General features: G+C 71.0%; 113 protein-coding genes, 2 tRNA genes and 1 other RNA gene (1 of these 116 running past the window's edge). 58 read left to right on the top strand and 58 right to left on the bottom strand.

What is annotated here, in order from left to right; translation table 11 throughout:
* The 3 genes from G472_RS0115830 to G472_RS0115820 all read left to right on the top strand — a co-directional run.
* Positions 1–1,152: the 3' portion of a cation acetate symporter gene (locus tag G472_RS0115830; protein WP_029009174.1), read on the top strand. Its footprint begins 549 nt before the window's first position; the window shows 1,152 of its 1,701 coding nt (coding positions 550–1,701); the start codon falls outside the window, past its left edge; its stop codon occupies positions 1,150–1,152.
* A gap of 360 nt (positions 1,153–1,512) precedes the next feature.
* Positions 1,513–3,378 (top strand): DUF294 nucleotidyltransferase-like domain-containing protein, encoded by a 1,866-nt coding sequence (locus G472_RS0115825; RefSeq protein WP_051340887.1) that lies wholly within the window; start codon positions 1,513–1,515, stop codon positions 3,376–3,378.
* 12 nt (positions 3,379–3,390) lie between these two features.
* Positions 3,391–3,924 carry a 3'-5' exonuclease family protein gene (locus G472_RS0115820; protein ID WP_029009172.1) on the top strand — a complete coding sequence of 178 codons (534 nt, stop codon included), beginning with the start codon at positions 3,391–3,393 and terminating at the stop codon, positions 3,922–3,924.
* A 27-nt stretch (positions 3,925–3,951) separates the two neighbouring features.
* Here the strand turns inward: G472_RS0115820 and prmB are convergent, their stop codons facing one another.
* The 4 genes from prmB to G472_RS0115800 all read right to left on the bottom strand — a co-directional run bounded on the left by prmB (position 3,952) and on the right by G472_RS0115800 (position 7,551).
* On the bottom strand, positions 3,952–4,875 hold the full coding sequence (prmB, locus tag G472_RS0115815) for a 50S ribosomal protein L3 N(5)-glutamine methyltransferase (protein WP_029009171.1): 924 nt from the start codon (positions 4,873–4,875) through the stop codon (positions 3,952–3,954).
* Positions 4,876–4,967: 92 nt separating this feature from the next.
* On the bottom strand, positions 4,968–5,234 hold the full coding sequence (locus G472_RS0115810) for a hypothetical protein (protein ID WP_029009170.1): 267 nt from the start codon (positions 5,232–5,234) through the stop codon (positions 4,968–4,970).
* Between the two features lie 101 nt (positions 5,235–5,335).
* Positions 5,336–6,415, bottom strand: a complete 1,080-nt coding sequence (locus G472_RS38860; protein WP_156927136.1) for an SH3 domain-containing protein — start codon at positions 6,413–6,415, stop codon at positions 5,336–5,338.
* Positions 6,416–6,423: 8 nt separating this feature from the next.
* Complete coding sequence (locus tag G472_RS0115800) at positions 6,424–7,551, bottom strand: hypothetical protein (RefSeq protein ID WP_029009169.1); 1,128 nt, start codon at positions 7,549–7,551, stop codon at positions 6,424–6,426.
* 324 nt (positions 7,552–7,875) lie between these two features.
* Between G472_RS0115800 and G472_RS33565 the strand changes: the two genes are divergently transcribed.
* Entirely contained in the window at positions 7,876–8,286 is a 411-nt protein-coding gene (locus G472_RS33565; protein WP_084536683.1) for a ribbon-helix-helix domain-containing protein, read from the top strand.
* Positions 8,287–8,308: 22 nt separating this feature from the next.
* Here G472_RS33565 and G472_RS0115790 read toward each other — a convergent pair whose 3' ends face one another.
* Positions 8,309–9,184, bottom strand: a complete 876-nt coding sequence (locus tag G472_RS0115790; RefSeq protein ID WP_029009168.1) for a TIGR01459 family HAD-type hydrolase — start codon at positions 9,182–9,184, stop codon at positions 8,309–8,311.
* A gap of 283 nt (positions 9,185–9,467) precedes the next feature.
* Here G472_RS0115790 and G472_RS0115785 point away from each other — a divergent pair, with 283 nt between their 5' ends.
* A complete protein-coding gene (locus G472_RS0115785) occupies positions 9,468–9,770 on the top strand; it encodes a type II toxin-antitoxin system TacA family antitoxin (protein ID WP_029009167.1) in 303 nt (100 codons plus the stop codon).
* A gap of 5 nt (positions 9,771–9,775) precedes the next feature.
* Entirely contained in the window at positions 9,776–10,288 is a 513-nt protein-coding gene (locus G472_RS0115780) for a GNAT family N-acetyltransferase (RefSeq protein WP_029009166.1), read from the top strand.
* A 136-nt stretch (positions 10,289–10,424) separates the two neighbouring features.
* On the opposite strand, the gene G472_RS0115775 is transcribed toward G472_RS0115780, so the two are convergent.
* Positions 10,425–10,499, bottom strand: a tRNA-Gly gene (locus G472_RS0115775).
* A gap of 154 nt (positions 10,500–10,653) precedes the next feature.
* Here G472_RS0115775 and G472_RS0115770 point away from each other — a divergent pair.
* The 7 genes from G472_RS0115770 to G472_RS0115740 all read left to right on the top strand — a co-directional run bounded on the left by G472_RS0115770 (position 10,654) and on the right by G472_RS0115740 (position 14,620).
* A complete protein-coding gene (locus G472_RS0115770; protein ID WP_029009165.1) occupies positions 10,654–11,196 on the top strand; it encodes a prolyl-tRNA synthetase associated domain-containing protein in 543 nt (180 codons plus the stop codon).
* A 70-nt stretch (positions 11,197–11,266) separates the two neighbouring features.
* Complete coding sequence (trxA, locus tag G472_RS0115765) at positions 11,267–12,217, top strand: thioredoxin (RefSeq protein WP_029009164.1); 951 nt, start codon at positions 11,267–11,269, stop codon at positions 12,215–12,217.
* Positions 12,218–12,256: 39 nt separating this feature from the next.
* Complete coding sequence (locus tag G472_RS0115760) at positions 12,257–12,940, top strand: LON peptidase substrate-binding domain-containing protein (RefSeq protein WP_029009163.1); 684 nt, start codon at positions 12,257–12,259, stop codon at positions 12,938–12,940.
* A gap of 139 nt (positions 12,941–13,079) precedes the next feature.
* Positions 13,080–13,256, top strand: coding sequence for a Trm112 family protein (locus G472_RS33560; RefSeq protein ID WP_084536692.1), 177 nt, complete (start codon positions 13,080–13,082; stop codon positions 13,254–13,256).
* A 3-nt stretch (positions 13,257–13,259) separates the two neighbouring features.
* Positions 13,260–13,685, top strand: a complete 426-nt coding sequence (locus tag G472_RS0115750) for a gamma-butyrobetaine hydroxylase family protein (RefSeq protein ID WP_245593507.1) — start codon at positions 13,260–13,262, stop codon at positions 13,683–13,685.
* Entirely contained in the window at positions 13,664–14,287 is a 624-nt protein-coding gene (locus tag G472_RS37270; protein WP_169732818.1) for an exonuclease domain-containing protein, read from the top strand. Before G472_RS0115750 ends, G472_RS37270 begins: the two co-directional genes overlap by 22 nt.
* 57 nt (positions 14,288–14,344) lie before the next feature.
* Complete coding sequence (locus tag G472_RS0115740) at positions 14,345–14,620, top strand: hypothetical protein (protein ID WP_029009161.1); 276 nt, start codon at positions 14,345–14,347, stop codon at positions 14,618–14,620.
* 52 nt (positions 14,621–14,672) lie between these two features.
* Here G472_RS0115740 and G472_RS0115735 read toward each other — a convergent pair whose 3' ends face one another.
* On the bottom strand, positions 14,673–15,035 hold the full coding sequence (locus G472_RS0115735; protein WP_051340884.1) for a cupin domain-containing protein: 363 nt from the start codon (positions 15,033–15,035) through the stop codon (positions 14,673–14,675).
* Positions 15,032–15,721 (bottom strand): HAD family hydrolase, encoded by a 690-nt coding sequence (locus G472_RS0115730; RefSeq protein WP_029009159.1) that lies wholly within the window; start codon positions 15,719–15,721, stop codon positions 15,032–15,034. The genes G472_RS0115735 and G472_RS0115730 overlap by 4 nt, the downstream gene beginning before the upstream one ends.
* Positions 15,722–15,996: 275 nt before the next feature.
* On the opposite strand from G472_RS0115730, the gene G472_RS39480 reads away from it, so the two are divergent.
* Positions 15,997–16,209, top strand: a complete 213-nt coding sequence (locus G472_RS39480; RefSeq protein WP_035692598.1) for a DUF1127 domain-containing protein — start codon at positions 15,997–15,999, stop codon at positions 16,207–16,209.
* Positions 16,210–16,372: 163 nt separating this feature from the next.
* Here the strand turns inward: G472_RS39480 and G472_RS0115720 are convergent, their stop codons facing one another.
* Positions 16,373–17,512 carry a type III PLP-dependent enzyme gene (locus tag G472_RS0115720; protein WP_029009158.1) on the bottom strand — a complete coding sequence of 380 codons (1,140 nt, stop codon included), beginning with the start codon at positions 17,510–17,512 and terminating at the stop codon, positions 16,373–16,375.
* A gap of 475 nt (positions 17,513–17,987) precedes the next feature.
* Here G472_RS0115720 and G472_RS0115715 point away from each other — a divergent pair, with 475 nt between their 5' ends.
* On the top strand, positions 17,988–18,452 hold the full coding sequence (locus G472_RS0115715) for an MgtC/SapB family protein (RefSeq protein ID WP_029009157.1): 465 nt from the start codon (positions 17,988–17,990) through the stop codon (positions 18,450–18,452).
* On the opposite strand, the gene G472_RS33545 is transcribed toward G472_RS0115715, so the two are convergent.
* From G472_RS33545 to G472_RS0115705, 3 genes are all read right to left on the bottom strand, one after another.
* Positions 18,403–19,617, bottom strand: coding sequence for a multidrug effflux MFS transporter (locus G472_RS33545; protein ID WP_051340883.1), 1,215 nt, complete (start codon positions 19,615–19,617; stop codon positions 18,403–18,405). The genes G472_RS0115715 and G472_RS33545 overlap by 50 nt on opposite strands.
* A gap of 121 nt (positions 19,618–19,738) precedes the next feature.
* Entirely contained in the window at positions 19,739–19,942 is a 204-nt protein-coding gene (locus tag G472_RS38855; RefSeq protein WP_156927135.1) for a hypothetical protein, read from the bottom strand.
* A gap of 280 nt (positions 19,943–20,222) precedes the next feature.
* Positions 20,223–20,936 (bottom strand): M48 family metallopeptidase, encoded by a 714-nt coding sequence (locus G472_RS0115705; protein ID WP_051340882.1) that lies wholly within the window; start codon positions 20,934–20,936, stop codon positions 20,223–20,225.
* A 197-nt stretch (positions 20,937–21,133) separates the two neighbouring features.
* Between G472_RS0115705 and G472_RS33540 the strand changes: the two genes are divergently transcribed.
* On the top strand, positions 21,134–22,168 hold the full coding sequence (locus tag G472_RS33540; protein ID WP_035692668.1) for a sensor histidine kinase: 1,035 nt from the start codon (positions 21,134–21,136) through the stop codon (positions 22,166–22,168).
* A 9-nt stretch (positions 22,169–22,177) separates the two neighbouring features.
* Here the strand turns inward: G472_RS33540 and G472_RS0115695 are convergent, their stop codons facing one another.
* The 5 genes from G472_RS0115695 to ugpB all read right to left on the bottom strand — a co-directional run bounded on the left by G472_RS0115695 (position 22,178) and on the right by ugpB (position 26,868).
* The gene (locus G472_RS0115695; protein ID WP_029009155.1) at positions 22,178–22,597 is read right to left on the bottom strand and encodes a VOC family protein; all 420 of its coding nucleotides are present in this window, start codon (positions 22,595–22,597) and stop codon (positions 22,178–22,180) included.
* 63 nt (positions 22,598–22,660) lie between these two features.
* On the bottom strand, positions 22,661–23,731 hold the full coding sequence (locus G472_RS0115690) for a sn-glycerol-3-phosphate import ATP-binding protein UgpC (RefSeq protein ID WP_029009154.1): 1,071 nt from the start codon (positions 23,729–23,731) through the stop codon (positions 22,661–22,663).
* Between the two features lies 1 nt (position 23,732).
* A complete protein-coding gene (ugpE, locus tag G472_RS0115685) occupies positions 23,733–24,581 on the bottom strand; it encodes a sn-glycerol-3-phosphate ABC transporter permease UgpE (protein ID WP_029009153.1) in 849 nt (282 codons plus the stop codon).
* Positions 24,578–25,462: a sn-glycerol-3-phosphate ABC transporter permease UgpA gene (gene ugpA, locus G472_RS0115680; RefSeq protein WP_029009152.1), complete on the bottom strand. Its 885-nt coding sequence runs from the start codon at positions 25,460–25,462 to the stop codon at positions 24,578–24,580. The genes ugpE and ugpA overlap by 4 nt, the downstream gene beginning before the upstream one ends.
* A gap of 89 nt (positions 25,463–25,551) precedes the next feature.
* Entirely contained in the window at positions 25,552–26,868 is a 1,317-nt protein-coding gene (gene ugpB, locus G472_RS0115675; RefSeq protein WP_084536678.1) for a sn-glycerol-3-phosphate ABC transporter substrate-binding protein UgpB, read from the bottom strand.
* Positions 26,869–27,239: 371 nt separating this feature from the next.
* Between ugpB and G472_RS33535 the strand changes: the two genes are divergently transcribed.
* Positions 27,240–27,461: a hypothetical protein gene (locus G472_RS33535; protein WP_051340881.1), complete on the top strand. Its 222-nt coding sequence runs from the start codon at positions 27,240–27,242 to the stop codon at positions 27,459–27,461.
* Here G472_RS33535 and G472_RS0115665 read toward each other — a convergent pair.
* From G472_RS0115665 to G472_RS33520, 5 genes are all read right to left on the bottom strand, one after another.
* A complete protein-coding gene (locus G472_RS0115665) occupies positions 27,424–28,794 on the bottom strand; it encodes a DUF1329 domain-containing protein (RefSeq protein ID WP_035692595.1) in 1,371 nt (456 codons plus the stop codon). The genes G472_RS33535 and G472_RS0115665 overlap by 38 nt on opposite strands.
* A gap of 20 nt (positions 28,795–28,814) precedes the next feature.
* The gene (locus G472_RS38130) at positions 28,815–29,420 is read right to left on the bottom strand and encodes a DedA family protein (RefSeq protein WP_245593506.1); all 606 of its coding nucleotides are present in this window, start codon (positions 29,418–29,420) and stop codon (positions 28,815–28,817) included.
* 252 nt (positions 29,421–29,672) lie between these two features.
* Entirely contained in the window at positions 29,673–30,179 is a 507-nt protein-coding gene (locus tag G472_RS0115655) for a hypothetical protein (protein ID WP_245593505.1), read from the bottom strand.
* Between the two features lie 406 nt (positions 30,180–30,585).
* Positions 30,586–32,877, bottom strand: a complete 2,292-nt coding sequence (locus G472_RS37265; protein ID WP_051340880.1) for a diguanylate cyclase — start codon at positions 32,875–32,877, stop codon at positions 30,586–30,588.
* 54 nt (positions 32,878–32,931) lie between these two features.
* A complete protein-coding gene (locus tag G472_RS33520; protein WP_245593504.1) occupies positions 32,932–33,399 on the bottom strand; it encodes a putative toxin-antitoxin system toxin component, PIN family in 468 nt (155 codons plus the stop codon).
* 132 nt (positions 33,400–33,531) lie between these two features.
* Here G472_RS33520 and G472_RS0115640 point away from each other — a divergent pair, with 132 nt between their 5' ends.
* Genes G472_RS0115640 through nudC form a run of 3 tightly spaced genes read left to right on the top strand, consistent with a single transcriptional unit; the run spans position 33,532 to position 35,495 of the window.
* On the top strand, positions 33,532–33,891 hold the full coding sequence (locus tag G472_RS0115640; protein ID WP_035692592.1) for a response regulator: 360 nt from the start codon (positions 33,532–33,534) through the stop codon (positions 33,889–33,891).
* Entirely contained in the window at positions 33,888–34,505 is a 618-nt protein-coding gene (locus G472_RS0115635; RefSeq protein ID WP_029009147.1) for a chemotaxis protein, read from the top strand. Before G472_RS0115640 ends, G472_RS0115635 begins: the two co-directional genes overlap by 4 nt.
* A 42-nt stretch (positions 34,506–34,547) precedes the next feature.
* Positions 34,548–35,495: an NAD(+) diphosphatase gene (gene nudC, locus G472_RS0115630; protein WP_051340879.1), complete on the top strand. Its 948-nt coding sequence runs from the start codon at positions 34,548–34,550 to the stop codon at positions 35,493–35,495.
* A gap of 68 nt (positions 35,496–35,563) precedes the next feature.
* On the opposite strand, the gene G472_RS0115625 is transcribed toward nudC, so the two are convergent.
* The 3 genes from G472_RS0115625 to G472_RS0115615 form a co-directional block, all read right to left on the bottom strand.
* Positions 35,564–35,875, bottom strand: a complete 312-nt coding sequence (locus G472_RS0115625; RefSeq protein ID WP_029009145.1) for a hypothetical protein — start codon at positions 35,873–35,875, stop codon at positions 35,564–35,566.
* A gap of 166 nt (positions 35,876–36,041) precedes the next feature.
* Complete coding sequence (locus tag G472_RS0115620) at positions 36,042–36,908, bottom strand: prephenate dehydratase (protein ID WP_029009144.1); 867 nt, start codon at positions 36,906–36,908, stop codon at positions 36,042–36,044.
* An 11-nt stretch (positions 36,909–36,919) separates the two neighbouring features.
* Positions 36,920–37,690 carry a 3-deoxy-manno-octulosonate cytidylyltransferase gene (locus tag G472_RS0115615; protein WP_029009143.1) on the bottom strand — a complete coding sequence of 257 codons (771 nt, stop codon included), beginning with the start codon at positions 37,688–37,690 and terminating at the stop codon, positions 36,920–36,922.
* A 224-nt stretch (positions 37,691–37,914) separates the two neighbouring features.
* On the opposite strand from G472_RS0115615, the gene G472_RS0115610 reads away from it, so the two are divergent.
* The 9 genes from G472_RS0115610 (at position 37,915) to G472_RS40620 (ending at position 43,762) form a co-directional block, all read left to right on the top strand.
* Entirely contained in the window at positions 37,915–38,577 is a 663-nt protein-coding gene (locus G472_RS0115610) for a c-type cytochrome (protein ID WP_245593503.1), read from the top strand.
* 172 nt (positions 38,578–38,749) lie between these two features.
* Complete coding sequence (gene ihfB, locus G472_RS0115605; RefSeq protein WP_029009141.1) at positions 38,750–39,031, top strand: integration host factor subunit beta; 282 nt, start codon at positions 38,750–38,752, stop codon at positions 39,029–39,031.
* Between the two features lie 53 nt (positions 39,032–39,084).
* Entirely contained in the window at positions 39,085–39,480 is a 396-nt protein-coding gene (locus G472_RS0115600; protein WP_029009140.1) for a LapA family protein, read from the top strand.
* 39 nt (positions 39,481–39,519) lie between these two features.
* The gene (lhpI, locus tag G472_RS0115595) at positions 39,520–40,476 is read left to right on the top strand and encodes a bifunctional Delta(1)-pyrroline-2-carboxylate/Delta(1)-piperideine-2-carboxylate reductase (RefSeq protein WP_029009139.1); all 957 of its coding nucleotides are present in this window, start codon (positions 39,520–39,522) and stop codon (positions 40,474–40,476) included.
* Positions 40,477–40,547: 71 nt separating this feature from the next.
* An RNA gene (gene ffs / locus G472_RS38125) (signal recognition particle sRNA small type) lies at positions 40,548–40,645 on the top strand.
* A 108-nt stretch (positions 40,646–40,753) separates the two neighbouring features.
* Positions 40,754–42,658 carry a DNA polymerase III subunit gamma/tau gene (locus G472_RS0115590; protein ID WP_029009138.1) on the top strand — a complete coding sequence of 635 codons (1,905 nt, stop codon included), beginning with the start codon at positions 40,754–40,756 and terminating at the stop codon, positions 42,656–42,658.
* A 3-nt stretch (positions 42,659–42,661) separates the two neighbouring features.
* Positions 42,662–42,985: a YbaB/EbfC family nucleoid-associated protein gene (locus G472_RS0115585; protein ID WP_029009137.1), complete on the top strand. Its 324-nt coding sequence runs from the start codon at positions 42,662–42,664 to the stop codon at positions 42,983–42,985.
* Between the two features lie 52 nt (positions 42,986–43,037).
* Positions 43,038–43,631: a recombination mediator RecR gene (recR, locus tag G472_RS0115580; protein WP_029009136.1), complete on the top strand. Its 594-nt coding sequence runs from the start codon at positions 43,038–43,040 to the stop codon at positions 43,629–43,631.
* Entirely contained in the window at positions 43,631–43,762 is a 132-nt protein-coding gene (locus G472_RS40620; RefSeq protein WP_281173343.1) for a hypothetical protein, read from the top strand. Before recR ends, G472_RS40620 begins: the two co-directional genes overlap by 1 nt.
* Before the next feature lie 720 nt (positions 43,763–44,482).
* Here the strand turns inward: G472_RS40620 and G472_RS0115570 are convergent.
* The 5 genes from G472_RS0115570 to G472_RS0115550 all read right to left on the bottom strand — a co-directional run bounded on the left by G472_RS0115570 (position 44,483) and on the right by G472_RS0115550 (position 49,179).
* Positions 44,483–45,250 carry a methyltransferase domain-containing protein gene (locus G472_RS0115570; protein WP_029009135.1) on the bottom strand — a complete coding sequence of 256 codons (768 nt, stop codon included), beginning with the start codon at positions 45,248–45,250 and terminating at the stop codon, positions 44,483–44,485.
* 9 nt (positions 45,251–45,259) lie between these two features.
* A complete protein-coding gene (locus G472_RS0115565) occupies positions 45,260–45,496 on the bottom strand; it encodes a hypothetical protein (RefSeq protein WP_029009134.1) in 237 nt (78 codons plus the stop codon).
* A 98-nt stretch (positions 45,497–45,594) separates the two neighbouring features.
* Entirely contained in the window at positions 45,595–46,995 is a 1,401-nt protein-coding gene (locus G472_RS0115560) for a sensor histidine kinase (protein ID WP_029009133.1), read from the bottom strand.
* A 40-nt stretch (positions 46,996–47,035) separates the two neighbouring features.
* A complete protein-coding gene (locus G472_RS0115555) occupies positions 47,036–48,463 on the bottom strand; it encodes a dihydrolipoyl dehydrogenase family protein (protein ID WP_029009132.1) in 1,428 nt (475 codons plus the stop codon).
* The gene (locus G472_RS0115550) at positions 48,460–49,179 is read right to left on the bottom strand and encodes a TVP38/TMEM64 family protein (RefSeq protein WP_029009131.1); all 720 of its coding nucleotides are present in this window, start codon (positions 49,177–49,179) and stop codon (positions 48,460–48,462) included. The genes G472_RS0115555 and G472_RS0115550 overlap by 4 nt, the downstream gene beginning before the upstream one ends.
* A gap of 176 nt (positions 49,180–49,355) precedes the next feature.
* On the opposite strand from G472_RS0115550, the gene rfaE1 reads away from it, so the two are divergent.
* From rfaE1 to G472_RS0115520, 6 genes are all read left to right on the top strand, one after another.
* A complete protein-coding gene (gene rfaE1, locus G472_RS0115545) occupies positions 49,356–50,810 on the top strand; it encodes a D-glycero-beta-D-manno-heptose-7-phosphate kinase (RefSeq protein WP_029009130.1) in 1,455 nt (484 codons plus the stop codon).
* A gap of 383 nt (positions 50,811–51,193) precedes the next feature.
* Positions 51,194–52,084: an alpha/beta fold hydrolase gene (locus G472_RS0115540; protein WP_051340877.1), complete on the top strand. Its 891-nt coding sequence runs from the start codon at positions 51,194–51,196 to the stop codon at positions 52,082–52,084.
* 129 nt (positions 52,085–52,213) lie between these two features.
* Positions 52,214–53,395, top strand: a complete 1,182-nt coding sequence (locus G472_RS40615) for a calcium-binding protein (RefSeq protein WP_051340876.1) — start codon at positions 52,214–52,216, stop codon at positions 53,393–53,395.
* A gap of 83 nt (positions 53,396–53,478) precedes the next feature.
* Complete coding sequence (locus G472_RS0115530; RefSeq protein ID WP_029009128.1) at positions 53,479–54,387, top strand: NAD(+)--dinitrogen-reductase ADP-D-ribosyltransferase; 909 nt, start codon at positions 53,479–53,481, stop codon at positions 54,385–54,387.
* A gap of 40 nt (positions 54,388–54,427) precedes the next feature.
* Positions 54,428–55,333, top strand: a complete 906-nt coding sequence (gene draG, locus G472_RS0115525) for an ADP-ribosyl-[dinitrogen reductase] hydrolase (protein WP_029009127.1) — start codon at positions 54,428–54,430, stop codon at positions 55,331–55,333.
* Positions 55,326–55,775 (top strand): ArsC/Spx/MgsR family protein, encoded by a 450-nt coding sequence (locus G472_RS0115520; RefSeq protein WP_029009126.1) that lies wholly within the window; start codon positions 55,326–55,328, stop codon positions 55,773–55,775. The genes draG and G472_RS0115520 overlap by 8 nt, the downstream gene beginning before the upstream one ends.
* Here G472_RS0115520 and G472_RS0115515 read toward each other — a convergent pair.
* Together G472_RS0115515 and G472_RS0115510 are read right to left on the bottom strand one after the other, a co-directional pair.
* Complete coding sequence (locus tag G472_RS0115515; protein ID WP_029009125.1) at positions 55,753–58,362, bottom strand: methyl-accepting chemotaxis protein; 2,610 nt, start codon at positions 58,360–58,362, stop codon at positions 55,753–55,755. The two genes, G472_RS0115520 and G472_RS0115515, sit on opposite strands and share 23 nt — an antisense overlap.
* A 58-nt stretch (positions 58,363–58,420) precedes the next feature.
* Positions 58,421–59,596 carry an ABC transporter substrate-binding protein gene (locus G472_RS0115510; RefSeq protein WP_051340875.1) on the bottom strand — a complete coding sequence of 392 codons (1,176 nt, stop codon included), beginning with the start codon at positions 59,594–59,596 and terminating at the stop codon, positions 58,421–58,423.
* 173 nt (positions 59,597–59,769) lie between these two features.
* On the opposite strand from G472_RS0115510, the gene G472_RS0115505 reads away from it, so the two are divergent.
* Positions 59,770–59,844, top strand: a tRNA-Thr gene (locus tag G472_RS0115505).
* Between the two features lie 60 nt (positions 59,845–59,904).
* Here the strand turns inward: G472_RS0115505 and G472_RS37255 are convergent.
* The gene (locus G472_RS37255; RefSeq protein WP_051340874.1) at positions 59,905–61,710 is read right to left on the bottom strand and encodes an O-linked N-acetylglucosamine transferase family protein; all 1,806 of its coding nucleotides are present in this window, start codon (positions 61,708–61,710) and stop codon (positions 59,905–59,907) included.
* A gap of 291 nt (positions 61,711–62,001) precedes the next feature.
* On the opposite strand from G472_RS37255, the gene G472_RS33505 reads away from it, so the two are divergent.
* From G472_RS33505 to G472_RS0115475, 5 genes are all read left to right on the top strand, one after another.
* Entirely contained in the window at positions 62,002–62,871 is an 870-nt protein-coding gene (locus G472_RS33505; RefSeq protein ID WP_169732816.1) for a glycosyltransferase family 2 protein, read from the top strand.
* Positions 62,872–62,914: 43 nt separating this feature from the next.
* On the top strand, positions 62,915–63,673 hold the full coding sequence (locus tag G472_RS38120; protein WP_084536675.1) for a sulfotransferase domain-containing protein: 759 nt from the start codon (positions 62,915–62,917) through the stop codon (positions 63,671–63,673).
* Between the two features lie 54 nt (positions 63,674–63,727).
* Positions 63,728–64,456: an FkbM family methyltransferase gene (locus tag G472_RS0115485; RefSeq protein WP_029009122.1), complete on the top strand. Its 729-nt coding sequence runs from the start codon at positions 63,728–63,730 to the stop codon at positions 64,454–64,456.
* Positions 64,457–64,591: 135 nt separating this feature from the next.
* Positions 64,592–64,813 carry a hypothetical protein gene (locus G472_RS33500; RefSeq protein ID WP_051340895.1) on the top strand — a complete coding sequence of 74 codons (222 nt, stop codon included), beginning with the start codon at positions 64,592–64,594 and terminating at the stop codon, positions 64,811–64,813.
* 4 nt (positions 64,814–64,817) lie between these two features.
* Positions 64,818–65,744, top strand: a complete 927-nt coding sequence (locus G472_RS0115475; RefSeq protein ID WP_029009121.1) for a DMT family transporter — start codon at positions 64,818–64,820, stop codon at positions 65,742–65,744.
* On the opposite strand, the gene G472_RS0115470 is transcribed toward G472_RS0115475, so the two are convergent.
* The 3 genes from G472_RS0115470 to G472_RS0115460 all read right to left on the bottom strand — a co-directional run bounded on the left by G472_RS0115470 (position 65,735) and on the right by G472_RS0115460 (position 68,617).
* A complete protein-coding gene (locus G472_RS0115470; protein ID WP_029009120.1) occupies positions 65,735–67,018 on the bottom strand; it encodes a TRAP transporter large permease in 1,284 nt (427 codons plus the stop codon). The genes G472_RS0115475 and G472_RS0115470 overlap by 10 nt on opposite strands.
* Positions 67,018–67,521 (bottom strand): TRAP transporter small permease, encoded by a 504-nt coding sequence (locus G472_RS0115465; protein ID WP_035692588.1) that lies wholly within the window; start codon positions 67,519–67,521, stop codon positions 67,018–67,020. The genes G472_RS0115470 and G472_RS0115465 overlap by 1 nt, the downstream gene beginning before the upstream one ends.
* A 73-nt stretch (positions 67,522–67,594) precedes the next feature.
* A complete protein-coding gene (locus tag G472_RS0115460; protein WP_029009118.1) occupies positions 67,595–68,617 on the bottom strand; it encodes a DctP family TRAP transporter solute-binding subunit in 1,023 nt (340 codons plus the stop codon).
* A gap of 140 nt (positions 68,618–68,757) precedes the next feature.
* Between G472_RS0115460 and G472_RS33495 the strand changes: the two genes are divergently transcribed.
* From G472_RS33495 to G472_RS0115445, 3 genes are all read left to right on the top strand, one after another.
* Positions 68,758–69,486, top strand: a complete 729-nt coding sequence (locus tag G472_RS33495) for an OmpA family protein (protein WP_245593502.1) — start codon at positions 68,758–68,760, stop codon at positions 69,484–69,486.
* Between the two features lie 96 nt (positions 69,487–69,582).
* Positions 69,583–71,958 carry an MASE3 domain-containing protein gene (locus G472_RS37250; protein ID WP_051340872.1) on the top strand — a complete coding sequence of 792 codons (2,376 nt, stop codon included), beginning with the start codon at positions 69,583–69,585 and terminating at the stop codon, positions 71,956–71,958.
* A gap of 26 nt (positions 71,959–71,984) precedes the next feature.
* Positions 71,985–72,536 carry a hypothetical protein gene (locus tag G472_RS0115445; protein ID WP_156927134.1) on the top strand — a complete coding sequence of 184 codons (552 nt, stop codon included), beginning with the start codon at positions 71,985–71,987 and terminating at the stop codon, positions 72,534–72,536.
* On the opposite strand, the gene G472_RS0115440 is transcribed toward G472_RS0115445, so the two are convergent.
* On the bottom strand, positions 72,533–73,117 hold the full coding sequence (locus tag G472_RS0115440; protein WP_035692587.1) for an NUDIX hydrolase: 585 nt from the start codon (positions 73,115–73,117) through the stop codon (positions 72,533–72,535). The two genes, G472_RS0115445 and G472_RS0115440, sit on opposite strands and share 4 nt — an antisense overlap.
* Positions 73,118–73,238: 121 nt before the next feature.
* Between G472_RS0115440 and G472_RS40610 the strand changes: the two genes are divergently transcribed.
* Positions 73,239–74,678: a DNA recombination protein RmuC gene (locus G472_RS40610; protein ID WP_035692585.1), complete on the top strand. Its 1,440-nt coding sequence runs from the start codon at positions 73,239–73,241 to the stop codon at positions 74,676–74,678.
* Between the two features lie 102 nt (positions 74,679–74,780).
* On the top strand, positions 74,781–75,593 hold the full coding sequence (locus tag G472_RS33480) for a TrmH family RNA methyltransferase (RefSeq protein ID WP_051340871.1): 813 nt from the start codon (positions 74,781–74,783) through the stop codon (positions 75,591–75,593).
* Here the strand turns inward: G472_RS33480 and G472_RS0115425 are convergent.
* Entirely contained in the window at positions 75,526–76,056 is a 531-nt protein-coding gene (locus G472_RS0115425) for a metallophosphoesterase family protein (RefSeq protein ID WP_029009115.1), read from the bottom strand. The genes G472_RS33480 and G472_RS0115425 overlap by 68 nt on opposite strands.
* An 82-nt stretch (positions 76,057–76,138) precedes the next feature.
* Positions 76,139–76,393 (bottom strand): DUF4170 domain-containing protein, encoded by a 255-nt coding sequence (locus G472_RS33475; RefSeq protein WP_035692583.1) that lies wholly within the window; start codon positions 76,391–76,393, stop codon positions 76,139–76,141.
* Between the two features lie 194 nt (positions 76,394–76,587).
* Here G472_RS33475 and G472_RS0115415 point away from each other — a divergent pair, with 194 nt between their 5' ends.
* A complete protein-coding gene (locus tag G472_RS0115415; RefSeq protein WP_029009114.1) occupies positions 76,588–77,274 on the top strand; it encodes a cytochrome b/b6 domain-containing protein in 687 nt (228 codons plus the stop codon).
* A gap of 178 nt (positions 77,275–77,452) precedes the next feature.
* Here G472_RS0115415 and G472_RS0115410 read toward each other — a convergent pair whose 3' ends face one another.
* Positions 77,453–77,890, bottom strand: coding sequence for a c-type cytochrome (locus G472_RS0115410; RefSeq protein ID WP_029009113.1), 438 nt, complete (start codon positions 77,888–77,890; stop codon positions 77,453–77,455).
* Between the two features lie 195 nt (positions 77,891–78,085).
* Here G472_RS0115410 and G472_RS0115400 point away from each other — a divergent pair, with 195 nt between their 5' ends.
* From G472_RS0115400 to G472_RS0115390, 3 genes are all read left to right on the top strand, one after another.
* Positions 78,086–80,143 carry an ABC transporter substrate-binding protein gene (locus G472_RS0115400; protein ID WP_084536673.1) on the top strand — a complete coding sequence of 686 codons (2,058 nt, stop codon included), beginning with the start codon at positions 78,086–78,088 and terminating at the stop codon, positions 80,141–80,143.
* Positions 80,140–82,281, top strand: coding sequence for a sensor histidine kinase (locus tag G472_RS37245; RefSeq protein ID WP_051340869.1), 2,142 nt, complete (start codon positions 80,140–80,142; stop codon positions 82,279–82,281). The genes G472_RS0115400 and G472_RS37245 overlap by 4 nt, the downstream gene beginning before the upstream one ends.
* A gap of 140 nt (positions 82,282–82,421) precedes the next feature.
* Entirely contained in the window at positions 82,422–83,627 is a 1,206-nt protein-coding gene (locus G472_RS0115390; protein WP_029009111.1) for a pyridoxal phosphate-dependent aminotransferase, read from the top strand.
* A gap of 118 nt (positions 83,628–83,745) precedes the next feature.
* Here the strand turns inward: G472_RS0115390 and G472_RS0115385 are convergent, their stop codons facing one another.
* The 4 genes from G472_RS0115385 to G472_RS38110 form a co-directional block, all read right to left on the bottom strand.
* The gene (locus tag G472_RS0115385) at positions 83,746–84,135 is read right to left on the bottom strand and encodes a helix-turn-helix transcriptional regulator (RefSeq protein WP_029009110.1); all 390 of its coding nucleotides are present in this window, start codon (positions 84,133–84,135) and stop codon (positions 83,746–83,748) included.
* Positions 84,135–84,389 (bottom strand): type II toxin-antitoxin system RelE family toxin, encoded by a 255-nt coding sequence (locus G472_RS33465; protein WP_035692582.1) that lies wholly within the window; start codon positions 84,387–84,389, stop codon positions 84,135–84,137. The genes G472_RS0115385 and G472_RS33465 overlap by 1 nt, the downstream gene beginning before the upstream one ends.
* Before the next feature lie 422 nt (positions 84,390–84,811).
* Complete coding sequence (locus G472_RS38115) at positions 84,812–86,560, bottom strand: ATP-binding protein (RefSeq protein WP_084536672.1); 1,749 nt, start codon at positions 86,558–86,560, stop codon at positions 84,812–84,814.
* Positions 86,557–87,729: an SIR2 family protein gene (locus G472_RS38110; RefSeq protein WP_211100202.1), complete on the bottom strand. Its 1,173-nt coding sequence runs from the start codon at positions 87,727–87,729 to the stop codon at positions 86,557–86,559. The genes G472_RS38115 and G472_RS38110 overlap by 4 nt, the downstream gene beginning before the upstream one ends.
* Positions 87,730–88,055: 326 nt before the next feature.
* Here G472_RS38110 and pncA point away from each other — a divergent pair, with 326 nt between their 5' ends.
* A complete protein-coding gene (pncA, locus tag G472_RS0115375; protein WP_029009109.1) occupies positions 88,056–88,709 on the top strand; it encodes a bifunctional nicotinamidase/pyrazinamidase in 654 nt (217 codons plus the stop codon).
* On the opposite strand, the gene G472_RS0115370 is transcribed toward pncA, so the two are convergent.
* The 3 genes from G472_RS0115370 to G472_RS0115360 all read right to left on the bottom strand — a co-directional run bounded on the left by G472_RS0115370 (position 88,691) and on the right by G472_RS0115360 (position 92,324).
* Entirely contained in the window at positions 88,691–89,077 is a 387-nt protein-coding gene (locus tag G472_RS0115370; protein WP_029009108.1) for a hypothetical protein, read from the bottom strand. The genes pncA and G472_RS0115370 overlap by 19 nt on opposite strands.
* Before the next feature lie 63 nt (positions 89,078–89,140).
* Positions 89,141–91,177: an elongation factor G gene (locus tag G472_RS0115365; RefSeq protein WP_029009107.1), complete on the bottom strand. Its 2,037-nt coding sequence runs from the start codon at positions 91,175–91,177 to the stop codon at positions 89,141–89,143.
* A gap of 217 nt (positions 91,178–91,394) precedes the next feature.
* Positions 91,395–92,324, bottom strand: a complete 930-nt coding sequence (locus G472_RS0115360; protein WP_029009106.1) for a 2-dehydropantoate 2-reductase — start codon at positions 92,322–92,324, stop codon at positions 91,395–91,397.
* A gap of 297 nt (positions 92,325–92,621) precedes the next feature.
* Here G472_RS0115360 and G472_RS0115355 point away from each other — a divergent pair, with 297 nt between their 5' ends.
* From G472_RS0115355 to G472_RS0115340, 4 genes are all read left to right on the top strand, one after another.
* The gene (locus tag G472_RS0115355; protein WP_029009105.1) at positions 92,622–93,083 is read left to right on the top strand and encodes a cache domain-containing protein; all 462 of its coding nucleotides are present in this window, start codon (positions 92,622–92,624) and stop codon (positions 93,081–93,083) included.
* A gap of 37 nt (positions 93,084–93,120) precedes the next feature.
* Positions 93,121–94,833: a methyl-accepting chemotaxis protein gene (locus tag G472_RS0115350; protein WP_029009104.1), complete on the top strand. Its 1,713-nt coding sequence runs from the start codon at positions 93,121–93,123 to the stop codon at positions 94,831–94,833.
* A gap of 8 nt (positions 94,834–94,841) precedes the next feature.
* Positions 94,842–96,263 carry a diguanylate cyclase domain-containing protein gene (locus G472_RS40605; protein ID WP_156927133.1) on the top strand — a complete coding sequence of 474 codons (1,422 nt, stop codon included), beginning with the start codon at positions 94,842–94,844 and terminating at the stop codon, positions 96,261–96,263.
* A 168-nt stretch (positions 96,264–96,431) separates the two neighbouring features.
* On the top strand, positions 96,432–96,899 hold the full coding sequence (locus G472_RS0115340) for a Dps family protein (protein WP_029009103.1): 468 nt from the start codon (positions 96,432–96,434) through the stop codon (positions 96,897–96,899).
* Between the two features lie 59 nt (positions 96,900–96,958).
* On the opposite strand, the gene trxB is transcribed toward G472_RS0115340, so the two are convergent.
* From trxB to G472_RS0115295, 8 genes are all read right to left on the bottom strand, one after another.
* Entirely contained in the window at positions 96,959–97,963 is a 1,005-nt protein-coding gene (gene trxB / locus G472_RS0115335) for a thioredoxin-disulfide reductase (protein WP_029009102.1), read from the bottom strand.
* Positions 97,964–97,983: 20 nt separating this feature from the next.
* Entirely contained in the window at positions 97,984–99,906 is a 1,923-nt protein-coding gene (locus G472_RS0115330) for a hypothetical protein (protein ID WP_029009101.1), read from the bottom strand.
* 138 nt (positions 99,907–100,044) lie between these two features.
* On the bottom strand, positions 100,045–100,782 hold the full coding sequence (locus tag G472_RS0115325; protein ID WP_029009100.1) for a capsid assembly protein: 738 nt from the start codon (positions 100,780–100,782) through the stop codon (positions 100,045–100,047).
* Between the two features lie 3 nt (positions 100,783–100,785).
* Positions 100,786–101,079 (bottom strand): Bbp19 family protein, encoded by a 294-nt coding sequence (locus tag G472_RS33455; protein WP_051340867.1) that lies wholly within the window; start codon positions 101,077–101,079, stop codon positions 100,786–100,788.
* Positions 101,072–102,640 carry a portal protein gene (locus G472_RS0115315; protein ID WP_035692576.1) on the bottom strand — a complete coding sequence of 523 codons (1,569 nt, stop codon included), beginning with the start codon at positions 102,638–102,640 and terminating at the stop codon, positions 101,072–101,074. The genes G472_RS33455 and G472_RS0115315 overlap by 8 nt, the downstream gene beginning before the upstream one ends.
* Positions 102,641–102,644: 4 nt before the next feature.
* Positions 102,645–103,097 (bottom strand): hypothetical protein, encoded by a 453-nt coding sequence (locus tag G472_RS39790; RefSeq protein ID WP_211100201.1) that lies wholly within the window; start codon positions 103,095–103,097, stop codon positions 102,645–102,647.
* Between the two features lie 30 nt (positions 103,098–103,127).
* Positions 103,128–103,532 (bottom strand): hypothetical protein, encoded by a 405-nt coding sequence (locus G472_RS0115300; RefSeq protein WP_029009098.1) that lies wholly within the window; start codon positions 103,530–103,532, stop codon positions 103,128–103,130.
* Positions 103,529–103,912 carry a hypothetical protein gene (locus tag G472_RS0115295; protein ID WP_029009097.1) on the bottom strand — a complete coding sequence of 128 codons (384 nt, stop codon included), beginning with the start codon at positions 103,910–103,912 and terminating at the stop codon, positions 103,529–103,531. The genes G472_RS0115300 and G472_RS0115295 overlap by 4 nt, the downstream gene beginning before the upstream one ends.
* Positions 103,913–104,119: 207 nt before the next feature.
* Here G472_RS0115295 and G472_RS0115290 point away from each other — a divergent pair, with 207 nt between their 5' ends.
* From G472_RS0115290 to G472_RS33440, 3 genes are all read left to right on the top strand, one after another.
* The gene (locus tag G472_RS0115290) at positions 104,120–104,752 is read left to right on the top strand and encodes a S24 family peptidase (RefSeq protein WP_029009096.1); all 633 of its coding nucleotides are present in this window, start codon (positions 104,120–104,122) and stop codon (positions 104,750–104,752) included.
* A 57-nt stretch (positions 104,753–104,809) separates the two neighbouring features.
* Positions 104,810–105,139 carry a hypothetical protein gene (locus G472_RS0115285; protein WP_029009095.1) on the top strand — a complete coding sequence of 110 codons (330 nt, stop codon included), beginning with the start codon at positions 104,810–104,812 and terminating at the stop codon, positions 105,137–105,139.
* 94 nt (positions 105,140–105,233) lie between these two features.
* Positions 105,234–106,046 (top strand): MBL fold metallo-hydrolase, encoded by an 813-nt coding sequence (locus G472_RS33440; protein ID WP_035692574.1) that lies wholly within the window; start codon positions 105,234–105,236, stop codon positions 106,044–106,046.
* Between the two features lie 129 nt (positions 106,047–106,175).
* On the opposite strand, the gene G472_RS0115275 is transcribed toward G472_RS33440, so the two are convergent.
* The 3 genes from G472_RS0115275 to G472_RS37235 form a co-directional block, all read right to left on the bottom strand.
* Positions 106,176–106,757 carry an HdeA/HdeB family chaperone gene (locus G472_RS0115275; RefSeq protein WP_029009094.1) on the bottom strand — a complete coding sequence of 194 codons (582 nt, stop codon included), beginning with the start codon at positions 106,755–106,757 and terminating at the stop codon, positions 106,176–106,178.
* Between the two features lie 31 nt (positions 106,758–106,788).
* Positions 106,789–107,847 (bottom strand): tetratricopeptide repeat protein, encoded by a 1,059-nt coding sequence (locus G472_RS0115270; protein WP_029009093.1) that lies wholly within the window; start codon positions 107,845–107,847, stop codon positions 106,789–106,791.
* Between the two features lie 126 nt (positions 107,848–107,973).
* On the bottom strand, positions 107,974–108,875 hold a 902-nt coding region (locus G472_RS37235), incomplete at its 5' end, for a calcium-binding protein (protein WP_211100200.1).

Below are 108,875 nucleotides of genomic sequence, written 5' to 3'. Positions count from 1 at the left end.
CTGTTCGGCATGGAGTACCTGTACGCCGTCATCATCGTCGGCGTGCTGATGATCGCGTACGTCACCTTCGGCGGCATGCTTGCCACCACCTGGGTGCAGATCATCAAGGCGGTGCTGCTGCTGTCGGGCGCCACCTTCATGGCCCTGGCCGTGCTGTACGCCTTCGGCTTCTCGCCCGAGGCGATGTTCGCGAAGGCGGTGGAGATCCACCCCAAGCACGGCGCCATCATGGCCCCCGGCGCGCTGATCAGCGACCCCATCGACGCCATCTCGCTGGCCATGGCGCTGATGTTCGGCACCGCCGGCCTGCCGCACATCCTGATGCGCTTCTTCACCGTCGCCGACGCCAGGGAGGCGCGCAAGTCGGTGTTCTACGCCACCGGCTTCATCGGCTACTTCTACATCCTGACCTTCATCATCGGATTCGGCGCCATCACCTTCCTGATGACCGATCCGTTCTACATGACGGTGGCGGCCGACGGCAGCTACAACCCGATCGCGGCGATCCGCGGCGGCAACAACATGGCGGCCGTCCACCTGGCCCACGCGGTCGGCGGCAACCTGTTCTACGGCTTCATCTCCGCCGTGGCCTTCGCCACCATCCTGGCGGTGGTCGCGGGTCTGACGCTGGCCGGCGCCTCGGCCATCTCGCACGACCTCTACGCCTCGGTCATCGCCCGCGGCCGGGCCAACGAGCGCGACGAGATCCGCGTGTCGAAGATCGCCACCGTGGCGCTGGGCGTCGTCGCCATCCTGCTGGGCATCGCCTTCGAGAACCAGAACGTCGCCTTCATGGTCGGCCTGGCCTTCGCCATCGCCGCCTCGGCGAACTTCCCGGTCCTGCTGATGTCGATGTTCTGGGGCCGCATGACCACCCGCGGCGCCGTCATCGGCGGCTGGATCGGGCTGATCTCGGCGGTTGTCATGCTGGTGCTGGGTCCGACGGTGTGGAAGGCGGTGCTGGGCCACGAGACGGCCATCTTCCCCTACCAGAACCCCGGCCTGTTCTCGGTGACCCTGGCGTTCGTGTCGATCTGGTTCTTCTCGATCACCGACCGCAGCCAGGGTGCGCGCAACGAGCAGAAAGCCTACGAGGCGCAGTACATCCGGGCTCAGACCGGCCTGGGTGCGGAAGGCGCCTCGGCGCACTGACGGGGCCATTTACCGGGTTCGGTCAGTCTCGACGTCCGAACCCGGTATCGGCCGCGACGGCGGCCGCGGCCCGCCAGGGCCGAAGCCTGCGTGGCGTTTGATACGGCTTCCGGCAGATCCGTAGGATCTGTTGGAAGCCGTCGAACCTGACAGATGAAGGCCGCAGGCCTTCATTGAAAGGGGCATACGGGTGAAGCCTTCAGGCGGAAACCGTATGAACGCAGCGGTCAGGATGGTCCTGACCGCGTATGATCACCTTCCGCCACGCGCGGGGGTGGTGTAGCCTCAACGACGCCCCGGGACCCCAGGTCCCGGGGCGTCGTCCCTGTCCGAAGCACCCGCGTACGGAGCCGGCCGGCCATGCCCCCACCCCACGCGCCCGCCCCCCGCTCCGCCGGCAGCCTTCCCGCCGGCCTGATCGACGCCTTTCCCCTGGACGCCGCCCCCTTCGACCGGCTGGAGCCGGCGCAACGGCTGGTTCTGCTCGACTCCCTCGACCTCGGTGTCTACGGCGCGGGGGAGGTGCTGTTGCAGCGTGACGAGCCCGCCGACGCCCTGTTCGTGGTGCTGCGCGGGCTGGTGCACGAACGCCATGGCGGCGAGGTGGCGGCCACCCACGGGCCGGGGGGTGTGTTCGACCTGCGCGCCCTGTTCACCGGCGGCCAGACCCACAGCTTCGTGGCCGCCGCCGACACCCTGTGCGCCCTGGTGCCGCGCGAGACGCTGGAGGCGCTGGCGCGGAGCAACCCCGACTTCGCCGACCGGGTGCACCGGGACTTCGCCGACCGCCTGCGCGCCCTGGCCGACGAGCGGGCGAACCGCGAACTGACGGCGCTGACCATGCTGCGCATCCGCCAGGCGTACGTCCACCCGCCCGTCTTCGTCGACGCGTCCGCCAGCCTGCGCGACGCCGCCCGGGCTATGCGCGACCGGCGTGCCACCGCCGTTCTGGTGCGCGACGGCGAGCGCACCGGCATCCTCACGGGCACCGATCTGCGCGACCTGGTGGTGCTGGACGGCCGCCCGGTGAGCGAACCGGTGGGGCCGCTGGCCCGCTACAGTCTGATCACGTTGGACGCCGACGACCCGCTGTTCAACGCGCTTCTCCTGATGACCAAGCATTCGGTGCGGCGCATCGTCGTCACCGAACAGGGGGCGGTGACCGGCGTGCTGGAGCAGATCGACCTGCTGGGCGCCCTGTCCAACCATTCCCGGGTGGTGGCGCTGCGGGCGGAGCGCGCCGACGATCCGGAGGACCTGGCGCGCGCCAGCCACGACACCATCGGGCTGATCCGCACTCTGCACGCCACCGGCGTCAAGGTGCCCTTCATCGCCGATCTGGTGACCGAGCTGAACCGCAAGATCTTCCGCCGCCTGTTCGAACTGCTGGCGCCGCCGGACCTGCTGGCCAACGCGTGCCTGATCGTCATGGGCAGCGAGGGGCGGGGGGAGCAGTTGCTGAAGACGGACCAGGACAACGGCCTGATCCTGCGCGACGGCTACACCTGTCCGGACCTGGAGCGGATCACCGCCGAATTCACCCGCCACCTCGTCGCCTTCGGCTATCCGCCGTGCCCCGGCGACATCATGGTGTCGAACCCCGCCTGGGCGCGGCCGCTCTCCGGCTACAAGGAATCGGTGTTCCGCTGGATCCACCGGCCGGACGAGTCGGCGCCGCTGAACCTGGCGATCTTCTACGACGCGCAGGCGGTGGCCGGCGACGCGGCGCTGCTGGACGAGGCGCGTCGCTACCTGCTGGATCATGTGCAGGACAACCAGGGCTTCTTCTTCCAGTTCGCCCGGCCGGTGCTGGCCTTCGACACGCCGACGGGCCTGTTCGGCGGTCTGTTCGAACGGCGCGGCGGCCAGACGCTGGACATCAAGAAGGCGGGCATCTTCCCGCTGGTGCACGGGGTGCGCGCGCTCGCCCTGGAAAAGCATCTGGGCGAGACCAACACGCTGGCGCGCATCTGGGCGCTGGCCGACCGCGGCGCCCTCGACCGCCCCTTCGCGGCGGAGCTGGCCGAGACCTTCACGGTGCTGTCCACCCTGCGCCTGAAGGCCCGCATCGACACCGAGCAGGGGGGCCCCGGCGGGGCCATCGACAACACCGTCCGCACGGCGGAGATGTCACGGCTCGACCGCGACCGCTTCAACGATTGCCTGGCCGTGGTCAAGTCGTTCAAGCAATTCATCTCCCACCACTTCCACCTGAATCTGCACTGAGGGGAGGCGGCGATGCTGAGCGACCTGAAGGCGCGCCTGACCGGCCAGAGGCTGAGCGACCCGGCCTACGCCTTCCTGCTGGAACCGGCGGCCGGGGCCGAGCCGGTGGCCCTGCAGATCGAGGCGACGTCGCGCGACGCCGCCCGCGCCGACCTGCGGGCGGTGGCGGCGGTGCCCATCCGGGGCCACCGCATCCTGGCCAGCGGCGCGCTGCGGCTGAGCTTCTGGCCGACCGAACCGGCGGAACCGGCGCTGGACCGTCTGCTGCGCTTCGTCGCCAACCGGCCGCTGGTCGGCCACGACCTGGATTTCACCCTGGGCGTTCTGGACCGCATGGTCCAGCCGATGATCGGCATCGCCTTGCCCAACCCGCGCATCGAGGTGTCGGGCCTCTATTACGACCGCAAGCGGCGCAGCGCCACCCGGGCGGCCATCGACCTGCGCCTCGACGCCATCCTGCGCGATCTCGACCTGCCGGTGCCCGACGACGGCACCGCCTACGCCGCCGCGCTGGCGGCGGCCATGGCGTACCTGCGTTTGCAGTGACCGGACCGGCGGCGTCGGGCCGCCGCGTCAGGCCAGTTGTTCGCGGGTGACCCAGAACACCTCGCCGAAGCTGCCGGCGGTTTCCAGCCACAGGAACTCGATGTCGGGGAACTCCGCCTCCAGCGCCTCGCGGCCGCTGCCGAACTCGCACAGCAGCCCGCCGTCGGGCGTCAGGTGCCTGGGGGCTTCCTTCAGGATGCGCCGCACGATGTCCAACCCTTCCCGCCCGCCGCCGGCCAGCGCCATGGCGGGTTCGTGGCGGAACTCCGGCGGCAGGGCCGCCATGGCGTCGGCGGCCACGTAGGGCGGGTTGGTGAGGATGACGTCGTAGCGGCGGTTCTTCAGCGGCTTGAACAGGTCGCCCTGGTGCAGGGTGATGCGGTCGGCGAAGCCGCTGTCGTCCACGTTGCGCCGCGCCACCTCCAGCGCGTCGGCCGACAGGTCGACGGCGTCGATGCGGGCCTCCGGGAAGATGGTGGCGGCGAGGATGGCGAGGCAGCCGGACCCGGTGCACAGGTCCAGCACGCTCTCCACCGCCGTCGGGTCCTCCACCAGGGTGAAGTCGTCGCCGCCGAACAGATCGGAGAACAGCAACTCCCCGATGTAGGAGCGCGGCACGATCACCCGCTCGTCCACATAGAAGGGGATGCCCTGGATGTAGGCGCGGCGGGTCAGGTAGGCCGCGGGCTTGCGGGTGGTCACCCGCGCCTCGATGATCCCCGCCACGGCGCTGCGTTCCGGCGCGGTCAGCCGGGCGTCCAGATAGGGTTCGAGCTGGTCGATGGGCAGGTGCAGGGTCTCCAGCACCAGGAACACCGCCTCGTCATAGGCGGTCGCGGTGCCGTGCCCGAAGGCGATGTCGGCGGCCCGGAAACGGCTGACGGCGTGGCGGATGAAGTCGCGGACGGTCAGCAGTTCGGCGGCGGCGGTGGCGGAATCGATGTCGGTCACGGGCGGGCACCGCGGATGGTGGTGGACACGCCGGATGTACCAGTTCGACCCGCGCGCCGTCCATCCTCCGAACGCCCCTCCCGTGGCCGCGGTCAGGCACAGCGCTGGCCGGGCTCGGTCGGGGACAGGACGACGGGCAGAACGACCACGCCGGCCCCCGCCGGCTCGCCCGCCGCAGCGCCGTGGCACAGCCGCTCGAAGGCTTCCGCGTGGCGGCGGGTCTCGGCGTGGAAGGCCATCATCCGCCGCAGATCGGCCAGCGCGCCCGCGGCATCGCGGGTGGCGTCGGCATGGCCGGCCTGCTCCGCCAGGCGGGCGTCGGCTTCCGGCGTGCGGGGCAGGGTCAGGATCTCGGCCATCGGGGTCCTCCTTCGTTCGACCCGCCCATACAAGCACATTAACGACTTGTTAGCCAAACGTTAAGGAGCCGTTAACCATGTGATCTTGTTGAGGCGCAGCGTCAGCGCGGGCGCTGCGCCTCGGCCAGCAGCCGGGCGCCGATGTAGCCGCGCTGGCCGTTGCGGCCGCGGATGCGGTACCAGCCGTCGTTCCCGCCGGACACCACGGTCACCGTGTGGCCCTTTTCCAGCACGTCCAGGATCGGTGCGCCGCAGGACGGGGCGGCGCGGATGTAGGCGTCGGTCAGCGCCCGCGCCACCGTCCCCGGCGGTGCGATGCGCAGCGGCGGCGGCGGCAGGCCGTCGGGGATCTGGCACAGGCCGGTCACCCCGTCGGCCGAATCGGCGCGCGGCTTCGGGGTCGCCGACGGCGCCGGCCTGCGATCGGTGAGGTAACCCGACGAGACGTAGCCCGCCGGCCGGCCGTTGCGGGCCACCCGCGTCCAGCCCGGCGGCGCTCCGGGGAGAGCCCGCAGCGCTTCGCCTTCCGGCAGGCCGTCGAGGATGGCGGAATCCCGCCGCGGCGCCGCCCGCAGCCAGACCTCGCGCGCCACCCAGACGGGGCGTCCGGCCGGCCCCGGGGGTGCGGGTTGTGTCGGCTGTGCCGTCGGTGCGGGGCGCGGGGTCGGAACGGGGGGCGGGGCGGCGGGGGGAGGCGCCGGCCTCGCGGTTGCCGCCGGTGCCGCGGGGGTCGGCTTCGGCACCGGCACCGGCACCGGCGCAGCCGTCGCCGCGGGTGGCGGCGGGGGTGGGGGCGGTGCGACGGTGGGCGGCGGTGGCGCCGGCCGCGCCGGAGCGGGGCGGGGCGGAGGCGGTTCGGCCGCCGGCGCGGTGGCGACGGGGGGCCGTGCCGGCACCGGCTCCACCGGAGGCGGCTCCACGCGTGGCGCGGGGCGCTCGGCCGGCCGCGCCAGGGGGGCCAGCAGAACGTCGGGCTGCGGCGCCGGCCAGACGATGCGCGGCGGCGGGCTCCCGTCGCTGCCGGGTGGCAGGACGGGGGTGAGGCGCGGCGGTACCGGATCGGGCGGCGGGCGCGGGGTGAATCGCTCCTCGTCCGCGGCTGCTGCTGCGGCGGCGCCCGGCGCCAGGGCCAGGGCCAGGGCCAGGGCCGGCAGGATCAGGCGGGCGGCGCGACGAGCCATTGCCAGGGTCAATCCAGGGTGACCCGCGCCACCAGCGTCGGCAGCGTCTGGCAACGGAACAGCCCGTCGAGCGTCATCTGCTCGCTCAGGCGCAGGGTCAGCCCGCAGCCGTAGGCGTGCAGCGCCAGTTCCGTCTGGGCGAGCTGGCCCGAGGCGGTGGAGGGCCGGGCGATGCTGTAGCCGGGCGCTCCCATGGTGCCCACCAGCGCGCCGGAGACGGCGTTGAACGACGCCACCTCCACCGTCAGCGGCCCCAGATTGTGCAGCACCGTTTCCGACTGCGGGTCCTCGCGGGTGGCGAAGAGCTGCACCGGTATGATGCGTTTGCGCGCCATCCAGTCGCGCAGGGCCAGCCCGGCCAGCACCGGGTCGCGGCTTTTCAGCGCCGCTTCGACGGCCAGCTTGCGCAGGGCGGTGTCGTTGCCCCCCAGCGCCGCCTCGAAGGCCGCGATCTGCCCCGGCCGGTCGCCGCCGGTGAGCCGGGCCCGCAGATCGGTGATCTGCGCCGCCCGCGCCGCAACGGCGTGCCGCTCCCGCTCCGCCCGTTCGGCCTCCGCCGTGGCGGCGGCGATCTGTTCGGCCAGCAGCGTCTCCTCGCGTTCGCGGCGCGCCCGCTCGTCGGCGAAGCGCTGCTCGGCTTCCGCGGTGCGGCGCGCGCGCAGCTCCCGCGCCTCGTCGGTGCCGGCGACGACGGTGTGCCCCGGCAGTTCGCTCAGCGGCCGGCCGATACCGTCCAGCACGTCGGGATTGTCGGGTGCCAGCACCGGGACCGCGCCGTCCCCCGCCGCCGAGGCGGTGCCGGTCAGGATCTTCTCCAGCCCCGGCCGGGCAACGGGACTGACCACAGTGAACGGACCGTCCTGCTGTTCGACCGTGAAGGTCGGCCGGGTCAGGCGCAACCGCGCCCGGAACCGCACGCTGCCGGGGTCGGCGGCGGCGTCCAGGGTCACGTCCTCGACGCTCCACAGATCGGGCACCGCGCGGGTGATCGCCAGGTGGACCGCGTCGGGGGCGGGGCGGGTCGCGGCCGGCGGCGTCACCGCCTCCGCGGCGGCCGCCGCCGGCACCGGACCGGCCGCGGCCAGCCCCGCCGCCAGCACCGCCGCCGCCCCCCACACCGCTGCCGGCCACCCCATCGCCCACCTCGTGCCGTTTCCTCCGCACCCCGGCGGAGTCCCCCGTTCGGCTACTGGTACGGCGAAGCGGTGGCGATTGGAAGCGCCATTTGCCGGTTTGCAGACGGCTCCGGCGGGCCGCTGCGCAGCTTCGGCGGGCCGGTGCGGCGGGGGATCCCGTTCGTTTTATCCCTCCTGTGTCGCCGCGCGCGACCGATGGTCGAATTCTTCATGGCGGGCACACGCCCGTTGTTCTATTCTGACACACATACGGATGCAGTTCGTGCCCGGGGGTGGCACGGGGCGGGGCGTCCGGGACGGAACGGGGGAGAGGCACCGCGCACCATGCCGAGTTCTGGGTCGAATTCCGGTGATTGGAAGGAGCAGTCGACGCTGATCTGCCGCAACGTGACGGTCAATGGCCGCCGCACGAGCCTGCGCATGGAGCCGCAGCTCTGGGATTCCCTGAAGGAGATTTGCGATCGCGAGGACCTGACGCTCAACGAACTGTGCACCGAGATCGATTCGCGCCGCGGCGAGGCCAATCTCACCGCGTCGATCCGGGTCTTCATCGTCAGTTACTTCCGCGCCGCGTTGCGGCCGCGATCGCGCCCGTCGAAAACGGGCCTGGAGGAGCCGGCGCAACCCGATCTGGATGGCCGTCCGCAGCCCGCCGACCGCGGTGACCTGCTGGACCTGGCCCTGGCCGAGGCCGTGCCCCTGCCCGAGGACCCGCGCAACCGCCGCCGCCGCTGAGGGGCAGAAGGCGCCGACCGGCTTACCAGACGAGTCGGGGCAGGGCCCAGGCGGGCAGATGGCCCGACGCCTCGATGGCGGCGGCCAGCCGCTCGGGATCGGCGGGGGCGCCCCTGGCGCCGCCCAGCTCCTCGTGGTGGATGCCGCCGGTGACCAGGGCGGCGTCGATGCCCGCGGCGTTGGCCCCGGCCACGTCGGTGCGCAGGCTGTCGCCCACCGCCAGGATGCGGCGCTTGTTGGCAATGCCCATCAGGGCGAAGCAGCGCTCGTAGACCGGGGCGTGCGGCTTGCCATGGTGGAACACGGTTCCCCCCATGGCCTCGTAGCGGGCGGCGAGCGTGCCGGCGCAGATGACCATCCGCTCGCCCACCATCACCACCAGGTCGGGATTGGCGCACAGCATCGGCAGACCGCGGGCGATGCAGGCTTCCAGGGCGGGGACATAGTCGTCCAGCCCTTCGTCGAAGTCGACGATGCCGGTGTTGAGGACGAAGTCCGCCTCCTCCGGCCGGTCGGCGAGCGTGTAGGGCAGACCTTCGTAGACGTCGGCGTCGCGGTCCGGCCCCATGTGGTAGAGCCGGGTGCCCAGCGCCGCGTGCCAGGGATCGTTCCGGTCCCGCAACGCCTCATACGCCGCTTCGCCGGAGGTCATGACGTACCGGTAACGGTCGCGCCCGATGCCCATCCCGGCCAGCTTGGCGATCACCCCGTCGGTGCGCCGCGGCGCGTTGGACAGCAGGCACAGCCGCTTGCCCGCCGCGGTCAGGCGGTCCAGGCACTCCTCCACGCCGGGATAGGGGCGCTCGCCGTCGTGGATGACACCCCAGAGGTCGAGGATCATTCCATCGTAACGATCGACGATGGCGGACATGCCGGCGATCTGCGGAACGAGGTGCATGGCGCGGCCTTCGGGGCGGTGGGGCGGGCGCGCCTTTAAAGCACGGTTGCGGTGCGAAAGAAAGGATCCGGCCGGTGGGTCCGCCCGGGGGCGGTGCTGCGCCGGCCATCGCCCCCGGTCCGCAGCCTTCCGGAGCACGCCCCCCGAATCGGCGAGAGGCGGCGGTGCTGCGCCGGGATCCGGCCATGGCGAGTCGCATCGCCGAGGTTCCGGACGGGGCGGCGCCGCCCGGCCCTTGAATCAGCCGGCCAATGGCCGTACATTGATGCAAAGGAGAACGGACATGGCGGAAGCCCGACGCAAGCCCACGAGCGGGCGCACGCGCGCCGAACGGCTGGAGGCGCGGGTGACGGCCGAGCAGAAGGCGCTGATCGAGCACGCCGCCGCCCTCCAGGGACGGACGGTAACCGACTTCGTGTTGACCAGCGTGCAGGACGCGGCCCGCCGCGCCATCGAGGATCACCGGCGTCTTGACCTGTCGGTGCGCGACGCCCGGGCGTTCGTGGACGCGCTGCTGAACCCGCAGCCGGTCAACGACCGCCTGCGCGACACCGTGCGCCGGTACCGCGACGCCACCGGCGTGTGACCCGCGTGACGACGGAACGGGACGCCGCTCCGCGGGTCGAGCCGCTGCGGCCCCACCACGACCGGGCGGCGTTCGACTGCGGCGTCGAGCCGCTCGACCGCTATTTCCGATCGCAAGCGGGGCAGGACGCGCGGCGCAATCTTGCCGCGCCCTTTGTCCTGGTGCTGTCGAACGGCACCGTTGCCGGCTACTACACCCTGTCGGCAACCGCCGTTCCCCTGCCCGAACTGCCGCCGGAGATCGTCCGCAAGCTGCCACGCTATCCCCTGGTGCCCGCAACCCTGCTGGGCCGCCTGGCGGTTGACCGACGCCTGCGTGGCCGCGGCTTCGGCCGCTTCCTGCTCGCCGACGCGCTCTTCCGCTCGGTGCGCAGCGAGATCGCCTCCTTCGCCGTCATCGTCGAGGCCAAGGATGATGAGGCCCGCCGCTTCTACGAACGCGAAAGCTTCCTGCCGTTTCCCGACCAGCCGCGGCGCCTGTTCCGGCCGATGGCGGATGTGGCTGCATTGTTCGGGTAGCGACAGGGCCGAACAGCGCAGGGGCGGCGGGTCAGCCGATCAATCGTGGCCGGAACCGGTGGGCGATGGTCGGCCAAAGCTGAATCGGCCCCGAAGGGGCAATTTCAATGCCTTGACAGGAAATTATCGGGAAAATTGGAGCGGGCGAAGGGATTCGAACCCTCGACCCCAACCTTGGCAAGGTTGTGCTCTACCCCTGAGCTACGCCCGCGCTCCGTGCCGTCCGCGCCCGTCCGTCCCCGGTGGGGAGGGGGTGCCCGGCGTGCGGCGGACTATACAGATCGGCCGACGCAATGCAAGCGTCATGTTGGCGCTTTCCCGGGATGGCTGGACGGACCCCGGTGCCGCGGGGTAAAAGTCCGCTCATGTCCCACGGTGATCACACCCCGCCGCCTCCGCCCCTGCCGACGTCGCCGGACCAGCTCCTGGCGCGGCTGGAGGCGCTGGGCATCGCCACCGCCACCCACGCCCACCCGCCGCTGTTCACGGTGGAGGAGAGCAAGGCCCTGCGCGGTGAACTGCCCGGCGGCCATTGCAAGAACCTGTTCCTGAAGGACCGCAAGGGCGCCTTCTGGCTGGTGGTGGCGCTGGAGGACGCGCCGGTGGCGCTCAACAGCTTCGACAAGGTCATCGGCTCCGCCCGCCTGTCCTTCGCCTCGGCCGACCGGCTGTGGGAAGTGCTGGGGGTGCGGCCGGGGTCGGTCACGCCCTTCGCCCTGATCAACGACACGCACCGGCGCGTCAGCGTCGTCCTGCAACAGGCGATGCTGGAGCACGACCCGCTCAACTACCATCCGCTCAGCAACGATCGCACCACGGCGATCGGCGCGGCCGACCTCCTGCGCTTCATCCGCGCCTGCGGGCACGACCCCCGCATCGTCGACTTCGGCCGGGAGGGCGGCGGATGAACCCTCACTTGTTCGCGGGCGCCGTCGCGCTCATGTAATCACCCAGTCTTGAAACGGGATAGTGACAGCCATGTTCTCTCCGCCGCCCGCCAACTCCGGTGCCTTCGGGGCCGCCCCCGCCGCCGCCGGCGACCTGATCAAGGACAGCAGCGACCGCACCTTCATGGCCGACGTGATCGAGGCGTCGCGCACGGTCCCGGTGATCGTCGATTTCTGGGCTCCCTGGTGCGGACCCTGCAAACAGCTCGGCCCCGTGCTGGAGAAGGTGGTCCGCGCCGCCAAGGGCGCGGTCCGCATGGTCAAGATCGACACCGACAAGAACCCGATGATCGCGCAGCAGCTTCGCGTGCAGTCGATCCCCGCGGTCTACGCCTTCTTCCAGGGACGGCCGGTCGACGCCTTCGTCGGCGCCCAGCCGGAGTCGCAGATCAAGCAGTGGGTGGACCGCCTGATCAAGGCGGCCGGCGGGGCGGCCGGCGGCGACGACCTCGGCGCCGTGCTGGAAGAGGCGCTGGCCCACGCCCGCCAGGCGCTGGACGCCGGCGACGCGGCGGCGGCGGCCGACATCTACGGCCAGATCCTGCAGCACGACCCGGCGCACGCCGCGGCCTACGCCGGCATGGTGCGCTGCCTGATCGCCATGAAGGACCTGGCCCGCGCCCGCGAGATGATCGCCGCCGCCCCGGCGGAACTGGCCAAGTCCCCGGAGCTGGCCGCCGCCACCAGCGCCATCGACGTGGCCGAGCAGGCGCAGGCCGTCGGCCCGGTGACCGAACTGATGGAACGGCTGGCCCGCGACAAGAACGACCACGAGGCGCGCTACGACCTGGCCATGGCGCTCTACGCCGCCGGCAAGCGCGAGGCGGCGGTGGACGAGCTGCTGGAACTGGTGCGCCGCGACCGCACCTGGAACGAGGACGCCGCGCGCAAGCAGCTCGTCAAGCTGTTCGAGGCGTTCGGCCCCACCGACCCGCTGACGGTGCAGTCCCGCCGCAAGCTGTCGACCATCCTGTTCAGCTAAGGTCCTGTTCGGGGCGGAAGCGGGCTCTATGTTAGTGCCATGAGCCGGAGCCCGTTCCCCCCGATCCCGGAGCGTCTGCCCGAGACGCTCGCCGTCTTCCCCCTGGCCGGGGTGATGCTGCTGCCGCGGTGCCGGTTGCCGCTGAACATCTTCGAGCCGCGCTATCTCGCCATGGTCGGCGACGCCCTGGCCGGCGACCGCATGATCGGCATGATCCAGCCGGCCGACCCGGCCGCGCGCGGCACCGCGCCGGCCCTGTACGGCACCGGCTGCGCCGGGCGCATCACCGGGTTCTCGGAAACCGACGACGGCCGCTTTCTCATCACCCTGACCGGGGTCAGCCGCTTCACCGTGGTGCGGGAGGTGGAAGGGGTGTGCGGCTATCGCCGCGTGACCCCCGCGTGGGAGGGCTTCACCGCCGATCTGGACCCGGGGGACCCCGACGCGCGGGGCTCCGGCGCCTTCGACCGGCCGCGCCTGCTGCGGGGGTTGAAGCACTATCTGCGGGTCCAGGGCCTGTCGGTCGACTGGCAGGCCATCGAATCGACACCCGACGAACGGCTGATCAACTCCCTGGCGATGATCTGCCCCTTCGTGCCGAGCGAGAAACAGGCATTGCTGGAGGCGCCCGGCCTGGGCGACCGCGCGAAGCTCTTGATCGCGCTGATCGAGATGGCCATTCTCGGCTGTCGCGACGGCGACTGCGCGGCCCACCGCCATTAGCCGCCCCCCGTTCGCGACCCCATTCCCTTCGCCAAGGACGAGACGCCCCATGAGCGCACCCGGCAGCGCACCCAACCCCGACCAGACCGGAGCCTCCGACGGCGCGGCCGCCGACGCCCGCGGGCGCGTCGACCGCAAGCTGCTGGAGATCCTGGTCTGCCCGCTGACCAAGGGCCCGCTGCGCTACGACGCCGAGCGCGGCGAACTGGTCAGCGAACGCGCCGGCCTCGCCTATCCCATCCGCGACGGCATCCCGATCATGCTGGTGGACGAGGCGCGCCGCCTCGACGACGCGGCCGGCGGAACGGGGGATTGAGCCATGACCGGAACGGAACCGCAGGGCATGGATGACACCGGGGGCACCCGCTTCTGGCCGGTCGAGGTCCGCTTGGTGAAGGACGAGAAGCGGCTGGAGGTCGCGTTCGACAACGGGCGCACCTTCTCCTACCCCGCCGAATACCTGCGGGTGCTCAGCCCGTCGGCCGAGGTGCAGGGGCACGGGCCGGGGCAGAAGGTCACCCAGTGGGGCAAGCGGCACATCGGTATCATGCGTCTGGAGCCGGTGGGCCACTACGCCGTGCGCATCCACTTCGACGACCTGCACGACAGCGGCATCTACACCTGGTCGTACCTGTACGAGCTGGGCGAGGACCGCGACCGGCTGTGGGCGGAATACCTGGCCGAGTTGGAGGCCAAGGGTCTGAGCCGGGAGCCCCGGGTGCAGTGGTCCGCCTCGGAGTCGTGAACCGGCTCGCCGCCGCGCGGGCGCTGATCGTCTTCGACCTGGAGTACACGGCCTGGGAGGGCTCCCGGGAACGGCGCTGGACCGGGCCGGGGGAGCACCGGGAGGTGGTGCAGTTCGGCGCCGTCCGCGTCGTCCCGGCCGAGGGGTTCGCCGAAACGGCCGCCCTGTCGGTGCTGGTGCACCCCCGGGTGAACCCGCGGCTCAGCGCTTACTTCACCGGCCTGACCGGCATCACGCAGGAGCGGCTGGAGAGCGAGGGCGTGCCGTTCCCCGACGGGCTGGCGCGCTTCACCGCCTTCGCCGCGGGAGCCGACGCCCTTCTGTGCAACGGCGCCGACGCGGAGGTGATCGCCGAGACCTGCGGCCTCAACGGCATGGCAACGCCCTTCGCCGGAACGCCGGTGATCGACGCCGGCCCCCTGTTGGCCGAGGCCGCCGGGCGCCCCGGGGCGCGGCTTTCCAGCGGCACCCTGCACACCTACATTCCGGGGGTGCCCGATCTCGGCGCCCACGACGCCCTGGCCGACGCCCGGATGGTGGCGGCGGCGGTACGAATTGCGCTGTCCCGGCAATCGCGTGAATCCGGTTGCGCATTTCCGTAAAAATTGATACAAATTGCTTACAGAAGCAGGCAGCGCACCGAACCGCGGGAGGCGCCGATGACCGTCCCTTTTGCCGTCCCCGCACGGTGGTCCGTCGACGATCGCATCGACCACCGCCATCAGGCGGCCCGCCGGCGCATCGCCCAACGGGTGATCCGGGCGCTCGACCGTCGCCGGACCCGGCGCCGCGGCCTTGCCCGCGCTGCCCTCGCGGTCGCCGTGGTGGTTCTCGGCGTGCTGCTGGTCGGGGTGGGCCGCAAGGCGGCCGTCCTGATCGCCGCCCCCGGCCCCGCCTCCCTTCCGCTTCTTGCGGATGGCCCCTCCTTTGGCTAGGCTCCGGGCCTGACGGGGGGCGGAAGGGAGGTCGGGACGGGGGTGGCCGCTGTCAGGGCAGGATGACGACGTACTGCTTGGTGGTGGTTTCCACCACCTCCCAGGTCCCTTCGAAGCCCGGCTCCAGCACGAAGCTGTCGCCCGCGCGCACCGTCCACGACCGGCCGTCGGTGTGGGTAATGACGCTGGTGCCTTCGGTGATCCGGCAATGCTCCCACTCGTCATAGCGGATGCGCCAGACCCCCGGGGTGCAGGACCAGACCCCGGCGAAGCGCTTGCCGTCCGCCGATTCGTAGGCGTTGCGGGTGGTGAACACGGGGGTGCCGGCGATGATGCGGCCGGGGTCCGGCCCCCCGGTTTCGACGGCCGCGACCGCCGGGTCGAGCAGGGTGAAGGGCACGGGCGCATCGGTCATGGTCGGAACTCCTCCAGCAGGGCGGGCAGGGCGCGCAGCGTGTCGATGCGGCGGTAGCCGTCGGCGGGCGGCTTGGCCTCCTCATGCGCCCAGGTGACGTGATAGGGCACGTGCACGGCGTGGCCGCCGGCCTCCAGCACCGGCAGCACGTCGGAACGCACGGAGTTGCCGACCATCAGGAAGCGCCGGGGATCGACGCCGTGGCGGTCCAGGATGCGGCGGTAGGTCGCCGCGTCCTTCTCGCTGACGATCTCCACCGCGGCGAAACGCTCCGCCAGGCCGGAGCGTGCCACCTTGCTCTCCTGGTCGAACAGGTCGCCCTTGGTGATCAGCAGCAGGCGGTGACGGCCGGCCAGCGCGTCCAGCGCCGCCTCCACCCCGTCCAGCAGCTCCACGGGGTGGGCGAGCATGGTTTTGCCGAAGGCCACCAGCGTGGCGATGTCGTGGCCGGAGACTCGCCCGTCGGTGACGTCGATGGCGGTCTCGATCATCGACAGCACGAAGCCCTTGATGCCGTAGCCGTAGAACCGCAGATTCGCCCGCTCCACGTCGAGCAGCCGGCGGTTCAGCGTTTCCGGGTCGGCGGCGTGGCCCAGCAGGGTGCGGAACCGGTCCTGCGTCATCGAGAACAGGGACTCGTTGTGCCACAGCGTGTCGTCGCCGTCGAAGCCGATGGTGTCGATCATGGTGGGCGGGTCCGCGAGGGATCAGGGGCGACTCCGCGACGGAATCGGCGCCAGCCTACACCGGAACCGCCGCCGGCAGCGCGGCAAAACGCAGCGCAACACCGGGGTGCATGGGATATTCCCGGGACAGCCATGGGAAACCGGCACCCCCGATATGCTCCGATAGGGGTGGCGGGCGGGGGAGGGAGGGAGTAATTTTATTTCCATCACGAACCGAGCACCGGGCGCCGATCGGCGCCCCCCGAAGCGAACGACGGACTCATCAGATCATGTCAATGGCACTGCATTCGGCCCATGGGGGCCGGGGCTCGCTGACCGCTGCGATGGCGAACGGGCTGGACCATGTCCTGGACACCCTGGCGCTGTGGCGGCACCGGGTCACCACCCGCCGGGAACTCTCCCGGTTGGACGAGCGCATGATGCGCGACATCGGCGTGTCGCCCCTCGACGTCGAGGTGGAGACGGCGAAGCACTTCTGGCAGGAGTGATCCGGGTCCGGCGCCCGGGCAGCGTGCCGCGCACCGGTCACAAGACAAAGGCCGCTTCCCCCGGGTCAGGGGCGAGCGGCCTTTTTCTTGTGTTCGGGAGAGCGGGCGGCGGGGCGCATCGGCCCCGCCCCTTCGATCACTGCCACGGCATCGATCGGCCGTATCAGATGCAGTACTGCTGCAGGGGCGCGAAGCCGTTGAAGCACACCGCGGCATAGGTCGTGGTGTAGGCGCCGGTGGCGTGGATGCGCACACGGTCGCCCGCCTTCAGGTCGGCCGGCATGCGGTACTCGGCACGCTCGTACAGCACGTCGGCGCTGTCGCAGGTGGGGCCGGCCAGGATCACCGGCTCCGCCGCGGCGTCGCTGCCGTCGTCGCCCAGCACCTCGATGGGGTACTGGATGGCCTCGTCCATGGTCTCGGCCAGGCCGCCGAACTTGCCGATGTCCAGATAGACCCAGCGCTTGCGGTCGGTGGCCGACTTGCGCGACACCAGCACCACCTCGCTCTCGATCACGCCCGCGGAGCCGACCATACCGCGGCCGGGCTCGACGATGGTCTCGGGCAGGTGGTTGCCGAAGTGGCGGCGCAGGCTGTCGAAGATTGCCTGCCCGTAGGCCTGCGAGTTCGGCACGTCGGAGCGGTAGCGGGTCGGGAAGCCGCCGCCCAGGTTGATCATGCCGAGGTCGATGCCCAGCACCTCCAGCTCACGGAAGAGCTGCGCCACCTCGAAGATCGCGCGGTCCCACTGGGTCAGGTCCTTCTGCTGGGAGCCCACGTGGAACGACACGCCCCACGGCTCCACCCCCATGCCCCGGGCCTTGATCAGCAGCTCGCGCGCCATCGGCAGATCGCAGCCGAACTTGCGCGACAGCGGCCACTCCGCCCCCTCGCCCGAGGTCAGGATGCGGCAGAAGACGCGCGCTCCCGGTGCGGCGCGGGAAATCTTCTCCAGCTCCGCCTCGCTGTCGTAGGCGAACAGGCGCACGCCCAGCTCGAAGGCGCGGCGGATGTCCGCTTCCTTCTTGATGGTGTTGCCGTAGGAGATGCGGTCGGGCGTGCAGCCGGCGGCCAGCACCATCTCGATTTCCGGCACGCTGGCGGTGTCGAAGGCCGAGCCCAGGCCGGTCAGCAGGCGCAGGATCTCCGGCGCCGGGTTGGCCTTGACGGCGTAGAAGATCCGCGCGTCGGGCAGGGCGTCCGCCAGCGCGTGGTAGTTCTGCTCCACCACGTCGAGGTCAACGACGAGGCACGGGGTCTGCGGGCGTCGCTCCTCGAAGAAGCGCGCAATCTTTTCGGTCATCCCAGTCTCCCGGACACAAGATGATTATGGACGAATCGGTGATGTGGAGTCGGGTACGGAGCGGCCGAACGCGCCGTTGCAGACCGTGCAATCAGGCAACGGTCAGGCGTTCAGGCCGCCCATACTGGACCGGCCGGGTGTCGGCCGTGTACCGGGAGAACCGGTGAGAGGACGGGAATTTCGAAGACGGGTGGACCGTCGGGGCCCACCGACAACAACATCAACCATCGTAACCTCCAAGACGCCGCCTTGCTTAAGGGACGGTCGGGGATCACGCGTTACGTCGTTGCATAACCACGTCGTCCGTCGGGGGGATCCCATGAGAACGAGGGCGGGCCAGCGGCACGTGCGCTTGCGAGTTCGCGTTACATAAATCGAACCGCCGGCCGTTTAAAGTGAAAAATCCGCAGGGCCGGTGAAAAAAATGAGCGTGCCGCGGGGGACTCGCCCCTGGCACGAAAACCGGAGAAACGTCATGGACTTGGCCCTGACCATACCGCTGGACGAGGTGGCGCTGCGCCTGGGCCTGGCGGCGCTGTGCGGCGCCCTGCTGGGGGTGGACCGGGAGGTGCGCGGCAAGGACGCCGGCCTGCGCACCCACACCCTGGTTTCCGTCAGCGCCGCCGCCACCACCCTGGTGGCGCTGGAGATGTACGGCGCCCTGGACGGCGGGCGCGGCGATCTTGATCCGATCCGCGTCATCCAGGGCCTGGCGCAGGCCATCGGCTTCATCAGCGCCGGCGTCATCATCCGGCGCGGCGCCGACGTCCACGGCGCCACCACCGCCGCCGTGATCTGGATCGCCGGGGCGCTGGGCATCGCCTGCGGTGCCGGCATCTACGCCGTGGCGCTGATGGCCACCGTCATCAGCCTGGCCGTGCTGATCGGGCTCAAGCCCCTGGAGCGGCGCCTGTTCCGCCAGCGGCCCGGTGACGAATGAAGGTGAAGGCCGTCGCTGCCGCCAGCAGGGCCATCACGGCGATGGCTGCCGCCATCGGCACCGGCGTGCCGTCGTGCAGGTGGCCGACGAGGATGCCCACCGCTGCCCCCACCCCCATCTGGACGAAGCCCAGCAGGGCCGACGCCAGCCCCGCCATGGTGGGGTAGGGGCCGACGGCGGCGGCCATGGAGTTGGGCAGGGTCATCCCGGTGCCGAACAGGAACAGGGCGGTGGGGACGATGATGGCCGGCACCGAGATGATTCCGGCCGCGGCCAGGGCGAACCCCGTCAGACCGGCGGCGGCCGACACCAGCGTGCCGGCGCGCATCATCCGCTCCGTTCCCAGCCGCCCGCTGATCCGCCCGGCGACGTAGGAGCCACCCATGTAGCCCAGCACCACCGCGCCGAAGCTGGCCCCGTACTCCCCCGGCGACAGGCCCAGCCCGTTCACCAGCACGAAGGACGATCCGGAGATGAAGGCGAAGATGCCGCTGTAGGAGAAGGCGGACGTCAGCACGCAGCCGACATAGGTACGGTTGCCCAGGAGCGTGAGGTAGTTCCTCAGCAGCCGCGCCGGGCGCAGCGCCTCGGGATCGCGGTGGACGTTGGTTTCCGCCAGCAGCATCAGCACGGCCGCCAGGACGGCCACCGCGATCAGCGTCAGCACCACGAAGTTCGACCGCCAGCCGAACACCTCGATCAGGGCGCCGCCCAGCACGGGCCCGACCGCCGGAGCCAGCGCCATGGCCATGGTCATGTAGGCCAGCACCGTGGCCGCGCGGTCGCGGCCGAACACGTCGCGCACGATGGCGCGCGCCACCACCGGCCCGCAACACGCCCCCAGCGCCTGGACGAAGCGTGCGGCGATGAGCTGCTCGATCGTCGTCGCCAGGGTGCAGGCGGCGCTGGCCGCCAGGAAGATGGCCACCCCACCGATCAGCACCGGGCGGCGGCCGAACCGGTCGGCCAGCGGCCCGTACACCAGCATCGACACCGCGAAGCCCACCAGGAAGACGGACAGCGTCAACTGCACGGTGGCGATGTCCGACTCGAACACCCGCACCAGGGTTGGCAGCGAGGGCAGGTAAAGGTCGGTCGACAGCGGCCCGAAGGCGACGAGGGCCGTCAGCAGCACGCGCACGGCGAGGGAATCGGAACGGGGCATGCGGGAAGTGTATCCGCCTGAAGTGGCACCACCCCCCATCGAGCCACATCACGCCGCGCCGGCAAAGCCCCCTTGGGTGCGGCGCATGGCTGCCCTGCCCCGCCTCCGTTTCAGCGGCCGATCAATGTGGCTCGTCTTCGCCGTTCGGGGATTCGTTGAGCAACGTGGCGGTGTCGCTCAGCAGCGTGGGCTGTTCGGCGAGAAACGCCTTTGCCTCACGCGCCGCAGCTTTGACGTTGATCGGCGCCCCGCTGCTGCGAGCTTCGGGATGCCTGACCTTCTCAGCCCCGGACGGGGAAAGGCCATCCTTCCTGACGATGATCATCGGACACCTCACGGCTCCTACGGGCGGGACGCCGGCATGGCATCACCGCGGTTGACGATTCTCCGGGAGACCAGCCGAGACATGGAGAGTGCACGCTGCGCTTCCGTTCCCTCACCACTATCGGCCGACACCCGGGACGCTGCATCCCGAAAATACGCATGGGCGTGGCGACGCCTCGTCGCATGCCAGTTAGGGTTGCAGGCCGCAGGCGGAACGGTCGAGCGCAGAGCATTCGTGCCGGATGATTGCAGCCGGCGGTCGCGCCGCGCGGCGCCCCGCATCACCCGTAGCGCAGCAGGCGGGCACCGTTGGCGCGCAGCCAGGCGCGCGGGCCGGCGACGTCGGCGGTCAGGCGGGCGCACAGGGACCAGAAGCGGGGCGAGTGGTTCATCTCCTTGAGGTGCGCCACCTCGTGGGCGACGACGTAGTCCAGCACCGCGTCGGGCGTCAGGATCAGCCGCCAGGAAAACGACAGCCGGCCGGTCGAGGAGCAACTGCCCCAGCGGCTGCGGGTGTCGCGCACGGTCACCGCGGCGACGCGGGCGCCGATCCCCGCGGCCTTGGCGCGGGCCCGTTCGGCGAGAACCCGGCGCGCCTCGGCCGTCAGAAAGTCGCGCACCCGCCGGGCCACATGGTCGGCGTGGCCCCCCACCAGAAGGGCGCCGTCCTCGCACCGGGTGCCGCCGCGCAGGGCCGGGTCGTGGCGGATCGTGTGGTCGCGCCCGCGCACCGGCACCACCATGCCATCGGTGAAGGGGTGCTGTGGCGGCAGCGCTTCCAGCCGCGCACGCACCCAACCGTCGTGGCGGTCGATGAAGCGGCGGACCTCGGATTCCGGCAGGCCCTCGGGAACCACCACCTGGATCAGCCCGCGGCCCGCGTCCACCCGCAGCGTCAGGCGCCGGGCGCGCGGGCTCTCGCGCAACTCCAGCGGCACCGGCAGTCCGGCGATGGCGAGCGCGCGGGGCGCCTTCGAGGTGCGGCGAATCGTCATGGACCCTTTATAGACCGCCGGCCATCGGCAGCAACAGCCCGGCGTCGGAACGGGTTTCGGCGCAGCCGTGGCGTGCCTTGGGAAGGGTTTGTTATGTTTGACAGATCGGGATCGGGGGCAAGATAATTGTCCCCATGGACGCGCGGCCACCCCGCATCGCCACGCATGGATCACCGCCGCAACGGGACAAGAGTCATATGACCAAGCGTGAGGATCTTCTGGACTCTTTGTTGGCGGCGGGCGGTGAGGGACTGCTTTTGCTTTCGCCCGCGGCGCAGGTTCTCGCCGTCAACCGCCGCCTGGCCGAGGAGTTGGGGCGCACCCCGGCGGAACTGGAGGGCGTTGAGGCCGCCGCCGCCGGGCTGCCCGCGGCGCTGGTCGGGGAGGCGGCCCGGGTCGCCGCCTCGGGGGTGCCGGCCGCTGCTTCCGTTCCGCTGGCCGGACGCCCGGTTCGTCTGGAGCCGGTGCGCGACCGGGGCGGCGTAGTGTGGGGGGTGGCGGTGCTGGCCGCGGGGACGGAGGATCTGGCCGCCCAACTGGCAGCGGCGCGGTCCGAGGTGGAGCGGGTGCGCGGTGCCACCGTCCGGTTCCTGTCGGCGGCCAACCACGACCTGCGCCAGCCGTTCCAGGCCATGCAGCTTTTCCAGCACCTGTTGCTTCACCGGCTGAGCGACCCCGGCACCCGGGAACTGGCGGAGCGCATGGGCGAGGCGCTGGAAGGGGCGGAGGGGCTGCTGCGGGCGCTGGTGGAGGTGGCGCGGCTCGACGCCGGAATCGACCGCCCGCAGCCGGCCGCGGTGCCGCTGGACGGCGTTTTCGGCCGTCTGCTGCGGGAGTTCGAGGGGCCGGCCGGGACCAGGGGGCTGCGCCTGGTGGTGCGCCCCTGCGCCGCCACGGTGCGCAGCGACACCGGGCATCTGGAACGCCTGCTGCGCCAGCTCCTGTCCAACGCCGTGCGCTTCACCGACCGCGGCGGCGTCCTTCTGGCGGCGCGGCGGCGCGGTCGCGTCCTGTGCATCGAGGTGTGGGACAGCGGACCCGGCATTCACCCCGATGACGTGTCCCGGCTGTTCGACGATTTCCACAAGGCGCACGGTGCCGCCGGCAAGAAGGGCGCCGGCTTCGGCCTGGCCATCGCCCGCCGCCTGGCCGACGGGCTGGGGCACGCCCTGGCGGTGCGGTCCCGGCCGGGTCGCGGTTCGGTCTTCTCCCTCACCGTGCCGCTGGCCTGACGGTCCGGTTCAGCGCGCGAAGAGCCGGGCGGGATCGCGGAAGGCCTTGAACTCCAGCGCGTTGCCGCTGGGGTCCAGGAAGAACAGGGTGGCCTGCTCGCCGACCTGTCCCTTGAATCGGATCTGCGGCTCGATCACGAAGCGCACGCCACGGGCGCGCAGCCGGTCGGCCAGGGCGTGCCAGTCGTCCCACGCCAGCACGACGCCGAAGTGGGGCACCGGCACCTCCTCGCCGTCCACCGGGTTGTGACCCTTGGGCCCGGCGCCCTCGGTCACGTGGGCGACGATCTGGTGGCCGTAGAGGTCCAGGTCGACCCAGTGGTCCGACTCCCGCCCGACACCGCAGCCGAGGACGTCCACATAGAACGCGCGCGCCTCCTCCTTGTCGCGGACGGGGAAGGCGAGATGGAAGGGCTGGAGGGCGGTCATGGTGCGGCGGCTCCCGGGCAGCGGATGATGCCCGACCAATTTACTGCGGTTTGGCGGGCGCCGTCACGCCTCGATCCGCCGCCCGGTCTCCGCGTCGAACAGGTGCAGGGTGCCGGGCGGGGCGGAGAGGCGCAAGGTGTCGCCCTCGCGGCAGCCGGGCAGGCCCGGCATGCGCACCAGCAGGGCGGCCCCGCCCGGCAGGCGCCCGTGGACCACCGTATCCGCACCCAGCGCCTCCACCAGATCCACCCGCACGGTGAAGGGGCCGTCGAGGGTGGCGGACAGATGCTCGGGGCGTACGCCGAGCTTGACGGCGCGCCCGGCGTGCGACGCGTACGGCCGGTCGAGGGTCAGGCGTACGCCGTCGCCGAAGCCCACCGTGACGCCGTCCGGCTCCAGGGCCGCGTCCACCACGTTCATCGGCGGGGCGCCGATGAAGCCCGCGACGAACAGGCTGGCGGGGCGGCCGTAGACCTCCAGCGGCGTGCCCACCTGCTCGGCCACGCCATGGTTCATCACCATGACCCGGTCGGCCAGGGTCATGGCTTCCACCTGGTCATGGGTGACGTACAGGGACGTGATGCCCAGCCGGTCCTGCAGCCGCTTGATCTCCACCCGCATCTGGGTGCGCAGCTTGGCGTCCAGGTTGGACAGCGGCTCGTCGAACAGGAAGACCGCGGGCTCGCGCACGATGGCGCGGCCCATGGCGACGCGCTGGCGCTGGCCGCCGGAGAGCTGGGAGGGGCGGCGGGACAGGAAGGGCCCCAGTTCCAGGATCGCCGCCGCCTTGTCGACGCGCGCCCTGATCTCCGCCTTGGGCAGGCCGCGGATCTTCAGGCCGTAGGCCATGTTGTCGAACACGCTCATGTGCGGGTAGAGCGCGTAGTTCTGGAACACCATGGCGATGTCGCGGTCCTTGGGCTCCAGCCGGTTGACCACGCGCCCGCCGATGGCGACCTCGCCGCCGGTGATGTCCTCCAGCCCGGCGACCATGCGCAGCAGGGTGGACTTGCCGCAGCCCGACGGACCCAGCAGCACCAGGAACTCCCCGTCCGCCACGTGCAGGTCGATGCCCCGGATGGCCTGCACACCGCCGTAGGACTTGCGCACGGCGCGGATGTCGACGTTTGCCATGTTACTTCTCGCTCTCGACCAGGCCCTTGACGAACCATTTCTGCATCAGCACGACCACCGCCACCGGCGGCAGCATGGCCAGGATCGTCGTCGCCATCACCAGGTTCCATTCCGTGGCGGCGTCGGCGAAGGAGATCATCTTCGACAGGGCGATGACGATGGTGTTCATCTCGTTGCGGTTCGTCACCAGCAGCGGCCACAGGTACTGCGTCCAGCCGTAGATGAAGAGGATGACGAACAGCGCCGCGATGTTGGTTTTCGACAGGGGCAGCAGGATGTCCCGGAAGAAGCGCCAGGGTCCGGCGCCGTCGATGCGCGCCGCCTCCACCAGTTCGTCCGGGATGGTCAGGAAGAACTGGCGGAACAGGAAGGTGGCGGTGGCCGACGCCATCAGCGGCAGGGTCAGGCCGGTGTAGGTGTCGATCAGCCCCAGGTCCACCATCACCTTGTAGGTCGGCAGGATGCGCACCTCCACCGGCAGCATCAGCGTCAGGAAGATCATCCAGAAGAAGACCATCCGCAGCGGAAAGCGAAAGAAGACGATGGCGTAGGCGGACAGGATGGAGATGACGATCTTGCCCGCCGCGATGGCCAGCGCCACCACGGTGGTGTTGAACAGCAGGCGCATGACGTCGACGCCGCCGATGCGCCCGACCCCGCCGAACAGCGCGCCGGCATAGTTTTCCAGGAAGTGGTCGCCGGGCAGCAGGGGCAGCGGCGGGCTCAGGATCTCCACCGTCGTCCGCGTCGAGGCGACGAAGGTGTAGTAGATCGGGAACGCCACCACCACGATTCCCAGGACGAGCGAGAGGTGGGCCAGCAGCGTGCCGACCGGGCGCCGTTCGATCATGCGTAATGCACCTTGCGCTCGACGTAGCGGAACTGGATCACGGTCAGCGCCACCACGATGGCCATCAGGATCACCGACTGGGCCGAGGAGCCGCCCAGGTCCAGCCCGACGAAGCCGTCGTTGTAGACCTTGTAGACCAGCGTTTCGGTCGCCCTGGCGGGGCCGCCGCCGGTGACCGCGTGGATGATGCCGAAGGTGTCGAAGAACGCGTACACCGTGTTCACCACCAGCAGGAAGAAGGTGGTGGGCGACAGCAGCGGGAAGATGATGGTGAAGAACCGCCGGGCCGGACCGGCGCCGTCGATCGCCGCCGCCTCGATCAGCGACCGCGGGATCGCCTGCATGCCCGCCACGAAGAACAGGAAGTTGTAGGACACCTGCTTCCACGACGCGGCCACCACCACCAGCAGCATCGCCTGGTCGCCGTTCAGCAGCGGGTCCCAGGGAACGCCGGCGCGGCGCAGCCAGATCGCCAGGGTGCCCATGGCCGGCGAGAACAGAAACAGCCAGAGCATGCCGGCCAGTGCCGGCGCCACCGCATAGGGCCAGATCAGCAGCGTGCGATAGACCGTGCGGCCGCGCAGCACCCGGTCGGCCATGGCCGCGAAGACCAGGCCGGCGGTGAGCGCCAGCAGCGCCACCGACAGGCTGAACACCGCCGTCACCCCCAGGGAATGCAGATAGCCGGGGCTGCTCAGCACCTCACGGAAGTTCTCCAGCCCGACGAAGGTGCTCGACAGGCCGAAGGGGTCTTCCCGGTACAGGGAGCTTTCCAGCGCCCGGTAGGCCGGCCAGAAGAAGAACACGGAGGTGATGGCGATCTGCGGCGCCACCAGCAGGAGGGGCAGCAGCGTGCCGGGGAAGAGGACGCGTCGGTGCATGGGATTCCTTCTCCCCCGGGCAGGGCCGGGGGAGGGGCATGGGAGTCCTTCTCCCCCGGCGGGGCCGGGGGAGGGGGGAGTGTCGTTGCTTACTTCGCCACGGCCCGGGCGGCCTGCTCGACCGCGGCGTTGGCGCGTTCCGCCGCCTTGTCCAGGGCGGTCTTCGCGTCCTGGCGGCCGGCCAGCATCGCCTCGATCTCCTCGTTCTGGATGTCGCGCACCTGCGGCAGGTTGACGAGGCGGACACCGCGGGAGTTCTCGGTCGGCTCCTTGCCCATCATCTGGAGGATCGGCGTCTCGCGGCCGGGGTTCTTGTCATAGAAACCCTGGTCCTTCGTGGCCTGATAGGCTTCCATGGTGACCGGCAGATAGCCCGACACCTGGTGCAGCCGGGCCTGGATCGGCGTCTGCGACAGGAACTGGAAGAATCGGCCGACGCCCTTGTACTCCCCGGCCGTCTTGCCGGCGAACACCCACAGCGAGGCGCCGCCGGGGATGGTGTTCTGCGGCGCCCCTTCGGCGTCCGGGTAATAGGGGAGCTGGCCGATGCCGTAGTCGATGGTCGACTTGGAGATGTCGGCCAGACCGCCCGACGACTCCGTCAGGATGGCGCACTCGCCGTTGAGGAACTTCAGCTTGGCCTCGGAGGTGCGGCCGCCGTAGCTGAAGGAGCCGTCCTTCTGCAGGTCGGCCAGCGTCTGGAAGTGGCGGACGTTGATCGGGCTGTTGATCGCCAGCTTCGGCGTCAGGCTGTTCAGGCCGTTGGCGTCGGAGGCGTAGGGCCGGTTGTTCCAGGCGGAGAAGTTCTCCAGGTGGATCCAGGTCGGCCAGGTCGTGGTGTAGCCGCAGGCCCAGCCCGACGCCTTGATCGCGCGGGCGGCCTCGAACACCTCCGGCCAGGTGCGCGGCGGGGTGTTCTCGTCCAGGCCGGCCTTACGGAAAGCTTCCTTGTTGTAGTAGAGAATCGGCGACGAGCTGTTGTAGGGGAACGACAGCATCTCGCCGTCGGTGGTCGAGTAGTAGCCGACGATGCCCGCCAGGTATTGGCTCTTGTCGAAGGTGGCGCCGGCTTCGCGCAGCACCTCGGCCACCGGCTTGACGGCGCCCTTGGCGGCCATCATCACGCCGGTGCCGACGTCGAAGACCTGTATGATGTGCGGCGCCTGGCGGGCGCGGAAGGCGGCGATGCCCGCCTGCAACGTCTCCGGGTACTTGCCCTTGTAGACCGGGACCACCTTGTAGTCGGACTGGGACTCGTTGAACTCGCGGGCGAGTTGCTCAACCACCTCGTTGTTGCCGCCTTCCATGGCGTGCCACCACTGCAGCTCGGTGGCGGCGCGGGCCGACCCGGCGGACGCCACCAGCGCCATCGCGGTGCCGGCGAGCAAAGCCTTGAAACGGAACATTCTGTGCCTCCCTGGTGAACGCGGTCCCTGCGAACGCGGTCCCTGTGAACGCGATCGCGACGCGCGCCCGGACGGGGGCAATTCCCGGCCGTTCGCACGCCTGCGCTCCCTGCTCCTTAGGCGTGTCGTATTGCCGGGATGTCTCAGTGACGTGTAGCTTTTGTGATTGCCGTATGGGGCAGGCGACACCCTGGGGTTTTTCCCGCATCCCGAGAAAATCAACCTGGCGTTTTCATCCTGCGGCCATCCGCCGCTGCACGCCGTTGAGGTATCGCGCCGGACTTTTACTAAAATGACGCTCGTGTGCAGTGCGTCACCGGGGGAGCACGGCGATGGGGCAGGATGCGGAGTCTTGGTGCCGGGATCGGGGGATGAGGCTGACCGGCCAGCGACGGGTCATCTGGCAAGTCCTGGGGGAGTTCGGCGACGCCACGGGACAGCCGCGGCCGGACCCGGTGGCCATCCACCGGCGCGCCGTGCTGCGCGATCCGCGCATCACCCTGGCGTCGGTCTGCCGCACCATCCAATGGCTGGAGGACGTGCGGGGGGCCGAGGCTACCAGCGGCGCGCCGGGCGCAGGGACTCCGGCGTGAAGGCGGCGGGCTTCGGCGTTGTCTCGAAGACCGGTGGCGCTTCCTGATTGTCGAGACCGGCGGCCACGTAGCGGCCGCGGGCGAAGTCGAAAGTGAACTCGACGGTGGGCAGGAAGACGGGCACCTCGGGCAGGGTGACCCCGTGCGCTTCGGCATAGCGCGCCAGGGTGCCCGTGGCGTCGTAGTGATCGGCCATCAGGATCTGCCAGGAATCCTCGTCGAGATAGTAGGTGCGACGGGGAAAGGGGTGACGGAAGCTGCGCTTCAGGGTGGCCGTCACCACCCACACCCGGTGCAGCTCATAGCGCAGGAACGCCGGGTCGGGGTGGGCGGGCCACAGGAAGTCGCGCGGCGCCAGGGCCGCCATGTTCATGCGGTAGGCGTTGTAGGGCACGTACATCTCGCGCCGGCCGACGAGGGTGAAGTCGAATCGGTCGAGCAGGCCGCTGAACATGTCCAGCATATCGGCGGTGCGCAGCCCGTCGGTCGCCGGGTCGGGGGTGCCATAGGAAAAGTCGGGCGCGCGCACCACCGCCGTCTTGCCGGGCGCGCGGTACCAGGCGGCGCGCTCCTGGCGCAGCGGATTCAGCGTCTCGCGCAGCAGCAGCACCCCGCCGGCCACGGACTCCGGCCGCAGCCCGGTCCGTTTGTAGGAGAAGGCGGTCAGGCCGCCGGCACCGGCGGTGTGGTCGGCCAGCCATTCCTCGCGGTAGAGCCCCAGGTCCAGGCGCCCGTCCGGCTCCGGCACGGCGATCCCGTCGAACCGGCGCACCGCGATGCCGCGCCAGCGCAGGATGTGGTTCCACATGGCCTGCGCCCCGTCGGCGGGAACGGGAAAGGGAATGCCCACCTCCGCCCCGGTAACCGCCAGCCCGTTCTCCGTCAGGCGGGCCCGCCGGGCGTTGGCGATGGTGGCGTCGTAGATGCGCTGCGGCGCCGCGGCGGTGCGCCGCGTCAGGTACATCGGCATCTCAAAGCTGTCGGGATGACGGCGCAGCAGTTCCCGCTGGCCGGCCGACAACCGCATGGCGAAGCGGTCCAGCTCCTCCGCCCGCACGGTGAACCAGCGGGCATCGTCGACGAAGGGATCGGGGTGGTGGCGCCCGGCGGTGAACAGCCGGGGCATCTCGGTCATGCCACCGCTCCATTCCGGGATGGTGCCCTGCGCGTTGGCGGCGCGGATGGCCCCCATCGGGGTCAGGGCGCCGCCGAGGTCGCCGAGACCCTGCGCCCCGGCGGACGACGGGCCCGCCACCAGCGCGGCACCCAGAAGCAGGGTGCCCGGAAGCAAGGCAAGGGCGACGCGCAACATGCGCAGGTGCCGCCTGGGCATGGGCGCCGCTGCCGGTCCGGCTACTCCGCCGCGGCCGATTGCGCCGCGGCCAGACGCCGGGCGTCGAGGCGCCGACGGTTCCAGGCGATGCTCTTCCACGTCACCACCGCGGCGACCACCACCGCGACGGCGATCACCAGCACCTTGGTGCCCGTTTCGCCGAAGGATGCCGCGGCCTCGCCGAACAGGTAGCCGGCGCCGGCGAAGGTGACGGCCCACATGCCGGCGGCGATGAAGTTCCAGAACATGAACTTCCGCCAGGAGATCTTCGACGTGCCCAGCGCCACCGAGGCGATGTTGCGGATGCCGTAAAGGAAGCGGAAGGACAGAATGAAGCCGACGCCGTAGCGCTCCAGCCAGACGTGCACGGTGGCGGCGCGCTTGTTCGCGGCGGGGAAGCGGTCGAGCGCCTTGACGCCCCATTTGCGGCCCATCCAGAACCAGCACTGGTCGCCCATGAAGCTGCCCAGCCAGACCGACAGGATCAGGAGGTTGAGGTCGAGAATGCCCATGGAGGCGGCCCAGCCGCCGAAGATCACGAAGGTTTCGCCTTCGAAGAAGGACCAGAGGAAGGCGATGGGATAGAACGCGTCACCCCACTCCCGAAGCCAGTCGATCCATTCCAACGGCGCCTCCAAGGGGTTGTGATCGAGCCCGCCGGACGCACCGAAGCGGCCTGCACGTGTGGATACGAGGGTCCTATACGGACCGGTGGGTACTATGACACATCGGGGTAAGCCTGTCAGGCTCCGTCTCCCGATGTGCCAATTTGGTCCCGAGCCCGGCGTGTTCAACCCCGCCCGCACCCGGCCGCACCGGATTCCGCTCCCCCCCATGTTCGTCCGGCGGCAGCGGTTCAGTCCCGGCGGCGCTCTTCATCAGGCATCGTCGCCGGACAGCTCCCCCACCGCCTGGCGGGCGGCGCGCAGCAGCGCGGGGTCGGGCTCGAACGGGATCTCGGCGTCCTCGTCCGGGATGTCCGGGACGACCCGCCGCTTCACCTCGCGCGCCGCCTCCACCAGCAGGTGGGCCAGCCGTGCCTCGGGCAGGGCCTGCACCAGGGCGCGCAGTTCGGGGTTGGTGAGCGCCGCGGGGTCGAAGGGTTCCCGCGCCGGAACCGGTGAGGGGACCGGCGGCGGCCGCATCATGGCCAGCGGACCGGGGGCGGCCGGCGCCGCTTCGCGCACCGCGTCGACGGCCACCGCTGCCGCCGCCGTCCCGGCGCGCCGGGTGCGTCGGCGACCGGAGCGCGGCTCGGCCTCCGGCAGGCAGTCGAACAGCAGGGGTTGGCGAACGCCGGCCATCAGCCCGGAGCCCGTTCCCGTCTCGATCTCCGCGTCCGTTGCCGGTTCCGTCACCGGCCCGCCCCCCGGGCCCGCGTCCATGGCCGCATCCTGCGCACTGTCATCCGTTCACGGTTCATTCTACAGAGCCGATCCCGTTTGTCGAGCGCCTTGCAACGCACACCGGACCGGGGAGCGCCCCGCAGCCCCATCCGCCGTACCATCGCCGGCAAGTCGGACACGGATTGCGCGGATTGGTATCTCCCTCTCGATCAATGCCCGGGCATTGATCTGCCGGGTTTCACGGCCGGAAAATGATGGAAATGATCATTTTCCGGCCGTAGGACACGGATCGATCGCCCCATCCGGCGACCGGATGTCCCGTTGCCGCAACGGGACAGGAAGTCCGCGCCATCCGGTTGAATCCGCGCAATCCGTGGCGATCTTGTCCCCCCGGGCAGCGCGTCCGGTGCAAACGTTTGGCCGCCGGTGGCGACATCTTCCGTGCTCAGGCCGCGACGGCGCCGGTTTCCTCGACCGTGCGGTTGCGACCCGACGCCTTGGCCAGGTAGAGCGCGCGGTCGGCGGCCGCCACCAGCGCCTCGGCCGGGGTGCCGTTGTCGGGGATCAGGGAGGCGGCGCCGATGCTGACGGTCACATGGTTGCCCAGCGGCGAATCGGCGAACGGGTGGGCCAGGCGGCGGATGTTCTCGTGGATGCGGCCGGCGACGCGCCGCGCGCCGGAGATGCCGGTGCCCGGCAGGATGACGGCGATCTCCTCCCCGCCGTAGCGGGCGACCAGGTCGGCCGGGCGGGTCGCGGCGGCGGACACCGCGGCGGCGATGGCCTTCAGGCAGCGGTCGCCTTCCAGGTGGCCGTAGGCGTCGTTGTAGACCTTGAAGAAGTCCACGTCGACCATCAGCAGCCCGACGGGGTCCCCGGTGCGCGCGGCGCGGCGCCATTCGGAATCCAGCACCGTGTCGAACCGCCTCCGGTTGGCGATCCCCAGCAGCCCGTCGGTGGCCGACAGCTCGGCCAGACGGTGGTTCAGGCTTTCCATGGCCTGCTGGGCCCGGCGCAGGCGGGTGATGTCCTGGGTCAGCAGCAGGCCGGCGTTGCCGGTTTGCCCGGCGTCGGGCAGGGGGATGGCGAACAGGCGGTGGATGCGGTCGCGGTAGACCATCTCCGCCTCCCCCGGCTCGCCCGCCAGCGCGCTGCGCAGCAGAGGCTCCAGCACCGCGCCGGGATCGGCGCCGAACAGTTCCCCCACCGTCCGGCCGACGATCCGGGCCGGCTCCAGCCCCAGGTCGGCCAATCCGCGGCCATCGGCGAAGCGGAACCGCAGGTCGCCGTCGAACACGGCGACGGCCCCGTTGGGGATGCCGGCGGCGATGGTGCGGTACAGGGCCTCGCTGCGGCGCACCTGGTCCTGGCTTTTCAGCAGGGCCTCGCGGGTCTGCACCACATGGCTGATGTCCTCCAGGCTGACCACCGCCAGGACGCTGCCATGGTCCGCCACCGCGGCGCGCTGCACCCGCAGATTGAACCAGCGCACCCCTTCCGGGGCCGGGCCGGGGTGGTCCAGCACATAGTCGTCGCGCTCGCCCGCGATGACCGCGCGGATGCCGTCGGCGGCGGAGCGCGCGCTTTCCCACCCGGTGCCGGCGGCGACCTCGCACAGCGCCAGCAGGTTGCCGCCGGGCTGCCACGCCGCCCCCGGCGCCCCCAACCGGTCGGCGAAGCGGCACCAGGCGCGGTTGGCGGCGATGATGCCGCCATCGGCGTTCAGGATGGCGACGCGCGTGCTCAGCGCATCCAGCACCGTGTGGGTGAAGGCGGCGGCGCGGTCCGCGTGCTCGCGGGCGTCCCGTTCGGCGGTGATGCCGCGCCACCCGGCGGCGGTCAGCAGGCCGAATCCGGCGAGCGCCCCGGCGAACAGCCAGGCGCTGCGGTGGACCTGCTGCCGCCAGGGCGCCAGCGCGTCCGACACCGCGACACCGGCCACGGCGACCAGGGGCAGGCCCTCGATGCGCCGGCCCGCCACAAAGCGGCGCACCCCGTCGGCGGGTGACACCACCTCCGGCGCGCCGTCCGGCCCGCCCCCGGTCAGGGCGGCGTCGACAAGGGCGGCCAGGCGCGCCGGCTCGATGGCCGCGCCGGTTTCCGGCTCGCGCAGCACCGCCACGCCGTCGTCGCGCACCAGTGCGATGGTCACCGCGGTCTGCCCCGCCGGGGTGGCGTAGACCGTGCGCAGATGGTTGACGGGGACCGCCGCCAGGACGACACCGGCAAAGCCGCCGTCGGCGTCCTCCAGGCGGTGACTGACCGTCACCACCGCATGGTCCCACGGGCGCAGGGCGTCCGGCGGTCCGATGACCATGGCGGCACCGGCGCGGTGCTCCGGAAAGTAGGGGCGGTTGGCCAGGTCCAGGACGACGGCTGGAAAGGCCGAGGTGGCGAACACCAGCAGCCCGTCGGCGTCCAGCACGACGATCCCGGCCACGGACGGCAGGGACTCGGCCAGACGCCGGGTGTTCTGCCATTCCTCCGGCGCGGTGACGAAGCGCTCCAGCCCCAGTTCGGCGATCCGCTCGCGGGTTTGGCGCGCCAGCAGGTCGGCCGGGGCCAGCGTCTGCCGCGCGTGCTCCCCGACCAGCAGGGCGGCCCCGGCCGCCGTTCGGGCGGCGTCGGCCCGCCGGTCCGCGTATCCCTGCCACAACGGCATGCCGAGAACGGCGCCGATCCCGAGCGCGGCGGTCAGTCCAAGGGTCAGCAGCGTCGTTTTCGGCCGCAGCGGCATCGCGTCCTGCCCCGCCTGCGACGGGCGATCCGCTCGCCCGTTACGCAATAAGTATTATCCCCTCAGGGCCGTGCGCACAACCGTATGGGACGGCCGGGCGGGTGCGCCGGCACCGGCGACGAAGCGATCCGGGTGCAGGATGGGCGTGGTGCCGATGCGGCGCAGCACCAGCAGGTCGCGGTCCTGCGTCACCAGCGCGTCGGCGTCCGCGGCCAGCGCCAGGGCCAGGAACTTGTCGTCGTCGGGATCGCGGCAGAGCGCCGGAGTCTCCGTCGGCTCCACCAGGGTTGCGGCCGCGACGAGGGCGTCCAGGAAGGCATCGCGGGCGGCCGGGCTGCGGTGCCGATCGAAGACGGGCCGGCGCAGCACCTCCCGCACCTCCTCCAGCGTCGCGGCGGAGAACAGCAGCGTGCCGCGCCGCGCCAGCGCGACACAGCGGTCGAGGGCCAGGCAGCGCTGCGGCACCGGATCGGGCAGCAGCGCCGCGCCGACCAGCACGTTGGTGTCGAGGATGCAGCGCATGGCCGCGATCCTGGCAGGTGCCGCGGTTCCCTGTCCAGCCGGTCCTTGAGCGCGGCCTTGATGCGCCATGCCGCGGTGCGCTACTAACAGGATCGGCCGAACAGTGACGATTCCAGCATTCCGGGGCTGCCCATGACCACCGTCCTTGTTGTCGACGACAGCCGCCTGGCGCGCGAGATGGTGAGCGGCGCCATCGCCGCATTGCACCCGGACTGGACGATCGTCACCGCGGTGGACGGCGACGACGCCCTGAACCGGCTGGCCGAAGCCGCACCGGCGGCGGCGCTGGTGGACTTCAACATGCCGGGCATGGACGGGCTGACCCTGGCCGGCCACCTGCGCGAGCGGATGCCGCAGCTTCCCGTCGGCATCCTCACCGCCAACGTGCAGGACGCGTTGCGCCGCAAGGCGGAGGAGCTGGGCTGCCGTTTCATTCCCAAGCCGGTGACCGTGGACAAGATCCGCACCTTCTTCACCGGAGCCGGGCTGTGACCCGCCCGGACTTCGCCGTCGACGAGGCGGCGGCCGACGCCATCGCCGAGCTGTTCAACATCGGCATGGGCGAGCCGGCGGCGGCGCTGAGCGTCATGGTGGGGGAGCCGGTGGTCCTGTCGGTGCCGTCGGTCACCGTGGCCCGCCGCGCCGACATCGCCGCCGACGTGGTCCCGGCGGTGGGCGCGGCGGCACCGGTGTGCGCGGTGCTGGGGTCCTTCCGCGGTCCCTTCTCCGGCGAAGCGATGCTGGTCTTCCCCGCGGGCGCCGGGCTTGCCCTGGTCGATCGGCTGGTCCCCGGCGGTGCCGACGGCCCCGACGGCGAGACCGCGCGCGACGCCCTGACCGAGATCGGCAACATCATCCTCAACGGCTGCCTCGCCAGCTTCGCCAACCTGGTGGAGGGAGAGGTGGAGAGCGGTGTCCCCTGCTATCGTGCCGGTCCGGCCGACCAGGTGATCGGCACGGCGGCCGATCCCGTGCTGTTCGTGCGCATCGACATGGCCCTGGAATCCGGCCTCTCGCACGGCCGCGCCCTGTTCCTGCTGGAAATCGCGTCCCTCGACTCCTTCCGCGACGCCGTCCGGCGGCTGGTCGGCGGCGCCGCGGCGTGATCGGTGTTTACCGGCCGGTGCCGGCCGTGGCATGACCGGATGATGGCCCCTCCTCCCAACATCTATGCCGGATGCCCGGTCGACCGCGCCCATCACCGGCGCCGGGATACGGACTGGCTGGCCGCCGCCCGCGCCGCGCCGCAGACCCGCATCGTGCCGGTGTGGCGGGCCCGCACCCTGGTCGACGGACCCGACGATGCGCCCCGCACGGCGCTGCTGCCGGCCGGCCGGGCGTGGGAGGGCGGTGAAGAGCCGGTGCTGCTGGGCGTGATGGACGGCGCCGCGGTGTTCGCCGCCGACCTGTCCGCCCTGGATGCGCCGGAGACGCATCCGGCGGTCGCCGCCGCGGCCGCGGGCGGTGCGCGCTTTCTCGACCTGCGGACGGTCGGCGGGTTGATGGCGCCCGCCGACGCGGCGCTGGCCGCCTACGCCCGCGGCCTGACCTGGTGGAACGCGCGCCACCGCTTCTGCGGCGTCTGCGGCGCCCCCGCGGCGGGCGTCGAGGCCGGGCACCTGCGCATCTGCACCGACCCCGCCTGTGCGACCACCCATTACCCGCGCACCGATCCCGCGGTCATCATGCTGGTCCACGACGGCGGCGACCGCTGCGTGCTGCACCGCCAGCCCCGCTTCGCTCCGGGGATGTACTCCGTGCTGGCCGGCTTCGTGGAGCCGGGCGAGAGCCTGGAGGAGGCGGTGGCCCGCGAGGTGCTGGAGGAGGTGGGGCTGCGCGTCACCGACGTGCGCTATCACTCCTCCCAGCCCTGGCCCTTTCCGTCCCAGCTCATGATCGGCTTCACGGCGCGGGCGCTGGACACGGCGATCACCGTGCAGGAGGACGAGATCGAGGAGGCGTTCTGGGTGACCCGCGACCGGCTGCGCGCCGCGGGCCCCGACGATCCGCACTTCCGCCCGCCGCGGCGCGACTCCATCGCCCGGCGCCTGATGGACGAGTGGCTGGACGAGCGGCCGGACCGGGGGCCGCGATAGGGACAGAAAAAAGGCCCGGCCCCGGAGCGGGACGGGCCCGGCGGCGGGCCGCGCCCGCCCGCCCGGCGTCAGCTATGCCAGAGCGGGTGGGTCGGACGCACCGGCGACCGGCGGCGGTCGCAAGGGTTCGGGTGGCGTTCGCAGGTCATCCGGTAGACGACGGCGAGGGAGTGCGAGCGGCTGTCGTCGCTCTTGCCGCTCGCCTGGCACAGATTGTCCCACACCATCTGCCGGATGGCGGCGTCACCCCAGGGCTGCTGCAGCAGCGCCGCTCCCTTTTCCAGCGCCGTCATGTACGGGAGCCGTTCATGCGCCGCGATCTCGGCGACTTCGTCCTTGTCGAGGTCGGAGAGACCGATGCAGTCCTCATAGGTCAGCATCGCAACCTCCATCCGATGATGCCGCGGCCGGCCGGGATCGAGCCCGAACGGCGCCGCAGCGGGAAGGCCCGTAAATCGGACTCTTCTGATTCAATTTGTAACACAAAGGTCGCCGCCCGGGGGCGGTCTGCGACCGGATGCCGCGGCCGTCGGGATCACGGCCAAGTCAATCGTCGCCGTCGCGCTGGCTTTCCTGATAGCGGAACGGGTTGGCGGGGTAGACGCCGAGGATCTTCACCTCGCGGGCGAAGAAGGCCAGTTCCTCCAGCGCCAGGCGCAGGGGCCGCTCCTCAGGGTGGCCTTCCACGTCGGCATAGAACTGGGCGGCGGTGAAGCGGCCGCCGATCATGTAGCTCTCCAGCTTCGTCATGTTGACGCCGTTGGTGGCGAAGCCGCCCAGCGCCTTGTAGAGGGCCGCGGGCACGCTGCGCACGCGGAAGACGAAGGTGGTGATGGTGGTGCCGGCGCCGGCCGGCGGCATCAGCGGCTCGCGCGCCATGATGAGGAACCGGGTGGTGTTGTGCTCGGCGTCCTCGATGCCGCTGCGCAGGACCTGCAGTCCATAGATCTGCGCCGCCAGCTCCGACCCGATGGCGGCGTGCCGCGGGTCGTCCAGCTTGGCGACCTCGGCGGCGGCACCGGCGGTGTCGGCGTGCTGGATCGCCTCCAGCCCCAGCTCGCGCGTCAGGCGGCGGCACTGGGACAGCGCCTGGATGTGGCTGCGCACCGTGCGGATGGTGGCGAGGGTGGCACCGTGCGGCGCCAGGAGCTGGTGGTTCACCCGCTGGAAGTGCTCGCCGATGATGTGCAGGCCGCCTTCGGGCAGCAGGTGGTGGTTGTCGGCGACGCGGCCGGCGACCGAGTTCTCCACCGGGATCATGGCCAGCCGGGCGCGGCCCTCGCGCACCGCCGCGAAGGCGTCCTCGAAGGAGGCGCAGGGCAGGGTCTCCATCTCCGGATGAACGGAGCGGCAGGCCAGGTCGGAATAGGCGCCCGGCAGGCCCTGGAAGGCGATCACGTTGGAGTGCGGCATGGCGGCGGGGCTTATTCCCGGGGGTTGGCGCGGCGGGCCAGCAGGTCGCGGGCGCGTTCGAGGTCGGCCGGAGTATCGACCCCCAGCGGCAGGGCGTCAACGACCGCCACGTCGATGCGCATCCCGAAGGCGAGGGCGCGGAGCTGCTCCAGCTTCTCGCGCAGTTCCAGCGCCGAGGGGGGCAGGGCGACGAAGCGCTCCAGCGCGCTGCGGCGGTAGGCGTACAGGCCGATGTGGTGGTACAGCGGCCCCTCGCCCCAGGGCGCGGTGGTGCGGGTGAAATAGACCCCGCGCCCGCGCGTCGCGGCCTCCGGCAGCTCGATCACCGCCTTGACCACGTTGGGGTTGGTCTTCTCCTCCTCGCGCACGATGGGAACGGCCAGGGTGGCGATATCCACCGCCGGGTCCGCCAGGGCGGCGAAGGCGGTGCGGATGATCGCCGGCTCCACCGTCGGCAGGTCGCCCTGCACGTTGACCACGGCGTCGTAGCGGCGCTCCGGATCGATCAGCGACACCGCCTCGAAGATGCGGTCGGAACCGGAGGGATGGTCGGGCCGGGTGAGCACGGCCTGCCCGCCCGCCGCCTCGACGGCGCGGGCGATCTCCGGCTCGGCGGCGGCGACCACGACGGGGCCGATGTCCGCCTCCACCGCGCGGCGCCAGACGTGGACGATCATGGGTTCGCCGGCGATGTCGGCCAGCGGCTTGCCGGGCAGCCGCGCCGAGGCGAGGCGGGCCGGAATGATGATGACCGGGGCGGCGGGCGGCGGGGCGGTGCTCATGGCCGGGTCTTGCGTCCTGGGGTGGCGGGATCGCACGGGAACGGGGTGAACCACGGAATGCTGCCGGCGTCAACCCGCGACGATCGGCACCGGCCGTTCCGCCGGGCGGAAGGGCCGGAAAGCCGGTGTCCTCGACGGATGACAAGGCGGGCGCGGCGGGCTAAGGTGCGTCGAACCGTCACGGGCAATGAAGAAATGAAAGGGTAGAGGCGATTATGACGGGGATGGAGTTCAATAAGATTTTCGGCGCCGTGCTGCTCGCCGGGCTGATCGCCATGATGAGCGGATTCGCCGCCCGCGTGCTGGTCCACCCGCACGAGCTGGACGAGCCGGTCTTCACCGTGGCGGCAACCGAAGGGGCGGCCCCGGCCGCGGACCAGGCGCCCACCGGGCCGGCGCCCATCGCGCCGCTGCTGGCCGCCGCGGATCCGGCGGCCGGACAGACGGCATCGCGCGCCTGTGCGGCTTGCCACACCTTCGACAGGGGCGGCGCCAACCGGGTCGGCCCGAACCTCTACGACATCGTCAACGCGCCCTTCGGCCACATCGAGGGCTTCGCCTACTCCGCCGCGCTGGCCGACCACGGCGGCTCCTGGGACTACGAGGCGCTGAACCACTTCCTGTACGACCCGCGGGCCTACGCTCCCGGCACCAAGATGACGTTCGCCGGCGTCAAGCGCGACCAGGAGCGGGCCAACATCATCGCCTATCTGCGCACCCTGTCGGAGAACCCGGCGCCGCTGCCGGACGCGACGGCTCCCCAGCCGGACGCGGCCGCACCGCAGAACGACGCCGCACCCGAAGCGGCACCGCAGCCCGAGGCGCCGGCGGCGCAGCCGGACGCCCCCGCGGCGCAGCCGGAAGGCGCCGCACCGCAGCAGCAGTAGGCGGTCTGCTCCCTCCCGCCGCCCCGGCATCCCCCGCCGGGCGGCGGGAAAGCGGTTCCGCCAGAACGGCTTAACTTACGCTTGCCTTGACGGCGGCGGCTGCTTTTTGGCACGATTCGGCGAAGGGCTGCGGGGCAACCGCGCTCACCGTGCAGGGGGGATCAAGGCCGCCATGACCAAGTCCGAGTTGATCCAGCGGCTCGCGGAGCGCAATCCGCACCTGTATCAGCGCGACATCGAGAAGATCGTCGGGACCATCTTCGATGAGATCTCCGACGCGCTGGCCCGTGGCGACCGGGTGGAGCTGCGCGGTTTCGGGGCCTTTTCGGTGAAGCGGCGCGACGCGCGCACCGGCCGCAACCCCCGCACCGGCGAATCCGTTGACGTGGGGGAGAAGTACGTGCCCTTCTTCAAGACGGGCAAGCAGCTCCGCGAACGCCTGAACACCGACTGAAGCCGGGTGCGGCCGTGCCGGACCGGCCGCCACTTTCCCTGAGGATCAGCCCCGTGCGCTATCTCACCTGGATCGTCACCATCCCGATCGCCGTCGTGGCGGTCCTGTTCGCCATCTCCAACCGCGACACGGTGGTCTTCACCCTGTGGCCGACGCCCTTCTCGCTGGAGGCGCCGCTCTACCTCGCCACGCTGGTGGCGCTGGTGGTGGGCTTCCTGGCCGGTGGCTTGATCGCCTGGGTGAACCAGGGCGGCAACCGCCGCCGCGCCCGCGTCCAGACCGACCGCGTCCAGCAACTGGAGCGGGACCTGCGCGACACCCGGGCCCGCCTGGCCGCCGCCGAAAAGCGCGTGGCCGAGATGACGACGCCGGTGTCCGGCCAGCCGCGCACCACCGGCACCATGCCGGTTCCGGCCGAGGCCGCGCCGGCCGCGCCGACCGTCCACTGACGGCGGGGATCCCGCCGACACTCCCGGGGGAGGGAGCCCATGCGCACCGTCACCGGCGCCGAACTGCGGAGCGTCCTGCACCACCGGATGCTGATCGAGCGGCTGCGCCAGACCTTCCGCGCCGGGGTCGAGGTGCCGCTGCGCCATCACCACACGGTGCCGACCTACGGCGAGAACGACGCCACGCTGCTGCTCATGCCCGCGTGGCAGACCGGCCGGTCCATCGGCGTCAAGGTGGTGACGGTCTTTCCCGACAACGCCGCGCACGACCTGCCGGCGGTGCAGGGCGTCTACCTGCTGATGGACGGCAAGACCGGCGTGCCGCAGGCCCTGATCGACGGGGCGGCGCTGACCAAGCGGCGCACCGCCGCGGCCTCGGCGCTGGCCGCCACCTACCTGGCGCGGCCCGACTCCGCGCGGCTGCTGATGGTCGGCACCGGCGCCCTGGCACCGGAACTGATCGAGGCGCACGCCAGCGTCCTGCCGCTGACCCACGTGCTGGTGTGGGGCCGCAGTCTCGAGAAGGCGAAGAAGGTGGTGGCGCGCTTCCACCGCCCGAAGTTCCGCATCGAGGCCACCGACGATCTGGAGGGTGCGGTCCGCGGCGCCGACGTGGTGTCCTGCGCCACCCTGGCGAAGGAGCCGGTGATCCGCGGTGACTGGTTGCAGCCGGGCCAGCACCTGGATCTGGTGGGCGGCTTCACGCCCGACATGCGCGAGGCCGACGACGAGTGCATCCGCCGCGCCCGCATCTTCGTGGACACCCGCGACGGCGCCTGCAAGGAGGCGGGCGACATCGTCCAGCCCCTGCGCAGCGGCATCCTGCATCCCGACGACGTGGCCGGCGACCTGTTCGACCTGACCCGCGGCGAGCGGGCGGGCCGGCGCTTCTACGACCAGATCACTCTGTTCAAGTCGGTCGGCACCGCCCTGGAAGACCTTGCCGCCGCCGAACTGGCGGTCGAGATGGTGGTGCACAACGACACGATCCGGTGACCGCTCCGCCCGGCACCGCCCCGCCACGATTCGCCTTGCAAAGCCGGGCCGGGGTCACGATATTGGGGTCGGGTGGTTGGCGGCGGACGGGTCCCTCGCCAACCCGGTCAGGTCCGGAAGGAAGCAGCCGCAACGAGTTCAGGCTCGGGTCGTTCGTCCAGCCACCCACCCCTTTCTCCTCCGCCATCTCCCCCGCCGGTCCCCACGGAAGACGCGACAGCGCCGAACGGTGCCGCTATGCTGCGGGCCGTCGTTTCGCCGTTTCCGGAAAGCCCGCGTGACCGACCAGACCGTCGCCGACACCGCCCCGTCTTTCGCCGCGCCCGCCGGACACGCCGCCGGGGCGGCCTATCGCGTGCTGGCCCGCAAGTACCGCCCGCGCAGCTTCCGGGAACTGATCGGCCAGGACGCGCTGGTGCGCACGCTGACCAACGCCGTGGCGTCGGGGCGCATCGCCCAGGCGTTCATGCTGACCGGCGTGCGCGGGGTGGGCAAGACCACGACGGCGCGCATCATCGCCCGGGCCCTGAACTGCACCGGCCCCGACGGTGCCGGCGGCCCGACGGTGGAGCCCTGCGGCGTCTGCGACAACTGCCGCGCCATCGCCGAGGACCGCCACGTCGACGTCATCGAGATGGACGCCGCCTCCCACACCGGCGTGGAGGACATCCGCGAGATCATCGACGGCGTGCGCTACGCCCCGGTCTCGGCGCGCTACAAGCTCTACATCATCGACGAGGTCCACATGCTGTCCAAGAGCGCGTTCAACGCGCTCCTGAAGACGCTGGAGGAACCGCCGAGCCATGTGAAGTTCGTCTTCGCCACCACCGAAATCCGCAAGGTCCCGGTGACGGTGCTGTCGCGCTGCCAGCGCTTCGACCTGCGCCGCGTCGACGCGCTGGTGCTGAAGGAGCATTTCACCCGCGTCGCCGGGCTGGAGGGGGCGACCATCGAGGCGGACGCCGCAGCCCTGCTGGCGCGCGCCGCCGACGGGTCGGTGCGCGACGGACTGTCGCTGCTGGACCAGGCCATCGCCCTGGGCAGCGGTGCGGTCACGGTGGTGCAGGTGCGCGACATGCTGGGTCTGGCCGACCGCGAGCGGGTCATCGATCTGTTCGAGTCGGCCCTCACCGCCCGCGCGGCCGAGGCGCTGGACATCCTGGCCGACCTGCACCGCGTGGGCGCCGACCCCGTGGTGATCCTGCAGGACCTGCTGGACCTGGTGCACAACCTGACCCGCCTGAAGGTGGTCCCGGCCACCGCCGCCGACCCCACCCTGCCGGAGGCGGAGCGGACGCGCGGCGCCGATCTGTCGGGCCGGCTGGGCATGCCGGCGCTGACGCGGGCGTGGCAGCTTCTCCTGAAGGGGCTGGGCGAGGTGCAGATGGCGCCGGTGCCCCAGCAGGCGCTGGAGATGGTGATCGTCCGCCTGGCCTACGCCGCCGACCTGCCGACACCGGGCGACCTGATTCGCCGCCTGCAATCCGACGCGGGCGGCGGTGCTGCGGCGCCGCGCGGTCCGGCCGGCGGCGGCAGTGCCGGCGGTGGTGGTGCCGGCGGTGTCAGCGGTGCCGGCGGCGGGTCCGTGGCGGCCGTGGCGGCGGGCCGCGGCGCCCCCGGCCCGGTGCGCGCCGTTGCCCGGGCGCCGGAGCCCTCCGGTGCCGCACCGCTTGCCGCGGCCGCCACCGCCCGGCCGGCGGAGGAGCGGGCCACTATGCCGCGTGACTTCCGCGCGCTGGTGCAGCTTTTCGCCGACCGCCGCGAAGGCGCGCTCTATGGCCATCTCTTCGGCGCGGTGCACCCGGTGCGCCTGGAGCCGGGCCGGCTGGAGATCCGGCCCGGCCCCTCGGCCCCCGCCAACCTGGCCAACCGGGTCGGCCAGTTGCTCAGCGAATGGACCGGCACGCGCTGGGTGGTGGCGGTCAGCGACGCCGTCGGCCAGCCGACGCTGGCCGACCAGGACCGGGCGGCCCAGCAGCGCGCCCATGCGGAGGCCGAGGCCAACCCGCTGGTGCGCGCCGTCCTGGAGATGTTCCCCGGGGCGCGCATCGCCGAGGTGCGCGACCTCGCCGCCGCCGCGGCCGCGGAGCCCGCGGTTGCGGATGCCGGGGGCGATGACGATCTGATGCCTGACGATGATGAAGCGGTGTTCTACCCGCTCGATGACGAAGGAGACCTCTAAGCCATGAAGAACATCGGCCAGATGATGAAGCAGGCCCAGCAGATGCAGGCCAAGATGCAGGAGATGCAGCAGAAGCTGGCCGACATCGAGGTGTCCGGACAGTCCGGCGCCGGCATGGTCAACGTGACGGTGAACGGCAAGGGCGAGCTGAAGAAGGTGAAGCTCGACAAGTCGATCGTCGATCCCGAGGACACGGAGATGCTGGAGGATCTCATCGTCGCCGCCTTTAACGACGCCAAGTCCAAGGTGGAGGCGCAGGTCGCCGACGAGACGGCCAAGCTGATGGGTGGCCTGAAGCTCCCCCCCGGCATGAAGCTGCCGTTCTGAGCCCATCCCCGCCCGCCCGCGGGCGGGGCGATCCATCGAGTGCGATACCGGAATGGTCGGACCTGAAATCGAGCGGCTGATCCAGCTCCTGGCGCGTTTGCCGGGGCTGGGGCCGCGCTCGGCACGGCGGGCGGCGCTGTTGCTGATGAAGCGGCGCGACGGCCTGCTGGTGCCCCTGTCGGAGGCGATGGCGCTGGCCGCCGAAGCGGTGCGCACCTGCTCCGTCTGCGGCAACCTGGACACCCGCGATCCCTGCACCGTCTGCGCCGACCCGTCCCGCGACCGTTCCACCATCTGCGTGGTGGAGGACGCCGGCGATCTCTGGGCGCTGGAGCGCTCGCGCGCCTTCACCGGCCTCTATCACGTGCTGGGCGGCACGCTGTCGGCCCTGCAGGGGATCGGTCCCGACGACCTGACCATCGCCGCCCTGGTGGACCGGGCGCGCAACCCCGAGGTCCGGGAGGTGATCCTGGCCCTCAACGCCACCGTCGACGGCCAGACCACCGCCCATGTGGTCACCGACCGCCTGGCGCAGGCGGACGTGGCGATCTCGCGCCTGGCCCACGGCGTGCCGGTGGGCGGCGAGCTGGACTATCTGGACGACGGCACCCTCACCGCCGCACTGAAGGCACGCCGGCCGCTCTGATGCGCGGTCAGGGCGTGCAGTACGACTCGGGCGTCATCACCGCGGTCACCGTCACCGGGGCGCCGGCGGGGACCACGTACTCCTGCGCTCCCGCCGGGCTCGCCGCCTCGGGGTCCCAGTTGCAGGTGTAGCCCGGGCGGGTCCAGGGATAGCCCGTCTCCTTGATGGCCTGCGGTCCGCCGGCTCCACCGTGATCCAGGTGTCGCGCTGCAACGGCACCGTGCGGCCCGGCCCCTCTTCCCCCCATTGGGGATAGCCGGTCAGGGACACCGCCTGCACGGGGTAGGCGAGCGGCGCCAGGGGCCGGACGTCGCGGGCATCGTACACGGCGGTGGTGGAGACCGACCGTTCATAGGGTGTGCCGGGCTGCGCACAGCCGGTCAGGACCGAAGCGACAACTGCCGCAAGCAGGAACATTCGCCTCATACGCCGCACTTCATCGCCGTTCACGCGCGATGGCAGCGTCGCAATCCGCCTTCTCAAAGCGTCGGATCGGGCTTCAGGGTGATCGGTGGAAGGGGATGACGGAGGCCGCCGTCATCACCGGCTCGGGACGAACCGTCGACGGGAACAACGTCTGCACGGATTGCACGGATTTGAAGGGATTGCACGGACGCCATGCCCCGTTTCATACGGCCGGAAAATGATCACTTCCATCATTTTCCGGCCGTATGAAACCCGGCAGATCAATGCCCGGGCATTGATCAAGAGGATGATACCAACGGCACCCTTCAGGTGCCGTTGGTATCATCCCGGCCCGAAGCGTCCGGTCGCCGGGCGGGAGGATCAATCCGCGTCATCCGTGCCGGCAGTGAAGCAACGGACCGGGAATACCATGCGGCCGGTTGGCTTTACCGCTGCGCCACGATGAACAGCCGCCGGAACGGGAACAGCGTCACCCCGTCGGGGCGCCGCGGGTAGGCCGTGGCCAGGCGGGCCTGGTAGGCGGCCAGGAAGGCGTCGCGGGTGGCGTCGTCGGGCAGCGCGTCCAGGAAGGGCAGCAGCGCCGTGCCCCGGGTCCAGTCCAGCACCGGGCGTTCCCCCTCCAGGGGCTGGAGATACTCGGTCTCCCAGATGTCCAGGCGGCGGACCAGGGGGGCCAGGCGGTCGTAATAGACCGCGGGCGGGTCGACCGGGGTGGTGCGCAGCACCGGCGCCAGCCGGTCCGCCCACGGGCCGTCCCGCGCCGTCTCATAGAGCAGGGCGTGGGACGGGGCGGCGAAGTTGCGCGGCATCTGCACCGCCAGCACGCCGTCCGGGGCCAGCGCCGCCACCAGCGCCGGGAACAGGCGGTCGTGGTCGTCCAGCCAGTGCAGGGCGGCGTTGGAGATCACCAGGTCGAACGGCGCGTCCGGCCGCCAGGCGCGCAGGTCCGCCTCCACCCACGCTACGGGCGAGGGAACGGCGCGGGCGCGGGCCAGCATCTCCGGCGAGCCGTCGATGCCGGTGACGTGCGCGCCGGGCCAGCGCTCCGCCAGGCTGCGCGCCAGGGCGCCGGTGCCGCAGCCGAGGTCGGCGATGCGGCCCGGGGCCAGCGGCGGCAGGGCGGCGACCAGGTCGTGCGCCGGGCGGCGGCGCAACGCCTCGAACCGCCCGTACCGGTCGGGATCCCACGCCATGGCGGCGGCTCAGTGCGGCGTGCCGCCGGTCCTCTCGGCCTCGGCGGCGCGCTTGCGGGCCATTTCGGCGTCCACCGCGTTGTAGTGGCGGTGGATCGCCAGGAACAGGTAGCCGACGCAGAGGATGGCGACCAGCCAGCCGCCGTAGAAGAACGCCTCGTCCGCCGCCCGCGCAGCCGCGTAGAGGCCCAGGAATCCCAACAGACCGATCGCGCCCGAGGCGATCCACTTGCCCGAACCTTCCACGTCCCGTTCCTTTCTTGTTGGTCGATGGTGCCGTCCGATGATGCGTCCCGGACCCCCCGGTCCGGCGGCGCCTAGAGTGTGCGAAGCGGCAACGGGAATCAATGCGCGCTGTTCGCGGGCAGGTCGAGTGCGAAGGTGGTGCCGGCCGCCGTGCTCTCCACCAGCGTCAGATCGCCGCCGTGGGCCCGCGCGATCTCGCGCGCGATCGACAGGCCGAGCCCGGTGCCGCCGGCGCGGGCCGAGCCGGTGAAGGGCTGGAACAGGTTTTCGCGCGCCCGCGGCGGCAGACCCGGCCCGGTGTCGGTGACCAGGATCGCGACTCGGGCGCCGTTGGGCTCGACCGCGACGGTGACCGCGCCGGCCCCGGCCTGCACCGCGTTGCGCCCCAGGTTGGTCAGGACGCGGGCGAGCTGGTCGCGGTCGGCGGTGACGCGGAACCCCTCCGGCACGCGGTTGACCCAGCGCGTCTCCACCCGCACCCCGTCGGAGCGCAGGGAGTGTGCCACCTCTTCCGCCGCTTCGGCGACCAGCGCGTGCAGATCGAGCGGCGCCGGAGCGACGGGCAGGACACCGTCGCGGGTGTAGGACAGGGTCTGGCCGCACAGGGCCACCGCCCGGTCGATCGCGCCCACCAGCCGCGGTGTCACCCGGCGCACCTCCGGGTCGGTGCTCGCCGCCAGATGCTCCGACAGAAGGGAGGCGGTGGCGAGGATGCCGCGCAGATCGTGGTTGATCTTGGTGACGGCGGTGCCCAGGGCGGCCAGCCGCTCGCGCTGGCGCAGGGCGGTGCGCAGGGCCGCCTGCATCTCCGCCAGCTCGCGCTGGGCGATGCCGATCTCGTCGCGGCGGCCGGCGGCGGAGAAGGCGGGCACCGCGCTCTCCGGGTCGCGGCGGAACGCCATCATGGCCGCGGTCAGCCGGCGCAGCGGCCGCACGAACATGCCGTTCAGCGTGACGAACACCAGCCCCGCGGTGATCAGCGAGATGGCGATCGACAGGGCCAGGATGCGGCCGGCGAACTCGTGCATGGCCATGGCCAGGGGCCGCTCGTCCATGGTGACCTCGACCGTCACCGCCGGGTCCTTGGGGGAATGGTCGACCACCTTGACCACCCGGTTGCCGGCCCGCGCCATGGTCGCGAAGGCGTCGGTGATCAGCGACGCGGTGGTCGCCTCGCGCAGGTCCATCACCGCGTCGACCATCGGCGGCATCCGGCTGGACAGCATGTTGACGCAGGAATTGGGCTGCACCAGTGCGATGGCGTGGGCGCCCACATGGTCCAGCAGCGTGGCCTCCAGCCGGCGCGTCACCATGCGGTCGGGGGCCGCGTCCACCGACAGCGCGGCTATGTGGGCCGCGGCCAGCCGCTCCTGCAGGAAGGCCAGGCGGAAGCGGGCGATCGACGGGGTGAAGATCAGCACCTCCGCCAGCATGACGAACAGCACCGTCAGCACCAGAAGCTTGGCGGAAAGACTGCGGGCCAGCGGTGGCAGGGGCATGGGGCGGCCGGGGCGGCGGATCACGGGCCCACAGTCTAGGTCATCCGAACCGCGCGAGGAAGCGCACCAGCCACCGCGTGCGGGGGCCGAACAGGACCGGCTCGAAGAAGGCGCCGGCGGCGCGCTTGCCGGCTTCCGCCAGGGTGGGGTAGGGCAGCACGACGCCGGCAAGGTCGTGCACCCGCAGGCCGCGGGCGATGGCCAGGCACCACGGCGCGATCTGCTCCCCGGCGTGGCGGCCGGCGATGCCGGCGCCGAGGATGCGGCCGTTGCGCCGCACCACCAGCTTGACCAGCCCTTCGGGCGCGCCCTCGGTGCGGGCGCGGTCGTTGCCGGCGAAGGGCTGGCGCAGCACGGTCACGTCGCCGTCCCGGGCGGCGCGCGCCTGCGCCTCCGTCAGGCCGACCTGCGCCAGTTCGGGGTCGGTGAAGGTGGCCCGGGGCAGGGCGATGCGGTCGGCGCGGCCCGGCCAGCGGAACAGGGCGTTGCGCACGACGATGCCCGCCTGATGCCCGGCGGCGTGGGTGAAAGCGGGGCCGCCGGTGCAATCGCCCACGGCGTAGACGCGGCGGTTGGTGGTGCGCAGGCGGGCGTCCACCGTGATGCCGGCGGGGCCGGCGGCGATGCCGGCGGCCTCCAGACCCAGGTCCTCCACCACCGGCCGGCGCCCGGCCGCCACCAGCAGGTGGCTGCCGGAGATCCGGCGCCCGTCGGCCAGCTCCGCCGCCACCCCGTCCCCGTCCCCGTCCCCGGCCGGCGCGACGCGGGCGACGCCGGTGCCTTCGATCAGGGTGACGCCCTCCGCCTCCAGGGTGCTGCGCACCACCGCCACCAGCTCCGGGTCGTCGCGGGGCAGCAGGGTGGCCCGCTCCACCAGCGTCACCCGGGCGCCGAGGCGGCGGTGCGCCTGCGCCATCTCCACCCCGACCGGACCGCCGCCCAGCACCAGCAGGTGGCCGGGCAGGGTGCTTCCGGCGAACAGCGTCTCGTTGGTGAGGTACGCCACCGTGTCCAGGCCGGGGACCGGCGGCACCAGCGGGCGGGAGCCGGTGGCCAGCACGAAGCGGCGCGCCCGGATGGCGGCGCCCTCCGCCATCACGGTGTCGGGACCGGTGAAGCGGGCGTGGGCGGCGATGACGCGTACACCCAGCCCCTCGAACCGCTCCCGGCTGTCGTGGGGGGCGATGGCGGCGATGGCCGCCTGTACGTAGGCGTACACGGCCGCGGCGTCGATTGCCGGCTCCGGCGCGCCGATGCCGAAGCGGCCGGCGGTGCGCACGGCGCGGGCCGCGGCGGCGGCGGCCAGCAGCGCCTTGGACGGCACGCAGCCGGTGTTCAGGCAGTCGCCGCCCATGGCGCCGCGCTCCACCAGCACCGTGTCGGCGCCCAGGCGCGCCGCCGCGGCGGCCACCGACAGGCCGCCGGCCCCGGCCCCGATGACGCACAGATCGCAGCGGATGGCGCTCATGGCGTCCTCCGCAGGCGGCGCACCAGCACGGGAACCAGCGCCAGCACGGCGAGCCCCAGCAGGGGCAGCAGGATCGCCGGCTCCATCATCAGGGCGGGGTCGGGGCGGCCGCCGGCGTCGAGCACTGCGCCCAGCCCGTTGCCCACCGACGCGTACACCAGCGCCCCCGGCACGATGCCGATCAGGGTCGCCGGGGCGTAGGTGCGCAGCGGCACGCCCAGCACCGCCGGGATCAGGTTGACGAGCCAGAACGGGAACAGAGGCACCAGGCGCAGGAACAGGGTGTAGCTGAAGGCGTGCTCCCGGAATCCCGCCTCCAGCCGGGCGGTCCACGGCGCGGCGCGGTGGCGCAGGAAACCACCCGCGGCGGTGCGGGCGGCCAGGAAGACGGCCACCGCCCCCAGCGTCGCCCCGGTGACCGCCAGGGCGGTCGCCGCCCACACCCCGAAGAGGAGCCCGCCGGCCAGGGTCAGCACCGTCGCCCCCGGCACCGAGAAGGCGACCGCCAGCGTGTAGACCGCTACATACGCCAGCGCGGCGAGCGCGCCGTTGGCGGCCACGAACGCCGTCAGGGCCGTGCGGTGGCGCGCCAGCGCGTCCGGGCTGAGATGCTCGTGCAGGCCGGCGGCGAGGACGCCGAGGAGGCCCGCCGCCAGCACGGCCAGCGGGGCCAGGCGCATCCACGGCGCGGACGGCGGAGGATCGGCTGCGGCCATGCCGCGGGCACTCCGGTTCGGGCGGTTGGTTTCCGCTTACCAGGGTGCCGCGGGCGCCCGTCACCCGCCAGTCACCTTGCCGTGAAGGGTTCCGCCGGCATCCCCTGCCGCGGTTGCATTGCTGCGGTCCGACAACGTCCGTTGTGTCGTTCCGGTGGTGTTGGTAAGACACCGCCATGAGCGACCTTGCCCGCCACATCGAGGCCCTGTCGACGGCGCGCGTGCTGTGCGTCGGCGACGTCATGCTCGACCGGTTCATCTACGGATCGGTCGACCGCGTGTCGCCGGAAGCGCCGATCCCCGTGCTGCGGATCGAGCGGGAAACGGCCATGCTCGGCGGGGCCGGCAACGTCGCCGCCAACGTCATCGCGCTGGGCGCGCTCTGCCGCTTCGTCTCCGTCGTCGGCGACGATGCGGCCGGCAGCGAGCTGCGCCACCTCGTGGCGATGGAGATCGGCGACAACGCCGGCATCATCGCCGAGCCGGGACGCCAGACCACCGTCAAGTCGCGCTTCATCGGCGGCCGCCAGCAGCTTCTGCGCGCCGACGCCGAGACGGTGGCGGACGTCGGGCCGCTGTGGTTCGACTCCCTGCTGGGCGCCGCCCGCGAAGGGCTGGCGGAGGTGGGGGCGGTCATCCTCTCCGACTACGGCAAGGGCGTCCTGTCCGATGCGCTGATCACCGCCCTGATCGGCGCGGCGCAGCGCGCCGGTCTGCCCGTGGTGGTGGACCCCAAGGGGACCGACTACACCCGTTACCGCGGCGCCACGGTGCTCACGCCCAACCGCAAGGAGCTGATGCAGGCCACCGGCCTGCCCGCCGACAGCGACGCCGAGGTTGCGGCCGCCTGCCAACGCCTGATCGACACCTGCGGCGTCGGCGCCGTGGTGGCTACCCGGTCGGAGCGGGGCATGAGCGTGGTCACCCGCGACGGCACCGCCGCCCATCTGCCCGCCGAAGCGCGGGAGGTGTTCGACGTGTCGGGCGCCGGCGACACGGTGGTCGCCACCCTGACCGCGGCGCTGGCCGCCGGCGTGCCGCTGGAGGACGCCGCCCGGCTGGCGAACCTGGCGGCGGGCATCGTCGTCGGCAAGGTCGGCACCGCGGTGGTGCGCGCCCCGGAACTGCTGGGCGCCCTGCACGAACAGGAATGGCGCCACGGCGAGACCAAGGTGGTGACCCGCGACGAGGCGGTGGAGCGCGTCGCCCGCTGGAAGCTGCGCTGCAAGCGCATCGGCTTCACCAACGGCTGCTTCGACCTGCTGCATCCCGGCCACGTCTCGCTGCTGGCCCGGGCCAAGGCGGGCTGCGACCTGCTGGTGGTCGGCCTGAACAGCGACGAATCCGTGCGCCGCCTGAAGGGTCCGACCCGCCCGGTGCAGGCGGAATCCGCCCGGGCCACCGTTCTCGCCTCCCTGGCGCCGGTCGACCTGGTGGTGATCTTCGACGAGGACACCCCCGAACAGCTCATCCGCGCGCTGCGCCCCGACGTGCTGGTGAAGGGGGCCGACTACAGCATCGACCAGGTGGTCGGTGCCGACTTCGTGCAGAGCTATGGCGGCCGCGTCCTGCTGGCCGACCTCGTCGCCGGGCAGAGCACGACCAACACCATCAAGCGCATGCAGGGGTGAACGCCCGGCATTCCCGGTCGTCGCTTCATTGTCGGCACGTTGGACGCGGATGATACCGGCGGCATCGGAAGGATGCCGCCGGCATCACCCTCTCGATCAATGCCAAGGCATTGATCTGCCGGGCTTTACGGTCGGCAATTGATGGAAGTAATCAATTGCCGACCGTATGACACGGATTGATCGTCCTGCCCGGCAGCCGGACGCTTCAGGGCGGTGACGCAGGGCAACACGTCCGTGCAATCCAACCCGATCCGTGCAATCCGTGGCGGCCTTGTTTCCCCGACCGGTACGTCCCTTGCCGGCGATTCTTCTGCTCGTCCGGCTCTGGTCCCCCGGCGCGGGCGCGCCATTTGGAACGGGGTATCGGGCAGGGGGGACAGGGCATGCCGGACGGATTCGCCCATCGCCGCATCGCCACCAGCGGTGCCGAGATCCACGCGGCGGTCGGCGGCGACGGACCGCCGCTGCTGCTGCTGCACGGGTTCCCGCAGACCCACGTCATGTGGCACCGCGTCGCCCCGGCGCTGGCCGAGCGCTTCACGGTCGTGGCCGCCGACCTGCGCGGCTACGGCGCGTCGGAGAAGCTGGCGGGCGATCCCGCCCACGTGCGCCATTCCAAGCGCGCCATGGCGCAGGACCAGGTCGAGGTGATGCGCGCCCTGGGGTTCGAGCGTTTCGCCGTGTGCGGCCACGACCGGGGGGCCCGCGTGGCGCACCGCATGGCCCTGGACCATCCCGACCGGGTGGAGCGGCTGGCCGTGATCGACATCGTTCCGACGGTGGAGGTGTTCGAGCGCATGGACAGCGCCATGGCCACCGCCTATTACCACTGGTTCTTCCTGATCCAGCCCGGCGGCCTGCCGGAGCATCTGATCGGCCTGGACCCGGAGTTCTTCCTGCGCCGCACGCTGGGCTCGTGGGGGTCCGGCGCCGGCGCCTTCGCGCAGGAGGCGTTCGCCGCCTACCTGCACGCCATGCGCAACCCCGCCACCGTGCACGCGATGTGCGAGGATTACCGGGCCGCCGCCTCCATCGACCTGGAACACGACCGCGGCGACCGGCTGGCGGGGCGTCGCGTCGCCTGTCCCACCCTGGTGCTGTGGGGTGCCGACAGCATTGTCGGCCGTGGTTACGCCGACCCGCTGGAACTGTGGCGCCCCTACGCCCCCGCCGCCATAGGCCGCGCCCTGTCCGGCGGCCATTTCCTGCCGGAAGAGCGGCCGGAGGAGACGCTGGCGGACGTCCTGGCCTTCTTCGGGGGTAACCCGGGCTGACGGTCCTATGCGCCGCTACACCGATCGGGCGGGGCGGCGGGAAAATGGTCGTGGGTCAGCGTTGGTCACAGGAGGTTAATGAAACGTTAAGGCAGACTCCGCTCCAACAACGGCAGCGGGGATCGTGTCATGGCCTTCGACTGGGGATACGCGGTACACGGCGTCACGTACACCATGGGAACGGCGGCGGGCGGTTCCGCCCTGCCGAACGCGCCACAGGCGATCGCAGCGGTCAACTATATGGAATCGCGTTCCGACGGCGGCTACCGCTGGTCGGTGAAGTACGATCTGGGGTTCGATGGCGCCCGCTTCCTGGTGGAGACACGGATTTCTCTGGCCGGGGCCGATCCCGGCGCGCTGCGGTCCACCTGGGAACAGGGGATCGAGAGCCTGTGGAACGGCAAGGCGGCGCTCAGCGACGGCAGCGCCCTCTATCCCATCGCCTTCGATGTCCGCTTCGTCGATGCGAACCCCCACTACACGGTCACCGTCCATGAGGGGAACGGACGGTACGACATGCTGAACTGGTACACCGACACCGCCTGGGGGCCGTCCTACCAGGACGAACTGGCGGCGCACGAGTACGGCCACATGATCGGCATGTTCGACGAGTACGCCGGGGGCGCCACCTTCAACGGCTACACCACCACCGGCACCCTGATGGCCGACCTCACGGGCAAGGTCCCGCTGGGCTATTTCGGGTCCGTGGATGCCCACGCGGAGGCGCTGTACGGCCGCCCCCTCGCCATCGTCGATGCGGGCGCTGCCGCCGCCCCGCCGGAGCCGCCGCCGGAGCCCCCTTCGGAGCCGGTTCCGGAAGCCGGCCGCGTGGTCAACGGCACCACCGCGGCGGACACGCTGAGCGGTGCGTCGGGCGACGACAGCATCCGCGGCTACGCCGGCAACGACGTGCTCTACGGCTTGCAGGGCAACGACACGCTCAAGGGCGAGGCCGGCAACGACACGCTGTTCGGCGGCGCCGGCGACGACAGCATGCACGGCGGGGACGGGCACGACGTGCTGTTCGGCGGGATCGGCAACGACATCCTGTGGGGCAGCCCCGGCAACGACACGCTGACCGGCGGGGCCGGCGCCGACCGCTTCATGTACACCCGCGGCAGCGGCCACGACGTGATCACCGACTTCAACGCCGCCGAGGGCGATCGCATCCACCTCGGCCCCGGGCAGTTCCACCGGGTGATCGACGGCTCCGCCACCGAGGCGCTGGTCGATCTGGGCAACGGCGACACCATCACCCTTCTGGGCATCGCCCGCCACGCGGTGCAGGACGCCTGGTTCGTCACCGCCTGATCCTGCGGCGGCCCGCGCGAAAGCATGGCGCCGCCGCCCGTTTCCCGCTATTCCTTACAAAAAGTATGGAGATTGCGGCGGGTATGGCGGACGGGACGGCGGACGGGGACGGGTCGGGCGGCGCTGCGGAGATCCGCGACGCCTACGGGCGGCGGATCGACCCGGATTCGCCGCTGGCGTTGCGCGGCCACCGCACCAACATGGTGGGCGTGCCGGCACAGGTCCTGTCCACCGCCGCCTTCAACGGGTCGCCCCGCACGCTGCGCATCCACGGCACCCGCGGCCAGCACGCCGACCTGTTCGAGGCGCTGGACGAAGCCCCCGACGCCGACCGTGCGGCCGAGGTGTTCCAGCGCCACCTCGCCGCCACCTTCGACCTCAACCCCGACTTCTCCGGCTCGCAAGGGGCCGATGGCAAGCGCCGGTTCCGCGCCAGCTACCTGCGCCTGCTCAAGGGGTGGATGTTCGACTCCAACAACGCCGAGGGGGCGGTGCTCAAGGGCTGGGTGGAAAGCCGCTTCGGTCTGATGCCCACCTATCACAAGGAGCCGATCCGCCGCTTCGCCTCCGGCGCCTGGTACCGCTACGGCGAGGAGAAGACGGCCACGCGCTTCCACAACAACAACATCTACCTGCAACTCGACCTGCTGTACGAGTATTGCCAGTGGTGGATGCGCCGCGGCTGGCCGGAGGCGCCGATGCCGGCGCGCGCCATGGCGATCCCGCTCTACCGCGGCGTCAACGACTTCGAGGAGCACTTCATCCTCGAACGGCCGGACAAGCGCAGCGCGGTGCTGCGCCTGAACAACCTGTGCTCCTTCTCCACCGACCGCGAGATCGCCGGCCAGTTCGGCGATTACATCCTGGAAGCCCGGGTGCCGGTGGTGAAGATCGTCTTCTTCCGCGACATCCTGCCGCGCTACCCCTTCCGGGGTGAAGGCGAATATCTGGTCGTCGGTGGCGACTACCGCGTGTCGGTGTCGCTGCTGTGACCGGCCGGCGAGCGGCCCCCATCTTGCAGGCATCCGGGGCATGACCGATCCGACCCTCCGTTCCCGCGCCCTGGGCGCCTATCTCGGCTTCGCCTGCGGCGACGCGCTGGGTGCCACTGTCGAGTTCCTGACAAAAGGGGAGATTGCGCACCAATACGGCGTGCACCGGCACATCAAGGGCGGCGGCTGGCTGCGCCTGCAGGCGGGCCAGGTGACCGACGACACGGAGATGTCGATCCACCTGGGCCGCGCCATCCTGGCCGGTCCCGACTGGGACGTCCGGCGCGCCGCGGAGGAGTTCGCGGTCTGGCTGAAGGGCGTGCCCGTCGACGTGGGCGACACCACCCGCCGCGGCATCCGCCGCTTCATCATGCACGGCACGCTGGAGGAGCCGGAGGGGGAGCATCTGGCCGGCAACGGTGCCCTGATGCGCAACCTGCCGGTGGTGCTGGCGACGCTGGGCGACGACGACGCGTTCCGCACCTGGAGCCTGGAGCAGGCCCACATCACCCACAACAACGTCCTGTCCGACGCGGCGACCCTGGCCTTCGGCGAGATGGTGCGGGTCCTGCTGGCCGGCGGCGGCGTGCGCGCCGTGCGCGAGGTGGCGAACCGTCTGGTGGCACAGCGGCGCGCCTTCAAGTTCGAGCCCTACCGCAACCTGTCCACCGCCTATGTGGTCGATACGGTGCAGACCGTGCTGCACCATTACTTCCGCACCGACGGCGTGGAATCCTGCGTGGTGGAGACGGTGAACCAGGGCGGCGACGCCGACACCACCGGCGCGCTTGCCGGCATGCTGGCCGGCGCCACCTACGGCGTCGAGGCGATCCCGAGCCGCTGGCTGAAGAAGCTGGACGCCGCCGTCCAGCAGGAGATCCGCGCCCAGGTCGACGCCCTGCTGGCGCGCGCCCCGCTGTTGCGAACCGGAGGGACCGATGGTTGAGGTGGTGTTCTACGAGAAGCCCGGCTGCGCCGGCAACGCCCGCCAGCGCCGCCTGCTGGAGGAGGCCGGGCACCGGGTGGAGGCGCGCGACCTGCTGAGCGCGCCGTGGACGCGGGATAGCCTGCGCCCCTTCTTCGGCGACCGGCCGGTGGCGGAGTGGTTCAACCGCGCCGCTCCGGCGGTGAAGTCCGGCGCCGTGGTGCCCGAGGCGCTGGACGAGGCGGGCGCCCTCGACCTCTTGCTGGCGACGCCGCTGCTGATCCGCCGGCCGCTGATGCGGGTGGGGGAGGAGCGCCGCTGCGGCTTCGACGTCGACGCGGTGGACGCCTGGATCGGCCTGGCGGAGCAGCGGCCGGCCGGTTCGCTGGAAGGCTGCGTGCGGCCGGACATGCCGCCGTGCCCGCCGCCGGCCGCCGGCGTCACCCCGCGCGCATCTGGCTGACGAAGCGGTTGACCTGGCTGTCCAGCGCCTTCACCTGATCGGCCACCGTGGAGGAGGCGTCGAGCACGCTCTGCGCCGACTGACCGGCGTCGGCGGCGGCGCGGGCCACGGTGTCGATGTTGGTGCGCACGTGCCGGGTGCCATCGGCCGCCTCGCCGACGTTGCGGGCGATCTCGCGGGTGGCGGTGTTCTGCTGCTCCACCGCCGCGGCGATGGTGGTGGCGATCTCGTTGATCGAGCGGATGGTCCCGGCGATCTCCCGGATGGCCGCCACCGATTCCCTGGTCACCGTCTGCATGGCGGAGATCTGGGCGGAGATCTCCTCGGTCGCCCGCGCGGTCTGGCTGGCCAGGTTCTTCACCTCCTGCGCCACCACGGCGAAGCCCTTGCCGGCCTCGCCCGCCCGCGCCGCTTCGATGGTGGCGTTCAGCGCCAGCAGGTTGGTCTGGCTGGCGATGTTGTTGATGAGGTTGACCACCTCGCCGATGCGGCCGGCGGCGTCGGCCAGCCCTTCCACGGTGTGGTCGGTCCGCTCGGCTTCCTCGGCGGCCCGCCGGGCGATCTGGCTGGAGGTGTTGACCTGGTCGCCGATCTGCTGGATGGAAACGGACAACTCCTCGGTGGCGGCGGCGACCGCCTCGACGCTGCCGGCCGCCTGTTCGGAGGTGGCGGCGGCGGTCGCCGCCTCGCCCGAGGTCTGCTCGGCGGTGTGGGTCATGCGACGGGCGATGCCGTGCATGTCGTCGGCGGCGCGCGACACCCGCTCCAGCAGGCTGCGCACGCTGGATTCGAAGTGATCGGCCATGTCCAGCATGGCGCGCCGGCGGTCGCCGGCGGCGCGCTCCCGCTCCTCCTCGGTGCGGCGGCGCTCCTGTTCCAGGGCGCGGGCGTTGTCGCGGAAGACCACCAGGGATCCGGCCATGGTGGTGATCTCGTCGCGGCCGTCCGTCGGCACCTCGGCGTTCAGGTCGCCCTCGCTGATCCGGCTCATGGCGCCGGTCAGACGGCGCAGCCGCAGAACGATGCCGTTGCGCACGACGAACCAGCCCACCAGCAGCACCGCGGCGACACCGGACATCCCCAGCACGATCATCACCGTGCGGGCCATGTCCGTGGTGGCGCGGGCGTCCTGCGACGCCTGCGTCATCGCCTCCTTGGCCGCCGCCGCGATGGTCGCCACCCGTTCCGACAGGGTGTGGGTGTTGGCGCGGATCATCTCGTCCAGCCCCAGCGCCTGGGCACCGTGGCCCAGTTCGGCGGAGCGGCGGGCGAACAGGCCCTTCGGCCCGGTGCCGATGTCGGTCAGCATGGCGGCGACGGTGCGCAGCGTGGCGGCGTCGGCGGAGGCCGCGTTGCGCTCGGCGGCGGCGGCCAGGGCCTCGGCCGCCGTCCGGAAGGCGGCGTCCTGCTGCGACAGCTCGTAGGCCGCGGCTTCGTTGGCGGCGGTGGCGAGCAGCCCGGCCATCAGGTTGGCCTCCCCGCGCAGCTCCAGGGCGGAGCGCAGAACCTCCACCTCGTTGCTGAACAGGCGCGCCACCTGTTCGCCGCTGCGGGTGATGGTGTCGCCGCTGCCGATCATCAGGTTGAAGGACGCCTCGTCGGCCAGGGTGGACAGGACGTCCAGCAGCTCGTCGCGCACCGCGGTCATGTCCTTCAGGATGCCGGCGCGGCGGCCGGCCAGCACGGAGCGTTCGGCGGCCGGCCGGCCGGCATCGGCCAGTTCGGCGGCGCGCAGCGCGAACACGTCGTCGCGGCCGCGGCCGTAGTCGAGCAGGAAATCGACGAGGATGGCGGCTTCCGCGGCGGCGTTGCCGTCGGGCAGATTGCCCAGGTGCAGGGACAGCCCGCGGCCGGCGATCTCGAACCGTTCGCGCAGCGGCTCCAGCCGGGCGGGGTCGGCCGTGCCGGCCGCTTCCATCAGCAGCGACACCGCCAGGTTCGCCTCCGCCGACAGGCCCAGCGCCGCCTGCACCGCCCCGGCTTCCTCGTCGATCAGGCGGCGGATGGCAATGCCGTTGGCGTCGAGTGCGGCCGAGGCGCCGTTGCGCATGGAGGCCGTCGCCTCCTCGACCACCGCGGCGGAGCGGGCCAGCAGGTCGGCGTGCACGGATTTGGACATCTCCAGCAGGCGCGCCCGTTCCCGCTGGGCGTCGGCCAGGGCGGTGACGGTGCCGGCCAGCTCGGCCAGGGCGTGTTTCATGCCGGTCACCGCCTCCTCGGCGGCGTCCACCTCCGGCATGCCCAGCCGGCGCAGCCCGTCCAGGGCGTTGGCGACGCTCTGCGCCTGCGCCTCGATGCGGTCGGCCAGCTCGCGCCGCAGGAACTCGCTTTCGGCGGTGCGCAGGGCCGGCGCCAGTTCGCCCAGGCGGACGGCGCCGACCTCCAGCTCGCGCGAGAGGTCCAGGGCGCGCACGCCGCGTTCGGTGATCGCCTCGATGCTGTTGTCGATCTGCACGTACGAGCCGTTGGCGACGAACGCCGCGGCGACGGTCAGCCCGGCGGTCAGCCCGAACGTTACCAACAGCTTGGTGCCGATGCTCAGACCGCCCGCCCGGCTGCCGCCGGGTGCCGTCGCGCTCTTCGCCATGGTGCGCTTCCTCTCCTCATGCCCCGCCTGTGGCCGGCGGTTTGCCGTCGTCGTCGCGTCAGCCCTTCAGACCGGCCAGGCTGTCCACCGCCCGGAACCGGCCGTCGGGCCCGATCACCGTGAAGAATACCCTGTCGGAGCCCTGGTTGTCGTCGGGCCCGAAGGTCAGCGTCAGGCCGCCCAGGTCGAAGCGGCCGACCCGCCGGATGGTGTCCAGGAGGCCGCTGCGCGTGGGTTCGCCGGGCAGGCGGTTCAGGGCCTCCACCACCAGCCGGCCGACGGCGTAGCCTTCCAGCGCGACGAAGTCCGGCTCCGGCCCGCCCTCCACCAGGGCCAGCGCCCGGCGGAACGCGGCGACCAGGGGGATGCCCTCGTCGTCGGGCAGGGGCACCACCTGGCTCACCACCACGCCGGCGCCGGCCTCCCCCAGGTCCGCCGCCAGGGCGCCGGCCCCGACGAAGGAGATGTTGACGAACACGGGGTCGAGCTTCAGCCGCCGCGCCAGCCGAATGAACTCGGCCGAGGGTGCGTAGGCGCCGACCATCACCACCGCCTCGGGCTTTGCCTTGCGGATGGCCAGCAGGGCGGATTTGACCGCCGTGGTGTTGCGCGGATAGGTGCCGCGGGCGACCAGCGGCAGGTCGCGCGCCTTCATCGCCTTTTCCACGCCGGCCAGCCCGGCCTCGCCGAAGGCGTCGTCCTGGTAGAGGATGGCGATGCGGCGGATGCCGAGATCGCCGGTCAGCCGTTCGATCCAGGCTTCGGTTTCCTGGTCGTAGGAGGCGCGCACGTTGACGGTGGTGGGCTGGTCCGCGCCGCGCAGGAACGCCGCCCCGGTGAACGGCCCGATGAAGGGAACGCCGGCCGCCGCGGCGATGGGCTGCGCCGCTTTGGCGGTGGGCGTGCCGACGGGGCCGACCAGGGCGAAGACCCCGTCCCGCTCGATCAGCCGGCGGGTTTCCGCGGCCGAGCGCGCCGGCTCGTACCCGTCGTCGCGGCTGACCAGTTCCAGCCGCCGCCCGTGCACCCCGCCCGCCGCGTTGGCCTCGGCGAAGGCGGCGAGGATGCCGGCGCGCATGCCCAGCCCCAGGGCGGCGGCCGGCCCGTCCAGGGGGGCAGCCTGGCCGAACACGATCCGATCGTCGTGGACACCGGGATCGCCGGCCGGTGCCGGCCCGGACACCGTCACCGCCGCCGCCAGAACCAACCCGCCCAGCGCTGCCCGCCACCCCATCGCATTCCCCCTCCGGACTTTCGTACAATATTGTTGGTGCAGGAAACTGAACGAACGCTTAACATGATGGTGCGAAGCCGATGGTCAGGGGTCGTGCCGACCGGAAAATCCGGTTCGGCGCCCCATATCACGCTTGCATCGCCCCCCCGACGCCGCTATGGTCGCCGCCCGACGCCGCAGTAGCTCAGGGGTAGAGCAACTGATTCGTAATCAGTAGGTCGTTGGTTCAAATCCGACCTGCGGCACCATTCTAAGGGCCTGAAAGCTCACCGCTTTCGGGCCCTTGCCATGTCCGGGGCGGGCGGCCATCACGGCCGGGCCGGCGCCCCGTCGACCAGGCGTTCCAACGCACCGGCCAGCCCGTTGGCATAGGCTTCGGCGTCGCACAGGGCGGAGGCGGAGAGCAGCGTCCTGGCATCGCGGCGGAAGGCGGCGCGGCCGTCGGCGTCGTCGGCGAGCCGGCGGGCGCAGGCGGCGAACGCCTCGACCGAGCCGGCGACCAGATCGCTCCGTCCCGCCGCGGTGAGGAGGGAGAGGCCGGTCCGGGAGGTTTCCCGGTCGCCGACGAGCGTGATGACCGGGACACCCATCCAGAGCGCTTCGCACGTGGTGGTCGTGCCGTTGTATGGATAGGTGTCCAGCGCCACGTCGGCGCGCCGGTAGGCGGCGAGGTGGTCGGCGTGGTGATCCGCCGCGTCATCGAAGTCGATCCGGTCGAGCGGCAGCCCGAAGCCGGCGAGCCGTGCCAACAGCGCCTCGCGGTCCGCCCGGGCCAGATCCTGCCGCTTCAGCAGAAGTCGCGACCCCGGCACGGCGGCAAGCGCCGCCGCCCAGGCGCGCGCACCGGTCGGTCCGAGCTTGGAGAGCTGGTTGAAGGACACGAACACCAAGCCGTCGCCCCGCGGCGTGGACACCGGCGGTGCGTACGGCGGCGGCGCGTAACAATGCATGTGGCGCAGGTAGAGCGGCACCTCGTGCAGCCGTTCGCGGCCGCCCGGCGGATGGATCAGCCGATCGGTGAGCTTGTGGACGGGAACGGGCAGCCCCAGCGTGCCCGGATAGCCGATGGCCGTGACGAGGTGCGGCGCCGGCCGGGCCATCAGCACCGCCAGCCGCCGGCCGTACCAGCCGTGTCCCATCAGGTCGATCAACACGTCGATGCCGTCATCCGCGATGCGCGCGGCCAGTGCGCCGGCCCGGAGTCCGCGGGCGTCCACCGAACGGACGCCGGCGGGAACCTCGAACGCCTCGTCGGACGCTCCGTCGGCGGGTTCGTCGTAGAGCGTGAAGCCGATGCGCGAGGGATCGGCCGACCGCAGCAACCCCTCCACGAAATAGCGCACCGAACTCTGCGCCAGCGAGGTCGACAGCAGCCCGACGGCGATCGGTCGTCCGGCGGGCCGCCCCGCTTCGGGCCGCCGCGCCACCGCTTCCGGTTTCGCGGCGGCGCCGAGCGCCCGTCCGGCGGCTGCGGCATCGGCGTACAGGTCGGCGCCCGTGGTGCTTTCGAGCATCAGCCGTGCGAACAGTCGTGCCGACCACCCCGCCACGACGGCCGGGTCCAGCCGCACCGCGCGATCCGCAGCGGCAAGCGCACCCTCCGGATCGCCCAGAAAGCGCCGCTCGGCCGAGAGGCGGGCGCAGACCGTCGCCAGGATCGCTCGCGCCCGGCGGTCGGCGGGTGCGAGCGCAAGCGCCCGGCGCAGGGCGGACTGCGCCGCGCCGAGCGCCCCCGCCTCGTACGCGGCGCTGCCGGCGTCGCGCCACAGCACGGCGTCGTCCGGGCGCAGGCGAAGGCCGCGGCGCAACAGCCGGTCGGCGTCGCCGGTCCGGCGGTCGGCGGATTCGACCCGCACGGCCAGGACATGGGCGTCCCGATGATCGGGAGCCACGGCCAGTGCCCGCCGCACCGCCCCGCGGGCTTCGCCGGTCCGCCCGGCCCCCAGCAGGAGCAAGCCGCGCATGACCAGAACGGCCGGCGTCGCCGCCACCGCGCCGGGCAGGGCGTCCAGCCGCGCCAACCCCTCGTCCCACCGGCCCGCGCCGAGGCATCGCTGTGCGGCCGCCATGGCGTCGTCGAGGGGGGCCGGGCGGTGTGCAACGGGTGTCTTCATGTCGGAGGGTCCCGGGGGGGGGGGCGGACGGGCGCAGGCGAACCTGCCGGGAAGCGGGGTGTACGGCCATTATGACAATGCCCGCCGGCCCCTGTGGCGGAAAGCCCGGTTCTCATGCACCGGGATACCGCTGCCGGCGTCGCAAAGCTATTGGTAGCATCCTGCGATTGGAAGCCGTAAAGAGTTCGCAGCCCGTTCGCGGTTCGCAAAGGGCGCCATGGGTTCGCAGGAACCAGGTTGTGTGCACATCATCCGGCGAATCGGAGCCGTGAAGGATCGACGGACATGTCAATGCCCGGCTTCAGCCTCATCACCCCATCCTTCAATCACGCGGCGTATCTTAAAGATACGATTGAGTCCGTGCTCAGCCAGGGTTGTGCGGAGTTGCAGTATCTGGTCATGGACGGCGGTTCGACCGACGGTTCGGACGCCATCATCAAGAGGTATGAGGGCCGGCTGCATTACTGGCGTTCGCATCCTGACGATGGACAGTATGCTGCGATCGAAGAGGGGTTCTCCCGAAGCGACGGCGAGATCATGGGATGGATCAATTCCGACGATATCCTGTGCCCGTGGACGGTGCAGACGGTCCAGAGGATCTTCCATGACTGCCCGGAGGTGGAGTGGCTGACCACCAGGTTCCCTCTTGTGCTGACGGAGCGCGGCAGCGGACTGCATTGCCGGCCCAAAGGTGGATTCAGTGCGGCTGCGTTCCGGCGCGGTGACTATTTGCCGGGAGCCAATCGGGCTTCGAATGGTTTCATACAACAGGAATCTACCTTCTGGCGCCGCAGCCTGTGGGAACGGGCCGGCGGCCGCTTCGACCGCACGCTGTCCCTTGCCGCTGATTTCGAGCTTTGGGCCCGCTTTTTCGAGCACGCCGTTCTGTGGGGCATCGACATGCCCCTGGCCGCCTTTCGCCGGCACGACGACCAGAAGAGCCGGCGTCAGCGCGACCGGTACCTGGAGGAGGCGCGGCGGGTGCTGGCACGCTATGTGGACATCGACCGATTGCCGTCCAACGACGGCCATGTCGCTTGGTTCCGGCTGCGGAGTGCGGGCCTCGGGGCTCCCGAACTGAAGCGTTTCGCCGAACCGATACACAGTGTCGTCTTCGACGACGCCAGGGCACGCTACACCTGCGTTGTCGAGCCGGCATGAGCCACTTTACACCTCCATCGCTGAATACCCGGAGACGTGAATCATGAATCCCCGAGAATTCATAGGTATTTACTCGTTCCCGAAATCCGGAAACACGTGGCTGCGGGCGGTGGTATCGGAAATGTTCTTTGGCGGAGACTGGTCCGCTGTTCCTGATTGTTATAAGAATAATATATTCGATGCGCCGTACGTTGATCTCGCAGGGCGGCGGATATCATTCTATAAGAGTCATGATAAAACCCCCATCGGTGCCTTCCAGGGCTTGCCGATACGACAGACAAAATACATCTATATTGTCCGACATCCCCTCGATGTGTTTCTGTCGCAGCTCAATTATTTCCTGCTGAAGCCCGAATCGGTGGCGGATCAGTCTTTGCGGCCGCCCGCGTCAGGACCGTTTTCCATCCCCTGTTCCGGTGTTGATCAGGCGTTGCAGGACGGAAGCCTGGATCTGTTCTTCAAGGCATTCGTCGTGTACGGAACATTGCAGCCGCAGTTTGCACGATCCGGGTCATGGATGGACAACGTGTCGTCCTGGTTGCCGCGTCCGAATACGCTGGTTCTCCGCTATGAGGATATGATTTCCGACCGCGCCCGTGCGTTGGACGGGTTGGCGGACTTCCTGACTACCGACCGTCAGCGTGTGTATGCCGCAGCCGAAAGGGCCGAGCAATCAACGAGGAAGGACGGCCATTTCTTCTGGAAAAAGAGCGCCGGCAACTTCAAGCAGTATCTCTCGGACGAACAGGTCGCACTGTTCCGGCGGCATCATGGTGACATCGTGGCCCGGGCGGGCTATTGATGCGACGCCCGGGCCCGCTGGCAACCGGCAGATCCCCCTCTGACATGGCGCATCATGACACCGGAAACCTACCGCTTCGCAAACGGGGTAACCCTGTTCCGGCACATGCTGCTGGATGTCCAGCTCGCACGGTATCAGGAGCCGGGCAATCCGAACCTGCACGAGCCGGAAGAAGAGGCATGGCTTGAACGACTGCTGGAGCGGTGTGGAACCGATGAACCGATCTTCATCGATATCGGTGCCGGCGTCGGTTACTACAGCATCCTGGTCAAGCAAAGGCACCCGCTTGCACGGGTTCTTGCCATAGAGCCACTTTCGGCCCACGCCGACGCCATCGTCGCCCATGCGGCGCTGAACGGCTTGGACGACGGCGCCATCGAGGTGCGCACCAATGCCATCTCCTCACACGCCGGAATGTCCGAGTTCGTGCCGCTCCATTATGGCAGTCACCTGAAATCGGCCGGAAAGACCGGTCGGCCCGGGGCGACGATCAATGTGCCCACGATTACCCTTGCCGACCTGATGGCGGATGTCGGCGCCGCCGCGGACGTTGTGAAACTCGATATCCAGGGGAGCGAACTGGAGGTGCTCGCCGCCGTGCCGGACTTGCTCGCTTCAGGACGCATCCGCTCGCTGATCGTGGGCACCCATGGGCCGGCTCTGTTTGAGGGCGTCCGCACCCTGCTCGCGGCCCGGTACGATCTCCTGCATGCTGATCCGGCCCCGGCCTTTCAGCCCGATGGCCTGATCGTCGCGTGCCATCGTTCGCCGGCACCGCGCTGACCGGCACCGGGCATAGGCGCACCCCCCGCAAGGGTGCCATGCGCCCCGTTGCAATCGCCCCCCGGGCCGTCGTACTCCCTCGTTCCCGAGGGGCCGGCCATGGCCGGTCCCGCCGATCAGTCCGAGGAACGATCCATGCGCGCCTTCGAGGGCCAGCATTCCGACAACGTCGCCATCAAGCGCTCGCGCGAGCAGAAGGAACGCCAGCTCCGCGAGTTGAAGGACCAGTTCGCCGCGCTGAAGAGCCATGCCGCGCCGACCCTGCGCACCACCATGGCCAAGCGCATCGCCGATCTGGAGGCCGAGCTGAAGGCGCCGCCGGCGCCCCCGGCCGGCAAGCCGCGGCGGCGGGGCTGACACCATGGCCGCCGGCACCACCGGACCGGCACGGCCGGCGGCCGGGCTGTTCGCGCAGCCCTGGCTGCTGCTGATGCTGCCGCCCCTGTTCTGGTCGGGCAACTTCGTGCTCGGCCGGGCGGTGGCGGACGCCGTGCCGCCGGTGGCGCTGGCCTTCTGGCGCTGGGCGCTGGGGGCGCTGATCGTGCTGCCCTTCGCCTGGCCCCACCTGCGCCGCGACCTGGAGGTGCTGCTGGCGCACCGGTGGATCGTGCTGGTGCTCTCGGCGCTGGGCATCGCCTGCTTCAACACCTTCGTCTACATCGGCCTGGCCGACACCACGGCGCTGAACGCGGTGATGATGCAGTCGGCCATGCCGGTGCTGATCGTCGCCATGAGCTTCATGCTGTTCCGCGAACCGGTGGCGCCCCTGCAGGGGCTGGGCATCGCCGTCTCGCTGGCCGGCGCCCTGACGCTGATCGCCCGCGGCGACCCCGCCACCCTGGCGGGGCTGCGCTTCAACACCGGCGATCTCTGGATCATCGCCGCGGTGCTCGCCTACGCCGCCTACACGGCCCTGCTGCGCCGCCGTCCGGCGGTGCACGGCCTCAGCCTCCTGGCCGCCACCTTCACCCTGGGGGCGGCGATGCTGCTGCCCGTCTACCTGGCCGAAAGCCTGGGCGGCCGGCCGCTGGCCGTCAACGCCGTGTCGCTGGGGTCCATCGCCTACGTCGCGGTCTTCCCGTCGATCCTGGCCTACCTCTGCTTCAACCGGGCGGTGGCGGTGATCGGCGCCAACCGCACCGGCCTGTCCATCCACCTGATGCCGGTGTTCGGCAGCCTGCTCGCCATCGGCTGGCTGGGCGAGCGGCCGCACTGGTTCCACGGTGTCGGCATCGCCCTGATCGCCGCCGGCATCGCGCTTGCAACCCGGCGGGTGGATCACAGATAACCCAGCGTGCGCGGCAGCCACAGGGACAGGCCGGGGAAGGCGACCACCAGCGCCAGCGCGCCCAGCATGGCGGCGACCATCCACAGCACCCACGGCACCGTCGATTCGATGGTGACGCCGGCCACCCGGGTGGTCACCATCAGGTTCACCGCCAGCGGCGGCGTGAACTGGCCGATGGCCAGGTTCATGGTGATCATGGCGCCGAACCACACGGGGTCCCAGCCGAACGCCTGCATGATCGGCACCAGCAGCGGCAGCAGGATCAGGAAGATCGACACCGCGTCCAGCACCATGCCCAGGGCCAGAAGGGCCAGGTTGAGCAGGATCAGGATCAGCGTCTCGTTGCCGGTGGCCGCCACCGCCGCGCCGGCCAGCCGGTCGAAGGCGCCCAGCGTGCTGCCGGCCCACGCGAAGACGCTGGCCAGCGCCAGGATCAGCAGCACCACCGCCGCCATCTCCGCCGCCTCGGCCAGCGCCTCGTACAGGGCGCGCCAGGTCAGGGTGCGGTAGATGAACAGCCCCACCGCCAGGCCGTAGAACACGGCCACCACCGCCGCCTCGGTGGGGGTGAACAGGCCGGTGCGCAGACCGCCCAGGATGATGACCGGCGCCAGCAGGCCCCAGATCGCCCCCTTGAAGCTCTCCCACACCGGCGGGCGCGGCCCGGTGTCCACCAGACCGAAGCCGTGGCGGCGCGCCAGCCACACGGTGGGCACGATCAGCGACAGGCCGGCCAGCAGGCCGGGCACCACGCCCGCCGCGAACAGGGCCGGCACCGACGCCTGCGGCACCAGCACGCTGTAGATGATGAAGGCCACCGACGGCGGGATCAGGATGGCGGTGGCCGCGGCGGCGGCGATGACGCCGGCGGAGAAGGGGGCCGGGTAGCCGGCCTTGCGCATGGACGGGATCATCACCGTCGCCACCGCCGCCGCATCGGCCGGACCGGAGCCGGAGATGCCGCCCATCACCATGCACACCAGGATCGCCACCACCGCCAGGCCGCCGTTGCGCGGCCCCACCAGCGACGAGGCGAAGGCGACGATGCGTCCGGCGACGCCGGCGCGCTCGAAGATCAGGCCGGCCAGGATGAAGACGGGAATCGCCAGCAGCGGGTACTTGGCGATGCCGGTGTAGACGTTGGTCGGCACCGACAGGATGCCGAGCTGGGCGTCCAGGATGGCCAGGGAGCCGGCCAGCCCCAGCGCCACCGCCAGCGGCGCGCCGATCAGCATCAGCGCCAGAAATCCAAGAAACAGAATGCCCGTGGCCATCACGCCCTCCGCCGCCGCAGAAGGCGGACGATCCGCCCCAGCACCCGCAACGCCACGACGCCCGCCAGCACCGGCATCCACACGGTGTAGAGCCATTGCGGGTTGCCGAGGCCGGGCGAGGTCTCCTCGAACCGCCACTGGTCGTAGGTCAGGCGCCCGCCGTACCAGATGATCACGGCGAACATGATCAGCGCCGACGTCCAGGCCGCAACGTCGGTCCAGCGGCGCCAGGCGCGGGGCAGCCGGTCGACCAGGGCGGTGATGCGGATGTGGCGGTCGGCCGCCACCGCCGCGGCGGAGCCCAGGAAGGTCATCACCACCATCAGGAAGATCGCGTACTCCTCCGTGAAGGCGAAGGAGACGTTGGTGAAATAACGCACCACCACGTTGCCGAAGGTGACCAGGCAGATCGCCGCCATGGCCAGCGCGGCCAGCGCGCGTTCGATGGTGACCGGCACGCGCGGGGCGTCGGGGTCCTCCTCGGGACCGGGAATGGGGGGCATGGGGGGCCGGGTGCGTGGGTGGCACCCCACCCGCCCCCGCGATCACGGCAGGGGCGGGCGGGGGCGGACAGGATCAGTTGCGGTCGGCGATCGAGGTTTCCGCCTGCTTCACCAGGTCGGGCCCGATCTGCCTGGCCCACTTGTCGTAGACCGCACGGGTGGCCTGGCGGAAGGCGTCCTTCTCCTCCTCCGTGAGCCGGACCACGCTGACGCCGGTGCCTTCGATGTCGCTCAGCACCGAGGTGTCGTCGCCGGCGATGCCCTTGCGGGCCAGCGCCACCTCCTCTTCGGCCGCCTGCAGCGCCGCGGCGCGCACCGCCTCCCGGTCCTCCGGCGACCAGGAGTTCCACACCTCCTTGTTCACCACGAAGATCAGGGGATCGGCGACGTAGCCCCACAGGGTCAGGTTCTTCTGGTTCAGCGTCGCCATCTTGGCGGCCACGAAGACCGACAGCGGGTTCTCCTGGCCATCGACGGCGCCGGTGGACAGGGCCGGCTGGGCGTCGGCCCAGCTCATCTGCGTCGGGTTGGCGCCCAGGGCGGTGAAGGTGTCGAGGAACAGCGGCGAGCCGACGACGCGCACCTTCAGGCCCTTCAGGTCGGCCGGCGTGCGCACCGGATGGCGGGAGTTCGACAGCTCCCGGAAGCCGTTCTCGCCCCAGGCCAGCGGCTCCACGTCCTTGGTGGACAGGATGCGGAACAGCTCCTCGCCCACCGGACCCCTGGTCAGGGCGTCGATGGCCTTGTAGTCGGGCATCAGGAAGGGCAGGGAGAAGAGGTTCAGCTCCTTCACCTGCGGCGACCAGTTGATGGTGGAGCCGATGGCGAGGTCGATGACCCCCTGGCGCAGGGCGGTGAATTCCTTGGTCTGGTCGCCGTTCACCAGCGAGGTGCCGGGATACATCTTCACGTTGATGCGCCCGTCGGTCTTCTCGCGGATCAGCTCCGCCCAGCGCTCGCCGCCCACGCCCCAGGGGAACGGCTTGCCCAGCACGGTGGACAGCTTGTACTCGGCCTTGTAGTCGGCCGCGGCAACTCCCGGCAGCAGGGCGGCGGCCAGGGCCAGGCCGGCGAACAGGGCCTTGAACGACGTCATCGAACTCCTCCCGAATTTTTGTCCCGATGTGGGAGGCCGATCCTAGCAAGGGCTCCGGCGGGTGGCTACCGCTGCGGTGTGGAGCGGGCCATGCGCCGCGGGCGGCCGTGACGCCGCGGCGTTTGACGGCGCGGCACCGCGTGTCCGACACTCCCGCCGATGGACGGGGTGGGGAGGCGGGTGTGGGCGCGGTGCGGCGGGCGCGGAGCGGGGCGGTGGTCCCGGCGGTGGCGGGGTGGCTGGCGGCGGCGGTGGCGACCGGTCCCGCCGGCGCGGAGCCGGCGGTGATGCTGGGCGGCAACCCCGGCGAGTGCGACATCGCCCGCGCCCTTCTCGGCACCGCCCCGCCGGAGTGTCCGCCGGCCGCCGCCGCCGGGCGCGTACCGCCGCCGCCGATCCCCGTCCCCGAGGCTCCGGCCCCGAACGCGGCCGCCACGGCCGCCCCGCCGCCCGCCGCCCCGCGGCCCGGTGCCGCTCCTCCCCCGGCCGGCGCCCCGGCACCGCCGGCGGCCGTGCCCGCGGCGGTGCGGCGCGCGGCCTTCCTCATCAACTTCGACTTCGGCTCCGCCCGCATCCGTCCCGAGTCCCGCGCCGTGCTCGACCGGGTGGCGGCGGTGATGCAGTCGCCGGAAGGGCGCGCGGAGTCGTTCCGGGTGATCGGCCACACCGACGCGGTGGGTGCGGCCGCGGCCAACCTGGCCCTGTCGCGCCGCCGCGCCGCCGCGGTCGCCGCCTACCTGACGCAAACCCACGCCATCGCGCCGGAGCGTCTGGAGATCCTGGGCCGCGGCGAGGAGGAGCCGGCGGACCCGGCAAATCCGGCGGCGGCGGTCAACCGCCGGGTGGAAATTATGACGCTGCCGCGCTAGCAAGGCAGGCGTTGCACGCCCGACACACACCTTGGCCTTTGGCCGTACAACCGAATCAGTGCTACCGTGCCAGCCAAAAACGGACACGCCGTCGCCATGGATGACACCGCGCAGGGGCAAGCGTCCCGACCGTTTCGCCGGATCGCCGCCGCCGGGGCCGGCCTGGCCGTGGTGATCGCCCTCTATGCGCTCAGCACGGTCGACTACCTGGTCTTCCACACGCTGGTGGAGGCCGCCCATGTGCTGGTGGCGCTCGGCACCTTCACGGTGGCCTGGTACGCCCGTCACCTGCTGCGCGGCAACTACATGCTCGTGCTCGGCGTCGGGAACCTGTACGTCGCCGCGCTCTACACGCTGCACGCCCTGACCTACAAGGGCATGGGCGTGCTGCCGGTGGACGAACTCAACGTCGCCACCCAGTTCTGGCTGCTGGCCGCCGGGGTGGAGTGCGCGGTTTTCCTGCTGGCCCTGGCGGCGCCGGCGCGCACCCACCGCCCGCTGGCCCTTCACCTCGGCTTCGGCGCGGCGGCGTTGGTGGGGACCGCCTCCATCCTGCTGTGGCCGGTGTTCCCCGACGCCTTTGTGGCCGGAGCGGGCCTGACGCCGTTCAAGATCGCGGTGGAGTACGTCATCATCGCCGGCTACGCCGCGGTGCTGGGGTTGCTGTGGCTGGGCCGCGGCCGGCTCGACGCGACGCTGCTGCGTTATCTGGCGGTGGCGGTGGCGGTGCGCATCGTGGCGGAGGCGTGCTTCACGCTTTACACCGACGTTTACGGCCTGGCCAACATGGCCGGCCATCTGCTGAAGGCGGTCGCCTGCTATTTCGTATTCCGGGCGGTGGTGGAGACCGGCATGGTGCGCCCGCAGGCGCTGATGACCCGGGCGCTGGAGCGCGAGCAGGAGCTGGCCGCGGAGGTGGCGCGCCAGGCCCGCACCTTCGACGCGATCCTGTCGGCCACGCCCGACGCCGTGCTGATGGTCGATCCGGGGCTGCGCTTCGTCTACGCCAATCCGGCGGCGGCGGCCCTGTTCGGGATTCCCCGCGACCGCTGGCCGGGGCGCACGTGGCGTGATCTCGGCCTGCCGGTGTCGGTGATGGAACCCATGGAGAGCCGCGCACGGGCGGTGATCGCCGACGGCGCGCCGCGGGCCGCCAGCCTGCGCCTCGACGGCCGCACCTACGACCAGCACCTGACCCCGCTCCACGACCTGGCGGACGGGGAGCCCGGCCGGGCCATCACCGGCGTGCTGCTGGTGGCGCGCGACGTGACCGACCGGGTGGACGCGGAGTCGCGCCTGCGCACGGCGCTGGGCGAACAGGAGCGGCTGCGCCGCAGCGCGGAGCGGGCCAACGCCGCCAAGACCCGCTTCCTGGCCGCCGCCAGCCACGACTTGCGCCAGCCGGTGCAGGCGCTGCTGCTGTTCGCCGACACCCTGTACGAACGCCTCGACGGCCATTCCTCCCGCGGCACCGTCGACACCATGCGCAAGGCGCTCGACGCGTTGAAGGCGTTGCTGGACGGCCTGCTGGACATCTCGCGCCTGGAGGCCGGGGTGGTGGTGCCCCGGGTGGAGCCCGTCTCCCTCGCGTCCCTGCTGCAGCGCATGCAGGCGGAATACGCGTCGCGATTCGCCGAGAAGGGACTGCGCCTGCGGGTGGCGCCGAGCGCCGCCTGGGTGGCCAGCGACCCCACCCTGCTGTCGCGCATCGTGCGCAACCTTCTGGAGAACGCGTTGCGCTACACCTCCTCGGGCGGGGTGGTGCTGGGCTGCCGCCGGCGCGGCGGGGTGGTGCGGCTGGAGGTGCTGGACAGCGGTCCCGGCATTCCCCGCGACCGGCTGGACGACATCTTCGAGGAGTTCGTGCAGATCGACGTCGCCGGGCGCGAATCCGGCCAGGGTCTTGGCCTCGGCCTCGCCATCGTGCGCCGGCTGGCCGACCTGCTGGACCACCCGCTGGAGGTCCGCTCCTCGCCCGGCCGCGGCTCCCGCTTCGTCGTGACGGTGCCGCAGGTTCGGGCTCCGGCGGAGGCGCCCGAGGACGACGCACGCGAGCTTCCCCCGGCCGGGGTGCGCGGCACGGCGCTGGTCGTCGATGACGAGGCGATCGTGCTGGCCGCCATGGCGTCGATGCTGGAATCCTGGGGCTTCCGGGTGCTGCCGGCAGCCACCCCCGACGCGGCGCTGGCCGCCGTCGCTGCGGCCGGCCGGGCGCCCGACGTGGTGATCTCCGATTACCGCCTGGGCGGCGGGCGCACCGGCGTCGACCTCATCCGCGAGGTGCGCGCCGCCTGCGGCGTGGCGGTGCCCAGCATCCTGCTGACCGGTGACACCGGTCCCGACCGGCTGGTGGAGGCGCAGCGCTCCGGCTTCGACGTGCTGCACAAACCGGTGACGCCGGCCCAGCTCCGCGCCGTCGTGGAGGCGGTCCGCCAGGGGACGGACGCTGCCGTCATCCATGCCCCGGCATGACCAAACCCATGGGACAGGAGATCTGCATGACCGCCCGGCATCCCCCGCTTCACGCGCAAGGGGCCGAATCGTTCCGCTTCCGGTCGACCGACCTGAAGGTGTGGTGGGCGCTGATGCTGGCCCTTGCCGTCGCGTTCCCCGTCGCGGCCGTCGTCCTGCCGGTGGTCGGCGGGGAGCCGGTGTTCGTTCTCATCTCCGCCGGCCTCATGGTGGTTGAGGCGGCGATCATCCAGAGCCTGGGGCGCTTCCGCCGCGCCATGGGGGTGACGCTGGCCGTGGACGCCCGCGGCCTGTCGCTGCCCGAGGCGGACGTCTTCATCCCCTGGCGGGCCGTCGCGGAGTGGCGGCACAGCTTCCGCAATCGCTGGTGGATCTTCGAGGCGTTCCGGGCCGAGGGGGCGGAATCGTACGAACCCGCCTTCACCGCCTTCAACCGGCACGTCCCGTCGTCGGTCGCCCTGCTGACCGGCAGCCGCATCGGCGTGGTCACCGCCCTGGTGGACCGCTCGGCCAACGGCATCACGCTGGTGGATGCCATCCGGCGCCACAATCCCGGGCAAGGTCCCGATGATCGCTAAAGCATCGTCTCCCAGCGCGCCGCCACGTCGGGGGCGGGGTTGACGGCGGGGGCGAAGTCGGTGCGGCCGCGGCGGTCGCGGTGTTCGCGCAGGGCCCAGCGGACAGTGGGAAAGGCGATGTCGCGCCACGGGATCTCGGCCCAGCGGAAGAGGGCCACCTCCAGGCTTTCCGGGCCGGCCGCCACCTCCGGATCGACCAGGCGGGCGCGGAAGATGAGCTGCACCTGGCTGATCCGGGGGATGTCGTAGACCGCCAGCAGGGACTCGACGGCGATGCGGGCGCGCGCCTCCTCCCACGCTTCGCGCATGGCGCCGGCGACGGTGGTCTCCCGCTCCTCCATGAAGCCGGCGGGCAGCGTCCAGTAGCCGCGCCGCGGTTCGATGGCGCGGCGGCACATCAGGATGCGCTCGTCCTCCCCCTCGCCCCAGGTGGCGACGGCGCCGACGACGATCAGCGGGTTCCGGTAGGCGACGAAGCCGCAGTCCGGGCAGAGCAGCCGCTCGCGGTCGTCGCCCGGCGGTACGGCGCGCACGCGGGGGCCCTTCTCCGGGGCATCGTCGTCGGGGATCTCCTCGGCCATGGGCCACCATATGGCACGGGCTCCGCCGGCCGGCAAGCGGCGGGACCGCCGTTCGACACCTGTTCTCATGGCGCCGCATCTGCGCTAGTGTGGGGCCGGGCACACCAGATCTAGGGGCAGAATGGCCGCGACCACCTTTCAGTTCGCGTTCGACGCGGTGTCGCTGGCGGTCGGCGGGCTGGCCGGGGCGCTGATCGCCTGGCTGCTGGCGCGCGCCTCGGCCGCCGGTGCCGGTGCCGATCTGGGGGCGGAGCGGGCGGAGCTGCTCGCCCGTCTCGACTTCCACGCCCGCCGGGAGGGGGAGTTCCGCGAGGCGATCGCCGAGCGCGACCGGCGCATCGAGAGCCTGCAGGCCGACGTCACCCGCGGCCGCGAGCGCCACGCCGAACTGGCGACCACCCTGAACAAGGAGCGCACGGCCGCCGCCGAGAAGCTGGCCATGCTGGAAACGGCGCAGGCCGGCCTGGGCGAGGCGTTCAAGGCCCTGTCCGCCGATGCCCTGCGCCTGAACAACCGCAGCTTCCTGGACCTGGCCCGCGAGACCCTGGCGACCACGCAGGAGCAGGCCCGCGGCGAGCTGGAGAAGCGCGAGACGGCGGTGGCGGCGCTGGTGGCGCCGCTGCGCCAGTCGCTGGACGCCATCGGCCGCGAGATCCGGGAGATGGAGCAGGCCCGCGCCGGCGCCTACGAGGGGCTGCGCCAGCAGGTGCTGTCGCTGGTGGAGACGCAGAACCAGTTGCGCAGCGAGACCGGCAGCCTGGTGCGCGCCCTGCGCACCCCGGCGGCGCGCGGCCGCTGGGGGGAGATCCAGTTGCGCCGGGTGGTGGAGATGGCCGGCATGCTCGACCACTGCGACTTCCGGGAGCAGGCGGGCGTCGCCACGGCCAACGGGCGGCTGCGCCCCGACCTGCTGGTCCGCCTGCCCGGCGGCAAGACCATCGTGGTCGACGCCAAGACGCCGCTGGACGCCCACCTGGACGCCGTCCAGGCGGAGGAGGAGGGGGCGCGCCGCACGGCGCTGGCCCGCCACGCCCGCCACGTGCGCGACCACATGCGTCAGCTCGGCGCCAAAGCCTACTGGGATCAGTTCGCCGAGACGCCGGAGTTCGTGGTGCTGTTCCTGCCCGGGGAGAACGTCTTCTCCGCCGCTCTGGAGCACGACCCCTCCCTGATCGAAGCGGGCATGGACCACCGGGTGATCCTGGCCACCCCCACCACGCTGATCGCCCTGCTGCGCGCCGTCGCCTACGGCTGGCGCCAGGACGGGCTGGCCCGCAACGCCCGCGAGATCGGCGCGCTGGGCGCCGACCTCTACAAGCGCCTGTCCGACCTGGCCGGCCATATGGAGCGGCTGGGCGGCCAGCTCGGCAAGGCGGTGGCCTGCTACAACGGGGCGGTGGGCAGTCTGGAATCGCGCGTGCTCGTCACCGCCCGGCGCCTGCGCGATCTGGACGCCGTGCCCGAAGGGGCGGAACTGCCCGCCGTAGCCCCCCTCGACCATCTGCCCCGCCCGGTGCACGCCCCGGAACTGCGCGGGCGGGAGGAGGCGGGCAGCGCGTGACGGCGGGGCGCGGCGGCCCGACGGGTGCGCCTGCGTTCTGGACAGGGCCGGTGGCCCGGGGCATGACGGGAGGGATCTCCGCCCCCTGACTCCGGTCCCGCGATGTCCCGCCCGCCGCTGCTGATCGAAAGCCCGCAGAACCCGCGTTTCCGGCTGTGGGAGTCGCTGCTGGAGAGCCGCGGCCTGAAGAAGCACGGGCAGTTCCTGCTGTCCGGCCTGAAGACGGTGCCGGAGGCCCTGGCCGCCCACCCCGGCCGCTTCACCGCCGTTCTCACCGACGCGGCGGAGCGGGTGGCCGGCTGGCGCCTGCCACCGGGGATGGAGGTGGTGCAGCTCGCGCCCGCCCTGTTCCGCCGCCTGGACGTGGCGGGGACCGGCTTCCCGCTGCTGCTGGGGCCGGTGCCGGCCATGGCGCCGGTGGACTTGTCCCGCCCGCCCGAGGGGCTGGAGCTGGTCGTCGCCCTCAGCGACCCCGGCAACCTCGGGGCGCTGCTGCGCAGCGCCGCTGCCTTCGGCGCCGGGCGGGTGGTGCTGCTGGAGGAATCGGCCCACCCCTTCCACCCCCGGTGCCTGCGCGGTGCCGCCAACGCCCAGTTCGCCCTGACGCTGCTGCGCGGGCCGCGCTGGCCGGCGCTGAACACCGCCGCCGGGCCGCTGGTGGCGCTGGACGCCGGCGGCACCGACCTGACCGCCTTCGCCTGGCCGCGCGATCTGCGCCTGGTGCTGGGGGAGGAAGGGCAGGGGGTGCCCGCCGACCTGCCGGCGCTGCGGCTGGCCGTCCCCACCACCGGCGCGGTGGAATCCCTCAACGCCACCGTGGCCGCCAGCCTGGCGCTGTTCGCCCGCTTCACCGCCGGGCGGGGCCAGGCGGAGTCCGGCCGCGGCGAAGCCGCGCCGTCAGGTCCGCCACCGTGACGGGGCGGAAGTCGCGGACATCGACGCCCACGTCGTACTGCCGGGTCATGCCCTTGAGCTGGCCGTGGCTGTGGCCGTGCAGGTTGAGGGCGCCGCGGTACATGCCGTTCCAGGTGCGGAAGGCGTAGTGGCACAGGACCAGGCGGGTGTCGTCGACCACCATCTCCGCATAGTCGGCCACGCTCTCCCAGCCGGGCAGGGCGCGGGTGGCGGGACCGTCGTTGTTGCCGGCGATCAGGTGTTTGACGCCGTTGAGCCGGTCGAGCAGGGCCGCCATGGCGTCGGGCGCGCGGCGCAGCGCGAAGTCGCCGAGGTGCCAGACCGTGTCATCGGGGGCGACGGTGGCGTTCCAGCGCGCCACCATCGCCTCGTCCATTTCCGCCACACCGGTGAAGGGCCGCCGGAAGCGGCTGATGGCGCCGGCATGGCCGAAGTGGGTGTCGGCGGTGAAGAATACCCTCATCGGTCGTCCGTCTCGCGTGCCGTTCGGGAAGCATGCTTCCTGAAACGGCGGCGCCCGGCCGGCCGTTCACCGCCGGCGCCGTTCAGTGCCCGTGATCGTCGTCGTGGCCGTGGCTGCCGTCCGTCGGGTCCATCAGGCGGTGCAGGTGCACGATGAAATAGCGCTGGTGGGCGTCGTCGATGGTGGCGCCGGTTGCGGCGCGCCATGCCTTGTACGCCAGATCGTAGTTCGGGAAGATCCCGACCACATGCAGTTTCGTCGGGTCGACGAACTGTTGGCTGTCGGGACGGACCAGTTCGCCGCCGAAGACGAGATGGAGAAGCTGCTTGTCAGGCATGGGCGCGTCCTTTATTGGCGATAAATTCAACCGGTCATATCCGCCCTGCCCGTCAGCCTTCAAGCCCGTTGATGGCACCGGCATCGTGTTTTGCGGGGACACGGGAAATCGCGGGGCGGCGCATATGCCGCATGGGGCCGATCGGCCGGTTTCGGGCATGCTTGTGCCTCTGAAACATGAGAAGGATCTCATATATGCCTCGGCAGGAACCGGGTGCCACCCGGCAGGTCCTGGTGTGGGACCTGCCGACCCGCGCCTTTCACTGGCTGCTTGCCGGCCTGGTGGTGGTGGCGTTCGTTTCGGGCAAGCGCGGTCACATGGACGTGCACTTCATCGTGGGCTACGCCATCCTGACGCTGGTGCTGTTCCGCCTGATCTGGGGTGTCATCGGCAGCCGGACCGCGCGTTTCGCCGATTTCGTCAGGGGGCCCGGCGCCATGCTGGCCTATGTGCGGGGCTTGCGGGGCGACGGGGCGGAGCCGCCGGCGCTCGGCCACAACCCGCTGGGCGGGGCGATGGTGGTGGTGATGCTGGCCCTGCTGCTGGCCCAGGCGACCACCGGCCTGTTCACGACCGACGACATCTTCACCGACGGCCCGCTGGTCGGGCTGGTGTCGGCGTCGCTGGTCAAGACGCTGAGCACGGTGCACCGCGTCGCCATCGACGCGCTGGTCATCCTGGTCGCCCTGCACGTGGCGGCCATCGCCCTCTACCGCGTGGTGAAGGGGGAGAATCTGGTGCTGCCCATGCTGACCGGCCGCAAGGCGGTGGCGGCGGACCGGGTCGTCGACCCGCCGCGCCGCACGCCCGCGGTGGTGGCGCTGCTGGCGCTGGCCGTGGCGGCGGCGGTCGTGGCGGCGGTGGTGAATCTGGCCGGGTGACGGTGCCGGCGCCCGTCCCCGGCCGTGCAGACCGGTGCGCCCCCCGCGGGGGGCGCCGGCATCATACCAACGGCACCTGAAGGGTGCCGTTGGTATGACCCTTTCGATCAATGCCAAGGCATTGATCTGCCGGGTTTCACGGCCGGAAAATGATGGAAGTGATCATTTTCCGGCCGTATCAATCCTTCTTGTAGTCCTGGTGGCACGCCTTGCAGCTGGCACCCACGGCGGCGAACTGCTTGCCCACGGCGGCCTTGTCGCCGGCGGCGGCGGCGTCCTCCAGGGCTTTGGCGGCGGTCTCGAACGCCTTCGCCCGGGCGGTGAAATCGTCGAAGTTCGTCCACACCGCCGGACGCGCGTCGGTGTCGCCGGACTCGGAGCCGGCCGGGAACAGGGTCGGGATGGTGGCCGCGAAGCTGGTCATCATGCGGGCGTGCTCGCCGACGGCGGCGAGGCCCTCACCCTTTTCCAGGATGGTCTTGACGGCGCCCATGGCCTTCTTGTTCGCCTCGAAGCCGTCCTTGCGCGTCTTGACGATGTCGCCGTCGGCCAGGGCGGTGCCCATGGCACCGGCGATCAGGAGAGCGGCGGCGGTCAGCGTGATGCGGGGGAGCATCGGGAACCTCGATTCATGAATTAGCGGATGCTCACTTACACACCGCGGGAGTCCGGTGTGTCAAGGCGTCCGGCCCCGCTGCGACGCCATGCTGCACCGCATTGACGGGAAAGGGCGGGCGGTGATCCGCTTTCGCCGTGTGGCGCTTCATGATACCACTACCGCAGAGGCCGGAACCGCCGGAGCGAACCGTCCATGCCGCCGAGTGCGCCCCCATCGCCGTCCCGGTCCGCGACCGGCCGTTGCGCCACCCGGCGCAGCGGTGCCCCGGCGACGGTGCGGGCCCTGCCGGCGGCGGTCACGGCCCTGACCCTCCTTCTTGTCCTGATCCTCTCCATGGCGGGGGCCGGTGCGGCGCCCTTCTACCGCGAGGCGCCGGACCTGGCCGAGCGGGCCGCCCGCGGCCTGCTGCCCGCGGTGGAGGACCGGCTGCCCGGCAACCCGCTGCTTATTCCGGTGGAGGAACACATCGGTGCCTACGGTGGCGTCTGGCGGATGGCCATGGTGGGCGACGGCGACGGGCTGCTGGTGTACCGCACCGTCGGCTATGAGCCGCTGGTGCGCTGGGACCCCGCGTGGCGCCGGGTGGTGCCCAACGTGGCGCAGTCGTTCCGGGTTGCGGACGATGCGCGCTCGGTCACGTTCCACCTGCGGCCGGGCCTGCGCTGGTCCGACGGCGTGCCCTTCACGGCCGAGGACGTGCGCTTCTGGTTCGAGGACGTTCTGTGCGATCCCGAACTGACGCCGCGCCCGCCGCGCTGGCTGCCCTCCGGCCCCGACGGGGTGCGGCTGGAGGTGCCGGACCCCCACACCGTGCGATTCGTGTTCGCCAAACCCAACAGCCTGTTCGTCGCCGCCCTGGCGTCGGGCCAGGAATGGCGGGGCGCCACCGACTACCCGCGCCACGCCCTGGCCCGCTATCACCGGCGCCACAACCCCGACGGCATCGCCGCGGAGGTGGAGGCCGCCGGGGCCGCCGGCTGGACGGAGCTGTTCCATCTGCGCGCCGGCACCTACCTGAGCCGCTCCGACGCCGCCTCGCTGCTGCGCCGCCGGCCGGACGGGCCGCCGGACGCCGCGCAGGCCGCGGCCCGCATCCCGACGCTGCACGCCTGGGTGGTCGACCGCCTGGAGCCGGGGGAGCCGCCCCGCCTGGTGGCGGAGCGCAACCCCTATTACTGGAAGGTGGACGCGGCGGGGCAGCAGCTTCCCTACATCGACCGGGTGGAGGTCCACACCGCCCCGTCCGAGGCGGTGTTCGCCCGCCTCCTGAGCGACGGCCGGATCGACCTGCAGACGCGCCACGTCGTCGCCCCCGGCATGCAGCCGCTGCTGGAGCCGCTGTTCGCCAAGGATTACCGGCCGCTGCCGGTGCAGCCGTCGGACAGCAACACGGTGCCGCTGGTCCTCAACCTGACCCACGCCGACCCGGCCCTGCGCGCGGTCTTCGCCGACCGCGACATCCGCATCGCGCTGTCGCTGGCCATCGACCGGCGCGCCGTGCTGGACGCCGTGTTCGGCGGCCGCGGCGAACCCTACCAGATGGCACCGCGCCCGGAGTCGCGCTTCTATCTGGAGCGGCTGGCCCGCCAGCACCTGGAGCACGATCCGCAGGAGGCGTCGCGCCGGCTCGACGCCGAGGGGCTGGGGGCGCGCGATCGCGACGGGGTGCGCCTGCTGCCGGGCGGGCGGCGGCTGTCCTTCACCGTGCTGGTGCGCGCCGACCGCACCCACCACGCCGAGGCCGTGGCGGTGGTGAGCCGCCAGTGGCGCGCCATCGGCGTCGACGCCACGGTGACCCCGGTGTCGCGGCGCGATCTGGTGGAACGCATTCGCGAAAACCGCTTCGACGCCGCGGTCGGCTACGGCGACGGCGGCATGGACGCGGTGTTCGACGCCTACGCCTTCATTCCCTGCTTTCCCGATTCCCAGGTCGCTCCCGCCTGGGCCCTGTGGTACGGCGACCCCGCCGCCGCGGGCGCCGAAGTGCCGCCGCCGGCCGTGCAGCGCCAGGTGGCGCTGTACCGCCGCATCGCCGAAACCACCGACCCCGAGGCGCAGGAACGGCTGATGCGCGAGGTGCTGGAGATCGCCGCCGACGAGTTCTTCGCCATCGGCGTCGCCATCGTACCCGGCAACGCCGGCGTGGTCCGCACGGCGTTCCGCAACGTGCCGCGCGCCCTGACCGACGCCTGGCCCTACCCGTCGCCCGGCCCCACCAACCCGCCGCAGTATTTTCTGGTGACGCCATGACCGCCGGTGCCCTGGACACCGCTCCCGCCGCTTCCCCGGCCCGGTCCGCCGGGGCGGGGGGCCGGCCGGCGGGCGCCCTGCGGCGCCTGCTGCGCAGCCTGGCCTTCCGCATCGGTGCCACCGTCGTGGCGGTGGAGGTGGTGGTGCTGGCCTTCATCGGCGGCTATGCGGTGCAGCGCCTGTCCGACGAGGTGGACCGCCGCCTGCGCGACCGCATCACCGTGCCGGGAGAGCTGATGGCCAGCGGCGTCCTGGCCTATGACGCCGTCGCCGACCGCGCCATCCTGACCGACCTGATCGGTCAGGAGCTGGAGGAGGGCATGGTGGTGGGCGCCAACTGGAACGTCTTCCACGCCCTCGACCCCGGGCAGCTCGGCCGCGACATCCGCCAGCTTCACGCCCTGGACCCGGAGTGGTTCTCGCCGGCGGCGCGCGGGCCGACGCTGGCCGAGGTGACGGAGGACGGCCACACCTCCCTGGTGGCGGTCACCCCGCTCTACGTGCGCGGGGCCGACGTGCCGACCCTGTTCGCCTACATCCGCGTCAACACCACCGGCGTGACGGAACAGAAGGCGGCGGTGGCGGCCCACGTCGCGCTCGCCTCGCTGCTGTGCGTGGTGCTGACGTCGGCGATGCTGTTCCTGGCCTTCAAGGTGACGGTGCTGCGGCGCATCGGCCGGCTGGTCGGGTTCGTGCGGCGCATCGGGGCGGGCGAGAAGGACGTGCCGGCGCTGGACGTGGGGGTGGACGAGCTGGGCCATCTGGAGAGCGGCGTCAACGCCATGGCCGGCGACCTGGACCAGCGGGCCCGCCAGCGCGACCGCATGGAGGCGGAGCTGCGCCGCAGCGAGTCGCGGTTCCGCGACTTCGCCGCCGCCGCGTCGGACTGGTACTGGGAGCTGGACGAGGCGCTGCGCTACGTGGCCGTGTCGGACCGCTTCGTCGAGCTGGTGCGCCCGGTGGTGTCACCGCTGGGCCGGCGCGCCGACGAGCTGGGGGTGGACGCGGCGGAGGAGGGCGGCTGGGCCCCCTTCATGGAGCGGCTGCGCCAGCGCCGGCCGGTGCACGAGTTCGACGTGACGTGGCGCGACGCCGAGGGGGCGGAGCGCTTCGCCCGGCTGGCCGGCCTGCCGGTCTTCGATGCCGGCGGCGGGTTCGCCGGCTACCGCGGCACCGGGCGCGACATCACCCTGCACCGCCGGGCCCGCGCCATCCTGGAGCAGCAGGTGGAGGAGCGCACCCGCGCCCTCAAGCGCGCCAACCGCGACCTTCAGGAGACGCTGGAGAGCCTCAACCGGGCGCAGGCGGAGCTGGTGCGTTCGGAAAAGCTGGCGTCGCTGGGGGCGCTGGTGGCCGGCGTGGCGCACGAGATCAACACGCCGGTGGGGGTGGCGGTGACCGCCGCCTCGCACCTGGCCGACCGCACCCACGCCACGGCGGAGATGCTGCGCGACGGCAAGCTGAAGCGGGCCGACCTGGTCGGCTATTTCGACATGGCGGACGAGGCGGCGCGGCTGCTGCTGCACAACATGGAGCGCGCCTCCGCCCTGATCCAGAGCTTCAAGCTGGTCGCCACCGACCGCACGGCGGAGGTGCTGCGCCCCTTCGCCCTGAAGCGCTATCTGGAGGACATCGTCGTCAGCCTGTCGCCGACCCTGCGCAAGACGCCGCACCGCATCGAGGTGGACTGCCCCGACGGGGTGGAAATGGTGGGCTATCCCGGACTGCTGTCCCAGGTGGTGACCAACCTGGTGATGAACTCCATCGTCCACGCCTATGACGAGGGGGTGTCCGGGCTGCTGCGGATCACGGTGCGCGTGCCGGAGCCGGAGGTGGTGGAGGTGGTCTACGGCGACGACGGGCGGGGCATCGCGCCCGACCACCTGTCGAAGATCTTCGATCCCTTTTTCACGACCCGCCGCGGCGCCGGCAGCTCCGGCCTGGGGCTCAACATCGTGCACAACATCGTCACCGGCTCGCTGCACGGCAAGGTGACGGTGGCCAGCGGGCCGGGGCGCGGCGTCACCTTCACGCTGCGCCTGCCGCGCGTGCTGGAAGAGCAGGCAGCGGCGGCGGGGGCGGCTGAGCCGGAACCGGAACCGTCGGCCGGGGCGCCCGGCACCGCCGCCATGGCATGACGGCCACGGGGGGCCGCGAAACCGTTGCCGGGCCGCCGGCACCCGCTTGCATGCCCAATCCGGCGGCAGTAAGGTCCGACGCTTTTCCCGTCCACCACTGAATTGGCACCCTGAAGGGGCTTAAAAGGGGCACACGCGTCATGTCGATTCTCGCCTCCCGCCTGTCGCGCATCAAGCCGTCGCCGACCCTCGCCGTCACCCAGAAGGCCCGCGAGCTGAAGGCCGCCGGCCGTGACGTCATCGGCCTGGGCGCCGGTGAGCCGGACTTCGACACGCCCGACTCCATCAAGGAGGCGGCCATCGGCGCCATCCGGGCCGGCGACACCAAGTACACCAACGTCGACGGCACCCCGGCCCTGAAGAAGGCGATCTGCGCCAAGTTCCGGCGCGAGAACGGCCTGACCTACACGCCCGAGCAGATCACCGTCGGCACCGGCGGCAAGCAGGTTCTGTACAACGCCCTGATGGCGACGCTGAACCCCGGCGACGAGGTGATCATCCCCGCCCCCTACTGGGTGTCCTACCCGGACATGGTGGAGCTGGCCGAGGGCACGCCCGTGTCCATCGCCTGCCCGGCGGAGCAGGGGTTCAAGCTGCGCGCCGCCGATCTGGAAGCGGCCATCACGCCGAAGACCAAGTGGCTGATCCTCAACTCGCCCTCCAACCCCTCGGGTGCGGCCTACACGTTCGAGGAGATGAAGGCGATCACCGACGTGCTGGTTCGCCACCCGCACGTCTGGGTGATGAGCGACGACATGTACGAGCACCTGCTGTACGACGGCCTGTCGTTCTGCACCCCGGCGCAGGTCGAGCCGGCGCTGTACGACCGCACGCTGACGGTGAACGGCGTGTCCAAGGCGTACGCCATGACCGGCTGGCGCATCGGCTACGCCGGCGGCCCGAAGGAGCTGATCAAGGCGATCGGCGTGATCCAGAGCCAGTCCACCTCCAACCCCGCCTCCATCAGCCAGGCGGCGGCGGTCGAGGCGCTGAACGGCCCGCAGGATTTCATCGCCGAGCGCGCCGAGGTGTTCCGCCAGCGCCGTGACCTGGTGGTGTCGATGCTGAACCAGGCCACCGGCATCTCCTGCCCGAAGCCGGAGGGTGCGTTCTACGTCTACCCCTCGTGCGCCGGCACCATCGGCAAGACCACGCCGGACGGCAAGGTGATCGGGACCGACGAGGACTTCGTCACGGCCCTTCTGGAGGCCGAGGGTGTGGCCGTCGTCCAGGGCTCGGCCTTCGGCCTGGCCCCGCACTTCCGCATCTCCTACGCCACCTCGACCGAGGAACTGGAGGAAGCCTGCCGCCGCATCCAGCGCTTCTGCGCCGGCCTGCGGGGCTGACGGGGAGCAAGGGAGGCGCGGCCGGGCCGCGCCTCCCCGCTTGTGTTGTGCTGCCGGGGGGCTGATTGGGGGCGCGGTTCCGGTGTCTTCGGAATCATACTCTCCTTTTCCGGACGATTCAGTGCTCGGCACGGTCGCCGGCGTCCGGCGGCAAAAGGTCGTCGACGGTGAGGCTGAGGGCGTCCGCCAGTCGACGGTAGGCCGCGACGGATCCCGGCTTGCGGCGAGTCTCGATCTCCACCAGGTAGCTGCGGCCGATGCCGGCGCGGTCGGCAAGCGCCCGGGGAGTGAGCCCGCGCTCTTCGCGCCAGACTCGCAACGGGTGCTCGCCGGCCAGGATGCGCTCCATAGCCTCGACGGGCAGGTAGTCGCGGGTACCCGCGGCCGCTTCTTTCGCCGCCTCGTCCAGCAGGTCGGCGTCTCGGGCGTCCAACTCGTGCTCCAGTGCGGCTACCCGGCCCAGCAGCGCGTCGTACTCGGAGCGGTCGATGGTGATGCGTTCGGCCATCAGTAAATGTCCCCTCTGGTATCCATGTGCTCCGCGAACATGGTGTCTGCGTTGCGGTCGATGCGGTACAGCACCCGCCAGCCCGCGTGCCGATACCGGAAATAGTCCGGCCGGTCCCGCAGCGCCTTGACGTTCGGATGCCGCCCAAAGGGCTCGGCGGCGATCGCCTTCAGGTCGGAGAGAATGGCCTGCGCCAGCTTGGGCTGGACGCGGCCGAGAGCCTTGACGACCTGCTTATGGAGTTCGAGCCTCATGCGAGTAATGTCGCGGATAGTGACCAAGTCGGCAAGGGGAAAGTGTCGCTAATAGCGACATGCCGGGAACTGTACGCGCTCCTGTTTTGGAGGTCGGTAATCGAAGGATGCCTGCCGCCGCATCCAGCGCTTCTGCGCCGGCCTGCGGGGCTGACGGGAAGCAAGGGGGGACGCGGCCGGGCTGCGCCTCCCCGTTTGCTGCCGGCGGGCTGACTGAGGGCGGGGCTGGCGGTTCCGGTGGCGGCTTGATGGTGCTTTCGGAAGCCGAGGCAACGAGGGTGGGTGGGCATCCGGGCGTCGGCTTTGCGCCGGGAGCGGACGCCCGCCGGAACCCTCGGAAGACGTCTGCTTTTGACCCGAAGCGGACAATGAGGCAGTTCGTATTTGACGAGCGCAGAGTTCAATTCCTGCGTAAGTGTAGGTCAAGCATTTCTCGACTGGCTGCGCAAACATTCGATGGCCAAAACGATGGCGGCATCGTCCGGCCTAGCCGACCCCCATTCTTTCCAGAAATCGCGAGTTGCACTATCGGGTGGAACTTTGGGTACGTCTAGTTTAATCCGCGTCGGCAGCAGAACGGCGTCGCCCAGCAAAAGAGCCTCACCAGTGTCAAGCAACGGTAATATACTTGTGAGCCCAGCCAGCGAGTCCGGCATCAGGCGCTTGATAACTCCTTGATCGGTCTCGTTCGTCAGCCGCAAAGCCAGAAAATTATTGCACTGACTAAGAATCGTCCGGCTCACGTCCGATGGGCGCTGACTCACCACCAGCAGAGAGAAGCCATACTTACGGCCTTCCTTAGCGATCCGCTCAAACGATCCGAGGGCCTGACGTTGTACGGCATCGGCATCGTCGCGCACTGGAAGGTAGAGGTGGGCTTCATCGCACAGGAGCGTGACCGGGGTTCTGGATTTACTGCCCATCCAGAACTGCACATCATAGAGCAACCGGGCGAGAGTGCCAGTGACAACGGGTAAAACATCTGCTGGCACCTCCGAAAAGTCGACGATCTTGATGCCTGTTCCATCACCAGATCCCAGTAGCTTCAGCACTTGTGTCGCAAGCCAGTCATATTTCATCGCCGCAGGGGGCGGCGTGAACATAAAGCCATAACGGCGGTCATCCAACTTTGCTTCAAGGCGAGATAGAAAGCGGGTCAGCTTGTCTTCCCATTCGCCCTTTACAGGGCCAGTTTTTCCGACCCCCTTCGTGGTATTGTCCTTATCAAGAAGCTTGACTAGTGCCTTTATATCATAAGGGATCGGCGAGTCGACGGTGTAGGTCTTCTTGATGCTGGCTTTGCTCTCAGTATCAAGTGTTTCCCCTTTGAGCGAGCGGACATGCAGCGTGAAACGTGATGCCTGATTGGGTGCATTTTGGTCGCTGCGATCAAGGATCATAGACAGCATTTCATCTCGGTTAAGCAACCAGTAGGGCAAGAACAAGGTGCCTTCGCCGGGGTTCTCCAAATCGCCCGGGCCAGCGATACGGAAGCGCGTGGCAAATCCCCCGGCATCCCTATTAGCCAACGGCGCGTATTCACCGTGCATATCGAACACAATGATATTCGGAAATTTCAACTTAGCGGCTCGCTCCAAGATCAGTGCAACCGCCCAACTCTTACCAGATCCAGTGCTACCGAGGATTGCAGCATGTCGCTGAAAGAATTTGTCACCACTGGCGATCGCATCAGCAGTACGGTCTACGACAAAAGTGCCAAGCTTGAGCCTTTCATCTTCTTTAAATCCTTCACCCAGAATGCTCATGAAGCGCTGGAGATTTCCACCTTCGATAACAAAGCAGTCTCGATCTATCTGGGGGAAACTGTCGGCACCGCGCTTGAAGGTGTTTCTCCGATCTCCCTCCACGGTTCTAAAGGTACCAATCAACACACCTTGGATCAGATCGGTCGGTATTGCTGCCAACAGCGTCCCGCCCGCGTCCTCATCGTCCGGACTTGGAAGTTCCTCCCGAACGCTGCGAGTTACGCGCTCAGTCATGGCGATAAGGTACTCGCGTTCCGTTGCCCCGCGAATGGCGATGAGCTGCCCTATGCCGATTCGCGTGAGCAGAACGGAGTTTGTCACATCGATTGCGACGCGACTCGTGTCTACCGAGGCGACACGCCCGATCTTATCTTCTTCAGCGAATTGAAGGGCGGCTTCAGTCATGGTTCAAGCACCTCGGTAATAAAAGAGCCAAGATCCCAAAGTTCCAGGCCAGGAAAGAAGGTTTCGGTGCCGGCGACAAAAACGCCAGAACCCGCCACACTGCTTTGTATAGCGCGCTGAATGGCGATGACATTCGGACAATCTTTGACCAAGTTTGCCGCATTGTCCGACAGGCTGTAGGTCAACAGGAGCGTTGGTATACCGTTCCGGATGCGCGGCGTCAGGTGCGTTTCAAGATGGTCATCATTGAAGCCGTAACCGATCACGAGAAAGCGACTGGCACGGTCAATTGCTGAATTGGCGCGTTCCCGATGGCGGTCAAATGGGCTTTCGTAGCCGTTCCGAAACTTATTCAGACCCGGCGTGATGATGAGCCTTGGAAGGTCAAGATCACCGGAATAACGGACGGGCTTCCCATCACGATGGTACCAGTCAAGACTTCCATGCGGCTTAAACACGTTCGCGCGTGGACGATATCGATATTGCACCCGTCCAGATTTTAAGGTCACCTCCCGGCAGAAGCTCAAGCGACTCTCTTGTTCGTTCAACTCACCGGCAAAATTGCCGACGAACAATGTATCGACGCCGAGACCAGCTTCTTCGACTGCGACCTCAACAAGGCGATCATAGTTCGTTGTAATGATCGGAAGCCCGGATGGTGGCTTCAATAGTTGTCGCACCAATCGTGTGAAGCGTAGTGTTCGTCTACGCGCGAACACTTCCGCAACGATTTTGCGCTCGCGTGCACAGATTAGCTCAGCGGTATGCGCAACAATTGCGCTTTCCAATCCTGGAGTGGGAGGAACCTCCAAAAGAGCTGATTCTAAACCTTTGGCGGGCAATAGCGGCGAGATTGCATTCCACCGGCCGATATCCGCAGGTGCCAGACCGGATGCCACCACTGCATCGAGATGAGTAGCCAGTTCGCCCATACTCGGCAGTCCCTCGGCGCATGACAGGCCAGAGCCAACAATCGTCACAAGGCCATCGGTTAGATGCTGCTGAAGCAGCAATTTAAGATCGTGAAGTTCCAAGTGTTTTCTCTTTTCAGCCAACCCTAAGAACGTTCGACTGAGAAAATCGCAAAGTGCGGATGTGCAGTTTAATCTACTTTGCGGAAAACTCACGGAAAAGGTGTCTGTTTCCGAGGCATTCTGGTAGCGCCACATGCGGACGAATGTCCGCTCCTGGCGCAAAGCAGACATATTCCGGAGAGCGGCCAACCATCACCCCTCACTTCACGGTTCGCCCTGTCGGTGCATCAGCCAAGGCCCGCCGGCCGTATCGGATCATCGCCGACCCGCGGAGGCTCGCACGCGAGGTCGGCCTCCGGCCGTACCGCCGCAGTCGATCGAGCAGCGATCCGCCCGGATCGTCGGCAAGGCGGCGGTCCGCGTCGTTCTGGAGCGGAACGAAAGCCGCATCCCGTCTCGACTCCGGCGCGTGCGGTGCGGCATTCTCGGGGGCTCCTGATCCGGTTCGGAGTCTCCACGCCATGCCCACCCCCTTCATCCCGCGTCGGACCGATGCGCTGATCGTGGTCGATGTGCAGAACGATTTCTGCCCCGGCGGGGCGCTGGCGGTGCCGGGCGGGGACGAGGTGGTGCCGGTGGCGAACCGGTTGGCGCGGCGATTCGCCACCACCATCCTGACGCAGGACTGGCACCCGCCGGGGCATGCCTCCTTCGCGTCGTCCCATCCCGGCAGGGCGCCGTTCGACGGGGTCGATATGCCCTACGGCCCCCAGATCCTGTGGCCGGACCACTGCGTGCAGGCGACCCACGGTGCCGCGCTGCACGCCGGCCTCGACATTCCCATGGCGGAGCTGGTGATCCGCAAGGGCTTCCACCCCGGCATCGATTCCTACTCCGCCTTCTACGAGAACGACCGGACGACGCCGACCGGGCTGGCCGGGTACCTGCGGGAGCGCGGGTTCACCCGCGTCGTGCTGGTCGGGCTGGCCACCGACTTCTGCGTCGCCTTCTCGGCCGAAGACGCGGTGCGCCACGGCTTCGCGGCGGTGGTGGTGGACGACGGCTGCCGCGCCATCGACCTGGACGGGTCGCTGAACGCCGCGCGCCGGCGCATGGCCGACGCGGGCGTGACGGTGATCGGGTCGGACGCCGTCGCTCAGCCCAGCTTGACGTAGCCGCGCTCGATCACCCGCTGGGCCGCCTCGAAGACGGCGACCAGTTCCTCGTACGCCTGGCGCAGGCGCGCCAGGTCGGCGACGGCGGCGGGGTCGGGGTGGCGGTGCTCGGCCGCCTTCAGGCCGGCGCGGATGTAATCGGCGCGCAACTCCGCCACCCGCACCGCCAGGCGCAGGAACGTCTCCTGGTTGAGCTGGGGGATCTGCTGGCCGATGACCGTGCAGTTCGCCTCCAGGATGGCGGCCTCCATGGTCTCCATGAACTGCCGCACGCGGTGGCGGGTGGCCTTGTCCGCGCTGTCGGGGGTCAGCAACTTGTCCACCCTCCCCTTGACGAACTCACCGACGATCTTGCCGCCCATGCTCATCGCCGCCTCCTTAGCGGGGCTGCGGGGGACCGGATGGCCCCCCGCGGGCAGCAGTCTACACGGTCATGACGCCGCCAGCATCTCCTTGCGCTGCTCCACCGCCTTGTCCGCCATCTTGCCGGTCAGCTCCTGCAACCGGTCGAAGGTCCAGGTGTAGGTGCCCACGCCCATGGACAGGGAGCGCAGCTCGACGATCAGGTCGTGCACCTCCGCCCGCGGCATGTACGCCTTCACCTCGTCCCAGCCCTGCCAGCCCGGCCGGGCGTCGAAGCCCAGGATCTGGCCGCGCCGGCCGCTGATCAGGCGCTGCACCTTGGGCGTGAACTCCGCCGGCACGGCGATGGAAACCAGCAGGATCGGCTCCAGCAGCACCGGCTCGCACTTCGGCAGGGCCTCCTGCATGGCCTGGCGGGCCACCGTCTTGAACGCCATTTCGGAGCTGTCGACGGCATGGTACTGGCCGCCGACCAAGCGCACCAGGAAGTCCACCACCGGGAACCCCAGCGGTCCCTGCACGGCGTAGTCGCGCGCCCCGGCCTCCACCGCCGGGATGAACTGGCGCGGCACCACGCCGCCGACGATGGCGTCCTCGAAGCGGAAGCCCTCGCCGCGCGGCAGCGGCTTCACCTCCACCTGGATGTCGGCGAACTGCCCGTGCCCGCCGGTCTGCCGCTTGAAGCGGGCGTGGTGCTCCGCCGACTTGCGGATCGTCTCCTTGTAGGGGACCTGCGGGGCGTGGCCGCGGACGGCCACGTTGTACTTGCTGCGCAGCCGGTCCATGGCGATCTGCAAATGGATGTCGCCCTGGCCGGACAGCACCAGCTCGCCCCGCTCCGCCGCCTGCTCGAACAGCAGCGCCGGGTCCTCCTCCACCAGCTTCTGGATGGCGCCGGTCAGCTTCACCTCGTCGTTGCGGTTCTCGGCGTGGATGGCCAGGGCGTACACCGGGGGCGGCACCTCCGGCCACAGGTCCGGCTTGCCGAGGTTGCCCTTGTCGGTGAGGATGTCGCCGGTCGCCGCCTTGTCCAGGCGGCCCAGCGCCACCACCTCGCCGGCGCCGGCCTGCGCCAGCTTCTCCTGAGCGTGGCCCATCATGCGGTAGACGCCCGACACCCGCTCGCCGCCCAGCGTCACGCCGTCGCTCACCGTGCCGCGCCACACCCGGGCGAACGACAGCTTGCCCGCGTGGGAGGCGTTGAAGCTCTTGAACACCTGGACGGTGGTGCCGTTCTCGGGCACGCCCTGACGGGCGGCGGTCGCCGCCACGTCCGGCCCCTCGTGGCGCAGCGCCTTCAGCAGGCGGCGGATGCCGCCGTCGTTCTCGGCGGAGCCCAGGAAGACCGGCACGATCAGGTCGTCCGCCAGATCCTTCGCCAGATCCTCGTAGACCCGCGTGGTGTCGGGGGTGACCTCCTCCAGAAGCTGCTCCAGCAGCGCATCATCGAAGTCGGCCAGGGCCTCCAGCATCTCCTGCCGCGCCTCGGCCTCGCGCTCCTTCAGGGCGGCGGGGATCTCCACGAGATCGGACGGGTTGTGGGGGTTGAAGTGGTAGGCGCGCTCGCTCACCAGGTCGACGTAGCCGGTGATCCGGTCGCCCTCGCGGATGGGCACCTCGCGCAGCACCAGCGGGCGCGACGACACCGCCTGATACGCCTGCACCACGTCGCGCACCCGCAGGTCGCCCAGCGTGTCCACCTTGTTGATGAACAGGATGTGCGGGATCTTGTAGTCGTCGAGGAACTTCAGCAGCGGCGCCAGGATGACCGCCTTCTCCGCCTGGGGCTCCGCCACCACCACGGCGACGTCGCAGGCCATCAGCGCGCACTGCGTCTCATAGGCCAGCTCGACCGAGCCGGGGCAGTCGAGGAAGTGCCAGCGCTCCCCCAGATATTCGGTGGTGGCCAGGCTGACCTCCACGCTCATCTGCCGCGCCCTGGCCTCGGCCGAGGCGTCGCCGACGGTGTTGCCGTCCCTCACGCTGCCCTTGCGCGTCACGGCCCCCGTGGCGGACAGCAGACTTTCCATCAGCGTCGTCTTGCCGCTGAGATAGGGGCCGACCAGTGCAGCGCAGCGCGCGGTCGGGACCTGAGTGTGGGGCATGCAGACCTCCCGGATGGCATGGGGCACGAGCCGCCGCATCGGGACCGGGTTCCGGCCGCCCCGCGCCGACCCCGGGGAGGGGCGGCCGCGCCGCGGCTCGTGCGTTGGATTCGCCGGTTTCTTCACCGGCCAGCTTCACCCGGCGCGGCCGGGCTGTCGATGGAAAAAATGGCGGGGCCGCGGCAGGGCGGCCCCGCTGCGGCACGCCGTCGCGCCGTCAGGGATGGCGCGGCGGACCGTCGGCGTACGGGGCGAGGGCGGCGGCGATCACCCGGTGCACCGGCGTGGTCACCCCCAGCTCGGCTCCCAGCCGGGTCACCGCACCGGACAGCCACGGCAGCTCCAGCCGGCCGCCCCGCTCCAGGTCGTTGAGCATGGAGGAGCGCATCTCCGGCATCAGCGCGTCGACCAGCGCCATCACCCGCTCTTCGATGTCGGGGCCGAGTTGGACGCCGCGCGCCGCCGCGACCGCCGCCACCTCGGCCACCGCCTCCTCGAACAGGGCGCGCGTGTCGGGCACCGCGCGCACCACGCCCAGGGGCTGGCGGGTCAGCGCCGTGAGACCGCTGAGCGGCGCCAGGAAGGCGAACTTCTCCCACACCGTGCACAGGATGTCGTCGCTGAGGATGGCGTCGAAGCCGGCCCGGTCGGCGACGGCGCGGAACGCCTCCAGCCGGGCGGAGCGGCGGCCGTCCATCTCGCCGAAGGTCATGCGGGCCAGCGTGCCGGTGTGGTGGATGGTGCCCGGCGCCGCGATGGTGGCGGCGATGTGGGCGACGCCGCCCGCCACATGGTCCCGCCCCAGGGCCGCGGTCAGCACGTCGATGCCGGTGACCCCGTTCTGCAGGGTGATCACCGCCGTGTCCGGCTTCAGCAGCGGCCGGCACAGCGCCGCCGCCGACTCGGTGTCCCACAGCTTGACGCAGAACAGCACCACGTCCACCGGGCCCACCGCGGCGGGATCGTCGGTGGCCGCCGGCCGTTCCAGATGCAGGTCGCCGGCGCCGCTCACCACCCGCATGCCGCCGTTCAGGATCGCCGCCAAATGGCGCCCGCGCGCCAGGAACGTCACGTCCGCCCCGGCGGCGGCCAGCCGCGCCCCGAAATAGCCGCCCACGCCGCCGCTGCCCATCACCGCGATTCGCATGGCGTCCTCCCGCCCGTTTGTCGTCTTCGTTGCCGGCGTCACGCCGCAGCGCATTGTGAGCCCGCGGCGCAACCGCGGCAATAGGTCGCCGACGGCCGCCCCGTACCGCTGTCCGCCCCGCAGCGTACGGGCGAACCGCGGCGCCCCGTGCCCCGGAATCAAATGTTGCCGTGCCGCAATGCCCGGTTTCAGATCCACAACAATGCAGACAAAATTGCGAAACTTTTGCAGGGTATGACGGCACGGCGAATTTCCGCAGCGCAGCATTGCCGAACCGACGATCCGGGGACCTGACCGATGCGTTTCCTGTTCCGCCTTCTCGCCGCCGGCCTTCTGGCCGCCGGCCTCGCCGCTCCGGCCGCCGCCGGGGACAAGCCCACCATGGACGACGCCCGGGCGCTGACCCTGAAGGCGGCGGACCTGGTGGCCACCGCCGGGCTGGAGGAGGCCGCCGCGACGTTCAACGCCGACGGCCCGTTCAAGTACGGCGAGATCTACGTCAACGTCATCGACATGGACGGGGTGTGGAAGGTCTACCCGCCGCGCCCGGCCGGCGTCGGGCAGAGCGTCCTCAACGTCAAGGACGCCGACGGCAAGCTGCTGGTGCAGGACATCATCGCGGTGGCCAGGGGCCCCGGCGAGGGCTGGGTGGAGTACCGCTGGCTGAACCCGGCCTCCAACAGGATCGAGCCGAAGGTCACCTACGTGAAGCGGGTGCCCGGCCGGGATCTGATCGCCTACGTCGGGATCTACAAGTAGCGCGCAGCGGCGCGCCTCGCGGGCAAAGGAGCGGACCATGGGCCGGGGCATGCTGGCGTGGTTGAGCGGGCTGTCGGTGACGGTGCGGGTGTTCGTGGCGCCGCTGCTCGGCGTTCTGGTGACGGTGGCGGTGCTGCTGGCGGCCGACCGCCAGTCGGAGCGCGCGGTGTCGGCCATCGACGCCATCCACGGCTCGGCCGGGGAACAGCGCGAGCGCATGGAGCGGCTGGTCGCCACCGCCTTCCGCATCCATTCCGACGTGTCGCGCCACCTGGCGCTGGCGGGGTCGGGGCTGGAGGACGCCAAGCTCCGGGTGATCCTCGACGACATCGCCGCCAACCTGGGGGAGGCGCGGGCGGCGCTGGGCGACCTGGCCGGCCTGTCCCTGCCCGACGCCGAGCGCGCCATGCTCGCCGACATCGCCGCCCGGCTGGACGCCTACGCCGCGGCGGTGGCCGACATGAACCAGATGGCGGCCATCGACCGGCTGATCGCCATCCCGCTGATGGCCCATGTGGACGAGCGGTTCGCCGACCTGACCGAGCGCATCCTGGCCGCCCGCGAGGCGGTCGCCACCGCCACCGCCACCGCCACCGCCGACACCCGCGAGGCATCGCGGGAAGCGCGGCGGGACTTCGCCCTGGTGATGGCGCTGGTGCTGGCGGGCATGGTGGTGTCCGGCCTGGTGCTGGCGCGCACCATCACGGGGCCCCTGCGCGCCCTGTCGCACAGCACCGGCGCGCTGGCTGCCGGCCGCCTCGACACCCCCATCGAGGGTGCCGGGATGAACAACGAGATCGGCGCCATGGCCCGCGCCCTTCAGGTCTTCCGCGACAACGCCCGCGAGGTGGAGCACCTGAAGGCCGAGCAGGAGCGGCAGAAGGCCGCCGCCGAGGACGAGAAACGGCGCGCCGTCCGCGACCTGGCCGACCTGTTCGAAACGCGCGTCAGCGAGGTGGTGCAGCAGGTGGGTGCCGGGGCGCACCAGGTGCGCACCAACGCTGCGGGCATGCTGGCGCGCGCCACCGCCACCGACGAGCAGGCCGCCGCCGTCGCCGCGGCCAGCCAGCAGGCGGGCGACAGCGTGCAGACCGCCGCCGCCGCCACCGAGGAGATGTCCGCCGCCATCGCCGGAATCGGGGAACAGGTGCGCCGGTCCTTCGCGATGGTGCGCGAGGCGGTGGGGGCGGTGGAGCGCACCGACGCCCACGTCGTCGGCCTGTCGGAGGCGGCCGGCCGGATCGGCGAGATCGTCGGCCTGATCAACGCCATCGCCGCCCGCACCAACCTGCTGGCGCTGAACGCCACCATCGAGGCGGCGCGGGCGGGGGAGGCGGGCAAGGGCTTCGCCGTGGTGGCCCAGGAGGTGAAGATCCTGGCGACCCAGACCGCCAAAGCCACCGACGACATCCAGACCCAGGTCGCCGGCATGCAGCAGGTCACCGGGGACGCCGTGGGCGCCATCCGGGGGGTGGGGGAAACCGTGGTCGGCATCGACCGCGTCATCGCCTCCATCGCCGCGGCCATGGAGCAGCAGGCGGCGGCCACCGGCGCCATCGCCCGCAACGTGCAGGAGGCGGCGGCCGGCACCGGTGTGGTGACGCACACCATCGCCGGCGTCTCCGCCGCCGCCGGAGAAACCGGGGTTGCCGCCGGAGAGGTGCTGGAGGCCGCGGAACTGCTTGACGGTCAGGCAGCGGCCCTCAACAATGAGGTGAAACAGTTCATCGGCCGGCTGCGGCAGGGGTGAGTCCGCCCGTGCGGTTTCGCCGCCGGCCGGGTCGCCCCTGCCGCTCATCCGGCGCGGAGGTTCGAATCCCCCAGTCCGCCCGCAACGACCCCACCGCCGGGCAGCCGCCCGCACCGCGCGTCATCGGCACGACGCTGGCGGCCGTGCTGGTGTGCGTCCTGCTGCTGTTCCTGGCCGGTGCGGGCATCGCCATCCATCGCTCGCTGGAGCATCTGGAAGCGGCCCGGGCCGACGGCGCGGAGGACGTGCGGGCGCTGACGGTGGCGCTGGCCGCACAGGTCCTGCTGACGGTCGGGGCCTTCACCGCCATGGCCGGAGCCTTCCTGTACGTGCAGCGCCGCGTGCTGGGGCCGCTGTCGCGCATCACCCGCGCCATGCACCGGCTGGCCCGCGGCGATGCCACCGTCGAGGTGCCGGAGACCGGCCGGGCCGACGAGATCGGCGCCATGGCCCGCGCCGTCGACGTGTTCAAACGCAACGCCCTGGACCTGCGCGCCGGCGAGACCGAGCGGGCGCGCCTGGAGGAACGGGTGCTGACGCTGCTGGCCGCCGTCGAGCACAGCCCGGTGCCCATGCTGATCACCGACCGGCACGGCGTCATCGAGTACATCAATCCCAAGTTCAGCGAGGCCAGCGGCTGGACCCCCGACGAGGTGCTGGGCAAGACGCCGTCCATGTTCAAGAGCGGCCACACCCCGCCCGACGTCTACCGCGACATGTGGAAGACCATCCGCGCCGGCAAGGAGTGGCGCGGCGAGTTCTACAATCGGCGCAAGAGCGGCGAATGCTATTGGGAGAACACCTCGATCGCCCCGGTGCTGGCGGCGGACGGCAGCATCCGCCACTTCATCGCGGTGAAGGAGGACATCACCGAACGCAAGGACGCCGAGCGGCGGGCGTGGCAGCGCGCCCATTTCGATCCCCTGACCGAGCTGCCCAACCGCGTGCTGTTCGAGGACCGTCTGAACCAGGCGATCGCCCGCGCCAACCGCAGCGGCAAGCTGCTGGCGCTGCTGTTCCTCGATCTGGACCTGTTCAAGGGGGTCAACGACACGTACGGCCACGAGGCGGGGGACGAGCTGTTGCAGGCGGTGGCCTATCGCCTGCGGGCCTGCGTGCGCGAGTACGACACCGTGTCGCGCCTCGGCGGCGACGAGTTCGTGGTGCTGCTGACCGATCTGGCGTGCGACGAGGAGGCGGGCGAGGTCGCCCGGCGAATCATCAACGCCGTCGGACAGCCGTTCGAACTGGAGGCGGCCACGGTGACCATCGGGGTGTCCATCGGCATCGCCATCTTCCCGCGCGACGGCCAGGCCGCGGCCGCCCTGATGAAGCACGCGGACACCGCCATGTACCGGTCCAAGGGGCAGGGACGGAACGTGTACCGGTTCTTCTCCACCGACCCGGTGGCCTACCTGGACGGGCTGTGACGGAAGACCAGGGTCCCGCGGGACAGGCTTGACAACGGCCGGCAGCGGTTCAGCATCCCGAACCGGTGAATCTCCCCGCCTTCGGGAGGGGTGCGACAGTTTGGAACAGCTCTAAATTACCGGTCGGGGATTACCTTTGACCCTCATCTGAGACAGGAGTGTTCGACCATGCAGATCGACATCGGAATCGCCGAGAGCGACCGCAAAGCCATCGCCGAGGGGCTGAGCCGCGTGCTTGCCGACACGTTCGCCCTGTACATGAAGACGCACAGCTTCCACTGGAACGTCACCGGACCGATGTTCAACACGCTGCATGACATGTTCATGCAGCAGTACACCGAGCTGTGGAACGCCCTGGACGAGATCGCCGAGCGCATCCGCGCGCTGGGCTTCCCGGCCCCCGGCAGCTTCTCCCAGTACGCCGCCCTGACGACCATCCGCGAGGAGACGTCGGTGCCGCAGGCGCAGGACATGATCCGCCAGCTCGTCGAGGGGCACGAGGCGGTGGCCCGCACGGCCCGCCAGGTGTTCCCCACGGCCGAGACCGCCAACGACCAGCCGACCGCGGACCTGCTGACCCAGCGCCTGCAGATCCACGAAAAGACCGCCTGGATGCTCCGCAGCCTGCTGGCGTAAGGCGCCGGTGCGCAGCAACCCTCTCCCGCGGGCCGCGGGAGAGGGGAGTGTCCCGGCCCCTACCAGGAGCCGGCCGGGCTCGCCACCGCGTGGGCGCCGGCGGCGGGTTCGCTGGCGGCCAGCCAGCGCTCCGCCTCCAGGGCCGCCATGCAGCCCATGCCGGCGGCGGTCACCGCCTGGCGGAACACCTTGTCCTTCACGTCCCCGGCGGCGAAGACGCCGGGGATGTCGGTGGCGGTGCTGTCGGGCGTGGTGACGATGTAGCCGGCCTCGTCCATCCGCAGCTTGCCCTTGAACACCTCGGTCGCCGGGGCGTGGCCGATGGCGACGAACACGCCCTCGCACGGGATGACCGACGTCTCGCCGGACCGCACGTCGCGCACGCGCACGCCGGTGACGCGCCGCGGGTCGTCCAGGGTGCCGGCGCCCTCGCCGACGATCTCGTCGACGACGCCGTGCCACACCACGCGGATCTTCTCGTTGCGGAACAGGCGGTCCTGCAGGATCTTTTCCGACCGGAAGGCGTCGCGGCGGTGGATGACCGTCACCGTCGACGCGTGGTGGGTGAGGTAGAGCGCCTCCTCCACCGCGGAGTTGCCGCCGCCGACCACCACGACCTCCTTGCCGCGGAAGAAGAAGCCGTCGCAGGTGGCGCAGGCGGACACGCCGGCGCCGCGGAAGGTCTGCTCGCTCTCCAGCCCCAGCCATTTGGCCTGGGCGCCGGTGGCGATGATGACCGCGTCGGCGGTGTAGGTGTCGCCGGAATCGCCCCGGGCGACGAAGGGGCGGCGGGTGAAGTCGACGTCGACGATCACGTCGAAGATCGTCTTCGTGCCGACGTTCTCCGCCTGCTTCTGCATCTGCTCCATCAGCCACGGGCCCATGACGGGCTCGGCGAAGCCGGGATAGTTCTCGACGTCGGTGGTGATGGTGAGCTGGCCGCCGGGCTGCATGCCCTGCACCAGCGTCGGCTGCAGGTTGGCGCGCGCGGCGTAGATGGCGGCGGTGTAGCCGGCCGGACCGGCCCCGATGATCAGGACCCTGGAGTGGTGCGTGGTGGCCATGGGACTTCCGTCAGGAATGACTAATATCCGAACATATGGTCAAGGCTGAAGGCTCCGTCACCGCTGAGGCAGCCGTGATAGCCGAACAGCCGGCAGGTGGTGTCGCGGATCATCACATAGGCATGATCGCCGGCCGCCGCCCGTTCCGCCTCGGTGAAGGTGGCGCCGTACTGGAACAGGCGCGAGCCGCCGCAGGGAATGGCGATGCGGCGGCGCGCCACCTCCACCCCGTCGCGGCGCGTCAGCACGAGATGGGTGTCGCTGGCGGCGTGCCACGGCGTCGACGCCGGATAGACCAGGTGGCAGAAGGTGTCCCACGGCGCCGGCCCGAGGCGCAGGAACAGCCGCGTCGACAGGCCGGGCGGGCGGCCGTGGTAGCTCTGCGGCTCGTCCCGGTAGGTCAGGACCGTGTTGAAGATGTGGCTGCCGAAGCTGGTCTCCGCGGCGTGGCCGCCGGCGCGCGCCTCGTAGCGGAACAGCGCGTGCAGCCAGCCGTCGGCGCAGGTGCCGGCATCGAAATCGTACAGCAGCTCCACATGGCCCCAGCCGCCGGGCAGGTCGGCGGCGCCCAACAGATCGGTGACGTCCAGGGCCACGCTGTCGCTGCGCGCCGTGTTGCCGAAGCGGTGGCGCGCCCGTTCGCGGCCGGAGGCGTCGTAGACGACCGCCTGCACCGGCAGCGACTCCTGCGCCGTGCTCATGGGCGTGGGCAGCACGATGGTGCGCCAGCGCTCCGGCGGCAGCAGGGGGGCGGGCAGGATGTGCCCCTTGCCCAGCAGCGGCGCCAGGGCCGCCAGCCTGGGGTCGGGCTTCAGGTCGGTGCGCTCCACGTTGGCGTGGGCGATGCGGCGCCGGCCGCTGTCGGCCACCACCTCGTAGCGCGGCCGCACGAAATGCTTGCCCGCCTGCACCTCGAACTGCTGCGGCCAGCGCGCGTCGGGGAACAGGTCGCGGGTGTCGATGGCGACGGTGGCGAAGGGCGGCACCTCCGCCTCCAGGGGGCGGATGTCGTCGCGCCCCATCAGGTTCAGGCCGACGGCGCCCGGCGGGATGGGGCAGGGGTGGCTGTTCTGCACCCACAAAAGCACCCGCTCGTCCTCCTTGGGGGCCGGCAGGCCGGCGTAGCGTTCGGCCGGCCAGGCGTTGGCGTCGTGGGTGCACGACAGCTCGTCCGGGTCGTCGCCGTACGTGTCCAGGGCGTACTTCACCACGTCGTGGCCGGCGGCGCCGATCACGTGCAGGAACAGGGTGCCGCAGAAGTCGCCCAGCCCGAAACGGTGGCGCACCGCGCGGCTGTCCACCACCACCGTGCCGCCGGCCGGCGGCATCGCCTCGGTCCAGTCGGCCAGGGCGGTGCCGTCGGCATCGAACAGGCGCGCCCACAGCCGCGGCGCCCGCGCGCCGTAGCCGGTCCAGTAGTTGGCCGAGACGATGCGGGTGTGCCGCCCGTCGGCGTCGCGCAGCCAGGCGAAGTTGGTCGCCCAGTTGAACCGGGACAGATAGTTGGTGGGGTCGGTCAGCATGTCCTCGGGCAGCCGCATGGCGTCCAGGGACACCACGTCGACGGCACGGCTGTCGCTCCCGCGGGGCACGAGGTGGGCGATGTGGTTCTCGATCCGCTGGGAATCGAACGCCGCCACGAACACCGTACGCGCGCCGCTGTCCGGCAGCAGGGTGATCGGACGGGCCGTATGCCCCAGGATGGTGCGCCCAACCGCCTCCACGTCCTGCACGTACACCCCCTCGACGGGGACGCGGGACAGGTCGTAGAATTCGGCGAAGGCCGCGGCCATGCCGTAGGGGTCGACCACGGCCACCGGCCCGCCGGAGGCCAGCCGCTGCACCAGCGCCGCCGCCTTGGGGGCCGCGATCGGATGCCCGACCGCCTTGAAAAAGCTGAAACCGCCGGTGACGTTGGAAAAAGTCTCGATTCGCAAAGGCATGGCAAGCAGGGCTTCGGTCGCGGTGGCCGGATCGTCGGTTATAGCCGCTCGTCCGCGGTCGCGACAGAGGTAAACCGTGCGGCGGCGCGGGAAAGGGGGGGCGCGGTGCGGGCGGCGCCCGCGACCGCGCCGCCGCCGTCAGGTCCCCGGATAGAGACGCCGGAAGCCGTCGGTCACCCGCGTCACCAGGGCGGGATCGCGGTCGCGCCAATAGCGGGGATCGCGCATCAGGGCGTGGAGTTCGGCCTCGCTGCCGCCGGTGGCGGGGCCGCCGCCTTCGCCGCGCAGGGCCGCCGGCTCACTCCCGGTCATCATCCGGTGGAGCGCCATCACCCCCTCGTAGGTGGTCGACAGCCCCTCCACCGCGGCCGGCGGCAGGGTTCTGGCGGCCCAGGCCAGGAGCTGGCGCGACACCTCCCGCCACCGCTCCTCGCCGCCGAAGTGGGCGACCAGGCGCTCCACCTCGCGCTCCGCCTGGAACTCGGCCGCCAGGTCCCGGATCAGCGGCACCATGCGCTCCGCCGCCAGATCGTAGAGGAGCTGCGCCTGCTCCGGCGTGAAGCCGGCGGCGTGCAGGCGGCCGTTGATCTCCGGGTCGGGCTGGAACAGCCCGTGGTCGCAGGCGATGCAGTAGCCGTCCGGCGCCTCGGGCACGCCCAGCGTGCGCAGCAGGGACGCGCGGTCCGGCGGCTCTCCGGCGCCCGGCGCCCCGCCGGCCATGGCCGACAGCTTGCGCTCCAACTCCAGATAGGACTTCAGCAGCGCCTCCAGGCGCACGGCGCCGGCGGCGGGGTCCCAGAACTTGTCCGGTACGTGGGCCGGGCGCCCGGCGGCGGACGTCTCGCCCACGGGGGCGGTCAGCAGGTTCTCGGCCATGAGTCAGGTCTCCTTCGCGAGGGGGGAACGGGGGGCCTCGCCGCGGCCGCGGGCGACCAGGGCGAGGATGGTGGCGACCAGCCGGCGCTGGCCCTCCAGGTGGCGCAGCGCCGCATCGCCGGCGTCGGGGCCGAGCGTGCGCTCCAGCGTCATCGCCGTCAGGACCGCCAGCACCCGCCGGCCGTCCGGACCGGCGAAGCAGCGGGCGAAGACCGGCGCGGGGTCGTCGTCGGGAACGGACGGGGCGTCGGCGGCGAACCAGGCCCAGCCGCCGGGATCGGCTGCCGGGTCAGCCATGGACCACCTCCGCCGGCAGGGCCGCCGGTTCCGGGGGTTCCGGAGCCGGCGGCACCGGGGGCGGCACCGGCTCCGGGAGCGGGGCCCGGCGGACCAGCGTGCCCGGCACGCCGAACGCCTCGGCCAGCCAGCGGGCGGTGGCCGGGGCGTCCACCGTGGCCAGGGCGGCCGGACCCAGGGCGTGCGCCGCCTCCAGCCAGCGCAGCGTCGACTGGGCGTCGCGCTGGGCCTGCGCCCGGGCCAGGGGTGACCGGTGCTGCAGCTCGACCAGCCGGCCGTCGACGGTGATGTCCGGGATGGCGCCGCGGCGGCGCAGGATGGCGACGGCGCGCAGCACCAGGGGGGTGACCAGCTCGGTCTGCAAGCGGCCGTAGGTGGCGCCCAGCAGGCGCCCCATTTCGGCGGCGCGCTCCATCACCTCGGTGGCGGTCATGCGGGCATCGGCAACCGGGGCCAGCCGGTCCGCCAGCAGGGCGTGGCGGATGCGCGCGCGCAGATCGTCGAGCACGAGCTGCGACACGTCGAATCGGCCGGGGTTGGCCAGCGGCGTCAGCCCGGCCGAACCCACCGCCTTGGGGATGATCGTCCCCGGCACCAGGCGGATGGTCGCCGGGTTCAGCACCCCGTCGTCGTCCGCCTGCCAGATGCCGGTGACCGCCACGGAGGCGTTCTTCAGCACCAGCTCCACCACCTTGTTGGCGGTCTTGATGTCGGGCAGCGCCTTCATGACGGGGGAGCGGCCATAGACCTCCCCCGGCGCCTTCAGCCAGCGGAAGTTGATGAAGGGGCTGCGGGCGAAGCGCCCGTCCGCCAGCAGGGCCGGCTCGGCCAGGCCGCTGTCCAGCACCACCGACCAGCGGTAGGCGGTGCCGTCGGGGATCACCGCCTCGACCACGGGAAAGCGCAGGTCCGGCTCCTCGCCGCCGCGGCGGCGCACCGCCTCGGGCAGATCGGCGGCGGCGAAGCGCCGCTCGATCTGGGCCAGCGTCAGCTCGTCGGCGCGGAAGGTGATGTCCAGCCGCCCCTCCGGCCCTTCCTCCAGCACCGCGTCGGCCAGCGGCACGGCGGTGAAGCGGAAGGCGGCGGGCTCCCCGGGGGCGGCCTCCTCCATCAGCAGGCAGGCGGTGCCCACGGTGGCCAGGTCCAGGAAGGATTGGTGCACCTCGACGGCAAAGTTGGAACGGTCGAAATGGGCCTGCACGATCCCCGCCGCCCGGTCCAGCAGGGGGGCGATCCGGTCGCGCTCGGCGTCGGTCAGTTCCGGCCCCGGCCGGAGCCCCAGCCAGTGCGACCACGGCGGCGTCAACTGGGACAGCAGGCTGGCGGCGAGCTGCTCCACCGCGTCGGGGGCGGTGCCGTCGAACAGCCGGTCGACCCGGCGGTCGCCGGCGGTGCCCCGCTCCCGGAACGACCGGCCGTTGGGCAGGGCATAGTCGTAGCAGTCCTGCCAGTGCCCCTCCCACGGGGAGCGGCGCGCCCTGGCGGCGCGGAAGCGGTCCAGCAGCGCCCGGGCGGCATCCGCCGGATCGCCCGCCGCTGCGGAAGGAATGAACGGGGTCATAGCCTCACTCCCCCAGCAGGCGCTTACGGGCGGGGACCAGCGCGCCCGGCTCCAGCACACCGCGCCACGAGGTGCGCACGGTGCCGCTGCGGCTGCGCGCCCGGCGGTTCAGCGCCGCCTCCGCCGCGGTGTCCGGATCCTCCGCGGGGTCGGGATCGGGCAGGGGGTCGGGCGTCGGCGCGGGCGGCGGGGCCGGCGGGGGGGTGTAGACCGGGGGGTTGGTCACCCACCACGGCGGCTCCGTCCAATAGGGCGGCGTGGGGGCCGGCGGCGGCGGCGGGGCGGGGGGCGGGGCGGGCGGCTCCCACACCGGCGGCGGCGGCGGCGGCGGCGGCGGGGGCGGCGGTTCCGGCGGCGGCGGCTCCCGCGGCACGGGTGGCGGCGGCGGAGGGGGAGCCGGGGCCGGCTCCGGAGCGGGCTGGGACGGTGGGCGGGGGGCGGAGAAGACGCTGGCCATGGACGGAACCTCCGGTGGATGGGGCGGGCTTCAGGCGGGCAGGCGTTCGCGGACGAGGTGGCGGTAGAGCTGCCAGGGCGTCACGACCAGGGGAGCGTGCAGGCCCAGCACCCGCTTGACCGCCTCCACGCAGGTGAAGGGCGCCCAGGGGGCCGGGCGGGTCAGGCCGCGGCGGGGCCGCGCAGGGACGACCGCCATCCCGCGGGCCCGCAGCCATCCGGCCAGGTCGAAGGCGGCGTCCACCTCCAGCACCGCGACGTCGGTGAAGGGGGCGAGCGGGTCCAGCAGCACCCAGTGACGCCCGTCGTTCACCACCACGAAGCAGTGGCGGAACCCGGGGCGCAGCAGGCGCAGCCACCACAGCTCGGCCGCGCCGGAGAAGGCCACCAGCGCCGCGGGCGGCGGCGGGGATGGTGGGGCGGCGGGGCGGCTCATCGCGGCACGCCCGCGTCCTGCACGATCCCCTTGTCGCGCAGCACCGGGGACAGGCAGGCGAACGCCTCCCGCCACAGGGTGCTGGCGCGCTGCTCCAGGCGGCGGGCGGGATCGGGAGCCATCAGGCGGCGGCCGTAATGGACCAGAACATGCAGATGGTCGCGCACCAGCCGGCGTTGGCGGTACAGCCGGTCGACGGTGCGCAGCACGTCGTCGGGTTCGCACGGGCGGGCCACGAGGCCGCGCCCGGCGACGACGCGGGCACCTTCCGCCTTGGCGTCGTGGGCCTGCACCGACCAGAACCACGCCTCTTCGGCGCTGCCGAAAGGAACGCCGTCGCATTCCCGGGACGGACGGGGGACGCGGTGTTCGCGGGGCATCGGGATTCACCTCCTGTCGTGCGCCCCGCGCCGGCACGGCCGACGGCTTGCGATGCGCGACGATTCGCGCGACGCGTGCGCCGGAACCGGAGACGCACGGGGCGGTGGAACTCTTGTTCCCGTTATGTTCCGTTCGGACGCCCGTGTCAAGCGCAATATGAAAACGTTCCTAGGGACGGTCCCGGTGGATTATGGGACAATGATCCCATGCTGAAACACGCTGACATCTGGCGGGCGATCGACCGGCTTGCGGCCCGGAGCGGGCTGTCGGCCTCCGGCCTGGCGCGCCGTGCCGGGCTGGATCCGACGACCTTCAACAAAAGCAAGCGGACCACCGGCGACGGCAAGCTGCGCTGGCCCTCCACCGAAAGCATCGCCAAGGTGCTGGAGGCCACCGGCGCCTCCCTGGCGGAGTTCGTCAGCCTGGTGGGCGACCAGCCGGCGGGCACCTCCCTGCAGCGGGTGCCGGTGATCGGCTACGCCCAGGCCGGTGCAGCCGGTTATTTCGACGACGCCGGCTATCCCGCCGGGGCGGGCTGGGACGAGTTGCTGTTTCCCGGCCTCGGCGACCCCCACGCCTACGCGCTGGAGGTGGCGGGCGAGAGTATGGAGCCGGTGTACCGCGACGGCGACACCATCATCGTTTCCCCCGCCGCGCAGATCCGCCGCGGCGACCGCGTCGTGGTGCGCACGCGCGAGGGGGAGGTGATGGCCAAGCAGCTCGTGCGCGAGACGGCCACCCGGGTGGAGCTGATGTCCATCAACCGCGCCCACCCCGACCGGGTGATCCCGCGCAGCGAACTGGCCTGGATGGCGCGGATCATCTGGGCCAGCCAGTAGGTCGATCCTAGGATAAAAATCCTTGAAAGCGCCGGATGCGTCGGGCATGGTTGCGCCATGACGTGCGCTCCCCCGCCCGACGCCTGCATCGCCGCCCGGCTTGCCGACCTGGAACGACGCCACGAGGGCCCGCCGCCGGCCGGTGCCGTGCGCATCGCCCGTCTCGGCCGGACCGCCGCCGCGGTGCTGGAGGCCACCGCCGTCCGGCGCCATCACGCCGCCCTGGCGGCCGAGGCGCACCGCGGCGCCGCACGGCGCCGGGCCGCCCTGTCCGCCGCCGCGGCTGCCGGCGACATCTGGCTTGCCCGCCTGGCGCTGGCGCTGGCCCACCACCGCACCGCGGCGCTGGGTCGGATCGCCGGCGGCGATCCGGTAACGCGGGTGTGATGGCGTGGGCGGCGTGATTGTCGCTCCCCGCCCTTGCCGATGGCCGCAGCGCACCAAGGTCGTTAGCGTTCATGCACACACGCGGAGGCGCTCCATGGCCCGGTCCGTCGTTTCCCCGTTCCGCCGGCTGGCGGGACTGCTGCCGGTGCTTGCCGCGGTGCTGCTCGCACCGGTCGCGCGGGCCGACTGCCTGCCCATCGCCGGCATCCCCGGCCTGTTCATGCCGGCGGCCCTGACGGCGGCGGAGGCGCCGGGGGCGGGAACCGTCCGGGTCACCTTCCTGGGCCACGCCAGCTTCCTGATCGAGACACCCGGCGGTGTGAGCGCGGTGACCGACTACAACGACCGCTTCCGGCCATCGGCGACGCCGGATGTGGCCACCATGAACAACGCCCACGTCACCCACTACTCCGTCGCCCCCGATCCGGGGATCGCCCATGTGCTGCGCGGCTGGGACCCGGCCGGCGGGATGGCGCAGCACGACATCGACGTCAAGGACCTGCGCGTGCGCAACGTGCCCACCAACGTGCGCGACGTCGGCGGCACGCGGGTGGCCGGCAACTCCATCTTCGTGTTCGAGGCGGCGGGCCTGTGCATTGCCCATCTCGGCCATCTGCACCACGACCTGACCGACCTGCACCTGAACGAACTGGGATTGATCGACGTGCTGCTGGTGCCCGTCGACGGTTCCTTCACGGCGGCGCAGGAGACGGTGCGGCGCGCCATCGACCGCATCCGCCCGGCGGTCGTGGTGCCCATGCACTGGTTCAGCGAACAGCGCCTGGCGCGCTTCCTGGAGATGATGCGGCCGGAGTACGAGGTGGTGGTGCGCGACAGCCCCACCGTGCAGTTCTCCCGTGCCACCCTGCCGCGGCGCACCGTGATGGTGCTGCCGGGCAACCACTGATACCGGCGGCATCTGAAGGATGGCGCCGGTATCACCCTCTCGATCAATGCCAAGGCATTGATCTGCCGGGTTTTACGGTCGGCAATTGATGGAAGTGATCACTTGCCGACCGTATGATCGGGAGGGCGGCTACCGGTACTTGCCGGCCATGATGCGGATCAGGTTCCGGCGGTGGTACTTGCGGTTGGCGCAGGCATCGAGAAACCCGTCGGCCATCTTCTCGTGGTCCTTGGCCGTGAACGCGGTTTCGCCGATGGCGCCGGCGTGCCAGCCGTCGTTCCAGCGCACGATGGTGACCGCCGCCGGCTGGTCCGTTTCGGCCAGGTCGATGAACTGGTAGCACTTGAGGAACGCCATGTCGAACCCGTCGCCGGCGGCGGGATCGTCGGGGTCGGCGGTGGTGGCGAGGGCGGCGTCGAGCAGCGGCCGGTCCGGCGTCTCCCGGCACGCCTGCCGCCACGCTTCGGCGCGCGCCGCGCGGCTTTGCGGACCGAAGCCGGTCTCGTTGACGCGGCCGTTCAGCCACCCGTCCAGCCAGACGGTGACGGCGGCGTACGCCTTGGCGTCGGCCTCCGCCATGGCATCGAAATCGCGGCACGCCAGGGTCGCCACGTCGACCGCCGGCGCGCCCTTTGCGCCATCCTCCGCCGCGGCGGCCGGGAGGGCCGCCAGCAGCGCACCGGACAACACCGTCAGGAGCAGGCCCCGCATCCGTCCCTCCCCGCCAGCGGCGATTCCCGCGTCAGTTCGTGAACTGCTCGACCGCCTGGCGGAATTCCACCCGCGTCGGCTCCAGCTTCAGCGCCAGATCGTGCATGATGCGCGCCTCACCCCGCTTGCCCTGGCTCATCAGCAGCTTGCCGTAGCTGTTGTAGGAGTCGGGATAGTCGGGTTCGACGCGGATGGCCATGTCGTACATCTTCGCCGCTTCGTCCGGCCGGCCCAGCGCCACCAGCGCATCGCCCCACAGGGTGTAGGCGTGCGGCGTGCGCACCCGCCCGACCGCGTCCATGGCCAGCACTTCCTTGAACTTGCCGATGGCGTTCTCGTACTCGCCCTTGGCCATGTGCACGCGGCCGAGGTTGTGGACCGACAGCACGAAGTCCGGCTTGATCCGCAGGGCGGTGTTGAACTCCTCCACCGCGTTGTCGAACTTGCCCTGGCGAAGCTGCACCAGCCCCCACAGGTTGTGCACCCAATGCTGGTCCTCGTCAGGCAGCGCGTGCATGCAGTGCTTCAGCTCTTCCACCGTCTGGGTGAAATCGGAGCTGCCGCTCGCCACCGTCCGCTCGTAATGATAGGAGGCAACGATGTACGGGTCGATGAAGCGGGTGGCATCGAGCGCGGCCTTCTTCACCAGTTCCTCCGGGTCCGCACCGCTGACGGTGGAGTGGAAGGCCCGGTTGGTCTTGGTGTTCAGGCCATGCACGGTCAGCTTCAGCCCGTCCTTGCTCTTGACCATGTTGCCGACGAAGGAGAACTCCACCAGCCCCATCAGTTCCTGCGTCGCCACGATGGGCGTCAGGAAGTTGTAGTAGCGGCCGAGCGCCTGGATCGGCGACTCCTCGTCGGGCAGGTTGAACTGCCGCATCTCCCTGGCCGTCCTGGCCTCCCGCTTGATCGCCTTGACCTCCTGGGCCATGCGGGAGGCCATCACCTTCGGGGTGTAGCCCTGGTATTCCAGTGAGGCGGGCACCTCGATCTCGTGGAACAGGACGGAGTCCACATCGAACAACACTGCGTATCCGAACAATGCCGACAGCGCGATCACCGGCAGCGACACCAAGCCGAAGTCGAACATAGCCGCCTCTCCAAAAGGGCCTACCCCATTGAGTTCCGGTAGCATAGCAATTGTCTTATCGGCAATTGAATCTTCCGTTAACCCACCGTTCGTCGGAGCCCTTCCGGAGTCGGCAGCCGGAGCCCGTCACCCCCCGGGACCGACCAGCACGATGTCGGATGCGGAGAGCGACCGTACGTTGAGGGTTGCGATGGCCACGGCGGCGCCGGCGCCGTTGCCGTCGGCGTCGAAGGACAGCTCGCCCGTGCGGGTGTTGAAGACGAAGGTGGGCAGGGTCCCGGCCGGAGCGTCCAGGGCGAAGTGGCCGGACGGCAGGGTGCCCGTCAGGGTCAGCCCGAAGCCGGGGCTGTAGATGGCGATGCGGTCGCTTCCCGACTCGAAGTCGGTGATCACGTCGCCGCCGTCGGCGGGCCCGTTGAAGCGGAAGGTGTCGGCTCCCTGGCCGCCGGTCAGGGTGTCGGCGCCCTGGCCGCCCACCAGCACGTCGTCGCCCAGGCCGCCGTAGAGCACGTCGTCGCCCTGGCCGCCGAACAGGGTGTCCGCCCCCTGCCCGCCGAACAGCGTGTCGGCATCCCGGTTGCCGTACAGCACGTCGTCGCCCAGGTTGCCGTACAGCACGTCCGTCCCGTGGTTGCCGTGCAGCACGTCGCGGTCCTGGCCGCCGAACAGCGTGTCCTGATCCTGGCCGCCGAACAGGGTGTCGTCCCCCTGGTTGCCGTAGAGCACGTCGTCCTGCCGGTTGCCGTACAGGATGTCGTTGCCGATGCCGCCGGTCACCGTGTCGTCGCCGTCGTCGCCGTACAGCACGTCGTCACCGCCTTCGGAGCCGATGAAGTCGTTGCCGCCGCCGCCGCGCAGGGTGTCGTCGTCGGCGCCCAGCACGATGGTCTGGGCGCTGCCGTCGCCCACCACCACCTGCGATCCCGCACCGCCGGTCACCGTCACCGCCCCGATGACGGCCGCGAACTCCACGTTGCGAAGCTCGATGACCGTGCCGCTCGGCAGGGTGCGGGCGTCGATCACCACCG

The organism is Azospirillum halopraeferens DSM 3675 (assembly GCF_000429625.1).
Lineage (GTDB): Bacteria > Pseudomonadota > Alphaproteobacteria > Azospirillales > Azospirillaceae > Azospirillum > Azospirillum halopraeferens.
The sequence above is the reverse complement of the archived record's forward strand: the minus strand, read 5'-3'. Positions and strand labels throughout refer to the sequence as shown.

Bases quoted from the DNA above. Each gene is read 5' to 3' on its own strand.
- G472_RS0115360 (WP_029009106.1), bottom strand. From the start codon at position 92,324: ATGCGAATCGCGGTGATGGGCAGCGGCGGCGTGGGCGGCTATTTCGGG.
- G472_RS40610 (WP_035692585.1), top strand. From the start codon at position 73,239: ATGGCCGCGACCACCTTTCAGTTCGCGTTCGACGCGGTGTCGCTGGCG.
- G472_RS0115550 (WP_029009131.1), bottom strand. From the start codon at position 49,179: ATGGCCGCAGCCGATCCTCCGCCGTCCGCGCCGTGGATGCGCCTGGCC.
- G472_RS0115540 (WP_051340877.1), top strand. From the start codon at position 51,194: ATGCCGGACGGATTCGCCCATCGCCGCATCGCCACCAGCGGTGCCGAG.
- G472_RS33455 (WP_051340867.1), bottom strand. From the start codon at position 101,079: ATGGCTGACCCGGCAGCCGATCCCGGCGGCTGGGCCTGGTTCGCCGCC.
- G472_RS0115330 (WP_029009101.1), bottom strand. From the start codon at position 99,906: ATGCCTTTGCGAATCGAGACTTTTTCCAACGTCACCGGCGGTTTCAGC.
- G472_RS0115275 (WP_029009094.1), bottom strand. From the start codon at position 106,757: ATGCGGGGCCTGCTCCTGACGGTGTTGTCCGGTGCGCTGCTGGCGGCC.
- G472_RS0115290 (WP_029009096.1), top strand. From the start codon at position 104,120: ATGCTGAAACACGCTGACATCTGGCGGGCGATCGACCGGCTTGCGGCC.
- G472_RS37250 (WP_051340872.1), top strand. From the start codon at position 69,583: ATGGATGACACCGCGCAGGGGCAAGCGTCCCGACCGTTTCGCCGGATC.
- G472_RS0115695 (WP_029009155.1), bottom strand. From the start codon at position 22,597: ATGACCGCCCTCCAGCCCTTCCATCTCGCCTTCCCCGTCCGCGACAAG.
- G472_RS0115440 (WP_035692587.1), bottom strand. From the start codon at position 73,117: ATGGCCGAGGAGATCCCCGACGACGATGCCCCGGAGAAGGGCCCCCGC.
- G472_RS38115 (WP_084536672.1), bottom strand. From the start codon at position 86,560: ATGACTGAAGCCGCCCTTCAATTCGCTGAAGAAGATAAGATCGGGCGT.
- G472_RS0115770 (WP_029009165.1), top strand. From the start codon at position 10,654: ATGTCCCACGGTGATCACACCCCGCCGCCTCCGCCCCTGCCGACGTCG.
- G472_RS0115410 (WP_029009113.1), bottom strand. From the start codon at position 77,890: ATGCTCCCCCGCATCACGCTGACCGCCGCCGCTCTCCTGATCGCCGGT.
- G472_RS0115365 (WP_029009107.1), bottom strand. From the start codon at position 91,177: ATGCCCCACACTCAGGTCCCGACCGCGCGCTGCGCTGCACTGGTCGGC.
- G472_RS37245 (WP_051340869.1), top strand. From the start codon at position 80,140: ATGACCGCCGGTGCCCTGGACACCGCTCCCGCCGCTTCCCCGGCCCGG.
- rfaE1 (WP_029009130.1), top strand. From the start codon at position 49,356: ATGAGCGACCTTGCCCGCCACATCGAGGCCCTGTCGACGGCGCGCGTG.
- pncA (WP_029009109.1), top strand. From the start codon at position 88,056: ATGCCCACCCCCTTCATCCCGCGTCGGACCGATGCGCTGATCGTGGTC.
- G472_RS0115350 (WP_029009104.1), top strand. From the start codon at position 93,121: ATGGGCCGGGGCATGCTGGCGTGGTTGAGCGGGCTGTCGGTGACGGTG.
- G472_RS0115355 (WP_029009105.1), top strand. From the start codon at position 92,622: ATGCGTTTCCTGTTCCGCCTTCTCGCCGCCGGCCTTCTGGCCGCCGGC.
- G472_RS0115325 (WP_029009100.1), bottom strand. From the start codon at position 100,782: ATGGCCGAGAACCTGCTGACCGCCCCCGTGGGCGAGACGTCCGCCGCC.
- draG (WP_029009127.1), top strand. From the start codon at position 54,428: ATGACCGATCCGACCCTCCGTTCCCGCGCCCTGGGCGCCTATCTCGGC.
- G472_RS0115625 (WP_029009145.1), bottom strand. From the start codon at position 35,875: ATGCTGACCTATGAGGACTGCATCGGTCTCTCCGACCTCGACAAGGAC.
- G472_RS0115690 (WP_029009154.1), bottom strand. From the start codon at position 23,731: ATGGCAAACGTCGACATCCGCGCCGTGCGCAAGTCCTACGGCGGTGTG.
- trxA (WP_029009164.1), top strand. From the start codon at position 11,267: ATGTTCTCTCCGCCGCCCGCCAACTCCGGTGCCTTCGGGGCCGCCCCC.
- G472_RS0115620 (WP_029009144.1), bottom strand. From the start codon at position 36,908: ATGCCGCACTCCAACGTGATCGCCTTCCAGGGCCTGCCGGGCGCCTAT.
- G472_RS33540 (WP_035692668.1), top strand. From the start codon at position 21,134: ATGACCAAGCGTGAGGATCTTCTGGACTCTTTGTTGGCGGCGGGCGGT.
- ugpB (WP_084536678.1), bottom strand. From the start codon at position 26,868: ATGTTCCGTTTCAAGGCTTTGCTCGCCGGCACCGCGATGGCGCTGGTG.
- G472_RS0115520 (WP_029009126.1), top strand. From the start codon at position 55,326: ATGGTTGAGGTGGTGTTCTACGAGAAGCCCGGCTGCGCCGGCAACGCC.
- G472_RS0115585 (WP_029009137.1), top strand. From the start codon at position 42,662: ATGAAGAACATCGGCCAGATGATGAAGCAGGCCCAGCAGATGCAGGCC.
- G472_RS0115800 (WP_029009169.1), bottom strand. From the start codon at position 7,551: ATGGGGTGGCCGGCAGCGGTGTGGGGGGCGGCGGCGGTGCTGGCGGCG.
- G472_RS37255 (WP_051340874.1), bottom strand. From the start codon at position 61,710: ATGAAGACACCCGTTGCACACCGCCCGGCCCCCCTCGACGACGCCATG.
- G472_RS0115415 (WP_029009114.1), top strand. From the start codon at position 76,588: ATGCCTCGGCAGGAACCGGGTGCCACCCGGCAGGTCCTGGTGTGGGAC.
- trxB (WP_029009102.1), bottom strand. From the start codon at position 97,963: ATGGCCACCACGCACCACTCCAGGGTCCTGATCATCGGGGCCGGTCCG.
- G472_RS0115385 (WP_029009110.1), bottom strand. From the start codon at position 84,135: ATGGCCGAACGCATCACCATCGACCGCTCCGAGTACGACGCGCTGCTG.
- ugpA (WP_029009152.1), bottom strand. From the start codon at position 25,462: ATGCACCGACGCGTCCTCTTCCCCGGCACGCTGCTGCCCCTCCTGCTG.
- G472_RS0115370 (WP_029009108.1), bottom strand. From the start codon at position 89,077: ATGAGCATGGGCGGCAAGATCGTCGGTGAGTTCGTCAAGGGGAGGGTG.
- ihfB (WP_029009141.1), top strand. From the start codon at position 38,750: ATGACCAAGTCCGAGTTGATCCAGCGGCTCGCGGAGCGCAATCCGCAC.
- G472_RS0115530 (WP_029009128.1), top strand. From the start codon at position 53,479: ATGGCGGACGGGACGGCGGACGGGGACGGGTCGGGCGGCGCTGCGGAG.
- G472_RS38110 (WP_211100202.1), bottom strand. From the start codon at position 87,729: ATGTGGCGCTACCAGAATGCCTCGGAAACAGACACCTTTTCCGTGAGT.
- G472_RS0115760 (WP_029009163.1), top strand. From the start codon at position 12,257: ATGAGCCGGAGCCCGTTCCCCCCGATCCCGGAGCGTCTGCCCGAGACG.
- G472_RS37265 (WP_051340880.1), bottom strand. From the start codon at position 32,877: ATGCCGCTGCGGCCGAAAACGACGCTGCTGACCCTTGGACTGACCGCC.
- G472_RS0115510 (WP_051340875.1), bottom strand. From the start codon at position 59,596: ATGGGGTGGCGGGCAGCGCTGGGCGGGTTGGTTCTGGCGGCGGCGGTG.
- G472_RS0115640 (WP_035692592.1), top strand. From the start codon at position 33,532: ATGACCACCGTCCTTGTTGTCGACGACAGCCGCCTGGCGCGCGAGATG.
- ugpE (WP_029009153.1), bottom strand. From the start codon at position 24,581: ATGATCGAACGGCGCCCGGTCGGCACGCTGCTGGCCCACCTCTCGCTC.
- G472_RS0115475 (WP_029009121.1), top strand. From the start codon at position 64,818: ATGGCCGCCGGCACCACCGGACCGGCACGGCCGGCGGCCGGGCTGTTC.
- G472_RS33475 (WP_035692583.1), bottom strand. From the start codon at position 76,393: ATGCCTGACAAGCAGCTTCTCCATCTCGTCTTCGGCGGCGAACTGGTC.
- G472_RS0115750 (WP_245593507.1), top strand. From the start codon at position 13,260: ATGACCGGAACGGAACCGCAGGGCATGGATGACACCGGGGGCACCCGC.
- G472_RS0115400 (WP_084536673.1), top strand. From the start codon at position 78,086: ATGCCGCCGAGTGCGCCCCCATCGCCGTCCCGGTCCGCGACCGGCCGT.
- G472_RS0115295 (WP_029009097.1), bottom strand. From the start codon at position 103,912: ATGCCCCGCGAACACCGCGTCCCCCGTCCGTCCCGGGAATGCGACGGC.
- G472_RS0115825 (WP_051340887.1), top strand. From the start codon at position 1,513: ATGCCCCCACCCCACGCGCCCGCCCCCCGCTCCGCCGGCAGCCTTCCC.
- G472_RS0115470 (WP_029009120.1), bottom strand. From the start codon at position 67,018: ATGGCCACGGGCATTCTGTTTCTTGGATTTCTGGCGCTGATGCTGATC.
- G472_RS0115705 (WP_051340882.1), bottom strand. From the start codon at position 20,936: ATGACGATTCGCCGCACCTCGAAGGCGCCCCGCGCGCTCGCCATCGCC.
- G472_RS0115555 (WP_029009132.1), bottom strand. From the start codon at position 48,463: ATGAGCGCCATCCGCTGCGATCTGTGCGTCATCGGGGCCGGGGCCGGC.
- G472_RS0115820 (WP_029009172.1), top strand. From the start codon at position 3,391: ATGCTGAGCGACCTGAAGGCGCGCCTGACCGGCCAGAGGCTGAGCGAC.
- G472_RS39480 (WP_035692598.1), top strand. From the start codon at position 15,997: ATGGCACTGCATTCGGCCCATGGGGGCCGGGGCTCGCTGACCGCTGCG.
- G472_RS39790 (WP_211100201.1), bottom strand. From the start codon at position 103,097: ATGGCCAGCGTCTTCTCCGCCCCCCGCCCACCGTCCCAGCCCGCTCCG.
- G472_RS33440 (WP_035692574.1), top strand. From the start codon at position 105,234: ATGGCCCGGTCCGTCGTTTCCCCGTTCCGCCGGCTGGCGGGACTGCTG.
- G472_RS0115465 (WP_035692588.1), bottom strand. From the start codon at position 67,521: ATGCCCCCCATTCCCGGTCCCGAGGAGGACCCCGACGCCCCGCGCGTG.
- G472_RS0115485 (WP_029009122.1), top strand. From the start codon at position 63,728: ATGACACCGGAAACCTACCGCTTCGCAAACGGGGTAACCCTGTTCCGG.
- G472_RS40615 (WP_051340876.1), top strand. From the start codon at position 52,214: ATGGCCTTCGACTGGGGATACGCGGTACACGGCGTCACGTACACCATG.
- G472_RS38860 (WP_156927136.1), bottom strand. From the start codon at position 6,415: ATGGCTCGTCGCGCCGCCCGCCTGATCCTGCCGGCCCTGGCCCTGGCC.
- G472_RS0115790 (WP_029009168.1), bottom strand. From the start codon at position 9,184: ATGCACCTCGTTCCGCAGATCGCCGGCATGTCCGCCATCGTCGATCGT.
- G472_RS0115785 (WP_029009167.1), top strand. From the start codon at position 9,468: ATGGCGGAAGCCCGACGCAAGCCCACGAGCGGGCGCACGCGCGCCGAA.
- G472_RS0115735 (WP_051340884.1), bottom strand. From the start codon at position 15,035: ATGACCGATGCGCCCGTGCCCTTCACCCTGCTCGACCCGGCGGTCGCG.
- G472_RS33520 (WP_245593504.1), bottom strand. From the start codon at position 33,399: ATGCGCTGCATCCTCGACACCAACGTGCTGGTCGGCGCGGCGCTGCTG.
- G472_RS0115300 (WP_029009098.1), bottom strand. From the start codon at position 103,532: ATGAGCCGCCCCGCCGCCCCACCATCCCCGCCGCCGCCCGCGGCGCTG.
- G472_RS33565 (WP_084536683.1), top strand. From the start codon at position 7,876: ATGCCGAGTTCTGGGTCGAATTCCGGTGATTGGAAGGAGCAGTCGACG.
- G472_RS0115610 (WP_245593503.1), top strand. From the start codon at position 37,915: ATGGAGTTCAATAAGATTTTCGGCGCCGTGCTGCTCGCCGGGCTGATC.
- G472_RS0115655 (WP_245593505.1), bottom strand. From the start codon at position 30,179: ATGGACGCGGGCCCGGGGGGCGGGCCGGTGACGGAACCGGCAACGGAC.
- recR (WP_029009136.1), top strand. From the start codon at position 43,038: ATGGTCGGACCTGAAATCGAGCGGCTGATCCAGCTCCTGGCGCGTTTG.
- G472_RS0115720 (WP_029009158.1), bottom strand. From the start codon at position 17,512: ATGACCGAAAAGATTGCGCGCTTCTTCGAGGAGCGACGCCCGCAGACC.
- lhpI (WP_029009139.1), top strand. From the start codon at position 39,520: ATGCGCACCGTCACCGGCGCCGAACTGCGGAGCGTCCTGCACCACCGG.
- G472_RS0115740 (WP_029009161.1), top strand. From the start codon at position 14,345: ATGACCGTCCCTTTTGCCGTCCCCGCACGGTGGTCCGTCGACGATCGC.
- G472_RS0115570 (WP_029009135.1), bottom strand. From the start codon at position 45,250: ATGGCGTGGGATCCCGACCGGTACGGGCGGTTCGAGGCGTTGCGCCGC.
- G472_RS0115445 (WP_156927134.1), top strand. From the start codon at position 71,985: ATGACCGCCCGGCATCCCCCGCTTCACGCGCAAGGGGCCGAATCGTTC.
- G472_RS38120 (WP_084536675.1), top strand. From the start codon at position 62,915: ATGAATCCCCGAGAATTCATAGGTATTTACTCGTTCCCGAAATCCGGA.
- G472_RS33480 (WP_051340871.1), top strand. From the start codon at position 74,781: ATGTCCCGCCCGCCGCTGCTGATCGAAAGCCCGCAGAACCCGCGTTTC.
- G472_RS33465 (WP_035692582.1), bottom strand. From the start codon at position 84,389: ATGAGGCTCGAACTCCATAAGCAGGTCGTCAAGGCTCTCGGCCGCGTC.
- G472_RS0115715 (WP_029009157.1), top strand. From the start codon at position 17,988: ATGGACTTGGCCCTGACCATACCGCTGGACGAGGTGGCGCTGCGCCTG.
- G472_RS0115425 (WP_029009115.1), bottom strand. From the start codon at position 76,056: ATGAGGGTATTCTTCACCGCCGACACCCACTTCGGCCATGCCGGCGCC.
- G472_RS33505 (WP_169732816.1), top strand. From the start codon at position 62,002: ATGCCCGGCTTCAGCCTCATCACCCCATCCTTCAATCACGCGGCGTAT.
- G472_RS0115460 (WP_029009118.1), bottom strand. From the start codon at position 68,617: ATGACGTCGTTCAAGGCCCTGTTCGCCGGCCTGGCCCTGGCCGCCGCC.
- G472_RS33535 (WP_051340881.1), top strand. From the start codon at position 27,240: ATGAGGCTGACCGGCCAGCGACGGGTCATCTGGCAAGTCCTGGGGGAG.
- G472_RS0115390 (WP_029009111.1), top strand. From the start codon at position 82,422: ATGTCGATTCTCGCCTCCCGCCTGTCGCGCATCAAGCCGTCGCCGACC.
- G472_RS0115730 (WP_029009159.1), bottom strand. From the start codon at position 15,721: ATGATCGACACCATCGGCTTCGACGGCGACGACACGCTGTGGCACAAC.
- G472_RS0115285 (WP_029009095.1), top strand. From the start codon at position 104,810: ATGACGTGCGCTCCCCCGCCCGACGCCTGCATCGCCGCCCGGCTTGCC.
- G472_RS0115340 (WP_029009103.1), top strand. From the start codon at position 96,432: ATGCAGATCGACATCGGAATCGCCGAGAGCGACCGCAAAGCCATCGCC.
- G472_RS0115665 (WP_035692595.1), bottom strand. From the start codon at position 28,794: ATGCCCAGGCGGCACCTGCGCATGTTGCGCGTCGCCCTTGCCTTGCTT.
- G472_RS0115810 (WP_029009170.1), bottom strand. From the start codon at position 5,234: ATGGCCGAGATCCTGACCCTGCCCCGCACGCCGGAAGCCGACGCCCGC.
- nudC (WP_051340879.1), top strand. From the start codon at position 34,548: ATGGCCCCTCCTCCCAACATCTATGCCGGATGCCCGGTCGACCGCGCC.
- G472_RS0115315 (WP_035692576.1), bottom strand. From the start codon at position 102,640: ATGACCCCGTTCATTCCTTCCGCAGCGGCGGGCGATCCGGCGGATGCC.
- G472_RS0115270 (WP_029009093.1), bottom strand. From the start codon at position 107,847: ATGTTCGACTTCGGCTTGGTGTCGCTGCCGGTGATCGCGCTGTCGGCA.
- G472_RS33545 (WP_051340883.1), bottom strand. From the start codon at position 19,617: ATGCCCCGTTCCGATTCCCTCGCCGTGCGCGTGCTGCTGACGGCCCTC.
- G472_RS0115615 (WP_029009143.1), bottom strand. From the start codon at position 37,690: ATGAGCACCGCCCCGCCGCCCGCCGCCCCGGTCATCATCATTCCGGCC.
- G472_RS40620 (WP_281173343.1), top strand. From the start codon at position 43,631: ATGCGCGGTCAGGGCGTGCAGTACGACTCGGGCGTCATCACCGCGGTC.
- G472_RS38855 (WP_156927135.1), bottom strand. From the start codon at position 19,942: ATGATCATCGTCAGGAAGGATGGCCTTTCCCCGTCCGGGGCTGAGAAG.
- G472_RS0115515 (WP_029009125.1), bottom strand. From the start codon at position 58,362: ATGGCGAAGAGCGCGACGGCACCCGGCGGCAGCCGGGCGGGCGGTCTG.
- G472_RS0115560 (WP_029009133.1), bottom strand. From the start codon at position 46,995: ATGCCCCTGCCACCGCTGGCCCGCAGTCTTTCCGCCAAGCTTCTGGTG.
- G472_RS33500 (WP_051340895.1), top strand. From the start codon at position 64,592: ATGCGCGCCTTCGAGGGCCAGCATTCCGACAACGTCGCCATCAAGCGC.